Raw genomic sequence first — 100,764 nt, 5'->3', positions numbered from 1 at the left:
GGCGGCCGTCGAGGAGGGCATCGTCGCCGGCGGCGGCGTGGCGCTCATCCAGGCCGGTGCCGGCCTGTTCGAGGGCCTGGGCCTGGACGGTGACGAGGCCACCGGCGCCAACATCGTCAAGGTTGCGCTGGAGGCCCCGCTCAAGCAGATCGCGGTCAACGCCGGCCTCGAGGGTGGTGTCGTCGCGGAGAAGGTGCGCGGACTCAACCCGGGCGAGGGCCTGGACGCGGCCACCGGTGAGTACAAGGACCTGATCAAGGCCGGCATCATCGACCCGGCCAAGGTCACCCGTTCGGCGCTGCAGAACGCGGCCTCGATCGCGGCCCTGTTCCTCACCACCGAGGCCGTCATCGCCGACAAGCCGGAGAAGAACCCGGCCCCGGTCGGCGGCGACCCGTCGGGCGGCATGGGCGGTATGGACTTCTGAGTCCGTCCCACCCCGCAGTACCCGCACGTCACGCAGGGGCGGCACCCGATTCCGGGTGCCGCCCCTGCGGCGTTCCGCGCGAGCTCAGAGCAGCGTGACCGCGCCGAAGAAGAGCAACGGCACCACGTAGCCGAGCAGGCAGATGCCCAGCCGGGTAGCGACCTCGACCCGGGTGGTGGCCCGCTTGCCCCAGATTCCGAAGACGACGGGCACGAGCAGCGTCGCGAGAGAGGCCGCGACGAGGAACACACCGACCGCGGCGCACCGGTCCGCCGCGGCGCTCGTGCCCGAGTCGTAGCACAGGGCGAACAGCGAACCCGCCACGACGCCGAAGAAGGCGGTGAACAGGGAGAGCGGGATCATCAGAGCCAAGGCGATCCAGTACAGGACACCGCCCCGGGGAGCCGGTGCGGTGGTTTCCTCCATGATCCGACTGTAGGAGCCGCGCGCTTGCCTCGGCTTCGCGGCGATCACGGGCAGCTGCTCCCGCACGAACGATCCCGCCGGACGCGACCGAAACCCGCCCGGATCAACCCCGGGTGGCCGGATGTGTGGACGAGACCACCGCTGAGCCCCCCGGCAACCAGCGCCACCTCCGTAGCAAGCCCCCCAGGGGGCGCTGGTGCGGTGGCCTCGTCCACGTCCCCAAAGTTAGCGAGCACGCCCGCCTCCGGGCCCCCGGAGAACTACGGGGATCGGCCAGTAGATCTACGGAACCGCGCCCACCCGCGAACGAACGGCACACCCGCCCGAGAGGCCCGCGCAACCGGTCACCCGTCCACCCGGGGAACGGGCACGACCGACACCCGAGCAGTCCAGGTTCGGCGCGGTCCATCCGGGCAGCCGGCACGGCGCGGTCGCGCCCTCTGTGAACGGCACGGCGGTCCACTGGATCCGCTCGAACGGACCGCTCGTCCGGGCAGCAGCCCGGCGCGGCGGGCTCGCGTCCACCGGGCCGACACGGCGACGCCCGTCGCGACGAGCGGTCCCCTCGTCCACGAGATCCGCATGTACGGACCGGCCCCACCCCACCCTTGAACGCGGCACGGCCGTTCCGTAGATCCGCACCACCGGACCGCCCGTTCGCCTTCGCACCCAGCCGGGCCCGCCCCCTTTACCAGACCTCCGCATGGCGCTGGTCTTGACTCCGTCCGGCGGGCCGAGTCATGCTGGAAAGCGGTTACCAAGCCTGTCCGGAAAGCGCATCCCCGAATTCCCGCCGCTTTTCCGTCACGCCGTACATGGAGGTACATCGTGATCAGACGTGGTACGGGACGACGTCGGCTCGGTCTGGGCCTGGCGGCCGCAGTGGTGCTGGGATTGGTCGGGTGCGGCGCGCCAGGCGCGCAGCAGGCCGGCGGGGCCGACGAGGTGGTCACACCCGTGAAGCCGACCAGTCCGATCACCCTCACCCTGCTCGACGGCGCGGGCAACGTCACCGTCAACCGGGCGATCTACGACAACTTCGCGAAGGCACACCCCGAGCTGGTCTCGAGCATCAACTACCAGTCCGCGCCCGCGCCGGACGTAGCCGGCAAGGTCCGCGCGCAGCAGTTGGCGGGCACGGTGGACATCACGGTGGTCGTCGGCGGCACCGACGTGATGGGCGCTGCGCGCACCGAGAACCTCATGATGCCGCTGCTGCCCAACTACGCCGCCAGCCTCCCCGACCTCTCTCAGGTGTTCGACGCGAGCGGCACCGAACTGCAGGAGATGTCGGGCGGATTCGGCATCGTCAACCGGTACAACCCGGCAGGTCCGCTGCTCGCCTACCACCCCGACCAGGTGGCCCAGCCGCCCACCACGCCGGACGCGCTGCTGGCGTGGGCGCGGGAGAACCCGGGCCGGTTCACCTACGCCCAGCCGCCGAACTCGGGCCCCGGCCGGACGTTCATGATGTCGCTGCCCTACATGCTCGGCGACAGCGATCCGTCCGACCCGGAGAACGGCTGGAGCAAGACCTGGGCCTACCTGCGCGAGCTGGGCCGCTACGTGAGCTCCTACCCACCGAGCTCGACGATCATGAACCAGCAGTTCGGCTCCGGGCAGCTGCAGGTCATCCCGACGATCGTCTCGATGGACATCAACAGCCGCCGGGACGGCACGTGGGCTCCGACCGCGCAGGTGGGACTCTTCACCGACCAGCAGTGGATCACCGACGCCCACTACATGATGGTGCCGAAGGGCGTCACCCCCGAGGCGCTCTACGTGGCGCTCGAGTTGATGAAGTGGACGCTGCAGCCCGACCAGCAGGCGCTGACCTACGCCACCGGCTCGCTCACCACGGCGAACAAGAACGTCACGGCCGCCGACGCCACGCCCGAGGGCCGGGCGCTGCTCCAGCAGTGGGGCAGGCCGGACTTCTACCCGCAGGCACTGACCAGCGGGGAGACCCACGCGTCACTCGCACCCGAGAAGCAGGTGCAGGCGTTCGAGATTTGGCAGCGGGAGGTCGGCAGCCATGTCGGCAACTGACCGCCTCCCGGCGGCCGGTTTCGGTTCCCTGCAGATGCGTCAGGTGTCGCGCTGGTACGGGAAGACGGCGGCACTGACCGACCTGGACCTCGAGCTCGCCCGCGGCGAGTTCGTGGCGCTGCTCGGCCCGTCCGGCTGCGGCAAGTCCACGGCGCTCGCCTGCCTCGCGGGCCTGCAACCGCTCACCACCGGCTCCATCTGGCGCGACGACAAGCGCATCGACTCCCTGCCTGCCGACAAGCGCGGGTTCGGGATGGTGTTCCAGAGCTACGCGCTGTTCCCGCATCTCACCGTGGCGCGCAACGTCGAGTTCGGGCTCTCCATGCGGAAGGTTCCCCGCGCGGAACGGCGCAGGCGTGCCCAGGCCGCGCTCGATCTCGTGCAGCTCGCCGACCACGCAGCCAAGCTCCCGTCACAGCTGTCGGGCGGCCAGCAGCAACGGGTCGCGATCGCCCGCGCGCTCGCGATCGACCCGGAGATCGTGCTCATGGACGAGCCGCTGTCCAACCTGGACGCCGCGCTGCGTATCGAGATGCGCACCGAGATCAAGCGGCTCTACCAGGAGCGGGAGCTGTCGGTCCTCTACGTCACCCACGACCAGGAGGAAGCGCTGTCGCTCGCCACCCGGCTGGTGGTGCTGCGCGGCGGGAGGCTCGAGCAGAGCGGGACGCCCGAACAGGTCTACACGCAGCCGGCGAGCGCGTACGTCGCAGGCTTCATGGGCTACCGCAACATGATCACGGCGCGGGTCGAGCAGGTGGAGAGCGATCCGCGACAGGTCTGCGTCGTCGCCGGCGACCTGCGGCTGCGCGGCACGGCCGAACCGGCAGCCGGGCTGCGAGCAGGCTCCGAGGTGGTGGTCGCGGTCCGGCCCGAGGACATCGTGCTCGGCGGAGCCGGGGTGAACGACGTCGCCGCGCTCGCCGAGGTGGTCGAGTACCACGGGCGCGAGCTGGCCGTCCGCGCTCGCACGGAGCAGGGCGTGGTGCTGCACTTCCGCACCGAGAAGCCGGTGGCGGCAGGCGCGCGCATCACGCTCGGCGCCCCCGAGGAGCGGGTGCTCGTCTTCCCCGCCGAGCGGCCGGCGGAGGTGCTCGATGACGCTCACGGCTGAGCCGGACTCCCGGGCCACCACGCCGTCGGCCCGGCCGCCACAGCCGCTGCGGCACCGGCTGGCAGAACGCGGCGTCGACTGGACCCTGCTGCTGATCCTGCCTGCAGTGCTGATCATCGCGGCGCTGTTCCTCTACCCGTTCGGCTACGGCCTCTCGATCTCCTTCCAGCCGCTGCGGGGTAGCGACCCCTTCGCCAACTACACCGATTTCTTCGGCGACCCCTACCTGCGCGACTCCATCTGGAAGACGCTGCGGCTGGCCGTGCCGGTGGCCGTCCTGAGCGTTGCGGCCGCCGCACCGCTGGCGTTCCGGATGCGCCGCGACTTCCCGGGCCGCCGCTTCCTGACGCTCGTGGTTCTCCTGCCGCTGACGTTCGGTTCCGTGCTCATCGCGCAGGGGATGGCCCAGGTCTTCTCGCCGACCGGGTGGATCAACCTGCTTCTGGGTTCGCTCGGGATCCCCGAACAGCAGTTCATCTACAACTACACGGGCACGTTCATCGCCACGCTGCTCGTGAGCATCCCGTTCGCGTTCGTGATGCTCATGGGCTTCTTCGGCGGGATCGACCGCTCCATCGAGGACGCCGCGGCCACCCTCGGCGCGGGCCGGGCCGCGCGGTTCTGGCGGATCATCATGCCGCTGGCCACCCCTGGCCTCATCACGGCGTTCACGTTGTGCCTGGTGGAGGCGTTCGCCGTGTTCCCGTCGGCGATTCTGGTCGGCCAGCCCGACAACGCCACCCACGTGCTCACGCTGCCGATCTACCAGGCGGCCTCCCAGCGCTCGGACTACCCGGCGGCCGCGGCCATCGCGGTGGTCATGACCGTGCTGGAGCTGGTGATCCTCGGTGTCCTGATGCTCCTGCGCAACCGGCTCTACCGCGGCCCGGCGAGCGGGGGCAAGGGATGACCACCCTCGATCTGCCGGCGACCGCGCCGCCCGCCCGGCCCCGCCGCGAGTGGCCCACGCTCACCGCCGTCATCACATGGGTGGCCGCCGGGTGCTTCGTGGCCGTGATCCTCGGGGTGCTGGCATCGGTCGTCGTCCAGTCGTTCTCCACGACGTGGCGAGGCGGCTGGTGGCCCGACGGTCTCACCGCCACCTGGTACGGCAGGGCCTGGTCGAGCACCGGCATGTCGCAGGCGCTGGTCAACACGGCACAGGCCGGGATCGCGGTCGTCGTGATCGCGCTGCTGGCCGGTGTGCCGGCCGGCTACCTGCTCGCCCGGCGTGCGTTCCCGGGCCGCTCGGTGGTCATGCTGCTGATGCTGCTGCCGATCATCCTCCCGCCGATGACGTACGCGGTGCAGCTCGCGGCGCTCATGTACCGCGTCGGGCTCGGGGGCTCGATGACGGCGGTGGTGCTCGTGAACCTCGTGCCGACGCTCCCGCTCGTCGTGCTGATCATGGTGCCGTTCGTCGAGCAGATCTCGCCGGACGTGGAGAACGCCGCGCGGGTGTTCGGGGCCAACAACCGGCGGCTGTTCACGCGGGTGCTGATCCCGTTGCTCCTGCCCGGGATGCTGGCGGCCGGGATCCTCGTGCTCGTCCGCACGCTCGGCGCGTTCGAGCTCACGTTCTTCGTCTCCGGCGCCGACACCCAGACGCTGGTCGTCGCCCTGTTCGGCGCGATCTCCGACCCCGGCGGCGTCCCCATCTCACTCACGGCGGCAATGGCGGTGACGTACATGCTCGTGGCCGTCCTCGGCCTCGCCAACAGCCTCCGCTTCGTCACTCCATCCCAGGCCATCCGCCAGCGGCACCGCTGAATCACAGGGAATCAACCCGAGGAGTTCGTGCACATGCCAGACGGCAGGAAGCAGTACCGGGTCGCCATCGTGGGGACGGGCGCCATCGCCGGCGGCCGCCACATCCCCGCCATCCAGGCGCAGGACGGTCGCGCGAAGGTCGTGGCTGTCGTCGACGTGGACGGCGACCGTGCGGCGGCCTTCGCCGCCGAGTGGGGTGTGGAGCACAGCTACACCGACCTCGACACGATGCTCGCGGCCGACCAGCCCGACCTGGCGATCATCTGCACCCCGCCCTCCGTCCATCACGCCGGCGTGCAGGCCTGCCTGCGTGCGGACGCCTGGGTGTGGTGCGAGAAGCCACCGGTGCTCTCCCTGGCCGAGTACGACGGCCTCATGGCGGACGAGCGGGACGGCGGCCCGTACGTCGGGTACGTGTTCCAGCACCGCTTCGGCTCCGCGGCCCGCACGCTGCGCGAGCACATCGCGGCAGGTGCCCTGGGGCGCCCGCTCGTCGGGATCTGCCACACGCTCTGGTACCGCGACGACGCCTACTACGAGGTGCCGTGGCGCGGGAAGTGGGAGACCGAGGGCGGCGGCCCCACGATGGGGCACGGGATCCATCAGATGGATCTCATGCTGTCGTTGCTCGGCGACTGGCGCGAGGTCCGCGCGATGATGGGCACGCTCGACCGCCGGATCGCCACCGAGGACGTCTCGCTCGCCGCGGTGTCGTTCGAGTCCGGTGCCCTGGTGTCGGTCGTCAACAGCGTCCTGTCGCCGCGCGAGGTCAGCTACCTGCGCTTCGACTTCTCCGAGGCCACCGTCGAGGTCTCGCATCTCTACGGGTACGACAACTCGCACTGGACCTGGACGCCCCTGCGCGGCGTCGCCGAGGAGCGTGCTGCCGGGTGGCTCCCCACCACGGACGTACGCAGCTCCCACAACGTGCAGCTCGCCGAGTTCCTCGACTCGATGGACCGCGCGGAGCGACCGGCCGTCAGCGGCGCGGACGGGCGGCGCAGCCTGGAGCTCATCACGGGCCTGTACCAGTCAGCGATCACCGGCAGCCCGGTCAACCGGGCAGAGCTGGAGCCGGGCAACCCCTTCTACACACAGCTCGACGGCGGCGGGCGCTACTCGGCAGGCATCACCGCGGGGGTCACTCGATGAACGCGCTGACCGTCACGCACGAGCACGGCATGCGGATCGACGTCGCGGTCGGCGAGGTCGAGATCGCGAGCTACGTCTACGGGCCCGGGGTGGCCGCCTTCGAGGCGCCCAAGCCCTACATGCACCCGATGCGCACGCTGTCCGGCGCGCTCGTCTCGGCGTACCGCCCGCACGACCACCGCTGGCACAAGGGCGCCCAGATGACCTGGTCGCACGTGTCGGGCCAGAACTTCTGGGGCGGCAACACCTACGTGCACGGGCGCGGCTACGTGCCGCTCGACAACGTCGGCGCGATGCGGCACGACGGGTTCGACATCATCGACCTGACCGGCGACGAGCTCACGCTGCGCGAGACGCTCACCTGGGTGGCCTCGACGGGCGAGCGCTGGGTGGCCGAGACCCGCACGCTGCGCTGGCACGGCGTCGACGTGGCACGCGGCATCTGGGCGCTCGACTTCGCCACACAGCTGCGCAACATCCGCGGCGAGGAGCTGGAGCTGGGCAGCCCCACCACCCATGGGCGGACGAACGCCGGCTACACCGGGTTCTTCTGGCGCGGCCCCCGTGGCTTCACCGGCGGTGAGATCATCACGGCCGGCGGCGGTGGCGGGCCCGAGACCATGGGCACCAGCGACTCCCCGTGGCTCGCCTACACCGGGAAGAACGACGACGTCGACGGCGGCTCCACGCTGCTCGTCCTCGCCGGCTCGACCAGCCACGGGACGATCACCTGGTTCGTCCGCAACGACCCGTTCCCCGCGGTGAACCCCTCACCCGCCTTCGACAAGGAGATCACGCTCGCCGACGGCGAGACGCTCGCGCTCCAGCACCGTCTGGTGGTCGCCGACCGGATCTGGACGCGCGAGGAGATCGAAGGCCTCGCCGTGGAGCACGCCCTGTGAGTGGCGCCCTTCCCGAGTTTCCCGGTGCGGTGGGGATCAGCGCGCTGCGCGTCTACCCCTGGGAGGCGGCCGACGGGCTGTGCGGGGGCTCGCCGCACATGCATCTGTGCTGTTCCGAGTGCTACGTCGTGGTCGGGGGCAGGGGCAGGCTGCAGACGCTCACGGCGGCCGGGTTCACCGAGTCGCCGTTGCGGCCCGGGGACGTCGTCTGGTTCGCCCCCGGCACGATCCACCGGGCCGTGAACGACGGCGACCTGAACGTCATGGCGCTCATGCAGAACAGCGGGCTGCCGGAGGCGGGCGACGCAGTGCTGACGTTCCCCCCGGCCCACCTCACCGACCGCGCCACGTACGAGCGTGCGAGGTCGCTGGCAGGCGCGGGCGGGGAGGCGTCGCCGGAACGCGCGCGGGCCAGGCGTGACCTGGCGGTCGAGGGTTTCGCCGAACTCACCCGGCGGACGGCCGCGGGGGACGGCACCGCGCTGGAGGAGTTCTACGCGTCCGCCGCGGCGCTGGTCCGGCCCCAGATCGAGGAGTGGCGGGCGCGCTGGACGGAGGGAGCGGCCGCGGCGAGTGCACGAACCGGCGAACAGCTGGCCGCGCTGGCCGGTGGCGACCACTCCCACCTGAGGGACGCCACCGTGGCGCGGATCGAGCAGCCTGCGGCCACCACCCTCGGGATGTGCGGCTACCTCTCCCCCTACGATCCGGTGCGGATAGCAGCTGCTGAACCCGAGGCAGCACGCTGACCCGCACGCCACCTACTCCAGCAGGGGGAATGCGCTTTCCTATCATGGGGTGACCGGTACGCTCTGCAAACAGAGATCTCGGGCCGCCCGGCACTGGTCGCCGGCGCATTTCCCGCGCGAACCGCCCCATCCGTGGTCCGGCCCCGATGTCGCAGTGCAGGAGGCAGGCCATGAGCGACCGCGTCACCAACGCGTCGGTCACGCTTCTCGATGTCGCCCGCGCCGCCGGGGTTTCCCTGGCCACCGCGTCGCGCGCGCTCAACGGCAGCACCCGCAGGGTCCGTCCCGACCTGCGCGAGCGGGTGCTGGAAGCGGCCGAGGCCCTGCAGTACTCCGCCAACGCGCAGGCCCAGGCGATGGCGCGGGGCCACACCAACCTCGTCGGGCTGGTGATCGGCGACGTCGGCGATCCCTACTTCTCCTCGATCGCAGCCGGCGCCATCAGGGCGGCCGAGGGCCACCAGCTCGTCGTCACGATGGCCTGCACGTTCGGCCGGGAGGAACGCGAGATCGACTACGTCGCGGCACTGCGCAGCCAGCGGGCGCGCGCCGTGATCGTGGTGGGAAGCCGGGTGTACGACCGCGAGCTGACCGAGCGGCTCGGCGCCGAGGTGCGATCGTTCGAGCAGTCCGGCGGCCGGGTCGCGTTCATCAGCCAGCGCAAGATCGCCGCCGACACGGTCGTCCTGGAGAACCGCGCGGGGGCCCGGGCGCTCGCGGAGGCACTGTGCGCCCGCGGCTACCGCCGCTTCGCCATACTCGCCGGCCGTGCCGACCTGCTGACCGCGCGCGACCGCTGCGCCGGGTTCCGCGAGGGCGCCGCCCGCTGCGGGGTGCAGATCGGCCAGGACGTCACCGCACACGGCGGGTTCACGCGCGACGGCGGCTACGACGCGATGATCGACGTTCTCGACCGCAGCCTCGACGTGGACTGCGTCTTCGCGGTCAACGACGTGATGGCGCTCGGTGCGATGGCAGCGCTGCGCGATCGCGGGATCGCGGTGCCGTCGGCGATGGCCGTGGCCGGGTTCGACGACATCGTCACACTGCGCGACGCCACCCCGGCCCTGACCACCGTGCGGTTGCCGCTCGAGGACCTCGGTGCATGGGCCCTCGACCTGGTGCTCGGCCCTGCCGCCGACCAGCCTCGGATCCGCCGGGTGCGCGGAGAGGTGATCCTGCGGGAGACCACACCCGAACGCATCCCGGTCCCGTGAGCCCCTGAACCGCGACCCGCGGATCTCAGGGCGCGTCGGTCTCGGGCGCGATCAGCCACACCGCGGCGTAGACCACCACCGGCACTCCCGCACCGATCACGGTGAGCGCCACCATGCCGACACGCAACAGGGCCGCGTCCACGTTGAGGCTCTCGGCGAGCCCGCCGCACACACCGGCGAGCATCCGGTCGGTGCGGCTGCGGCGCAGGCGGAACGCCGGCCGCGCGGCCCGCGGCGGCTCCGCGAGAGGCGGCTGACCCGCGAAGGGCGGTTGCTCGGTGAAGGGAGGCTGGTCGGCGTCAGGGGTGGTTCGGGCGGTGGCCGGGTCGGTGATCTGCTCCATGGCTTCGAGCCTGCCGCCGCGACCGGCTCCCTGCCTCGGGGAACGCACCGGATTCCGACCCTGAACCCGGCCCTGAGCCTGCTCGGGGCAGGCGGCGCTCCACCTGGCCCGAAACCTTTCGAACGACATATCCGCTGCGCGTTCTTCGTCGATTTCCTGGAGGCCGCCCGCAGGCCCTGAAGATCGGCCTCGTGCTATCGGGCGTGCTAGCGTCGCCGCTGGAGCTCCGTCGCCGTAGCCAGCTCGAAGTCGCCGGGCCGATCGCCATCTCGTCGGCGCGACCACCGCTCCTACCATGGGTTCGTCCACGGTGATCGAGGAGGAACGGTGCAGGCCGCCGGCCCTGTCGGGTTGCTTTCGGAATTCGTTCCTGCCTCATTCCGAACGGCCTGCAGCAACGGAGCAACTTTGCGGCTGATGACCACGATTGTGCAGGCGCCGGCAAAAGCGAACCTGGGCCCTCTCGACACTGCCGGGTCGGCCCCGGCCGGCACCACATCCGATTCCGGCGACATGAGGAGAGAACGACCGTGACCACCCCGACGACGAAGACCGTGGCCCTGCTCGGCACCGGCATCATGGGTGCCGGCATGGCGAGGAACATCGCCCGGTCCGGGCTCGCCCTCACGGTGTGGAACCGTGACGCGAAGAAGGCACGCCCCCTCGCCGATGACGGCGCGACCGTGGCCGACGACCCGGCCTCCGCGGTGGCCGGAGCGGACGTCATCGTCACCATGCTCTTCGACGCCGCGTCCGTGGAATCGGTGATGGAGCAGGCATTGCCGTCCGCCGCGAAGGGGGCGATCTGGGTGCAGTCGAGCACCGTGGGGCTCGACGGTGCGCTGCGCCTGGCCGAGATCGCCGACCGGGCCGGCGTCGACTACATCGACGCCCCGGTTCTGGGCACCCGCCAGCCTGCCGAGGAGGGCAAGCTCCTCGTGCTGGCCGGAGGGCCGGAGCGCCTCGGCGACGCCGTGGCGCCGGTGTTCGACGCCATCGGCTCCCGCACCGTGTGGGTCGGCCCCCGCCCCGGCGACGGCCACCGGCTCAAGCTCGTGGCGAACTCATGGGTGCTGAGCATCATGGGCGGCACCGCGCAGGCCATCGGGCTCGCCGAAGGGCTCGGCGTCGACCCCCAGCAGTGGCTCGACACCATCGCGGGCGGAGGCCTGGACTGCGGATACGCCCAGATCAAGGGCCGCGCGATGATGTCAGGGGACTACTCCACGTCGTTCACCACCGCCGGTGCGGCCAAGGACGCCTCACTCATCGCCGACGCGCTGCGCGGAGTGGGCGCCGAGGACAACATGATGCGCGCGCTGCAGCACCAGTTCGCGGCGGCTGCCGACGCCGGCCACGCCGAGGACGACATGGCGGCGGTGGTGGAGGCAGTGCGCCACCCGCGATCGTCCTGACGCGACGGCTCTCCGGCTCAGCCGACGTCCGGTACGGCGGGCCCGAGGAGATCGTCGGCGTCGACGATGCGGTAGGCGTAGCCCTGCTCCGCGAGAAACCGCTGCCGGTGGGCGGCGTAGTCGGTGTCGAGGGTGTCGCGTGAGACCACCGAGTAGAAGTGCGCCTGCCGGCCGTCGCCCTTCGGCCGGAGCAACCGGCCGAGCCGCTGGGCCTCCTCCTGCCGGGAGCCGAACGTGCCCGACACCTGCACGGCCACGCTGGCCTCGGGGAGGTCGATCGAGAAGTTGGCCACCTTGCTCACCACGAGCACCGGCAGCTCGCCCCGGCGGAAGGAGTCGAACAGCGCCTCACGCTCCTTGTTGCGCGTGGAGCCCTGGATGACGGGGGCACCCAGCACGCCGCCGAGCTCGTCGAGCTGGTCGAGGTAGGCGCCGATCACGAGCGCGGGCTCGCCGGGGTGCCGGTCGAGGATCGCCTTGACGACGCTCACCTTGGTGTGGGCGGTGGAGGCCATCTTGTAGCGCTCCTCGGCGTCGGCCACGGCGTAGCCCATCCGCTCCGCCTCGGTGAGCGTGACCCGTACCTCCACACAGTCCGCGGGGGCGATCCAGCCCTGCTGCTCGATGTCGCGCCATGGCGCGTCGTAGCGCTTCGGGCCGATCAGCGAGAAGACGTCGCCCTCACGCCCGTCCTCACGTACGAGCGTGGCGGTGAGCCCCAGCCTGCGCCGGGACTGCAGGTCGGCGGTCATCCGGAACACCGGGGCGGGGAGCAGGTGCACCTCGTCGTAGATCACGAGGCCCCAGTCGCGCGAGTCGAACAGCTCGAGGTGCTTGTACTCGCCCTTCGTCTTGCGGGTGATCACCTGGTAGGTGGCGATCGTGACCGGGCGGATCTCCTTGCGCTCGCCGGAGTACTCGCCGATCTCGTCCTCGGTGAGCGAGGTGCGCGCGATGAGCTCCCGCTTCCACTGGCGTCCCGACACGGTGTTGGTGACGAGGATCAGCGTGGTGGCCTTCGCCTGCGCCATCGCCGCCGCACCCACCAGCGTCTTTCCCGCGCCGCACGGCAGCACCACCACCCCGGAGCCACCCGCCCAGAAGCCCTCGACGGCGTCGCGCTGGTAGTCGCGCAGCGTCCAGCCGTTCTCGGCCAGGTCGATGGGGTGCGCCTCGCCGTCGACGTAGCCCGCGAGGTCCTCCGCAGGCCAGCCGATCTTCAGCAGCGCCTGCTTGAGATGTCCGCGTTCGGACGGGTGCACGAGCACCGTGTCGTCGTCGATGCGGGCCCCGAGCAACGGGGAGATCTTCTTCTGCCGGAGCACCTCCTCCAGCACCGCCCGGTCCAGCGCGACCATGACCAGCCCGTGCACGGGGGAGTTCGTGAGCTGCAGGCGCCCGTACCGGCCCATCGTGTCGACGACGTCGACGAGCATCGGCTGCGGCACCGCGTAGCGGGAGAAGCGGACGAGCGCGTCGACCACCTGCTCGGCGTCGTGGCCCGCGGCGCGCGCGTTCCACAGCGCCAGCGGGGTGACCCGGTAGGTGTGGACGTGCTCGGGCGCGCGCTCCAGCTCCGCGAAGGGTGCGATCGCCGAGCGCGCCTCCGCGGCGGCCGGATGGTCGACCTCGAGCAGCAGCGTCTTGTCGGATTGGACGATGAGCGGCCCGTCGGTCATACGTGTGGTACTCCTCATGAAATCCGGCCCATGGCTGGGCCGGACCGGATCAACGGTGGGCGTGGGCGACTGATCTGATCGGGGGAACGCCACCCGCCCGGCCTCGGAGAAAGGGTCGGCGTCTACTTCGGTTATGCTGTGCCGGCTCTGTCCGAAAGTGCACGTGTGCCACCGCGATCGTACCGGGTCCCGGCGGTCATCGCCCTTCCCCAGAGGGCGCGTGTCGGAGCCGGCGGAGCGCGCATGATGCGGGCCGGAACACCCGACCAGCCCGCCCCCAACATGAAGGCGCGACGGATCGACCCGATGCTCATAGCAATGCTCCCCGGGCCTGTGACCCGATCCCGGCCACCCACCGCCCCTGGACTGCAGCTCAGCTGGTCCGGGCTCGCGGCCGATCATCAGCGCGTGCCAGAGTTCACCCGATCTGCGCAGGCAAGCGTCAGGGGGACGTTGACGTGACCAGCACCGAGACCGGACCAACGTGGTCCGAGCGGTTCAACCCGCGTAACTGGACGCTGGCCTGGAAGCTGGTGATCGTCTGTCTCATACCGGCCTTGCTGGCGTTGGCCCTGGGTGTCCTCCGGGTGTCCGACCAGGCCAGCCAGGCCGCTGAGCTGGGCCGCAGCAGCCGGCTCCTCGAGGTGGCGCAGCAGGTCTCCACCACTGCCGACGCCCTGCGCGCCGAGCGTCACGCGTCCACCCTGTTCGCCGCGGGCAACCGCACGGACAACCGGGCCGCGCTCGAGGACGGGTTCCGCCAGACCGACACCGAGATCGACCAGATGCTCGCGGGTGTCCACGGCACGAGCGAGCTCGAGGTCACCACCCGCAGCGCCCTCCAGAAGACCGAGCGCGAGCTGCAGACCCTCGCTCCCCTGCGCACCGACGCCGCGCAGAACGTCGCCATCGACTTCGACCAGATCAACACCCGCTACACCGCGGTGATCGACAGTGTCGACATCCTCGGCCGGGCCCTGCTGCGGCAGCTGAGCACGCCCGGCATCGGAGGGCTGCCCGACGCCCTCACCGCCGTCATGAACATCACGGAGCAGCTGGCCGCTCAGCACACGGAGCTGGGAGCGGCCATCAAGAGCGGCAGGCTCCGGCCGCAGGACTCCGAGGCAGCCACCGCCGCCGACAGCCAGCTCACGGCCGCCGCTCGCGAGTACTCCTCAGCACTCACCCTGGGTGTCGTCGGTAACCCGCTCGACGAGACGGCCAACACGCAGCGCGTGAACCTGAAGGAAGCGATCCTCAGGACGCCCGCCAACAGGACGATCCCGGTCTCCGCAACGGAGTGGGATGCCGCCTACGTCGACGCGGACGCCGCGGCCGACCGCGCCTCCACCCGTATCCGCAAGGCACTGTCCGCCTCCAGCGCGGCGGCCGAGGAGCGGGCGAGCAACGAGGCCGGTCTCAACTCGGTGATCCTGATGCTCGGTCTGCTGATCGGCGCCACGATCGCAGTGCTGGTCGCCCGGGCTCTGCTCCGGTCGCTGCAGATCCTGCGCACCACCGCACTCGACGTCGCCGAGCGGCGGCTGCCGCAAGCGGTCGAGGGCATGCGTGCAGGCGAGACGCCCGACGTGGAAGTCGACCCGGTGCCACTGGGCGGCCGAGACGAGGTGGCCCAGGTGGCCCGCGCGTTCGACGCGGTCCACGGGCAGGCGGTCCGCCTGGCGGCCGAGCAGGCGGCACTGCAGTCCAACGTCAGCGCGATGTTCGTCAACCTCTCCCGCCGCAGTCAGGCGCTCGTCGAGCGCCAGCTGCAGCTCATCGAGCAGCTGGAGAGCAACGAGCAGGACCCCGACCAGCTGTCCAACCTGTTCCAGCTCGACCACCTCGCCACCCGTATGCGGCGCAACAGCGAGAACCTGCTGGTTCTCGCAGGCACCGACCTCGCCAAGCGCAACATCGCGCCGATCCCGATGGTCGACGTGCTGCGTGCCGCGGTGTCCGAGGTCGAGCAGTACCAGCGCATCGTCGTGCAGGCCCCGCCGTCGGTCACGGTCGTCGGCCGGGCGGCGTCCGACCTCGTCCACCTCCTGGCCGAGCTGCTGGACAACGCCACGAGCTTCTCCCCGCCCGACTCGCAGGTGGTCATGAGCACCGCCCGCACGGGCGACGGCTCGATCGTCGTCGAGATCGCCGACCGCGGCGTCGGCATGGTCGACCACGAGCTCAACGACGCCAACCAGCGCCTCAGCGGTCCCGCAGGCGTCGACGTCTCGGCGTCCCGGCGCATGGGCCTGTTCGTGGTCGGTCGCCTGGGCGCCCGCCACGGCATCAGCGTGCGACTCAGCACCTCGTCCGCCGGCGGTCCCGGTGCGGGCCTCACGGCCTCGGTCACCGTCCCCGGCTACCTCATCCCTTCGTCCAACGAGCCGGCGGAGATCCAGCGCCCGGCCGCGGCGATTCCCACCCGCACCAACACGCTCACGGCGCAGCGTCCGGGCACCAACGGCACGGTTCGTCCGGGATCGCTCTCGGCGCTGGTCGCGGGCACAGACGGTCCGGCCAACCCGGCTGGTGTCTTCGACGCCCCGGCCGGCCACGACGGGCAGCTGTTCGCCCCGCAGCCGCCGCCGGTGAACGGCTCGCTCGGAAAGCTGCCCACCAGGCGGCCCGGGCAGTCGGTGCGACCCGACGGGCCGAACCCCCCGCCCCCATCCAACAACCGGCCGGATCCTGCAGAGCAAGCCGCAGCCGACCAGGCCAAGGCGGAGCAGCAGCAGATGCAGCTGCAGAGGGCCCGGGAGCTGGCAGCGAAGGCTGCAGCCGACGCCGCGAAGATCGCCGAGCAACAGCAGCAACGGCGGGAGCAGCAGCGCTCCCAGCAGCCGCCTGGCTCGCAGAACACCGGGTCCTACCGCAACGGGGTGCAGCCCGACTCCGCTCGTTCGTTGTGGGGCACCACCAGCGAGACGGCCGCGCTCAACGGGTACACGCCCAGCGAGCCCGCCACCTCCAACGGCAGCTCGCACGCCGCCACCTCGCCGTCCACACGCTCCGAAGATTCCGGATCGACCAGCCGTCAGCAGCCGGCCACGAGCGGTGAGCAGAAGGCCACGACGGGATCATCGAGCGGCGATCAGGACCCGAAGCCGGGCGAGGACAAGACGCCCGACGAGATCCCGTCCGCACCGCCGACCGGTGCCTTCCCTGCCGACACGATGTTCAGCAGTGAGGCCCAGCCGCAGCGGGGAACGCCCACCCAGGTGCCGCCCTCGCCGCTGACGATGCCGATGCCCATCCTCGGTCGCAGCAACCCGCTGCCGCCGCCACGGCACACCAACCCGCGGCCCGAGCAGCAGCAGTCCATTCCGCGACCGTTCCCGCAGGGCCCAGGGCAGCGTGGCCAGCAACCCACCCAGCCCGCTCAGCCCACGCAGTCGGGGGCGCAGGCAGCCCAGCAGGCTCAGCAGGCACAGGCCGCGCAGCAGGCACAGGCTGAGGCCGCTCAGGCCGCGGCCGCACCGTCGCCCGGCGAGGCGGACGAGCTGTTCGCGCCGAGTGTTCCGGTGATCGCAGAACCGGCACCCGCGGCGCCGAACTCCCGCAAGGAGGAGTTCGACCTCAGCGAGACCACGCCGATCTTCGAGGAGATCGCCTCGGCGTGGTTCCGCTCGAACCGGCCCATCCCGGTCAACTGGCAGACGGAGCAGGGCGGCGCAGGGCGGCCGTCGCAGCAGCGTGGCTTCCGTCCACCGGCGCCGCACCCGCTGTCGGCGCCTGCTCCGGCACCGCACCCGCTGGCGGCCCCTGCTCCGGCACCGGCGCCCACTCCGCCCCCGGCGGCAGCAACGCCGCCGCCGGCTCCGGCTCCGTTGCCCAAGCCCGTTGCGCCGCCGGCACCCACTCCGCCACCGCCCCCGCCGTCGGCTCCGACCCCGCCGCCTGCTCCTGCACCCACCCCGGCACCTGCTCCCGCGCCTGCTCCGACCCCGGCACCGTCGGTGTCGGCCCGGCCGGCGCGGCCGGTCACGGAGAAGCCGGCCACGCCGGAGCCCGCTGCTCCCGCACCTGCCTCCGCATCCGCGTCCGCGTCCGACCAGGAGTTCGCGAGCCTCGCGGACGAGGGCTGGCGTGCGGCGAGCAGCGTGGGGGCCGAGCAGGCCGACGAGATGACGGCTGCCGGACTGCCGAAGCGCCGCCCACGGGCGCGCCTCGTTCCGGGCAGCGCAGGATCTGCGGTGCTGGCACCGCCGGTCTCCTCAGCGCGTAGCGCGGAGACCGTCCGGGGCCGGCTCGCCAGTTACCAGCACGGCGTCCGTCAAGGCCGCGAAAGCCGATTGCGCGGCGGCGGCGGGGCAGACCCGGGTTCAGAGGCCAACGGTGGTACTAAGCCCACCAACGCTGGTGTCAATCACGACGAGGAGTCTTCATGACGGCGCCACAGACGCAGCCGAGCCGCTTCGGGTGGCTGGTCACCAACTTCGCTGAGCGCGTGCCGGGTGTCGCCCACGCGATCGTGGTGTCGGCCGACGGACTGCTGCTCACGGCGTCCGACCGGCTGCCCCGCGACCGTGCCGACCAGCTTGCTGCTGTGTCGTCCGGGCTGGTCAGCCTCACGCAGGGTGCGGCCCGCTGCTTCGACGCCGGTGGCGTCGTGCAGACGGTCGTCGAGATGGACCGCGGGATCGTCCTGCTCATGTCCATCAGCGACGGCTCGTGCCTCGCCGTGCTCGCCTCGCCCAGCTGCGACATCGGCCTCATCGGCTACGAGATGACGTTGCTCGTCGACCGCGTCGGCCAGCTGCTCACCCCCGAGCTGCGCGCCGAGCTTCAGGGCTCCTTCGGCGGCTTCTGAAGCACCAGCACGACCACCAGGTACGACCCCCGGTTCGCAAATGATCGGTAGGAAGGCAGGTGAGTCCGATGACCTCCGGTCCCGACGACGAGCGCCGGCAATCCTCGGAGCCAACTTTCGCCGACGTCATGAACGGCTTCAGTTTCGACTCTCGCCGTTCGCCGCGCCGCCGCAAGTGGGGGCGCCGGCGAGGCGCCGACGTCGAGCTGAACGACGACGTCCCTACCGAAACGGAGCAGCCGGGGGGCAATACGACCCCGCCGCCCCCACAGGTCCGACCAGGACCACCGACGGCTCCGATCGACTTCCGCAACCTCGAGGCGGAGGAGATCAGCTTGGGGATGGGTGCGGCGGCGGTTCGGCCCTACGCCTGGACCCGTGGTCGAACAAAGGCCAGCATCGATCTGGCCATCGAGACTCTCGTGTCCACCAGCCAGCGTGGCCGGGATCAGATAGGCCTGTTGCAGGTCGAGCACCGAACCGTGGCGGAACTGTGCGAACAGGTTCGCTCGGTCGCCGAGGTCGCCGCGCTCATGTCGCTTCCGCTCGGGGTTGCCCGGGTGCTACTCAGCGACATGGCAGGCCTCGGAATGGTGACCGTGCACCAGACCGCGAGCAGCGCCGGCAACATGCCGGACCTCGCTCTGATGGAAAGGGTGTTGAGTGGACTCCGTCGGCTCTAGTTACCCAACTGACGGGTCGCCCCCTCGCTCAGCGTCGGCGTTGACCAGTCAGTCGGGGGGATTCGGACAGCAGATGATCGCCACCGCGGCGACAATTTCGGCCAAGATCGTGGTAGCCGGTGGCTTCGGCGTCGGTAAGACCACCTTCGTCGGCTCGGTCTCGGAGATCGTTCCGCTGACCACAGAGGCCGTCATGACCGAGGCCAGCGCCGAGGTCGACGATCTCGCGGCCACTCCCAACAAGGTCACCACCACGGTGGCCATGGACTTCGGCCGCGTCTCGCTCGACTCGGAGCTGATCCTCTATCTGTTCGGCACCCCGGGCCAGCATCGGTTCTGGTTCATGTGGGACGACCTCGTGCGCGGTGCGATCGGCGCCGTCGTGCTGGTCGACACCCGCAGGCTGGCCGACTCGTTCGCGGCGATCGACTTCTTCGAGGACCGCGGGCTGCCCTATGTCGTGGGCCTGAACTGCTTCGACGGGCTGCTGCAGCACCGCATCGAAGACGTTCGGGAGGCCATGTCGATCGACCCGTCGATCCCGATCGTCAGCTGTGACGCCCGCATCCGGCAGTCCACCAAGCAGACGCTCATCGCGCTGGTGGAGCACGCCATGCAGCACCGGATGACCGCAGGCGCCCGCTGATCCATCGGCAGGCACTCCGGCGCCCCGGCGCTCTGCCCGGTTCCGCCCACTGAGAAGTGGGCCACACCGGGGAGACGCGCCGGGGCGTTCTGGCTGTACTGGATCTGCGGGTACCGCGCAGGTACCACGAGTCCGGGTACGGCTGGGGGCAGCGTGCACGAGGAACCGTTCAGGCTCGGCCGTGAGTTCTTCCAGGACCCACACGCGACGTACCGGGATCTCCTGACGGAGGGGCGCGTCCGGTACGCCTCGCTCTCCCCCGCGTTCGGCTTCTGGCTCGTCACCCGCTACGCCGACGCCAAGGCGCTCCTCTCGGACCCACGGCTGAGCAAGGACAGTGCCCGGGCGAAGGAGCTCTTCGCGGAGGGCGCAGGCCAGGTCTACGGGTTGGATCTCTTCGCCCACATGCTCCAGACCGACCCGCCCGGCCACACCCGCCTGCGCAGGCTCGTGAACAAGGCGTTCACGAACCGCGCTGTGGCCGGGCTGCGTCCGCGGATCGAGCAGATCACCGACGGGCTCCTCGACGACCTCGCGGCGGCCGGCCGGGCCGATCTGATCGAGTCGTTCGCCTCGCCGCTGCCGATCGCGGTGATCTGCGAGATTCTCGGGGTGCCGGCCGACGACCAGGCCAAGTTCCGGTCATGGGTCCTCCCCTTCGTCGCGGCGGCGTCCCCCGACGACGTGCGGACCGCCGACGAGGAGATGAGGGCCTACCTCACCGCTCTCATCGCGGAGAAGAGGTCCGAACCCACGATGGACCTGCTCTCCGACCTGGTGCACGTGTCGGACCAGGGCGACCAGCTGAGCGGGCCCGAGCTGTTGTCGATGGCGTTCCTGCTGCTCGTCGCCGGCTACGAGACGACCGTCAACCTGATCAGCAACGGGATGCTCGCCCTGCTGCGGCATCCCGACCGGCTGGCGGCTCTGCGGTCCGACCCGTCCCTGCTGCCGGAGGCGGTCGAGGAGTTTCTGCGCTACGACGGCTCCCTCAACCTCGCAACCCTGCGGTTCACCACCGAGCCCGTACGCGTGGATGAGGTCGAGATCCCCGCAGGCGAGTTCGTCCTCATCTCCTTCCTCGCCGCGAACCGCGATCCTCGGCAGTTCCCCGACCCGGACCGGTTCGACATCACCCGCGGCACCGGCGGCGGGCACCTGGCCTTCGGCCACGGCATCCACTACTGCGTGGGCGCGCCCCTGGCGCGGTTGGAGGCACAGGTCGCCATCGGGCGGCTGCTGGACAGGTTCGGCACGATCGAGCTCGACGGCGATCCGGCCGATCTCCGGTGGCGCAGGAGCCCCGTCATGCACGGACTCGAGAGGCTGCCGATCCGCGTCGGTTCCTGATCCCGTTCAGGAGCCGTCCGGAGAGTCCTCGATCAGTGCGATGCTGGTGATCCGGTGCAGCGGCACGCGGTGCAGGCCGCCGTCCACCGTGTCCCGGCCCTCCACCACCCCGCCGCCAACGCTCATCGGTTCGAGGACCTGTTCCCCGGCAACACCGTGCCCGTCCACGAACCCGATCCAGACGCTGCGGCGAGCGGCGACGGCCGAACGGAGCAGGTCGGGGATGCGCCCGTTGTTCGTCGCAGGCGATGTGACGTCCCGCCGGATTCCGGCCAGCGCGTCCCCGGCCCGCATCCGGGACACGAGGGCGGCGAGCTGCTCGGTGCCCGGCTCCGGTGGCGCGCCGTTGCGGCCCAGCGAACGGCGGCGGGGCGCCGTCCGCCTGCCCCGGTCGGAGAGGTCGAGAACGGCGCCGCCGGTGTCCTCGGCAGCGGGACTGAAACCGGCCGCCCGCAACCCGTCGAGCAACTCGCCGAGTGACAGCGGCGAGACCACGACCGTGGGCGCGATGCGGCGCAGCTCCAGGGTGACGCTGTCGGGATGCGCGAGCACCTCCGCGATCAGCACGGCGTCGTCGGACCGGAGGAACGACGACGCCACACCACCGCGCAGCCGTCCGTGGCGGCGGGCGACGTCGTCGATGAGGTACGTCAGGCCCTGAGGCACGGGGGTGGCCGAACGTTTGGCGAGCAGCTCGTGCAGCTCGGTGGCCGTGCGGCCGGCGTCGAGCGCACGGCGCACCGTGGCATCGGTGAAGCGGAAGACAGTGGCCCCGCCTGCCGACTCCACCTCGGCGACGAGGCCGAGCTCCGCAGCCAGCTGTGGCTCCAACGGTCCAGGCGCGACGGCGGTCAGATCCGCCTGCAGGAGTATGTGGTCGACGGGCTCGGGCAAGGCCGCACGAAGAGCGGCGACGAGCCCGCCGGGATCGTCGAGAAGCACCCGGCCCGGTGTGGACATCGCGTCCAGCGCGACGACACCGAGCACCGTGGCCTCGGCGAGCGCCCAGTCCACCACCTCGTCACGCAGCCGGCCCCCACGCCGGGGTGCGCGCCACGCGAGGACATCGCGCAGCGCGGCCGCGGAACCGGGCGCAACGCCGGGCGGCAGCTCGGCGAGCCCCGCGAGCACGCGGCGCCGGTCGCGGGGAGCGAGCGGGCGCCGGACCGCATCGGACAGGGCCGAGATCGGGCGCCCCGCGTCGTCCTTGCGTCCGACCAGCCCGGGCAGTCGCGGCAGATCCAGCCAGGTGCGCGCGATCAGCGACCAGCGCAGCTCGGGGCCGCCCGCCGCCCAGACGTCGGCGTTGGTGGTGGGCACCCAGTCCGGCGCCACCCCGTCGCTCTCCCCGAGCAGATCGGCGGCCACCGCCAGCTCGACCAGGAGCGCGGCCATGCTCTCGTCGGTGTCCATCTCCTTCGCCGCCCGCCGCAGCTCGCGCACGCCGAGGCCACCGGAGCGCAGCACGGGCGGCGGGGTGCGCCCCCAGAACGCGACGAGCAGCTCGAGCTGGCGGAGCACGCCCAGGGCCGCTCCACCCGCGGTGCGGTCCACGGCGTCCGCCCCGCGGTCCCTCGCCCCGATGTCGGGCGGCGTGACGGGGACCGCGCCCAACGGCCGGTCCCCGCGTAGGGCGAGGCCCACCTGCCGCGGTAGCTCGACCGTCTCGGCGTCCACCCGCACCAGCAGGCCACGGGCGAGGAGCCGCCCGACCGGGCTCTCCGGATCAGCCCCCGCCCGGCTGCGCCCGATGGGCGGCCCGGCCGCCAGCGCTTCGAGCACCCGGCGCTCGTCGGGCGCCACGGAGGCGAGCAGCTCAGGCAGCTCCGAGGACGCCGCCAGACCCGCGGACTCGCGACCGAGCCCACCGGGATGGCGCGGTACCACGTCCAACGCAGCAGGAACGAGCGACAGCTCCTCGTCCGGCCCCCAGACGAGTGCGCGGTCGCGCAGCGCCCTCAGCGGGCGGCTGACAGCAGCCTCCGACAGATCGGGGCCGAGCAGGCGGCACAGCTCGCTGAGCGACGTCGGCGCGCTCTCGGCGCCGGCGACGACGAGAGCCTCGAGGACGGTGAGCGTGAGCCTGTCGAGATCGTCACACGCACGGTGGACGGATGCCCGGATGCCGGCCCGGGTGGCCAGCACGGTGAGATCCGCGGGTGGCGGCACGGCCAGGTCCGGGCGCAGCCGGAGCAGAACCGCGAGCATCTCGTCGTCCTGGGCGCGCAGCCAGTCGACCAGCGGTGTGGGCATCCCCACTACGGTAGTCGGCGCGCCGACGAGGACGACGCTTGTATCAGGTGTCGCTCCCACCCACCGGTCCCCCACCACCGCGTCCCGTACGGGATAATCGACCGTGACGCGCGAACCACGAGGAGGACATGGTGGCCAAGGCAGCCCGTGAAGGCCGAATCGACCCGACGTGGCCCGAGCTGCCCGACGGCGAACATCCAGTGAGCGAGCTCGCCAGCACCCGGCAGGGCTCGCTGTCGCCCTTCGGTGACCTGGAGTTCCCGCTGGATGAGGTGCCGTACGTGCACCCCGTCACGGAGATCAACCGATAGACCACCCCGCCGGCCTGCTGCTCGCAGCGGGCGCGGGCCGTCGGATGGGCGGCCCGAAAGCACTCGTCGAACTCGACGGCGAGCCACTCGTGGGGCGTGCCCTGCGAGTGCTCGCCGACAGCGGTTGTTCGCCGCTCATGGTGGTGCTCGGCGCTTCGGCCGCGAGAGTGGCCGAGATCGTCCCTCCGGGCGTTCGGATCACCGTGGCTGACGACTGGGCGGAGGGGATGGGCGCCTCCCTCCGCGCCGGGCTCGCCGCGCTGGAGGCGCTCGACCCGGTGCCCGACGCCGCGCTCGTCCACCTCGTCGATCTGCCGGGCGTCACCGCCGAGGCCGTGAGACGGATCGCAGCCCGTACCGACCCCGACGTCCTGGTGCGCGCCGCGTACCACGGGCGACCGGCCCATCCGGTGCTGATCGGGCGGTGGCACTGGGCGGGCGTGCGCGCGGCCGCCGTGGGTGACGCCGGCGCCCGCGGCTATCTGTCCGGGAATCCGGACCTGGTTCTCGTCGAGTGCGGAGATCTGGCCGTCCCCGACGACGTCGACACCCCTGAGCAGCTGGCCCGCTTCAGGTCCCGCTGACCCGCGCCTCGCCCGGGTCGCGGGGTCGGCAGCGGGTCAGCGGGCTGGGCCGGAGGGTTCGAGGGTTGGTGACCTTCCGGAGCTTCAGAGGGTGTTTCAGAGGGTGATGTGCTGGCCGGGGGCGATCCGGTTCGGGTTCGCGGCCAGGCCGGGGTTCTTCTGCACCAGGCCCTTCCAACCGCCGGCAACACCGTGCCGGCTCGCGATCGTGGCGAGCGTGTCCCCGCTCTTCACCACGTAGGAGCCAGCGGTGGCAGGGGCGCTGAGTCGCACCTGCTGGGCGGGGGCGCTGCGTTGCGTCGCGGGCTCTCCGACCGCACCGGCCTTGCGGGAGCAGACGGGCCAGGCGCCCCAACCCTGCTTGGCCAGCACGCGCTCGGCGACAGTGATCTGCTGGACCCTGGTGGCTTGGTGTGCGCCGGGGGCGAACTCCGCGCCGCCGAAACCTCTCCACGTGCTCGGGGTGAACTGCAGCCCGCCCTCGAAGCCATTGCCGGTGTTGATGTCCCACCGGCCGCCGCTCTCGCATTGCGCGACGCGGTCCCAGGTGCTGTCGGTGGCCGCGTGGGCCGCCGGCACGGCGATCACGAGCGGTGCCCCGGCAACAGCACCGGCGATGGCGGTGCGGGCGATGGTCCGCCCGGTGGTGGTGGGGGCACGATGACGACCGCGGTAGCGCGCCATTTGAAGCATCTCCGTGCGCTGCGCATGGACAAACCGCCGGGGAGCTGGCGGGGCGGCACGAGCCGCCACAGTCCTTCCTGTCCCGCGCTTCGTCAGGCAACGGGGGCCGGAACCGCCGGACAGGGGAGCGCTGCGGTTCCGGGGCTCGGCCGGAACCTGGGGAGTTCCGGTGGGCCGCGAAGGACGGTACGTGCGGGTCGGCCATGAGCAAACCCACCGCATACCGAAGGCAAAGGGCCACCACGATAGGCTGAACGGCGCAACGCGGTGAAGTTCTGGCTGATCAGCCAGCCGCGTTAGCAACGCGTATGAGCGCCGATGGTTGCCTCGACGTGAGGCAGATCACCTGAACTCGGCTCGGCTCCGCTCCGTGAGCACCCGCATCTGCCACGCCGTAAGGTTTTGATGTGGAGCTGACGCACGTCGATACCGCCGGTGCCGCCCGCATGGTGGACGTCACCGGCAAGGAACCCACCGCGCGCACCGCGGTCGCCACCGGCGTCCTACGCACCACGACGGAAGTCGTGGACCTGCTGCGCCGCGACGGCCTGCCGAAGGGCGACGCGCTGGCCACAGCCCGGATCGCCGGGATCATGGGCGCCAAGCGCACACCCGACCTCGTGCCACTGTGCCACCCGATCGCACTGAGCGGCGTCGTGCTCGATCTCGAGGCCGACGGCGCCGAGGTGCGGATCCAGGCCACCGTCCGCACCACCGACCGCACCGGCGTCGAGATGGAGGCCCTCACGGCCGTCGCCGTGGCCGGGCTCGCCCTGCACGACATGGTCAAGGCCGTCGACCCCGCCGCCGTGCTCGACAGGGTGCAGGTGGAGCGCAAGGAGGGCGGCAAGACCGGCACCTGGACGCGCCCGGAGGACCGCTCGTGACCGCCGACGTGCTCTCTCCCGCGAAGGCGGAATCATGACCGCACCCGGCCGCCGCGCCCGCGTGGTGACGGCATCCAACCGGGCCGCGGCGGGGGTCTACGCCGACCGCGGGGGGCCGCTCATCGTCGACTGGCTGCGCGAGCGGGGGTTCGAGACCCCCGACCCGGCCGTGGTGCCCGACGGCGAACCGGTCGGGGACGCGCTGCGGGCAGCCGTTGCCGACGGCGTCGATGTCGTGATCACGACGGGTGGCACCGGGATCTCACCCACCGACGCGACCCCCGAGGTCACCCGGTCCGTCCTGGACTACGAGGTGCCCGGACTGGCCGACGCGATCCGAGCCGCCGGAGCACCCAAGGTGCCGACGGCGGTGCTCTCCCGCGGACTCACCGGCGTCGCAGGGCGCACACTCGTGGTGAACCTGCCCGGATCGACAGGTGGAGTTCGCGACGGTCTTTCGGTCCTCGCCGACGTGCTGGAGCACGCGGTGGACCAGCTTCGAGGAGGCGATCACCGATGACGGAGGCGACAACCGGAGCCGCAGTCCTGCGGGCCGCCGTCGGCGAGGCACCGCTCGACGTCGCGGAGCATGCCGCGCTCGTCGATCGGGCTGCCGCCGGCGCGGTGGTGACATTCGCCGGCGTGGTGCGCGACCACGACGGCGGCCGCGCCGTCCGGGGCCTGGAGTACAGCGCACATCCGAGCGCGGAGAAGGTCGTGGCCGAGGTGGCGGCGGAGATCGCCGCCCGCGCGTACGGCGTGCGGGCGATCGCGGTGAGCCACCGGGTCGGCCGGCTCGCGATCGGCGACGTGGCACTGGCCTGCGCCGTCGCGGCGGATCATCGGCGCGAGGCCTTCGAGACCTGCGCAGAGTTGGTCGAGGAGGTGAAGCGCCTGTTGCCGGTCTGGAAGCACCAGGTCTTCACCGACGGCACCGACGAATGGGTCGGCTCGACCTGAGGTCGAGCGGCCCATCCGCCGAGGCCGTGCGCGGGTACGGACGGCGGGGTGGGACCGTACCCGCGCACGAATGGCCTCAGGCCAGGTCGAGCTGCTGGCCGATCTGAATGACGTTCGGGTTGGTCAGAACGTCCTTGTTGCGCTCGAACAGGGCGGGCCAACCGCCCTGGAGCCGACGATCGGCCGCGATCGCGGACAGCGTGTCGCCCTTGACGACCGTGTAGTCCGCTCCGTTCTTGGTCAGCCGGGGGACCGACGTGTGCTCCGCGACCGGAGCAGCCTTCTCGGCCGGCGCCTGGGCCTTGGCCGGGGCCGAATTGACCTGAACCTGCTGCGAGGTGTGCACCGCCCGCGGCTGGGACGTGTATGACCGCGCGCCTGCCTTCTTCGAGCACACGGGCCATGCGTTCCAGCCCTGTGCCGCCAGCACGCGCTCTGCCACGGCAATCTGCTGCTCACGGCTGGCCTGGTGCGCTGAACCCTTCCCACCGAAGGCCCGCCAGGTGGACGGGGTGAACTGCAGTCCGCCGGAGAACCCGTTTCCGGTGTTGATCTGCCAGTTTCCGCCGCTCTCGCACTGGGCGACTCTGTCCCAGACGTTGTCGGGGGCCGCGTTGGCGGTGCCGGCAACGGCAATCGGGACACCAACGGCAACTGCACCGGCAACTGCCAGACGCAGCAGACTTCGGCCCTTGCGAGAATCAGGTCGAGAAGTCATTTGTTGCTCTCCAAACCACACCGTCAAGGAGAACCTGCACGTCAGAGAGCTGGGAGTGAGCCCTGACGAACAACTCCTGCCATCTGTCAAGGCCGCAGAGCGACTTTTGACGAAATAGCTTCCTTGGCCCTGTCCCGTCTCCTTCTCGACGGACCGGAACCGCGGGACAGGGCCCTGGCGCGGCGGATCCGGATGTATTCCGGTCGGCCCTCTCGGAACGACCGGCGGTAGACGCTACGAGCCACCTATGGCAAACCGTCAAACCCCAGTCGGGTGACCGGGGTCACCTTAGAACGCGTAACCACTCGGCAATGTCCGGATATCCGCAGGTCAGGCGCCACTTGCATTACGACGCCATCCCAGCGGATGAAATACAATCAAAGTGGAAGTATTGTCAGTACGGCAGTAGATCGACTGCTTACAGAGAGTAGCGACAGCCTTGGGAACGGACTCGCTCCCGAGCCCCACACGGGTTCGCGCGCCCTCACCCGCAGTGGCTGCGGCCGCGTCGTTCAGTCATGCTGGATCCGTGACCGATCGCCCGAACGCCGCGGGTTCGCCCGTCGCGCTGGCGGCTGCGCTGCGCTCCACCGGCTACCTCGCCGACGACGGCATCGCCACCGCCGCATTCCTCGCCCTGCAGATGAACCGACCCCTCTTCTGTGAGGGTGAGCCGGGCACCGGCAAGACGGCACTGGCCCACGCCCTCGCGGAGGTGTTCGGAGCCGAGCTCATCCGGCTGCAGTGCCACGAGGGGATCGACGCGGCCCAGGCGCTCTACGACTGGGACTTCCCCCGCCAGCTTCTGCACCTGCGCGCCCTCGAGGCCGCGGCAGGGGCCTCCGGTGAGCGGCTCGACGCCGACTCCGTCGAGGCATCCCTCTACGACCGGCGCTTCCTTCTGGCCCGCCCGATCCTGCGCGCTCTGCAGTCCACCCCGAGCGTGCTGCTCATCGACGAGATCGATCGCGCCGACGACGAGTTCGAGGCGTTCCTGCTCGAGGTGCTCACCGAGCACGCCGTCACCATCCCCGAGGTCGGCGAGATCAGGGCCACCACGCCCCCGCTGGTGGTACTCACGTCCAACCGCACGCGCGAGGTTCACGACGCGCTCAAGCGCCGCTGTCTCTACATCTGGCTCGACCACCCCGACCTGCAGCGCGAGATCGAGATCCTGCACTCACGCCTACCCGGCCTGCCCGAGCGGCTGGCCGCGCAGGTGGCCGGTGCGGTGCAGCAACTGCGCCGCGCCGATCTGCTCAAGCCGCCGGGCGTCGCGGAGACACTCGACTGGGCCCGCGCACTGCAGCTCGTCGGGGCCCGGCACCTGGACGTCGACAGCGCGGCCGCCACGCTCGGCGCGGTCCTCAAGTACCGCGAGGACGCCGACCGCGTCCGTACGCAGCTCGACGCCCTGCTCGCTTCCTGAGACCACTATGTCCACGCCATGACCACTTCGACGCCGGCACCGACCGACGATCCGGTTCCCGGTCTCGTCGGGTTCACGGTCGTGCTCCGCAACGCCGGGCTGGCGATCACCACGGACCGGACCGCCGCCTTCCTCTCCGCGCTCGACGCGCTCGACGTCACGAGCCGGATGCAGACGTACTGGGCAGGCCGCCTCACGCTCTGCTCGGACCCCGACGACCTGCCGCGCTACGACAGCGCCTTCGAGGACTGGTTCACCCCACCGCAGGGCGGCCGCACCCAGGTCACCGACCACCGGCAGCCGCCCCCGAAGCTGGCCTCGCTCACCCCGTCCGAGGAAGAAGGGGAGAGCGAGGAGGACGGGCGCCCTGAGCCGGTCATCCGGGCGCGGGCCAGCGGCACCGAGGTGCTGCGCAACCGCGACTTCGGAGACCTCACCCCGGCCGAACGCGAGCACCTGCGGCAGCTGATCGCGCTGCTGCAACCGGAGCTGCCGTCGCGCTCGTCACGCCGCCTGCGACCGTCCCGGCACGGCGATACCGACGCCCGGGCCACCCTGCGAGCCATCCTGCACAACCAGGGCGAACTGCGTGAGCTGCACCGCCACGACCACTCGCGCCGGCCGCGCAAGGTGGTGCTGCTCGTCGACGTCTCGGGCTCCATGGAGCCCTACGCCGACGCGCTGCTGCGTTTCGCCCATGTCGTGGTGCGCCGCTCGCCCGGTGCGGTCGAAGCCTTCACCCTCGGCACCCGCCTCACCCGGGTCACCCGCGAGCTGCGGATGCGCGACCCCGAACGCGCGCTCGCCGCGGCGGCCAAGGCGATCCCCGACTGGTCGGGCGGCACCCGGCTGGGCGAGGTGCTGCGCGCGTTCGTCGACCGCTGGGGGCAGCGCGGTGCGGCCAGACGCGCGGTCGTCGTCGTGTTCTCCGACGGCTGGGAACGCGGCGACACCGACCTGCTGGCCCAGCAGATGGCCAGGCTGCGGCGGCTCGCCCACCGGCTTGTGTGGGTGAACCCGCACGTCGGCAAGGAGGGCTACGCGCCCGTGCAAGGTGGAATAGTCGCAGCGCTTCCGTACTTGGACGATCTGTTGGCAGGGCACAGTCTCGCCACACTGGAACAACTGCTCGAGGTGGTACGGCATGCGTGACGTGGTGAGCCAGCTGGACGGCTGGTGGCAGAAGGGCGAAACCGCTGCGCTCGCGACAGTGGTCGGGACTTACAGCTCCGCGCCGCGCCAGCCCGGGGCATCGATGCTGGTCGGGCCGGGCGGTGAGGCAGTCGGCAGCGTCTCGGGCGGCTGCGTCGAGGGTGCGGTCTACGAGCTGGGGCAGCAGGTGCTGGCCGAGGGCAGGCCGGTGCTTCAGCGCTACGGCGTGTCCGACGACGACGCCTTCGCGGTGGGGCTGACCTGCGGCGGCATCATCGACATCTTCGTGGAGAAGGTCGATCCCGAGACCTACGCCCAGCTCGGCGCGGTGGCCGAGGCCATCCGCGACGAGTCGCCGGTGGCCGTGGCCACCGTGGTGTCGGGGCCTGCGGAGCGGCTCGGCAAGCGGCTGATCGTGTGGCCCGACCACACCGACGGCGGCACGGGCTCGGACCGGCTCGACGACGCCATCCGTGACGACGCCCGCGGCCTGCTCGATGTGGGGCGCAACACGATGCTTCATTACGGGGTGGACGGGCAGCGCCGTGGCGAGGGTCTCGACGTGTTCGTCGAGTCGTTCGCCCCGCCGCCGCGGATGATCGTGTTCGGGGCGATCGACTTCGCCGCGGCCGTCGCGAAGATCGGTACCTTCCTGGGCTTCCGGGTCACCGTGTGCGATGCGCGTCCCGTCTTCGCCACCGCGTCCCGCTTCCCGGGGGCCAACGAGGTGGTCGTCGAGTGGCCGCACCGCTATCTCGCCGCCGAGGCGGAGGCAGGGCGGATCGATAACCGCACCGCTCTGTGCGTGCTGACCCACGACCCGAAGTTCGACGTCCCGTTGCTCGAGGTGGCCCTGCGGCTGCCGGAGGTCGGGTACATCGGCGCGATGGGCTCGCGGCGCACGCACGAGGACCGGCTGGAGCGGCTGCGCGAGGTCGGGGTGACCGAGAACGAGATCGCGCGCATGTCGTCGCCCATCGGGCTCGACCTGGGCGCCCGCACCCCGGAGGAGACGGCGGTGTCGATCGCGGCCGAGATGATCGCCCTGCACTGGGGCGGCGCAGGCTCCCGCCTGGCCGAGCGCGAGGGCCCGATCCACGTCGGCTGACCGCCCAAGATCACCATGAGCCGTACACCAGGGCCCTCCATGGGGCGCTGGTGTACGGCTCACGTTGTTTAACCGGCCAGTTCCCGGCGAACGGCGGACGCGACCCGCCACGGCCTCCGCAGCACGTCGTAGGCGCGAAACCGCAGGACCCGCCAGCCGAGGCTTGTGAGCCGGGCCTGGCGTTCCAGGTCGCGCAACGCCCGCTCCGGAGCGCGGTGCTCACCGCCGTCGTACTCGACGGCGAGCCGGATCATCGGATACGCCAGGTCGAGGCGGTATGGCCCGACTGGGTGTTGTAGAACCGGCTGCGGAAGGCCTGCATCGTGGATCGCCATCCGGATCCGCGTCTCCATGGGTGACTCGGCCCGCGGATTCGCACGCCGCGCCACCTCGCGCAGCTGTTCACTTCCCCTGGCACCGCGTCGAAGGTTGCCGAAGGGGACCAGCTCCTGCGGCGAGAAACCTGCTGTTCGCGCCAGCGCATCAACGGCGACCACCGCTTCCACCAGCGGCGAGCGCCGACCGAGGTCGTAGGCGGTCCGTATCGGTGTCGTGACAGCAACCCCGCTCACATGCGTGATCTCGTCCGACGACAGGAGATCCTCCCGGACTCGCAGGCCCGGGCGGCTGCGGAACCGGCGAGGCACGACGATCTCGGCAGGTGCATCTGCAGGTCCGCAGGACGCGCCCAGCAACTCTGCAGCGGAGTAGCCGCCCAGCGCGCCCCATCCATCGACAAGCACGTGCGCAGCCAAGGACCGAACCGTCAGATCCGGCACGACTTCCACGCTCACGTAGACATCCGGGAAGAGGCGACGGAGGTGTGGGCCGCGCAGCATCTTCGGGGTGACGGCACCGGCCGCGACGGCGGCGGAACCGCGGAACGGACGCGTGAGATCCATGCGGTCTTGGACGGCACCGGCTCACCGGCGGTTCCGTAGGTTCTCGAGCGCGCGCTGGTTCAGCCTCGGGCCTGAACGATCGCGCGCTGGGGTGGCGTCATGGTCGTAAGCTGCGCCGCCATGCGGTTCTACGCCGAACGTCCGGTGCGGGTGATGCTGCAGCTCCTGGCGGACGCGCTGGCCGTCGGCTGGGTGGTGCTGTGCGTGGTGGTCGGACGTGCCGCCCGCGAGCTCATCCTCGCCCTCCAGGGACCCTCGCGGGCGCTCGCCGGCGCGGGCGACACGATCCGCGGCGCCTTCGACGATGCGGCACGGACCGCGCAGCAGGTGCCCTTCGTGGGGGACGATCTCGCGCGCGGGCTCGGCACCGGCACCGGGGCCGGCGACGCGCTGGCCGCTGCGGGGCGGGAGCAGATGGAGACGATCGCGGCCGTCGCGCTCGGCGCCGAGATCGGGATCATCGTGCTGGGGGCGCTGCCGGTGCTGCTGCTGTGGCTGCCGCTGCGCATCCGCTACGCGCGGGCTGCCCGTTCGGCCGTCGCGGTGCGGTCGGTGGACTCCGACCTGTTGGCCCTGCGGGCCATGACCCGCCTGCCGGTCCGGCGGTTGCGGAAAGTGTCGCCCGACCCGGCCGCCGCATGGCGACGCGACGACCGGGCCGTCGTGCACGGGCTTGCGGCGATCGAGCTGCGGAGCCTCGGCCTGCGTGCCCCGGCGCGCCCGCCCGACTGAGCGCCCGCTCTCTCATCCCTGAACGGTCACGGCCTTGTCGTCTGTGAGCACGGGCCGTCCCTCGCCGTCCGACGGGTCGTCCTCCAGCACCCGGATGACGTACTCCCCCGGTGCGAGCGGCACGGTGAAGGCGAACGGCGCGAACCGCTGACCCTCCGTCGTGCTCGTGAAGCCCGACTTCAGCACCGCACCGCCGCGCAGCACCTGCCATCCGACGGTCGCCTCGAACACTGCGGCCTCGCCCATCACCTCCACGTTGGGCCCCAACACGGCACCGTGGGCGGGCCCGTCGATCTGCACGAGGGAGCGGAGTGCGTACTCGTCGCCGCGCACCACCGGCTCGGCCGTGCCGACTCCCCACAGCTGGTCCACGGGCGCACCGTCCACGAGGATCCGCACGGGGTCGGTTGCCTGCAGCGCGGCCTGCACGGTGAACACCAGCTGCTGCACCGAGAGCTGCGCGAACTCGGCGCCCACCTGGGCATCCTGCGGAAGAGCGAGGTCGACGACGATCGTGCCGTTCTCCGTGAGCACCGGGCTGCGCAGCTGGGTGCCGGGCGGCCAGTGCGAGTGGTAGTCGGGATCGATCCCGCTGGGGGCGGCCAGCATCTCCCGCACGGCGTCGCTCGCCACGTCGGTGGACGGGACGCGGTGGAACTCCCGCTGCAGCCGGATGCCGGCCGGGGTCGATGCCAGGTAGTAGACGGGCAGTGCGACCGAATCGGACGCCGGCGGGCTCGAGGGCGGGCCCGACTCGGCGGTCCTGACGGGCCCCGATGCGTCTCCCGACGGCGGAGGCGCGCCGCTGCATCCACCGAGGAGCACCGCGAGGACTGCGAGGGCAAGTGGAGTACCGCGTCGCACGAGCATCCCGAGCACCTCCGCAGGGTTCGGTTCCACCGTGCCGGATGCCGCCCGGCTGCCCGCACGACGCGCCGGACGCGCCCGGGTGGCACCCTGCGGCCCATGCCGTTGTTCTCGTTCGAGGGTAAGTCCCCGACCGTGCATCCCGACGCCTTCATCGCTCCCACCGCCACGCTGGTCGGCGATGTACACGTCGAGGCCCACGCATCCATCTGGTACAACGCGGTGCTCCGCGCCGACTTCGGCCCGATCATCGTCCGCGAGGGCGCGAACGTGCAGGACAGCTGCGTGCTGCACGGCGGAACGGATCCCGTCACCGAGGTCGGCCCGGGCGCGACGATCGGCCACCTCTGTGTGGTGCACGGTGCCGTGATCGGCCGCGAGGCGCTGATAGGCAACGGCTCGACGATCCAGGACGGCGCCCGCATCGGGGCGCGCTGCCTGATCGGTGCGGGGGCCACCGTCGCGCCCAACACCGTGGTGCCCGACGAGCAGCTCGTGCTGGACACGGTGGCCAGGGTGAAGGGGCCACTGACGCAGTCGGCCCGCTGGTGGGTGGAGGGCAACCCCGGGATCTACCAGGAGCTGGCCCGGCGCCACCGCGCGAGCGTCACACCGGTCGTCCCGGTGCACGAGGGCTGAGGGGCACGTGCGCGCCCGACTCGACGAGATCGTCGTCGACTGCCACGACCCGGCCCGGCTCGTCCGGTTCTGGGCGGCCCTGCTGGGCGGGGAGCCGGTGGACCGTGCGGCGTCGTGGTCCTACGTCGATCCGCCGGGCACGCCGCGGCTCGCGTTCCAGGCGGTACCCGAGCACAAGGCCACCAAGAACCGGCTGCACCTCGACCTCGCCGTGCCGGCCATCGGACCGGCCGCGGACGAGGCCGTGGCGCTCGGGGCCACGCGCAGCGGCGACGTCGTCACCGATGCCCAGGGCTCCTTCCAGGTGATGCACGACCCGGAAGGCAACGAGTTCTGCTTCGTGGAGTGAGGGCCGTCGTCAGCTGGGATCGGGGTCCGGCGAGGAGGCCTGCGCCCAGTAGCGGCGCGGGATGCGTCCCGCCTCCCGTGCGGCCCGCCCCGCCTCCACCGCCAGCCGCATCGCGTGCGCCATCCGCTCCGGGTCGCCCGCCCGCGTCACCGCGGTGGCGAGCAGCACGGCGTCGCAGCCCAGCTCCATCGCCTCCGCGGCCTCCGACGCGGTGCCGATCCCGGCGTCCAGGACGACCGGGACTGAAGCCGCGGCCACGATCATCTCGATGTTGTGGGGGTTGCGGATGCCCAGCCCGGTGCCGATCGGCGAGCCCAGCGGCATCACGGCGGCGCAGCCCGCCTGTTCCAGCTTGCGGGCGAGCACGGGGTCGTCGTTGGTGTAGGGCAGCACCGTGAACCCGTCGTCGACGAGCTGCTCGGCGGCGTCCAGCAGCTCGATCGGGTCGGGCAGCAGGGTGCGCTCGTCGGCCACGACCTCGAGCTTCACGAGGTCGGTCTCGAGCGCCTCGCGCGCCAGCCGGGCGGTGAGCACGGCCTCCGCCGCGGTGCGGCACCCCGCCGTGTTGGGCAGCACCTCGATGTCGAGGCGGCGCAGCAGATCGAGCACCCCCGTGCCGGTGGCAGCGTCGATCCGCCGCATCGCCACGGTGGTCAACGCCGTGCCGGACGCGACGAGCGCTCGCTCCAGGATCTCCAGGTTCGAGGCGCCACCGGTGCCCATGATCAGCCGGGAGGAGATCTTCCGCCCGCCGATCACCAGGACCTCGCTCTCGACGGACGAGCTCGTCACTGAGTCTCCGATCATCGTCATCCTCCCTGCACCGCCGTCAGCACCTCGATCCGAGCGCCCTCGGCAAGCGCCGTGGCTGCCCAGTCGGCCCTCGGAACGACCTCGCCGTTCACCGCCACCGCCACGCCGGTGCTCGGCGCGCCCAGCGACGCGAGGGCGTCGAGCACGCTCGCGCCCGTGCCGAGCTCGCGCTGTTCACCGTTGATCCACACGTGCACGTGCAACCTCCTCGGGGTACCGATGGCCTCGGCCTGCGCTGGGCGCGGCGGCGGTGACGCGTGCTGGGTCGGCCGGGCGCATCGCATCAGGCACGGGACGGCCGTGCAGCAGTTGGAGCACGGCATCGGCTGTGACCGGCGCGAGCAGCATCCCGTTGCGGTGGTGGCCGGTGGCGACGAGCAGCCCCTCCGGGCCGAGCGCACCCACCAGTGGCAGGTTGTCGGGGCTGCCGGGGCGCAGCCCGGCGGCGCTCTCGACCAGCGCGTACTCGGCGATGCCGGGGAGCACGCGCTCGGCGTCGCGCAGCAGGTCGCGCACGCCACCGACGGTCACCTCGGTGTCGAAGCCGGTCTCGGCCTGCGTGGCGCCGACGACGAGGCCGCCTCCGTCACGCGGCACGACGTAGACCGGGCGCCCGTCCACGAGGGCCCGCACGGTGCGGCTCGGAGGCGGGAACGCCCCGGCGCGGTGCGCCAGCCGCAGGATCTCGCCCTTGACCGGGCGCACCAGGCCGGTGAGAACCGGGTGCAATGAGCCGGAGTGGGCGCCCGCGCAGACGATGACGACGTCGGACTCCAGGTCGGCGCCGTCGGTCCGCACGCCGGTGACGCGCGTTCCGTCGTCGAGGACGGCGCGCGCGGCGCTCTCCACGAAGGTCGCCCCGGCCCGCTCGGCGGCCGTCCGCAGTGCGGCGAGCAGCATGCGGTTGTCGACCGCGAGGTCGCCTGGCACGGACAAGCCACCACGGACGTCAGGCCCCAGCGCGGGCTCCAGACGGCGCAGCTCCCGGCCGGACAGGCGCTCGACCGCGCGGCCGAGCCGGGCGAGGTAATCCGCCAACGTGTCCAGCTCGGCGCGATCGCCCGACCCTGTGGCCACCACCACGGTGCCCTCGGTACGGAGCCCGGCCGACTGGCCCGCCGCCACACCGAGCTCCTCGGCGAAGCCCGGCCAGCGCCGCACGGACTCGACGCCGAGCTCCAGCAACGCCTCCTCGCCGGGCCAGGCCTCGGTGACCGGGGCGAGCATGCCGCCTGCCACCCAGGACGCCCCGGACGCGGGCGCAGGGTCGACCACCGTGACCCGCAGCCCCGCCGACGCTGCCCGCCATGCGCAGGACAGGCCGATCACACCTGCACCGATGAATGCCAACCGTGACTTCGTCATCTCCCCGCTCCCTGCGCCGGCATGACCCGGATCAGGTTCGACGGTCGGGATCTTCAGATCCCCTCTCAGCCCGTGAACCGGGCTCCCGTGCGTCACCTGCGGTTCACCCTACGCGCTGCGTACGCAGCCGCGTAGGGTCGGTCCCCGTGCCCGGATTCGACGGAGACGCGCTGCGCGCGCGACTGGCCGACGCCCGCCTCTACCTCTGCACCGACGCGCGGCGGCGCACGGGCGACCTCGCGGAGTTCGCCGACGCGGCGCTCGCCGGCGGCGTCGACATCGTGCAGCTACGTGACAAGGGCGCGGACGGCGCGCTGGAGGCTCGGGAGGAACTCACCGCGCTGGAGGTTCTCGCCGAGGCGTGTGCCCGGCACGGGGCGCTGCTCGCGGTGAACGACCGGGCCGATGTGGCGCTCGCGGCCGGGGCCGACGTGCTGCATCTCGGACAGGATGACCTCCCCGTCGAGTGGGCGCGCAAGATCGTGGGCGACGAGGTCGTCATCGGACGCTCGTCGCACAGCGCCGAGGAGACCGCGAGGGCCGCGGAGGAGCCGGGCGTGGACTACTTCTGCGTCGGCCCCTGCTGGCCCACACCGACGAAACCGGGCCGCCCGGCACCGGGCCTCGACCTCGTGCGCGCCGTCGCCGGCCGGTCGCCGTCGCGACCGTGGTTCGCCATCGGTGGCATCGACCACGACCGGCTCGACGAGGTGCTGGCCGCCGGCGCCGACCGGATCGTCGTGGTGCGGGCGATCACGCAGGCGGAGGACCCCCGGGCGGCTGCGGCCGCTCTCGCCGCCCGGGTCCGCGCCTGACAGTCCCGCGTCGGGCCGCCGGGGCTCACTGCACCTGAGCCCCCGGCACCGGGACGAGCGGCGTCGGCACGGCGCGCCCGGCGGCATTGCCTGCGCCACCGCTGCCGGAACCACTGCCGCTGGAGCCGCCGCTTCCGGAGTCGCCACTCCTGGAACCGTCGCTGCCGGAGCCGTTGCTGTCCGACCGGTCGTTGCTCGAGCCGCCGTTCCCGGAATCGCCGGTCGAGCCCGAGCCCTGGGTCGGAACATCGGCGCTGGAGGTGGGATTGCCGCTGGAGTCCTGGGCCGTCGACGGGTTCGCGCCGCTCTCCGGGGTGCCCGTCGACCTGGTGCTGTCGCTGGTGCTCGGCTCGGTGGTGGTGGGCTCGGAGGACCTCGACGGCTCCGGCGTCGTGGACGGCTCGACCGTCTCGTCGTGCTTGCTCGGGCTCTCGTGCCTGCCCTCGAACACCCGCCCGACGGACGTCCCGGACTCGCCCGAGGTAAGCGTGGAGCCCTTGGCCCACTCGACACCGGTGACGGCGAGCATGCTCAACGCGAAGATCAGCACGGTCGCCGCCGACCACAGCACGAAGCGGCGCCGTGAGGTCCGCGCCGGCACGGCGGGCTCGACACGCAGGTGCGTGGTCGCCCCTTCCGGCGAGATACGCGGCATCGGCATGGTGACCTCGGCGGCCAACTCCGCCGCCAGGGCCGGGCCGGGGACAGCCGAACCGGCGGCGGGGGCGTTCTCGGAACCGCGCCGCGGCACCCGGACCCGCGCCACCAGCCGATCGCGCGTGCGGTCGAGGGACTGCTGGTAGACCGCGGTGGCCACGGTGCTCGCGACCGATCCCAGCGCGGCGCCCGCCACCGTGCCCTCCGCACCGAAGAAGGACCCGAGAACGGCGCTCGTCGCGGCCGCTCCGGCCCCGGCGATCACCTTGTTGATCGTCAGGCCGACGGCGGCGGCATTCGGCTGCGTCTCCACCGCCGTCTGCTGGCCCGCCGCCGCAGCGGTGGTCGGAACGATCCGGGGAGGCTCGGGCTGCGGGGACCGAGGCGAGGGGATCCGGTTCTTGGGCGGCTGGTTCCCGGGGGCGCGAGGCGCCGGAATCCGGGGAGGATGGCCGTGGCTCCCGCCGTTGCGGGGTTGGTCTGGACGTGGGGCGCTGGGGAACTGCTGCATGGCTCCTGTGGACGATCACGTCTTCGAGCGGTCGGGGTACCGCTCTTCAACGCACGATCGTTCCGGATCGCTCCAGACGATCAACGTCGGGTGAGATCGTTCACGTCGCCGAACGGGAGCCGGCATCTCCTTCCGCCGGATGGCGCAGACCACGGTGGCCCTCCGGCAGGGCCGAACGGAGCACCGGCCAGGACAGCGCCACGCACAGCGCGACGAGCGGCCAGGTGAGCGCCGCCCGCGCGATGCCCAGTGGGACCACGGCGTCGGCCACGTACAACGGCAGGAACACGGCCAGACGCACCAGGTACTGGCCGACCCACAGCCAGCTGGCCCGCTGGTAGCCCCGTAGCAGGTCGGGGTCACGCCGCCAGCGGGTGCGCTGGCCGAGCAGGGTGCCCACGACCACACCGAGCAGCGGCCACCTGATCACGATCGAGACCGCCCAGGCGAGCGCACTCGCCGCGTTGGACACGATCTGGACGAGGAAGAAGTCGACGGCCCGGCCGGTGTAGAGCGCCACGAGCGCCGCCACCGCCACTCCGAGCAGGCCGAACAGCACGGCCCGCGGCTGCTTGCCACCGGCGAGCCGGACCACGGCGATGACGACGGCTGTGAGCAGCGCCGCACCCGCCGCCCATGCGATGGGGGACGTCCAGGACGCGGAGTCGGCAAGGGTGAAGACCAGGACGAAACCGACAACCGGCACCGTCGCGTCGATCGCACCGCCGTGACCACCGAGGATGTGCGCCAGCGACGCGTCGGGCTTGGGATTGCGACGAGCCACCAGGCAAGCGTGCCTTATCTCGCCCCGGATGCGCGCTTCACGTTCCTTCGGAAGCCCGCACATCACCCGCCCGACACTGGCGCACGCCGCTACTCCTGGGTGATATTGGAGCGATCTGCACCCAACACAGGGGTGAAGCGGACATGAACGGAAGGACGTGAAGTGGCCGGGAACAGTTTCGTGGCGCTCGGTGACAGCTTCACGGAAGGTCTGGACGACTGGCGGCCGGACGGCACGCCGCGGGGCTGGGCCGACCGAGTGGCGGAGCGGCTGGGCGCCACCAGGCCGGGGTATCGCTACGCCAACCTCGCCGTACGCGGCAAGTTGCTCGACCAGATCGTCGCCGACCAGCTCCCTGTGGCCGAGCGGCTGCAGCCGGACCTCATCGCGTTCTGCGCAGGCGGCAACGACATCATCCGCTTCACCTGCGACACCGACGACCTCGCGCGCCGATTCGACGCCGCGCTGGAACGGGTCACCGCCACCGGCGCGCAGGTGTTCGTCTTCACCGGCTTCGACCTGGGCCGGATGCACCCGCTCATCCGCCGCCTGCGGGGGCGGGTGGCCTGCTACAACGAGCTGATGCGGGCCAGCGCCGAGCGCCACGGCAGCACGGTCGTCGACCTCTGGGGAATGGCCCCGCTGGCGGATCCCCGCACCTGGGGCAAGGACCGCCTGCACCTCACCGCCGAGGGCCACCGCCGCGTTGCGCTGCGCGTGCTGGAGACGCTCGGCGAGCCCGTCGCCGAGGACTGGCGCGTCCCGCTGCCTGCGGCCGACCCTGCACCGTGGCGCCACCGCCAGGTCGAGGACCTCGTCTGGATGCGCAACTTCGTGATGCCGTACGTCCGCGGACGGCTGAGGGGGCGCAGGACGGGCGACGGGTTCACACCGAAGCGCCCTGACCTGCTCCCCCTCGACCTCGACGGCAGGCAGCCCGCCGTTTAGTGCCGAGGAAACGAGGTCGTCTTACCCGCCTCCGGCGCCCGGGCGGCGCCTCGCGGCGTTGTCGTCGGCCCCGATACAACAGCGGTATCGGCGCCTCCTCCGCCTTGCGATCCATCCACCTGGACACCGGATCCGGGCAAGGAACCCCGTTTCCGCGACACTAACCCGGGATCGGCGTGATCTCCCGCGCCGCGATGTAGGACGGCCGTGGTGACGGCGCCGAGAACGGCTCGGTCAGGCCGTTGTCCACGCTGTTGAACACCACGAAGATGTTCGACCGCGAGTACGGCGTGATGTTGCTCGCGGAGCCGTGCATGCAGTTGGAGTCGAACAGCGTGGCCGACCCGGCCGCACCGGTCAGCATCGCGATCCCGTGCCGGTCGGCGAGGGTCGTGAGGCTCTCCGGGTCGGGTGTGCCGATCTCCTGCTCGCGCAGGGACTCCTTGTAGTGGTCGGCAGGCGTCTCTCCCACGCACGCGACGAAGGTGCGGTGCGATCCGGGCATGATCATGAGACAGCCGTTGTGCGGGTAGTTCTCGGTGAGCGCGATCGAGATGCTCACCGCCCGCGGCGTGGGCATGCCGTCCTCGGCGTGCCAGGTCTCGAAGTCCGAGTGCCAGTAGAAGCCGCCGCCACCGAAGCCCGGCTTGTAGTTGATGCGGCTCTGGTGGACGTAGACGTCGGAACCGAGGATCTGGCGGGCCCGCCCGGCCACCCGCTCGTCGGCGACGAGCGCGGCGACGGCGTCGCTGATCCGGTGCACCTCGAAGATGGAGCGCACCTGCTGCGACGTCTTCTCGACGACCGTTCGCTCGTCCTCACGGATCGCGGGGTCCGAGGCCAGCCGGTCGAGCTCCGCGCTGTACGTGGCCACCTCGGCGGGTGTCAGCAGCTCCGGCACCGTGACGAAGCCGTCGCGCTCGTGCGCGGCGAGCTCGGCGGGCGACAGATGACCGGGCACATCCATACCGGCCCAGACGGTGGGCTCGACACGGTCGAGCAGTGCGGGCCGATCGGCGACGCGGGTGGGGTAACGGTCGGCAGTTGCGGTGTCGACCAGGGTCATCAGGAAGCCTCCTCCTCCGGATTTGGCAGGACGATCAGGGGGTAGACGCCGTTCTCGTCGTGGACCTCGCCTCCCGTCACCGGCGGGTTGAACACGCAGACCGTCCGCATCTCCGTACGCGGACGCAGCTGGTGGTGCTCGTGGCCGCTCAGGACGTAGACCGAGCCAGGCCGGAGCTGGTAGGTCACGTCGTTGTCCTTGTCGTGCAGCTCGCCCTCGCCCTCGATGACCCAGACGGCCTCGATGTGGTGGGCGTACCAGAAGTCGTTGATCGAGCCGGCCTCCAGCACGGTCTCGTGCAGTGAGAACCCGACCCCGTCGCCCGCCAGGACGATCCGCTTGCTGCGCCAGTGCTCGGTCTTGACGTCGCGCTCGGTGTCGGTGATCTCCTGGAGGGTGCGCACGATCACGCCGAAACCCCTTCCAAAGTCGCCAGTACGGAATCACGCACGATCGCGAGACCCTCCTCCAGCTCGGCGTCGGTGATCGTCAGCGGCGGCATGATCTTCATGACCTCGTCGGACGGGCCCGACGTCTCCATCAGCAGCCCTCGGCCGAATGCCGCAGCACACGATTTGGCGGCCAGTTCGGGCTGGGAGAAGGCCAGGCCTCGCGCCAGTCCGCGACCCTTCGGCGTCAACTCGACCACGCTCGACTCTGCGGCCAGCTCCGTCAGCGCTGCTTCCGTGCGCTCGCCCTTGGCGATTGTTGATCGCTCCATGACGTCATCCGACCAGAACTCGCGCAGCGCCGCAGTGGCGGTCACGAATGCGAGGTTGTTGCCTCGGAATGTCCCGTTGTGCTCGCCGGGACCCCACTGGTCGTATTCGGGTTTGATCAGGGTGAGCGCCATCGGCAGGCCGTAGCCGCTGATCGATTTGGACAGGCAGACGATATCCGGACGGATGCCGGCGATCTCGAAGGAGAAGAACGGTCCCGTGCGGCCCACACCCATCTGCACGTCGTCGACGATGAGCAGGATGTCGTGCCGGTGACAGAGATCGGCGAGACCCTGCAACCATTCGACCCTGGCAGGATTGATTCCGCCCTCGCCCTGAACCGTCTCCACGATGACGGCCGCCGGGTAGTTGAGGCCACTGCCGGCATCGCCCAACAGCCGGTCCAGCCAGAGGAAGTCGGGCACCGTGCCATCGAAATAGTTGTCGAATGGCATCGGTGTTGCGTGCACCAGCGGGATCCCGGCGCCACCCCGCTTCATCGAGTTGCCGGTGACCGACAGCGCGCCGAGCGTCATGCCGTGGAAGGCGTGGGTGAAGTTGATGATCGACTCCCGGCCGGTGATCTTCCGGGCCAGTTTCAGTGCCGATTCGACCGAGTTGGCGCCAGTGGGTCCGGGGAACTGCACCTTGTAGTCGAGGTCGCGCGGCCTGAGCACGATCTCCTCGAAGGTGTGCAGGAACTCACCTTTGGCCACCGTGTACATGTCGAGGCCGTGCGTGATGCCGTCCTTGGCCAGGTACTCCAGCATCGGCCCCTTCAGCTTCGGGGGGTTGTGCCCGTAGTTGAGGGCGCCGGCGCCCGCGAAGAAGTCGAGGTAGGAGCGGCCGTCGACGTCGTTCAGACGTGCACCCTGCGCGGTGTCGAACACCACGGGCCAGCTCCGGCAGTAACTTCGTACCTCAGATTCCAGATCTTCGAAAACGGTCATCATCATCCTTGCGTCTCAGGTCGCTCGATCGGACCGATTCTGAAGAGGATTTCGGGCTCGTGACCTGCACCGAGGAGGTCGGGCCCGAACAGCTCGTTCCGCCGTACCTTTGCGTCGTTCCGCTTGGCGAAAGCCCGGAAGAGAGCGATCGACCCCGCGTTGTCGGGCGTGATCGTGGTTTCGAGATGATCCGTGTCGGGGACGCCCTCGAAAAGAGAGTCGATCATCGCCGCAGCCAGGCCTTGGCCGCGAGCCCGCTCGTCCACGGCGACCTGCCAGACGACGAGGGTGCGCCGTTCGTCAGGACGCCGGTATCCCGACACGAAACCGACGATCTCGCCTTTCATCTTCGCGACGATCGAGGTCGCCGCGAAATCTCGAAACCACAACAGGTAGGCGTAACGCGAGTTGACGTCGAGTACTTGGGTAGCTACAGCAAGTCGCCAGCACGCAACTCCGTCATCCACATCTGGACGGCAGAGCTGTGCTCTTCCGACGGCTCGGACAGCTGCAGCGGAGTCCGTGGCAGAGGCGGCCATGTCAGGGGAAAGTAACAGTAAAGAAACCGGTCCGCCGGGTTCGCGCCTCTCTCGCTCTCGTCACCTCACGGTGCTTCACGTTCCCTGTCACCTCCAGGTCTGGCGCAGGCGTGGGCGGGTACCCCAGGAAGCTGCCTGCTCACCGCCGGTCTCGGCGGTGCGTCGCCCAGCCCGTGGCCACCGCCGGATCGATCTGCGGATCACGTGTGTGCAACGTTGGTCACAGTGATCCACGTGGCCTGGTTGGCTGCGCCATGTGAAAGGCGCGATGACGACGAGCGGTAACTCCTGCTCCTACGTCGTCACGGGCGGTGGCCGTGGCGTGGGACGCGCTGTGGTCGAGCGGCTCATCCATGACGGCGGCTTCGTCGTCGCCGTCGAACTCGACTCCACGTCCCTGGGCTGGCTCGTCGAACACCCTACAGCCGTGGCAGTTGTCGGCGATGCCTCCGACGAGAAGGTCGCAGCTCAAGCGGCCGATCGCGCCGAAGAGCTTGCGCCGCTTGGCGGATGGGTGAACAACGCTGCGCTGTTCCGCGACGCCTCTCTGCACACCTCGTCGGCGCGTGAGGTGATCGATCTCGTGACCGCGAACCTCGCCCCGGCGGTCGTCGGCTGCACGGTGGCGGTACGCCGCTTCCTCGCCGCGGGCACGGGCGGGGCAATCGTCAACGTGTCGTCCCACCAAGCGGGGCGCGCGGTTCCCGGCTGCACCCCCTACGTCACGGCCAAAGCCGCGATCGAGGGGCTGACCAGGGCCGTAGCCGTCGAGTACGGGGGCCACGGGATCCGGGTGAACGCCGTGGCGCTCGGCTCGATCGCGACCGAGCGGTACGCGGCGCTGCTGCACGAACTCGGGCCGGACGCCGCGGCGCGGGTGGAGGAGGAGATGCGCCTCCTGCATCCGGCCGGCCGGGTCGGGAGGCCCGACGAGGTGGCGGCCACGATCGCCCACCTCCTGTCGACCGAGGCGAGCTTCATCACGGGCGCCACCGTTCCCGTCGACGGGGGCCGATCCGTGCTCGCGCGCGACCCCGAGGCGCACGAGGTCTGAGCGGTTACGACGCCGGCAGGACGTTGTTGTTCACCTGGAACAGATTGTCCGGGTCGTAGGCCGCCTTGACCTGAGCGAGCCTGCGCAGGTTGCGTCCGAACGCGCTGTCCACCCCCGCCTGCGCCGGCTCGTCGGCAAGGCCGGTGAAGTTCAGGAAGACGTTCCCGTTGCCGAACTTGGCCATCTCCTGCCACGCGGACCGTCCCCAGTCGACCGCCTCGGAATCCTGCGCCGCGTCCGTCCACATCGTGTCGAACGACACCATGAACGGCGAGGACCGCTCCGCGAACGCCGTTTCCTCCGCCCCGACGGCGTGCACCGCACCACCGATGTGGAAGGTGTTGACCAGGGTCATCGGGCCGGGCCGGTCGAGCGCTCGCGCGGCGATCGCGTCAATGGCGTCGTCGGTGAGCGCGTCGAGGTACTGAGACTTCCAGTAGGCCCGCAGCACCCCGCGGGGAAACAGCGCGTCGAACGAGGACTGCACAACGCTGTAGGGCATCGGCTGTGACAGGTCGAACAGCGGGGTGCCCAGCTCGCGCAATGGCGCAAGCACCCGCATCCCGTCGTCGGGATCCCCGGCGTAGAGACCGCCGACGACCGCCACCGGCCGGTCGTGGATCACCTCGGGCATTCCGGGTGCGGCCGGAAAGGTCAACGAGACGACGAACGAGGTGACGGCGTCGGGTGCGCCGACGACATGGTCACGCCATCGGCGCTCGACGTCCGCGAGATCCTCCAGCGGGTAGAACGTCCCGGCGAAAGCCACGGTCGGGCCGAGTGGGCACAGCCGGAAGGTGAAGGACGCGACGATCCCGAAGTTGCCGCCGCCCCCGCGCAGCGCCCAGTACAGATCGGGGTTGACGCCGGCCGAGGCGGTGCGGATCTCCCCGTCGGCACACACCACCTGCGCCGCGACGATGTTGTCGCACGACAGCCCGTGCCGGTTCTGCAGGTGGCCGTAACCCCCGCCCAGGCTGAGGCCGGCCACTCCCGTCTCGGACACCCGGCCCAGCGGCGTCGCGAGGCCGAAGGCCTGCGTCTCCCGGTCGACGTCCCCGAGCAACGCCCCCGCCTGCACGCGGGCCAGCCGCCGGTCGGGGTCGACCTGGACGCCCCGCATCCCGGACAGGTCGACGACCATGCCGTCCTGCACCGTGGAGAACCCGGCGACCGAGTGCCCGCCACCGCGCACCGCCAGCAGCAGGCCCCACTCCCGGGCGAAGTTCACCGCGTCGACGACGTCGGCTGTGCCCGAGCAGCGTGCCGTCAGCGCGGGGCGTCCGACGTGCATGGCGTTCCACACCTCGCACGGCTCGGCGTCGGCGGCCGGGTCGTCGCCCCTCACGAGCGCACCCCGCATCCGCGACGCCAGCCCGTCCACCGCGTCGTCGGGGACGCGTACCTGCGAACCGTCGCGGGTGATGACGTCAACGGTCATGGGTCCAAACCCCTTAGCCTGGCGGCCTGCTGCGAAAGCGGTCCCGGTGCGCTGCAGGCGGGAAGGTCGGCCGCAGACGTTACGCGCGGCGCAAACACGGCACATCGCCTCTTCAGTGCAGTACTCGGCACTCGGCCGTCGACCTGACGACCGAACACGCTCCGCCTGCCGACCGTCGCCGCGGACGCCATCAGCAGGTATCGGCGCTGCTCCTGGCGCCTCTGCCGGTCCGCTCCGGCATCGCCGACCGCATCCATGACGCGGATCGTTTCGCTCCTTCGCATATTCCGTACCGGTGGCGGACGTGATTGCACATAGGCTTGCTCCACAGCTGCCGGCGGCAATTCACAACGGGGGACCGATGACCGGAGAGCGCGATCCGCACGAATTCGAGGCCACCCGGATCGGGCTGAGCGGGGCCACGTTGAACGTCATCGATGTGGGGACAGGGCCCGCTGTGCTGCTCCTGCACGGCTTTCCCGACCGGGCGACGATGTGGCGGTACCAGATCCGCGCGCTCGTCGACGCCGGCCACCGGGTCATCGCGCCCGACCTGCGCGGGTTCGGCGACAGCGACCGTCCTGCCGACCCGGGGGCCTACTCCCTCGCCGCCCTCACGACCGACGTCACCGACCTGCTCGATCACTGCGGCGTCGACCATGTCTCCATCGCTGCCCACGACTGGGGCGCGCCGATCGGCTGGGGCCTCGCCGCCACCGCACCCGACCGCGTCCGTCACCTTGCCGCGCTCTCGGTCGGGCATCCGGAGGCCTTCATGAGCGCCGGGCTCGAACAGAAACAGCTCTCCTGGTACATGCTGTGGTTCCAGTTCCAGGCCGCCGAGGAGCAACTGCCGCTCGACGACTGGGCGATGTTCCGTCGCTGGATCCACGGCGGGATCCCCCGCGGCCAGGACCCGGACGTCGACCGCCAGCTCGCCGACCTCGAACGTCCCGGCGCGCTCGTCGCGGGGTTGAACTGGTACCGCGCCAACATGCCGCCGGTGGTGTTCGCCCAGGACTCCTTCGGCGTCGACCTGCCGCCGGTCACCTGTCCCGTGCTCGCCATCCACGGCGAGCACGACCCGGCGCTCGGCGAGCGTCAGATCATCGAGTCGAAGAAGTACGTGACCGGGCCCTGGCGCTACGTCAAGCTCCCCGGCGTCGGCCACTTCCTCCCCGTCACCGCCAGGGAGCGCGTCAACGAACTGCTCACGGAGTTCTTCGCCTGACGAACCGTGGGCGATGAGAACCACCGCCCGGCACGGTCTCCATCTCGGGAAGCACCAGCAGCCCGAGCAGAGGAGCAAGGATGCGGCGCACCGAGCCGGACACCACCATCGACCACCGCTACGGCGATCCCGGAGCCACGGCTACCCCATGGGCCGATGCCCAGGAGCAGTTCGCCGCGGCGGAAGTGGCCTGGTTGTCCACGGTGCGGCCGGACGGACGCCCCCACGTCACCCCACTGCTGAGCGTCTGGCTCGACGGCGCCCCGCACATCTGCACGGGTGAGGACGAACGCAAGGCACACAACCTCGCCACCAACCCCCACGTCGTCCTCACCACCGGCACCAACGCCCTGCACGGCGGGCTGGACCTGGTGGTCGAAGGCCGAGCCGAGCGGGTGGCGGACCCGCACCGCCTGCAGGCCCTCGCCGACGCGTGGGAGAAGAAGTACGGCAGCGAGTGGCACTTCGACCTCCGCGACGGCGGCTTCGACGGCGGCCACGGCCTGGCGCTGGTGTACCGGATCGAGCCGACCACGGCGTTCGGCTTCGGCAAGGCCCCGTACAGCCAGACCAGGTGGAGCTTCCCCGAAGCGTGAGACGGGGCAGGCCCAGCGGTCAAGATCACCGAAGGACGCCGATCGTGATCTCGGATCGATCACGGGCCCAGCTGACCACCCCCCGGACCAGGCGACGAGGGCGATGATCGCCACGAGCCCCGCCGATCCGCGATGATCGCCGCGAGATCGGCCGATCGGCCCTCGGCGGGGCGGAAACTCGGATCTCGGAACGATCATGGGGGCGCTTGGCCGGCCCACCGGAACCCGCCCCTCCCGGCGCGTTGATCGCCAAGCCCGCGGAACCGGAGTCTCCCTGCGCGGTGATCGCTGCGAGATCGGCCGATCCGCCCTCCGCGGGGCGGAAACCCGGATCTCGGAACGATCACCACACCAAGATCGCCACGAGATCCTCCGGTCCGCCCTCGCTGGCGCGCAAACCCGGATCTCGGAACGATCATGAGTCGCCCGGCCGGCCGGCGGAATCGGCGGCCCAGCGCCAAGATCGCTGTGAGATCGGGCCGTTCGCCCTCCTCGGGGCGGGAACCCTGATCTCGGGACGATCATCGGCGGCTGGGCCGTCAGGCGAGCAGGTCGGACGCTTCCCGCCACATGCGGCTGACCACTGCCGCGGCCGGTTCCTCGGTGGCCAGGGCGGCGCTCTGGCCGGCCCAGAGGTTGGCCTGGTCCAGGCCGTCCGGGGTGCCTCGTCGCCACTGGCCGACCAGTCGCAGCTGGTCCGGGAACGGTGCCGGGCGGGGGGCTCCGGGTTCGGTCCACGCTCTCAGGTACGGGGTGGGTGCCGCGCGCGCCACTCGCCCCGTGTAGGCGCGGGTGGTCATGGTGGCCTCCGGTGGCAGGCCGTCCAGGGCCGCGGACCACTCCTTGCTGATCTTCGTCTCGGGGCAGCGCAGGAACGCGGTGCCCACCTGCACCGCGCTCGCGCCCAGCGCCAGGGCTGCTGCGAGGCCGCGCCCGTCGGCCACCCCACCGGTAGCGATGATCGGGACGTGCAGGTGGTCGGCGAACCAGGGAAGCAGGGCGAACAGCCCGACGTCGGTCCGCTCGGCGTCGTCCTGGTCGAAGGCGCCGCGGTGGCCGCCGGCCTCCATTCCCTGCGCGACCACGGCGTCCGCGCCGGCTTCCTGGGCCGCGAGCGCGTCCTCGAGGGTGGTGGCGCAGGCGAACCAGGCGATGCCCTGCTCGTGCAGCCTGCGGACGTAGTCCGGCTCGAACAGGCCCATGATCGAGGAGATCACCGTGGGGCGCGCGGCCAGCATGGCCTCGCACTGCTCCTCGAACACCGGCGGCACGGGCCCCGCGGCATCTCCTGGCGTGCCGAACCGGCCGAGGAACTCGCGGGCCTGCTCGACCCTGCGTTCACGCTCGGCGGGGTCACCGGTAGGCGGGTCCGGGATCCAGACGTTCAGCTGGAAGGCACCGGAGGACCCGGCACGGAACTGCTCCACCCAGTCGGCGATGCCCGCCGGGGAGTCCTGCAGGACGCCGCGAGCGCCCATGCCGCCGGCCTCGGCCACTCGGATGGCCAGCTCGGGTGGCGACGATCCCGCCATCGGCGCCTGCAGGATCGGCACCTGCAGCCCGAACCGTTCGCAGAACTTGTGCGCCCGCTCTCGCGCGTCGGCCACGTTCTCCTCCTCCACCGAAGGTCCCGCTCAGCTCGCCGAGAGCAGGCGGTGTGTCTCCCTCATCATGGTGGTGACGACCTGTGCAGCGGGTGGGATGTCGCGGATGAGGCCGACGCCCTCACCCGCCGGGTACGCCATCTCGTCCCAGTCACCGGTGGTGTCCGCTATCGGCGGGACGGCGCTGAACTTGGGCATGTCGTAGGGCAGCCGCGCGCTGTGCGGGAACAGGACGGTGTGGCCGATGACGGTGGTGGGCGGCGGGTCGGGAAGGCGATCCTCCCGGCCTGCCCACTCGGCGGCCGTGCGCGTGGGGAGCACGCGATAGCACTGCCCGGGCCATTCGGGCCCGAAGGCGGTGGTCATCACGGGCGGCCCGGCGGCGTCGACGAGGCGCCGCTTGTACTCCGGGTGGGCGTGGCTCTCGACCGACGCGACGAGCCTGGTTCCGACCCACACGCCGTCCGCGCCTGCCCGCAGCGCAGCGGCGACACCGGCCCCGTCGGCGATTCCGCCCGCCGCGAGCAGCAGCCGCTCGGGGAACCGCGTGCGGATCCCGGCGAGCAGCTCGTGCAGCGGCACCACCCCTCGGGCGTGGCCCCCGGCTTCCACGCCCGGCGCCACCAGGCCCTCGACGCCGAGCCCGGCCGCCGCGGTGGCGAGCTCCATCGAGGACACCTGCATCCAGACGCGCACGCCCGCGCCGGTGAGCCTGCGCACCCAGGCGGCCGGCGGAGGATCGTGGTGGAACACCACCAGCGGCACGCCCAGCTCAGCGCACGCGTCGATGTGCCCGTCGGTGCAGGCCGGACCCAGGCCGGTCTCGGCACAGATCAGGTCCACGCCCCACGGCAGGTCGGTCAGCCCGCGCAGCTCCGCGACCATCACCGGCAGGCTGGGCGGCGGGTCGGGGCTGGCGCCGAGGACACCGAGGCCTCCGGCGTTGCTCACTGCGGCAGTCAGCGGCGGATAGCCCACGAAGGCCATGCCGGCGCCCACGAACGGATGCCGGATCCCGTACTCCCGGGTCAGCGGCGTCGTGATGGTCGATTCATCGCAGCTCCAGCGCATGGTCGCGCTCCCCTCCCGCGCCGCGGCACCTGACAATTCCACGCCCACCCGATACAGGCAGATACGGAATAGCGGACCGTTGTCCAGATCAGGGCTCCGACCTGCACATTCTCCACCTGAACATGCGCGTGCCAACGCGTCAACAGCCGGTCGGTCTTACCGGCGACAGAACTCCGATAACCAGTGAGAAGAACCGTTCGTCCGAAATCATCATATCTGAATATGACGTCAATATCGGTTACGATTCTGACGACGGCCGGACGACGATGGAGGCGGACTGGTGGGACAGGTGGAGACGGTTCGGGGGCCGGTCGAGGCCGGCGAGCTCGGCGCCGTGCTGATGCACGAGCACGTGTTCGTGCTCAACGAGGAGATGCGACTCAACTACCCCGACTGGTGGGACGAGGAACAGGGCATCGCAGACGCCGTGACGCGGCTGACGACGCTGAAGGACCGCGGGGTGAGCACCATCGTCGACCCCACCGTGATCGGCCTCGGGCGTGACATCGCGCGGATCGCCCGCGTCAACGAGCAGGTGGACATCAACATCGTCGCTGCCACCGGGCTCTACACCCTCGGCGACATCCCACCGTTTCTTCTGTTCCAAGGCCCGGGCACCCTCCTGGGCGGCGAGGAGTTGCTGGTCGACCTGTTCGTCAGGGACATCACCACGGGCATCGCGGGCACGGGGATCAAGGCGGCGTTCCTCAAGTGCGCCATCGAGACCGAGCTCACCCCCGGCGTCGAGCGCGTGATGACGGCGGTCGCGGAGACGCACAAGCGCACCGGAGTCTCGATCACGGTGCACACCAGCCCGGCCCACCGCACCGGGCTGGTCGCGCAGGAGGTGCTGCGCCGCGAGGGCGTCGACCTCGAGCGGGTCGTGCTCGGCCACAGCGGCGACACGGCCGACCTCGGCTACCTGCACGAGCTCATCGACAACGGCTCCTACGTGGGGATGGACCGGTTCGGGCTCGACATCCTGCTGCCGGGCGACGAGCGGGTGGCGACCGTCGCCGCACTCGCCGCTGAAGGGCTCGCCGAGCGTGTGGTGCTGTCCCACGACGCGTCCTGCCACATCGACTGGTTCCCGGCCGGTTTCAAGGAGCAGGCCGCCCCGGACTGGAACTACACCCACATCGTCGACGACGTCCTGCCCGCGCTCCGCGAGGCGGGGGTGACCGAGGAGCAGCTGACCACGATGCTGGTGGACAACCCCCGCAGCATCCTGGAGCAAAGGGCTTCCTGACCACCCGCCCGGTACGTTCGGTCGGTGGATCCACGACCGAACGCCGCTGTCGCCGCAGAGGGGTGCGGCAACACCACGCGTGAAGACGTGCCGGCGTGACCGAGCGAACCGTTCGCCGGGGACGCACGAGGCAACAGGCGGCGCTCGACCGCGTGGCCGAAGAACTGTTCCGCACGCGTGGCTACACCGACACCCACATCGCGAACCTCGCACACGAGGCCGGGGTGTCGGTGTCCACCTTCTACGCCCACTTCGGGTCGAAGGAGCAGGCTTACCGGGAGGTCATGGGCGCGGAGCCGCCCGCGCAGGATGACGGGGAGGCGGGCAAGGCCCTGAGTGCGCGGGCCCGGCGCACCCGCGCCGCCCTCGTCGCGGCGGCCCGCACGTGCTTCGAGCGGAAGAGCTACCACCTCGTGCGTGTCAGCGACATCGCGGAGCAGGCGGGCACCGCGGTCGGCTCGTTCTACACCTACTTCTCCTCGAAGCAGGACGTGTTCACCGCGGTGATGCGGGAGATGATCGCGGACCTGCCGCAGGTGCCGGATCCCCCCGCCGACCGGCCGCGGGTCAGCCCGCAAGCCCGGCGGGAGCGCGCCGCAGGGCGGATCCGGCAGGCGATCGAGCACTACTTCGACGGGCACAAGCAGTTCGCGACGCTGACGATGCGCGCGGACGAGGCGATGTCGGTGCACCCCGAACTGATGCCGCTGCGCCTGGCCGCCCACCAGGCGTCTGCCGAACGCATCACGCGGAGCCTCCGACGATGGCAGGAAGCCGGGATCGTCGACCCCCGCCTTGATCCCGACCATGCCGGTGACGCCCTTGCGGCGATGGTCGGTCACGCGACGCGTGTGTGGCTCACCTACGGCCAGGAGCACGATCGCAGCACCGCGATCGACACCCTGACGCGCCTGTGGATCAACGGGATCGGCCTCACGGTGGATGGGCCAGCCGCCGAACGCAGCTGACCGCGGGCGTCGCGAGACTCAGGCCGTGGCGAGGTCGGAACGCAGGGCGCGCAGGCGGGCGATGCCGGTGTCCAGCGCGGCTTCGAGGTGCGTGCTCTGCCCCGTGGACAGCATGATCGTCACCCCGCCCTGGATCCCGGCCAGCAGGGCGGCCGCGGCCTGGTCGACGTCGAGCGAGGCCGGGATCTCACCCTGCTCCTGCATCGCGTGGATGCCGGCAGCGAGCGCGGCCTGCCACGTGACGAGGAGGCGCTGGGTCACGGCCCTCGCGCCGGGCGTGGCCCGCCCGACCTCCAGGAACAGCGCGCCGAGAGGGCACGTGTCCCCCTGCGCGCGGTACCGCTCGAGCACGAGATCACGCCAGCGGTACCACGCCGACCACGACGTCAGGCAGCCGAGATCGGGCTGCTGGTCGTCGAGCACCCGGTCCGCCTCGTACTCGGCGACGGCGAGGAGCAGCTGGTCGCGGCCGTCCGGGAAGTAGTGGAACAGCTGCCCCTTGCTGGTGCCGGTGCGCAGACGGATGTCGTCGAGGGTGGTGGTGGCCACCCCTTTCTCCCGCAGCACCTCGGCCGCGCCCTCGATGATGCGGGCTCGCGTCGCCGCTCCCTTGCGTGTCAGCGCTCCGTCCACCACGTCTCCCTCTGTCGTAGGGCCACCACCCATACTCGCGCTACCCGGCTCGTGCGGTCGTCCACCAATCCAGGATGGCCGCGCTCACTTCCTCGGCGCGTTCGATCTGTACCCAGTGGCCGGCTCCTGGCAGGACGACGGTCCGCGATGCGGGGTGCTGGAAGGTCGCCTCCTCGTACGCCGCGCTGGCAGCGTTCTTGTGGACGACCAGCACGGGGCCGGTGCGCCGGGCGAGGTAGCGGTCGGACTCCGGCCGGAACGCGACGGGGGCGTGGTCCCAGAGCGCTGCGAAACCTGCCCGGATCATCGCCGATGACACGGACTCCACTCGGCGGAGCACCAGGGTGCGCAGCCAGTCGGGCGTCTGGTCGGTGAAGCTGACCTGGCTGAAGAACGACTTCACCACCTCCTGAGGGTGCTCCCCGGCCAGTCGCTCCCGCATGCCCTCGACACCCGATCGACCGTCCTCCCCGACCGCATACGGCGCGTCGAGCGCGACGACCCCGAGCAGGCGCTCCGGGCGCTCCGCCGCCATCGAGGAGACGATCGCCCCACCGAGCGAATGCCCGACGACCAGAGCGGGCTCGCCCGCGACGTGCTCGATGACCGCCGTCAGATCATCGAGTTGACGACCCATGTCGTACGCATCGGCCGGAGCCGACTTACCGTAACCTCGGAGGTCATAGGCGATGACGCGGAAATGTGGCTCCAATAACGGAATGAGCCACGAGAAGTCGATCGAGTCAGCGGTCCAGCCGTGCACGAGCACGACCGGCGTTCCGCTGCCGGTGACCGTGTAGAAGAGCGTTGAGTCACCGGTCTCGAGGTAGGACATGCCGAGTTCCCCTTCTCCGGATATGTGCCCGAGGGGCCGCGCGCCGGCGGCCGCGACCAGATGATCACCCTAATGACCATCCAGGTTCATCCCCGGATTCGTGCTCAAGCTCTCTCGCCCCACGTCCGGTCCGACGTACGTCACAACCGGTCGAGGCCCGCGCCTGCAACACGCAGTTCCATGGCGCTCCCCGGGTCGAGCACGAGGTAGCAGTCGCCGAGCAGGGGCGCGATCTCTCGCACCTGAAGGCGTTCCCAATGCCGCCAGACCACGACGTCGGGGAGGTAGAGCTCCGAGGTGAACGCGTGCACGACACCGTGGCCCAGGCCGTCGTCGAGCACGATCAGGCCGTCCCGGCTCGGGGTGAACGGGGTGAAGACCGTTGCATCCCGCAGCGCTGCCCGAACCTCACGGGCGCCGCCGTGCCCGGTGACCGCTTTCTGCATGGCTTCCTCCAGCACATTGGCGGGAGCCGCGAATCCTAATGCCACCGGGGATGGGCGGTAGTGCGGGTTGGGGATGAACTCATCGGCGATCTCGCCGTTCTCGTCCACCCGGTACGCACCGATCACGGCCCACTCAGGCACATCGTCGACATCCTGATATGCGGGATCCACCGAATAGACCCACGATCCCGGATTCTGCCGGGCACGCTCTCGCAACTCGGGGGTGACAGGCGGAGGATTGTCCGCTGACGCTGCCATCGCCGCCTCCATTCATCTCTTCGACGCCGGCGATACGAGCGCCGCGACTGCGAGTACGCCGGACTCGCATCGGAAACGGATCGTGGTGCGGATGCGGTTCAGCGCGGAGCGGGCGGACGTCAGCGGAACGCGTGTGCGCCCCGTCGGCGTCGGGGATCCGCCGTGTCCTTGCCTGCACGAGAGCAGCAGGAGGTGAACTCGGCCACCTGGCCGCCGGGGACACACACGCTGCGGACAACCCGCGCATTTCGTCGCGACCGGCTTCTCGACCCCGAGCTCAGCGCCCCATTTATGGCAGCATCGCCCGGGTGTTCCTCGAACTGCCGATGCTCCAGCGCCGCCGAAGCTCGAAGTGGGTCGAGTACCCGTCCGACGTCCTGCCCGCCTTCGTCGCGGAGATGGACGTCTCGCTCGCACCTCCCATCCGCGATGCTCTGCTCGAGGCGATCGAGATCGGCGATCTCGGCTACGCCGAGCCGGGAGGCGTGTTCGAGTCCTTTGCCGGGTTCGCCAAGCGGCGCTTCGGCTGGTCGCCCGATGCCGGGCGTATGCGGGTGGTGCCCGATGTGATGACCGGTGTCGTCGAGGTGCTGCGTGTGCTCACCGCCCCGGGCGACGGCGTCGTGATCACCCCGCCCGTCTACCCGCCGTTCTTCGTGGACATCCGGGAGGCCGGCCGCCGGATCGTGGAGGTGCCGCTGGCCGACGGGGAGCTCGATCTCGACGGGCTCGAGCGCGCGTTCGTCGCCGGCGCCAAGGCCTTCCTGCTCTGCAACCCACACAATCCGACCGGCCGTGTGCTCGAGCCCGAGCGGCTCGAAGCGGTCGCCACGCTGGCCGAACGCCACGGCGTGCTCGTGCTCTCGGACGAGATCCACGGCCCGCTCACGCTGCCTGGCGCGCGGCACACGCCGTTCGCGTCGCTCGGCGACTCCCGCTCGGTGATGTTCACGTCGGCCTCGAAGGCGTTCAACACGGCGGGACTGAAATGCGCCCTCGCCATCGCCGGCTCCGACGAGGTCGACGCCGAGCTCGACCGGCTGCCCGAGGAGCTTCAGTACCGCGCGGGCCTGCTCGGCGTCATCGCGTCGGAGGTCGCGTTCGATCAGGGTGATGAATGGCTCGACCAGGTCATCGACGAGGTGAGCGGCAGGCATCGCCTCCTTGCGACCCTGCTGGCCGAGCACCTGCCCTCTGTCGGCTACCGGGAGCCCCAGGCCGGTTACCTGGCATGGCTGGATTGCCGGGCGCTCGATCTCGGCGACGACCCCGCGGCCGCATTTCTCGCCAAGGGTCGTGTCGCGCTCGAACCAGGCCCGGGCTTCGGCACGCCCGGGCGCGGCTTCGCACGGCTGAACGTCGGCACGTCGGAGACGCTGCTCACCGAGGCCGTCCGGCGGATGGCCGCAGCCGTCGCCTGACGCACCACACGAACTGCCCGAGACCAGGGGCGCTGGCGCCCCGGGCCCGGCAGCAGGGGTCAGCCGGCCGGCATGAGCACCTTGTCGATCACGAACACGGTGGCGTTCGAGGTCGGGATGTTGCCGCACAGCACGTTCGCGGTGTTTCCCTGGCCGTCGGTGACGGTGGGCGCGGCGGCGGTGCCACCGATCGTGACGTCGCCACCTGCGAGTTCGGTGACCTTTCCGGCCGCGACCAGGCCTTCGGCGTCGTAGCGCTTCGGGACGACGTGGTAGGACAGCAGGCCGCCGAGCTGCTGCTGGTCGGCCAGCAGCGCGCTGAACGCCTCGTCGCCCATGGCCGACTTCGCCTCGTCGAACGCCCCGTTGTACGGAGCGAACACGGTGATGCCCTTCTGCGAGTTCAGGGTGTCGGCCAGCCCGGGCACGGCCTTGACCGCGGTGACCAGGGTGGTCAGCAGCGGGTTGGTGCTCGCGGCGCTGGCCACCGGCTGCGGGCCCATGTTGTTCAGCGAGCCGGGCGCGTCACCTTGCGGGAGCTTTCCGCAGGCCGGGCCGAACACGTCGGCGTTGGTGGTGACGCCGTCGGCGGCCGCAGGAGCGGCGCTCATCGGCGCGGGAGGGGCGGCCATCGCGCCGCCGGCAGCCGGCTGCTCGGAGCCACCGCAGGCCGCCAGAGCCACGGTCAGAGCGGCCAGAATTCCGACGGCAGCGAATCGCTGGGGCTTTCGCACGGTTTTCCTCCTCGAACTCGACCCGGTGCATCCGGGCTCGTCGAGCATTCGATCCGTGGACGGTTCCGGTTCGCCGGCGCCGACAACTTCTTGCCGACGGGAATACGGGCGCCTAGGTCACGGTGAAAATGGTGGCCGGCCATCCGGATGCGCCGTCCGGGATCGGGTCGGCGCGCATCTCGGTCTGGGTGTTTCCGTTCCGATCGGTGGCTCGCGTCTGCACGGTGTGACTACCGGGAGCCAGTTCGAATTCGGCGCGCCACATTCGCCAGGTCCGGGGGTTCACCTCGTTCGCGAGATCGGCCTCCTTCCAGGGGCCCCCGTCCATGCGCACCTCCACCCGGCTGATGCCGGTGGGCTGGGACCAGGCGATTCCGGCGACGGTGACCCGTCCCGCCGGCACCGTCGCGAAGCCGCGCGGGACGTCGATGCGGCATTGGGTCTTGATCGGCGCCTTCTGGGCCCAGCCGCGCTCCAGCCAGTAGCCGGACTCGGCGCCGAATGTGGTGAGTTCGAGGTCGGTCAGCCATTTCGTGGCCGAGACGTAGCCGTAGAGGCCGGGCACAACCATGCGGACCGGGAATCCGTGCTCGGGTGGGAGCGCCTCGCCGTTCATCCCCACCGCGAGCAGCGCGCCACGCCCCTCTTCGAGAACGACGTCCGTGGGAGTGCCGGTGTACCAACCGTCGATGCTCGTCGCGAATACCTGGTCGGCGCCGGGCCGGACGCCTGCGTCGAGCAGCACGCGGCGCAGGTCGACCCCGATGAAGTTCGCCGTGGAGACGAGATCGCCGCCGACCGGGTTGGACACGCAGGTCATGGTGATCGTGCGTTCGACGAGCGGACGGGCGAGCAGGTCGTCGAAGGTGAGCGTGAGCTCGTTCTCGACCATGCCGTGGATCCGTAGCGCCCAGTCCTCGGCCCGCTGCGCCGGGATCCGCAGTGCGACGTCGATCCGGTAGAAGTCCCGGTTCGGCGTCAGGAAGGTCGGGGTGCCCAGCTCGGGGAACGCCGAGCCGGGCGGGATGGCAGGGGCCCGCTCGGCAAGGCGCAGCCGCGCGAGACGCTCGGTCACCCTCTGCCGGGAGTCCTCCACGCCGCGTCCGAGGAACTGTCCCGCCCCGGCGGAAGCAAGCGATGCGACGGCCACCGCCGCCGACGTCCCGACCAGCACGGCCCGCCGCGACACCTGGCCCGGACCGGTCTCTTGCGCCGTCCGGGAGCAGGTGCGCCGCGCGAGCGCGTGGAGCACACCGAACACCGCGACACCCACCACGAGCGCCACGCACGGAGCCACCAGATCCCGCGGGGCGAACGCCGGAGCGAGGATCACCGCCCCCAACCCGAGCAGTCCGAGCACGACCACCACGGACACGCCGGGTGCCGCCCGCCTGCGGGCGAGCAGGCCCGTGAGGACGGCGAGGATCGCCAGCACGACCGCCATCCCGCCGAGAAGCACCGGCTTGTCGGCCGTGCCGAACGTCGTCTTGGCGAACTCGGTGAGGGGCTGCGGGGAGAACCGGATGACCGTGTCACCCACCGCCAGGAACGGCGAGGACGACGGCGAGATCAGCGCCGCCACGAGATGCCCGGAGGCGAGCGCCGCACCGACGGCCAGCCCGCCGATCATTCCGGCCACGACGTGCAGAATGCCCGCGGGCGACGGACGAGCCGGGTGCGTGGGAACGCTCATGCCACGACGTTCGTACGGCGCGCCGGGCCGGTTCGCCCGATCCCGCCGCTGGTCAGGTCTGCACCGCTCCGCTGGCCACGACCGTGGTGGGTGTGGCGGGCAGGGAACGACCGGGCTCCAGTGAGATCGCGTAGCTGGAGAACGGCGGGCCTGCGGCCACTGCGCCGACGTCGTGAACGCCCGGTCCCGGGGCGAGCACGTCGAACGCGCCCAGCGGTCGCGGGTCACCAGCTCCCAGGCCCCAGACGACGTATGTGGTGTCGGTGCGGTTGTTCGGCGGCAGACCGGCGGTCACCACGGTCCGTTCCGAGGGGCTGACGAGCACGGCCGCGACCGGCTCCCCCGTGCTCGTGCTGAGCGTCGCGCGGCTGGTGCCGGGCCCTTGCAGCTGGCCGACGAGGCCGTCCAGCGTCTGGGGCTGCGCGATCTGAACATCCCGCTGCGGCCCCTGCATGTTGTACGCGACCAGGCCGCCGGCGGCGCCGAGCACCGCCACCACCGCAACGGCCGCGGCGACGAGACGCCGGCGCGAGCCCATCCACCAGCGCGCGCCGCCACGGGGAGCCGGCGGGACGACCGCGCCCCCGGCTGCGGCGCCTCCTGAGTCGGATTCCTCCGCGACGGAGGTCTCCACGGGGCGCGCCTGGGGGGTCTCAGCGGCCGCGGCGAGGATGTTCTCGCGTAGCCGGGCCGGAGGGTCGGCAGGCTCCACGGACGCGCCCAGCTCGCCCATGATGAGCTCGGTCTCCCGGACCATGTCCCGGCAGGAGCGGCAGCCCGGGAGGTGGGTCCGCATCGCCTGCTCCTCGTCGGGTTCGAGCGCGTGCAGCGCCCAGGCAACTGCCTGATCGTTCATCGGACAGGACCGCGGCTCGTCAGGGCCGGGGGCATTCATCTGGCACCACCAGGCAGATCGGCGGAGACGTCGCCCAGCACGGGGCCGAGGGCGCTGCGCAACCGCTGCACCCCGTTGAACATCCGCGACTTCACCGTGCCCAGCGGGACACCCGTGATCGCGGCGACCTCTCGCTGCGTGTATCCGCCGAAGTAGGCCAGGGCGAGTGCCTGGCGCTGGTCGGGTGGTAGCGCGCTCAGCGCGTCCCGGACATGGCCCGCCTCGACGGCCCGCAGCGCACCGTGGTCCGCACCCGGACCCGTGTCCGCAGGTCGCTCCTTGCCCTCCTCAGCAGCGGGCACGGTCCGCCGCCGGATCGCCACTTCGCGCCGGACCACGTCGACCGATTTGTGGTGCACGACAGCAAGGATCCACGTGCCGAAGCTGCCGCGCCGGGGGTCGTAGCGCCGCGGCTCCCGCCAGAAGGCGAGGAACACCTCCTGCACCACCTCCTCGGCCAGCCCGTCGTCCACGCACACCCGGCGGGCCAGGGAATAGGCGCGCCGACAGTAGCGGTCGTACAGCGCGGCCAGCCCGGACTCGGCACCGTCCACCACGGACCGCACGAGCTCCTCGTCGGACCTGCTGGCGGCATCACCGACGGAGGGCACGTCGTCGCCGGGACCGTTGCGGTCGGGCGCGCGCGGTGTGTCGGCGACATCTGCCACCCGCGGAATCCTCACACCATTCGTTCGCAGCGGCACGTCGATCGGTTCGGCCCGCCGGGAAAAATTTCACGACGCCCCGGCCGGGGGACTGTATGCGCTGCTCACAGCCCTCTCCCGGCACGCTCAGGAGGTGAGGCTTCCGGCGAGCTGTACGAGATGGCGCCGCATCAGCTCGCGGGCGTCGAGCCGGAACAGGTCCAGGCGCCGGGTGTGGGCGAGCAGGAGCAGCCCCGAGGCATGGGCGAACACGTCGGCGGTTGCGGCGGTCGCGCGGTCGGTGTCGGCGCTCAGCTCGCCCGCGGCCTGCCGAACGGGATCCAGGGTGGCGAGCAGCGCGGCGTTGAGTCCGCGGTTGAGGTCGTCGGAGAGCCCGCGGGGCGCGATGCCGCCGCCGAGAAGGTAGAAGCCCAGATCGAGGTCACGGGGGTGGGCGTCGTAGAAGTCGAAGAAGGCGAGGCCCGCGGCGGCGAAGCGGCCGCGGGCATCGTGGGCGGATGCGGCGGCGGCCTCGGTGGCCGCACGGAGCCTGGTCAGCGACTCGCCGAGTGCGGCGGCGTAGATGTGTTCCTTGCTGGGGAAATAGGCGTAGATCGCGCCGGGCACGTAACCGGCTTCCTTGGCGATCGCCCGCATGCTGGCGCCGCGCAGGCCTGCGGTCGTGAAGACGCGCAGCGCCGCCTCGAGGATGATCGCCCGCTTCGCCTCGACGACCGCGCCGCGGCGGTCGGCACGTGTGGTCTCCGCCATGGCTCCCCTTCCGTATCGGCTGCGGCGAAGCTAGCGTGCGAATAGCGTTCAGAACAATGAACATTGTTCACAATCCGGTGAGGAGATCATGTCGATGACGCGGAGCGGCAACGCCGTCATCACCCCGGGCCACCGGGTTGCGGACTACACCGCACGGTTCGGGCACTTCCTCGACGACGACGTCGCGCCGCTCGCGGAGGAGCTCGCCCGCCAGGACGTCGGTTCGGCCTGGCAACCCCGGCTCGACGAGGCCGGTCGAATGCATCCCCTGGTGTGGGAGGCGCGGCGCGAGGTGCAGCGCCGAGCGGGCAAGGCCGGCCTCTACGCGCCGCACACCAGCGCCGAGGTCGGTGGCGGCGGCTTCTCGCGCGTCGAGATGCACCACGTCGAGGAGTTCGTCTACCGCCGTGCAGGGCTCGGCCTCGGGCTGGCCGGGCTGGCCTGGACCGAGGGGCCGAACCCCGCCGTGGAGCACTGTTCGCCGCAGGCCCGGGAGCGCTACCTGGCGCCGCTGATCGCCGGCGAGATCACCGTGGCGTTCGCCAACACCGAACCGGACGTCGGATCCGACGTGCTCGCCATGTCGACCCACGCCCGGCCCGACGGCAGCGACTGGATCCTGAACGGACACAAGGCCTGGATCACCAACGCGCACTTCGCGGACGTCCTCCAGGTCGTCGCCGTGACGGATCCTGGCGCAGGCACCCGGTCGCTCTCGATGTTCCTGGTCGACGCCGACGCGCCGGGCGTCCGTCGCGGGGCCGACATCCCCACGATGCTGGGCGACGGACTGACCGGTGAGCTGGAGTTCACCGACGTCCGGATTCCGGCGGAGAACGTCGTCGGCGAGATCGGCGACGGCTTCGGGCTGGCGATGATGTGGATCAACTGGCGGAGGCTCTGCCGCGGCGGGATGTGCGCGGGCTGGGGCAACTGGCTGCTCGAACGGTCGCTGCGCTACGCCCGCGACCGACGCTCCGGGGGCCGGCCCATCGGCGAGCTGCAGGCCGTGCAGCACCTGCTCGCGAACATGGACGCCGACATCTACCAGGCGCGGTCCACCTCGCTCGTCGCCCAGGCGGAGCTCGATGAGATGGGCCCGTTCGCGATGCCGCTGCATCGGGACGCGCCCCGGCTGATCAGCCTGGTCAAGGTGATCAACGACGAGGCGTTCTTCCGGGTCGCCGACAACGCCGTCCAGGTCCGAGGGGCCACCGGGCTGCTGCAGGGCTCGCCCGAGGAGAAGCTCTTCCGCGTCGCACGCAACCTCCGCATCCCGGCCGGCACGGTCGAGATCCAGCGCAACGCCATCGCCAGAGGGCTGCTGCGGGCGCGGGCCGAGGAGCCGCGTTGACGGCCCTGGTGTGTGTCACCGGGCGGTTCCAGCCGGTGCACCGCCAGCATCTCGAGCTCTTCGAGATCGCGCTCCGCGACGCCGATCATCTGGTCGTGGCGGTCACCAACCCCGACCCCGGGGCGCGGCACGAGGAGGCCACGTCGCAGCACCGCCACCGCGCGTCGGCCAACCCGTTCACCTACTTCGAGCGGGCGTGGCTGCTCGCCGTCGCGCTCGCGGAACGTGACCTCACCGGCCGGTCGACCGTCGTTCCCTTCGACCTGACCAGGCCCCAGCACTGGCACGAGTACGTGCCGCAGGCGGCCCGCCAGGTCGTGCGCGCCTACAGCGACTGGGAACGGCACAAGGCACGCCTGCTCGCCGACGGCGGCTACGAGGTCCTGCTCCTCGACGGCGACCCGGCCGGGCACGTGTCGGCCTCGGAGATCCGGAGGCGGTTCGCCGCAGGCGAGGCGTGGGAGGAGCTCGTGACGACGGCTTCCGTCCCCCTGCTGCGCGAGCTGCTCACAGCGCACGGAGCCCGCGATGACCAGTGAGCCGAGCGTGCTCGACGACCGGCTGCCCATCGTGCTCGTCGTTCTCGACGGCCTGGGCGACCGCCCGATCCCGGAGCTCGCAGGCCGTACGCCTGCCGAAGCCGCCGCCACCCCGAACCTCGACGCGTTCGCCCGCCGCGGCGCCAGCGGATGGCACCTCCCGTTCGGCTGGGGACGCGCGCCCACCTCGGAGCTCGCGCACTGGGCGATGTTCGGCTACTCGTCGGTCCCCTTCGTGGGCCGGGCTGTGCTGGAAGCTCTCGGTGCCGGCCTCGACGTCGAACCGGACGTCGCGACCACCCATGCCGCACTGCGCACGTCCCGGGCCGACGGCGAGAAGCTGTGGATCACGGGACGCGCCGGACCGTCCGACGCGACGGACGCCGAGGCCCTGTTGCGCGATCTCGCTCCCGTGCTCGGCCGCGAGGGTGCGGCGCTGTGCCCCCTCGGCGGGCGGGGCGAGGCCCTGCTCACCCTCGCGGGCCACACGTGCGCGGACGTCACGGACTCCGACCCGTTCTTCGAGACGTTCCACCCGTGGCTGCGGCCCGTTGCCACGAGCCCCGGCGGTGAGGCCCCCGCCCGGGATCTCACCGGCATCCTCCGGATCGCCCGCGAGCGCCTGGTCCGCAACCCCGTCAACGCCGACCGGGCCGCGCGTGGACTGCCCGCGCTCGACGTCCTCACGACGAAGTGGTCCGGCGTGCGCGGAGCCGTCCCGACGTTCGTGGAGCAGAACGGCGTCGCGGGCGCGGCGGTCACGAGCACCCGGCTCTACCGCGGGCTGGCGACGGTGCTCGGCATGGCGCAGCGGCACCTCGCCCCGGTCGACGACCTCGCCGAGGATCTCGCGACCCGGCTCACGGCCGCCGCCGAGCTGATCACGGCAGGCGCGCGGTTCGTGCACGTCCACACCAAGGCCACCGACGAGGCGGGACACACGAAGCTCCCCCACGCCAAGCGGGACGTTCTCGAGGCCGTCGACCGCGGCCTCGCCGGCCTGGTCCCGCTCGCCGAGCGCGCCATCGTGGCCGTCACCGGCGACCACGCCACCCCCTCCACCCACTCGCTGCTGCACGCAGGCGAGCCGACACCGCTGGTCGTGGCCGGGCCGACGGTCCGCGCCGACGGCGTCACCGAGTTCGGGGAGAAGCCTGCCCGGCAGGGCTGGTTCGGGGTGGTCCGGGCCGACAAGCTGCTGGCCCTGCTACTGGGTCACGCGAACCGTCCCGTGCTGCTCGGCCACCGCATCACCCGCCGCCCCGTCGTCGCGCTCGCGGACGATCCGGAGCCGATGCGTCTCGGGGCCGCCGAGCGGTGACTACCGCGGTGATCACAGGGCCCACCTGCGATCGGCCGTGAACCCGACAGACATCGACGTCAGCTGGTCGAGCGCTTCGAAGCGCGCCTCCAGATCCGCGCGCACGTCGTCGAACTGGTGCACCGTCTGCGCGGTCGAGTCGTCGTCGACCACGAACTCGACCGCCACGTCCAGCCGTCCGCCGACCTTCGACGCCCGGACGAACGACTCCGCGAATCGGTAGGTGCGCTCCACCTCGCTCACGGTGGCCGCGATTCGTGCCTGCAGGTGCGGGGCAGGCGACATCATCAGCAGCTCCCGGAACCCGGAGACGACGAGCTTGGCCGGCACGGGGAGGAAGGCCGCGGAGACCAGCGCGACCATGGCGGGGTCGACGTAGCGCGCCAGGTCGGAGTGCCCGGTCTGCTCCAGCACCAGCGCCACGACGAACCCGGCGAGCACGGCCACGCTGAGCAGCGTGTCGCCCACCCACTCGGCAGCCTCCGCGCGGACGAGGTCGGATCCGCCTGCCCGGGCGCGCCGCCGCAGTATCAGCGACACGACGGCGCCCGCCACGGTGGCGACGACGCCGTAGGCCAGTGCCCATCCGACGTCGATGTCGCGGCCGCCGGCGAGGATCTCCCCGACCGCGCTGACGAGCGCGTAGATGCTCAGGCCCGCGAGCGCGGCCGCCTTGACCACGACCGTCAGCGGCTCCCAGGCCTCCCGTCCCCACGGGTACCGCTCGTCGGGGCCCTTGCGGGCGGTGCGCAGTGCGAGCACCGCCGCCAGCGACAACCCGACACTCGCGAACGAGTACAGACCGTCGAACACGATCAGCTGCGACCCTGTCGCCAATCCCCACACCAGTGCGACCACGGCGAACGCGGCCGATGTCCACGTCGAGATCAGCAGCGCGCGACCGTCGGGCGAGCGGGTAGTGGCCATCGACTCATCGTTCACAGCCGGGGGCGACTCGTCGACAGAACTGCCCGATCAGGGCAAAGAGCCGGGACTCTGCTCGTAGCGGACGAGCCGTGCCTGCAGGTCGGGGTACGGCGTCGCTTCCGGGATGGCACGGCCGTCGCGCACCCCTGCCGCCACCGCGACGGCTGCGTGGAGCGCCGCCCGATAGGGCAGCGACCCGGTGCTCACCCGGCGCACCCCCAGCGCCGCCAGCTCATCGAGCGAGAGCCCCGGCACGACGAGCACGTTCAACGGAACCGGGATGCCGGCAGCCAACTCGCGCAGCACCGCGGGTTCGGCCGCGCCGGGGACGAAGACACCGTCGGCGCCGGCCTCGGCGTAGGCGGCGGCGCGTTCGAGCGACGACGCGACGGTCGCGTCCTGGCCGAGCCAGAAGGTGTCGACGCGAGCGTTGACGAACAGCCCGGGGCAGCGAGCCTTGACGGCCGCCACCTTCGCGGCGAACGCGTGCGGCGCGACCAGCCTCTCTGCGGTGCTGTCCTCGATGTTGATCCCGGCCACGCCCAGTTCGGCGACGTATTCGGCGACGATCTCCGGCTCGTCGGCGTAGCCGTCCTCGATGTCCATCGTGATGTGGCAGGGCAGCCGGGACAGCTCACGGGCAAGGGCGAGGTTCGCCTCCCGGGTCGATCGCCTGCCGTCCGGGCGTCCGAGGCTCGAGGCCACACCGAAGCTGGTGGTGCCGATCGCCGCGAAGCCTGCGTGCAGGAAGGCCAGCGCGGACGGCACATCCCACGCGTTGGGCAGGACCAGGGGCCGTTCGCCGTGATGGAGCTCGTGGAACGTCACGCTCATGGGACGACGGTAGAGCCGTCGGCGGCCTCAGAGGCCGAGCACGCACTTGAGACGGGCCGCGTAGCGACGCGAGACGGCGATTCCCTCCTGCTCTCCGCAACTCATGGCCAGGGTGAGCGATCCCTTGAAGCCCGGCTCGACCTCCTTGATCCGGCTCACGTTGACGATGTAGCGCCGATGCACCCTGAGAAACGTCGACGAATCGAGCTGTCGCTCCACGTTGTCGATACCCCGCGTCGCGGCGAGCAGGCGGCCCTGATCCGTCACGAACCACACGGCATGGCTGTTCGCTTCGGCATACCGGATCTCGTGCGGGGCGAGCAGGACGATCCGCGTGCCCCGCATAGCGGGAATCCGAGGTGGATAGCCTCTGGTCCGCGACGACTCGACGCGCGTCAACGGTTCACCGGCCGGGCTGTCGGTCGCCACCACGAGCACGCCAACGGGGTCGCAGGAGATGCGCACGGGCCGGAGCTCCACGGTGAAGGGCTCCTTGCCTGAAGGCGCGTACAGGTTGGCGAAACCCCGCCAGCCGGAGTCCTTCCGAGCTCGCCGAACCGCTTTCTCGACGAGCTCGGCGAGATGAGGGATCCCTGGCGACACCCGTGCGTTGGGATCGACCGCCGGGTTCGAGCACACGACGCCGAACAACGCCGTTGCCGTCTCGTTCACCGCCACGAGCTTGCCGGCCACGTCCATCGCGAGGAGCGCTCCGGTGACACCGGACTCGGCTTCGGAGAAGGCGTCAGCGAGCCGTCGGCCGTTGCGCACGGCCTGGTCACTCAACTCCGACTCGAAGGCGGCTGCCGTGCGCAGCAGCCATTCGGTCGCGTAGCCAGGCAGCTCGTCACCCCGGCGCGCAACGTCCAGCGCGGCGACGGGTGCGTGGCTCACGGGGTCGCGTATCGCGATTGCGGCGCAGTTCCACTGATGGAAGTCGCGGCACCAGTGCTCCGCGCCCTGCACCGATGCGAGGCCGGGACGTTCGAGCGCCGTCCCCATCCCGTTCGTGCCGCTGCAGGCTTCCGACCAGGAGAAACCGGGATCGAGAACCGTCTCGTCGTGATGCGGTCCCCAGCTCGCGAGGATGCGTCCGGCGCCGTCCGTCACGCTCACGAGGGCGGGATGCAGCGCGGACCAGCTCGCACCGGCTTCCCCGCCGAGCCTCGCGAAGAGCATGTCCTGCGCGACGGAGTGCTCGGTGCCGGCCTCTGCGGCCGGCGCCGGCGCCGGCGCCTGGAGCGGGTCGACCTGGTGTACGTCGCGGCAGCGGTACCAGGACAGCAGGATGCCGGCCCGAACGCCGTCCACCGCGTCCTCTCCGGAGACGAACCTCTCCCACGCCGCCATCACCCTGCGCTGCTCTTCCGTCATCACGCCGCACGCGGCCGCGGTCCCTTTCGTGCCGCGAAGAGGACCGTTCGGATTCGGATGGACGCCGTCCATGCCAGGTCCCTTCTCGCGCTGCTCGCGTGCAGGCCAGAGTGACTCAGGGCACAGGCTAGCCGCGCGGGCGCCGACCGCGCAGTGCCGCGGAGCCGGTCCACCCGGCCCCGGAAGATCATCGCGGCCAGATGAGGAGATCCGGGAATGTCCATCGAGTTCAGCGAATCGGCCGGCATCAACTTCTCGCTCAGCGCCGATCAGAAGAAGGTCCAGCTCGCGGCACGGGACTTCGCCGAGAACGTGCTCGCGCCGGTCGTACGCGAAGCGGACCGGGAATCCGATCCGTTGAAGGCGTTCCAGATGACCAAACCGGCCTACGTGGAGGCCTACAAACGGGGTATCGCGTTCGGCATGCTGCCCAAGGAGTACGGCGGTGGCGGCCTGACGAATATCGAGCTGATCCTCGCGGCCGAGGAGATCTGCGCCGTCGACCCGGGCTTCGCGTGCACGGTGCTGGTGAACGGGCTCGCGCTCATGCCCGTCTGGTACTGGGGCACCGAGCAGCAGAAGAAGCGCGTGATGCAGGCCGCCACATCGGATCCCTCCGGGGAGTGGATCGCGGGTTACGCGGCCAGCGAGCCGCCGGGCACGCCAGGCGGCACGGCCAACTTCGACACCCCGCTTCCCCACCCCGTCGGCATCGGCGTCACCGCTCGTTTCGACGGCGACAGCTACGTACTCAACGGCCGCAAGTACTGGCCCTGCAACGTCGCAGGCTGGGACGGGCGGGGAGCGAACATCAACCTCGTGGTGGTGCGGACGGACCCGGCCAAGGGTGGGACCGAGGGACTCTCGGCCATCCTGGTCGAACGGGGCACCCCCGGCGTCACGTACAACCTGATCGACACCTTCGGACACCGCCTCACGCCGAACTCCGAGATCATCTTCGAGAACGCGCGGGTGCCGGCGTCGAACCTCGTGGAAGGCACTCTGGGCAACGGCGACCTGCTGATCAACCGCAACTTCGCCTGGTCCGGCCCGGTCGCCGGAATCGCCGCCGTCGGGGTGGCCCGAGCGGCGTACGAATCCGCCCTGGACTGGGCGAAGACCTACACCGCAGGCAGCCCGCACCCGATGATCTATTTCCAGAACGTCGGATACGTGCTCGGCGACGTCGCCGCGCGCATCGAGGCCTGCCGCTACTTCTGCTGGAAGGCCGCGCACTACATCGACCAGCACGACTACCACGGCGAGCTCATCGGCGCGTTGAACAAGACCTACTGCACGGAGACGCTCCTCGACAGCGTCTACAAGTGCATGCAGGTTGTCGGAGTCAACAGCGCCGACCGCAAGCACATGTTCGAGAAGTTCCTCAGGGAGGCAGCGATTCTCCCGATCTACGACGGCGGCAACTTCGGAATGCAGCGCCGCCGCGTCCACGGCGTGCTGGCCAGTCCCGACTTCAACCCTCGCGCACTCATGGACGACGAGTACGTCGAGTTCACCAAGGAGATGGAGACGATCGACACCGTCCAACGCCCGGAGGGTCCGGCAGGCAGGCCCCAGGAGCGGCTGACCCACGCATGACGACCGACCACGAGATCACTCTCGCTGTCGCCGCCGCACCCAGGTGAGCAGCGCTTCGCCCTGGACGCGTTGAAACTCACGCAAGCGCGGGATACCAGGGGGTGGGTCCCGGCGTGCCATGTCCAGGAAGAACCCCGCGAACCCGGCGAGCACGGCGGTCAGGTCCTCGGGGTCGGCGTCGCGGGTGGCCGGGGTCGTCCGCAGCAGCTCGTCGGTGTCGTGCCCGCCGTACCGGTCGACCTCCACGAGCACCATGAGCGTGTCCAGCCAGCTCGGCCCGCGGCATGCCCACGGCCAGTCGACGAGGACCGCTCCTTCGGCGGTGATCAGCACGTTGTCGGCCCGGAGATCGGTGTGCACGAGTGTGTCGCCGACCAGCGCCTTCAGCCCGCGCTCGGCAAGATCGCGCAAGCCGTCCAGGCCGGGGATGGCAACGTCATCGGCGGCGAGGCGGTCGAAGCCCGCGAGATCCTCGGCCACGGCATCCCGAGCGATCGGCAGCTCGGGTACAGGGCAGGGCGTGGCTGCGCGGTTGAGGACCTCGAGAGCGTGGAGCACGGCGGCCAGCTCGTCGTGACGCCACGGTAGTGCGGGAGTCCGGCCGTCGACGTCGGTCAGAACGAGGGCGATCCAGCCGTCCACATCCACGGTTCCGCGAAGTTGCGGAACGGGCAGCCCCGGCGGCAGCGCCCCGGTGATACGGGCCTCGCGCCGGTGCATACCGGGGCTGTCCGGATTCTGCGCGGCGCTGATGGCTTTGACGAAGGCACGCTCACCGGTGGCGGTGACGACGCGGTCGGCAGATCCCGGCGAGAAGCCCCCTGTCTGGGACCGTGCCTCGACGACCGGCGATCTCAGTACGTCCGCCACTCGGTCGCGCACGGTGGAGGGCAGATCGGTCCACGACAAGCGCGTGCCTCCTGAACCCAACATGCCGGCAAGGCTGACAGAGCCGGCCGCCGACCCGCGATCGAGATTCGCGTCGCGTCGCGCACGAAAGCCGGCCACAAACCGGTCGTCGGTCCACACCGTCAACTGGTGGGGTGGACCGATGGTCGGGAGAACTGCTCACCTCCGCACGACCTTCGACGCCGTCGCCGAACGGTACGACCGTGTACGGCCGGGCTATCCCCGCCAGACCGTGGAGGATCTCGGACATCTCGCCGCCCTGCAGGCAGGCAGCCGAGTGCTCGAGATCGGGTGCGGCACGGGACAACTGACGGTGCCCCTCGCCCGCCTCGGCACAACCGTCACCGCCGTCGAGCTGGGAGCCGCGCTGGCCGGCGTCGCCCGGCGAAACGCGGCGGCGTACCCGAGCGTCCAGGTCGTTGTCGGGGCTTTCGAGGAGGTCCCGCTGGCCGAGGATGCTTTCGACCTGGTGGTTGCCGCGACCTCGTTCCACTGGATCGACCCCGCGACACGGTTGACGAAGTCGGCCCGAGTGCTCCGCCCCGGCGGATCCCTCGCCGTCATCGACACGCACCACATCGCAGGCGGGACGGATCAGTTCTTCGTGGACGTGCAGCGTCACTACGAGAAATGGGACCCGATGACGCCGCCCGGGCTGCGTCTGCAAGGTGCCGACGCCATACCCGTCGCGCGGCCGGATCTCGAAGACCGTGATCTGTTCGAGCCCGCCGTGCTACGGCGCTACGAATGGGAAGCCGAGTACACGACGTCGGAGTACCTGGCGCTGCTACTGACCTACTCGAACCATCTCGCGCTGCCGGCACCGCAGCAGGACGGGTTGATCAGCGGTATCCGTTCCCTCATCGACACGCGGTTCGGCGGCACCGTGACAAAGAGATATCTGACCGAGCTGCGGGTCATCCGGCGTCGAACGCCCCACAGCGACCGTCCAAGATCTCGGTGAGGAAGGAGCGGATCTCCGTCCAGCTCCGGGCGTCGGCGGTCTCGCTGTACGCGACACCGGGAGTCTGGCCGGTGTCCCGGTCGTGGGTGAATCCGTGCAGCGCGCCGCCGTGGACCGTGAGCTGCCAATCCGCCTCCGCCGCCGTCATCTCCTCGACGAAGCCGTGCACATCGGCCCAGGGAACATGGGGATCCGAGCCGCCGTGGCAGACCAGGATCTTCGTGCGCACGGTGCCGCGCCGAGCCGGCCGGTCGGTGAGCAGGCTTCCGTGCACGCTGACCACCCCCGCGACCGAGCCTCCGGCACGGGCGAGTTCCAGCACGCTCATCCCGCCGAAGCAGTACCCCACGGCAGCGAGCGGCCCCTCGACGCCCGGTGTGGTCGCCAGCACGTCCAGTGCCGCCTGGGTACGCCGGGTGAGCTGGCCGGGATCGGCCCGGAACGCGGCGATCCGCTCCATGATCCGTTGCCGATCCCCACGCACGTCCCGCCCGTACATGTCCGCGGCCAGCACGACGTAACCGAGTTCTGCGAACCGCCGCGCCCGGCCGCGTGCATGGTCGTCGAGACCGGCGCCACCGTGCACGACGAGAACACCGGGCCGGGGCTCTGTGATGGAGGAATCGTGCATCACGACCCCGTCGAGTACGACGTCGTCATCGTGATAGACGACAGGCGTGACGGTGACCGTGAGCGATTCGGGGAAACACTTAATCACGACGAAAACGTACTACAGCAAACTGCAGCATAGCACATTTCGTCGAATTTATGAATCCACCGTTGGTGGGTTCAGCCGCTCCCGACCGGCACTAGGCCGCGGATGCCCGCCGAACCGGACCGGCCTCGCGGAGCACCCGTTCCTGGAGATCCGGAGCCATCAGCCGCGCCGGCTCGTCGAGCATGTTGGCCACCCTGAGCAGTTCGGTTCCCAGCACGGCATCCTTCGCCGCCGCCTCCCGGTACCGCTCGAGGTACTCATCCATGGCCGACATCTCCTCGGTTCGCTCGCCCGCGACGTCCGGGAACCGCAGGTCGTTACCGACGACCAGACCCCACGGCGTGTCGAGCATCGTCGCGGCAGCCAGGAAGAACCGACGATTCACCTCACCGCTGCCCTCACGCAGCAGACGGCTCAGCAGCAGAGCTTCGAGGGCGGCGACCGTCATGCCCTGGCCGTAGATGGGGTTGAAACTGCAGAGCGCATCGGCGACGACGAGATAGCCCTCCGGGAACCGATCCAGCTGTTCGTAGTGCCTGCGGATGCTCGCCGGGTAGCGCATCAACACCGGTTCGGTGAGCGGGGTGGCCGTACGGATGATCTCGGCGATCTCCGGGGCTCCGAACCTTTCGGCGTATTCGGCCATCGCCGCGTTCCGCGTCGGCAACTCCTCGCCTCCACCGACGCCGATCCCGACGAGGGTGAGGATGATGCGATTGTCCTCCTGCGCGAGGATGAACGAACCACGCGGTTGACCGGGATAATAGTTGTACGATGCGCCGATTCGCCCGTCGAGATGGCGGGGCTCACGACGGTAGACCTGCGTGACGTAACTGAGCTGGATACGGACCTCCTCCTCCGGCGCCCGCGGATAGCCGAGCTCCCCGAGCCACAACGGAGTGCGGGTGGCACGGCCCGCGGCATCGACCACGAGATCCGCGTCCAGCACCGACTCCGCCGTCCCTTCCCGCTGCCGGATACGCACGCCGGTGATCCGGCGATTGTCCGGAGAAGTCGTCAGGCCCGTGACGTCACAGCGGTCGATGATCGTCACCCCGGGCAGCGCCCCAACCCGGGAGCGGACGGTGAGCTCCAGGAGTTGGCGGCTCACCGCCAACCCGACCAGCCCGGACGGGTCGGGCCGCAGCAGGTGTCCGTCGAAGTGCCAGTGGATGTCCGACTGCGTGTCGGCGGCTATCGCGCCGGCCGCGATCAGCTCGTCGCGTATCCCCGGGAAGAGCTCCTCGTACGCCTCACCGCCCCGGGCGAGCAGACCATGCAGGTGACGACTCTGTGGCACACCACGACGCGGAGCCGGCTCGCCGGGCAGATCGTCCCGCTCGACCAGCGTCACGCGCTCGAAACCGTCGCTGAGCACCCTCGCCGCGGAGAGACCTCCCATCGAGGCACCGATGACGATGGCATGTCGACGAGACGAGACCGAACTCATCGAAACTCCTTGGGGATTGTGTGCGAAAACCACCGCAGCCACAGACCGAGCCGCGCGAAAACTGCTCGACCCCACCCGGTTTTCAGAAGTCCCGCGAAGCCGAGTTCCCATGAACGAAGCTACAGCCGCGCGCGAAACCCGGAAAGGTGTTCGACCTCACAGATCACACCGATTGCGCCCGAATTCCACGCGGACCGCCGCCACCACACGAAAAGATCGGATTGCCGACTCCATGCCGGTTATACGCGACTCACGGCTGTTGGTGAGCAGGTCCGGACCGACTGCGGCACGAATCCCCGGCAAGACCGTCAGCTGAGCCGCTGCTCGAGATGAAAGCTCACCTCGTCGCCGAGCCGGCTCTTTCCAATGACCTTACAGAGGGCAGCCCGCAGCGGGAGCCAGTGCGGTCCATTGCCCGACGGCATGAGGGTAGCGGTGAACGGGTGGCCGTCGATCGTTCCGCTCACCTTCACGGCCCGCCTCGTCCCCAGGAGCTCGGCGGATCCTGGCACGGTCACATAGGTGGCGAAGGCTCCGTCCTTCTCGATCGGCGCGGTGAATGCATGGTCGAGTGATTGACCGGTCTTCTGTGTGCTCATCCTGAGTCCTTTGTCCGGGGGGCGATGAAAGCTCGCTGCTCAGCTCTCGAGCAGCACGGCACGCAGGCGCGTGGCGAATGCGGTGGGGTCGTCGACGAAGGCGGTGTGCCCGCCGGGAAACATGGTCGGCTCGATGTCGAGCGCCGCGGTGAGCGCCCTCGAGCTGCGGTCGCAGAACTCGCCGGCCGATTCGGCTCCGATACCGACCACGATCCGGGTCGGGACGGCACGAAGCACGGCGAGATCGGGCTGCCAGCGAGTGGTGGGCCGCATCTCGTGGGCGAACCAGAAGTGCTCGTCGGCCACCGTCCGTGGGTCGCGTTCGCCGCCGAACATCTGCTCGACGGCGCCCTCGGGCATGGCGATGTCGGCCTGGGCGAAGAACTTCGCCCAGGCTCCTGTCACGTCACCGGCGAGGTAGGTGGCGATCAGGTCGTCGGTCTGTGCGTGGATCTCCTCGTGGTCGTCCAACAGCTTCTCCAGCGGCGGCTCGTGGGCGACGACGGTGTGGACCTGCTCGGGGTGGGCCTGCACGAGAGCCAACGCGCTGACGGCACCGCCGCTGGAGCCGAGGACGACGGCAGGGCCGGCGTCGAGGTGGAGGAGCAAGCGGGAGAGGTCGTCGCCGCGCATGTCCGGCGTCGAGTCCGCGTCGCGGTCGTCGACCGAGCTGCGGTTGATGCCTCGCGGGTCGGTGGTGAGCACGGTGTGGTCGGCGGCGAGGAGATCGGCCAGCGGCGCGAACGCCGAGGCGTCCATGGGGGCGCCCACGAGCACCACCAGCGGCCCCGTGCCCCGCACCTCGTAGTGCAGTCGGGCACCCGGGACCTCGAGGTGCCCGGCAGTGACAGCGGTCGTCTGGTTCACGGAGCCTCCTGCAACGACGTGGTGGTGCTCGGTCGGCGAACAAGACTCCTGCGGTGGGGCAGAATCATCGCGTGTGAGCGAAAACGTCACGAAGACCGCGAACCCGCTGTCGGAGGACGACGAGGAGCCCGGTCTGGCGCGGGCACGCGCCGGTGACGACGCGGCCTTCGCCCGCCTCGTGGAGCCCTTGCGCCGCGAGTTGCACGCCCACTGCTACCGCATGCTCGGCTCCACGCACGACGCCGAGGACGCCCTCCAGGACGCCCTCGTGCGGGCGTGGCGAGGACTCGCACGCTTCGAGGGCCGCAGCTCACTGCGCGCCTGGCTGTACACCGTCGCCACCAACACCTGCCTGGACCTCGTCGCCCGCCGTGGCAAACGAGCGCTGCCGGTGGACCTCGGCCCGTCGAGCGTGCGCGCTGTCGTCGGCGACGCCCCGCCTGCCGACGTCGCCTGGCTCGGCCCGTACCCCGACACGGGACTCGCGGCCGGGCCCGCCTCGCCGGACGCACGCTACGAGCAGCGCGAGGCCGTCGAGCTGGCGTTCGTCGCCGCTCTGCAGCACCTGCCTGGCAACCAGCGAGCGGCGCTCCTGCTGTTCGAGGTGCTCGGGTTCTCCGCCGCCGAGATCGCCGAGATGATGAAGACATCGACCGCTTCGGTGAACAGCGCCCTCCAGCGCGCCCGTCGGATCGTGGCCGAGCGCGTCCCACCTCGCAGCCAGCAGCAGACCTTGCGGGAGCTCGACGACGAGCGTCTGCGGGCCGTGGTCGCCGGCTACTCCGCCGCGCTCGAACGCGGGGATGCCGACGCGCTCGTGGCACTGCTCACCGAGGACGTCACGTGGTCGATGCCGCCGCTGCCGCACTGGTACCGCGGCATCGACGCCGTCACCGACTTCGCCGTGGCGATCCCGCTCACCAGCTGCGGCTCCTGGCGCCACCTCCCGACCAGCGCCAACGGCCAGCCCGCTGTGGGCTCCTACCTCTGGAACGACGACGCCCGAGCTCACCTCAGCTGGTCGATCGACGTGCTGACCATGCGCGACGAACGGATCTCCGAGATCACCTCGTTCATCGGCGCCGAGCACTTCGCACCCCTCGGACTGCCCGCCGCGTTCACCGTCAGTGGGTGAGGCTGCGGCTCAGCCGGTGGGTGCTCGCTCGCCGACCGTCTTGAGGGCCGCCGCGACGACGGCGTCGAGCCGCCTCCCGTGCGCGCCATGCCAGTACACGCGACCGCACGACACGCAGCGGGCGAACTGCTCGTAGCGGAGCCGGGTTCCGGGTTCCAGCCGATTGGCGACATCGTCCTTCGGGACGCCTACCAGCGCGCCGTTGCAGGCGGAGCAGCGCGTCCACGGCGCGAGGGGCGGCGCGAAGCGATCCAGCACGTCAGCCAGTTGCGCGTCGGCCCCCTGCCCGCGGACGTAGGCCCCCGCCCACAGCGCGCGCCGCATCAGCAGGCCGCGGTCCTGGGTGAGCAGGATCCGGCGGTCGTTGCGGGCCCGCTCGACGAGATCGGCGTCGTCCGCATCGTTGCCGTACGCCGTGTCGACGCCGAGCAGACGCAGCCGACGGGCGAGCGTGCCGAGCCCCACGTCGAGCAGGAAACCGGCACCGTGCGGCAGCTTCTGGGGGCGGGGCGGAGTTGCGAGTTCGATCACGGCGCCCGGGTGGGGCGACACCGACGGGCCGGTCGGGACGCCGTCGATCGTCGCGACGCCCACTTCGGTGAGCGGAATGCCGAGGGACTGCACGACGTGCCCGAGCGACGCCGCGCCGTCGTAGGGCACCTCGAACTGCGCGTGCCGTCGACGAGGCGCGAGGAACAACCTCAGGCCGAGGGCCGGCCGGATCACCAGTTCCATCGGTAGTCCTTCCCCACCGGGGCATACCCGGCTCCTGCCGAGTCTGCGCCGAGCCGCGCTCCGGCACAGCCCGGGAACCCGCGCAGCGCCCAACTCCTCTGCGATATCGCCTTTCGATCATTTCCGGACCTTTGGCGCATAAATGTGGAGGAAAATGATATTCCGCCGCGCCCCACTGAACGTCGTGACTACAGTCTCGTTCACATACTGAGAGATCCGAGCTAATGTACGGTCATTACGCCAAGTGAGGGGTGGGAGCATGAGCCTTACGGTGGACGTCGTCGAGACCAGCGAGTTAGGCGATCGGAGCTACATCGCCCATGACGGTCAGTCAGCGATCGTGGTCGATCCGCAGCGAGACCTGGACAGGGTGGAGCGCGTGCTCGCGGACCGCGGACTGAAATGCGAGGCCGTTCTGGAGACCCACATCCACAATGATTACGTGACCGGCGGCCTGGAGCTGAGCCGCCGCACCGGTGCTCGCTACGTGGTGGCGGCGGCGGACCACGTCGAATTCGACCGGCATCCCGCGCACGACGGTGAAGAATTCCAGGTCGGCGGGATGCGCATCCGCGTCATCGCCACCCCGGGGCACACGGATACCCACCTGTCGTACCGAGTCGACGACGGGACGGGGCCCGCCGCGCTGTTCACCGGGGGGTCGTTGCTCTACGGGAGCGTCGGACGCACCGACCTCGTCGACGCCGCGCGCACGGAGGAACTGACGCACGCGCAGTACCGCTCGGCCCACCGGCTGGCAGAGCTGAGTGCCGATGCGGACGCGGTCTACCCGACCCACGGGTTCGGCAGCTTCTGCTCCTCCGGCTCCGCCACCGGGGGCAGCGGCAGCACGATCGGACTGGAGCGCATCCGCAACGACGCCCTCACCGAGGACGACGAGGACAGGTTCGTCGAGCGCCTGATCGCGGGACTCACCGCGTTCCCGAGCTACTACGCGCACATGGGCGCGCGAAACCGGCAAGGCCCCGGACCTGCGGACCTCTCGCCCGTCCGGCCCGTCGACCCTGCCGAGCTGCGCAGCCGGATCGAGGCGGGCGAATGGGTGGTCGACCTGCGTCGCCGCACCGCCTACTCCGCCGCGCACATCGCGGGCAGCATCGGGATCGAGCTCGGCCAGCAGTTCGCCACCTATCTCGGCTGGCTCATCCCCTGGGGAACGCCCCTCACTCTCGTCGGCGAGAGCGCCGAGCAGATCACCGATGCGCAGCGGCAGCTCGTGCGCATCGGTATCGACCGGCCCGATGGATCAGCGATCGGCACCCCGGAGAGCCTGGCCCGGCCCGACCAGATTCGCGCCTATCCGCGTGAGACGTTCGACCAGCTCGACGCTGTCCGCAACGACACCAACGTCGCAGTGCTGGACGTGCGGCGTGACGACGAACGGGCGTCCGGATCGATACCCGGTTCGACACACATCCCGATGCACTCACTCCTGACCCGTCTCGACGAGCTCCCTGACGGGCAGCTGTGGGTGCACTGCGCTTCGGGGTTCCGGGCCAGCATCGCGGCGAGTCTGCTCGATCGCCTCGGCCGCGACGTCGTGCTGGTCGACGATGACTACTCACATGCGGTGGAGCTGGGTCTGACGACCGCAACAACGCACCTGCCCGCCGGCCGCCCCGCGCGGGCCGCGTCCTGACCCCGTTCGCCGGCGCGCATTGGAGGCGGGGTCGGCTCGGGCAACAGCCGACCCCCCCAGCCGGCAGTGAACGCCCATGCCGGGCATGAACGGCAGCCGCAGATACGCCGCCAACAGCCGCATGGCCGGCACCATCAGTAGTCCGCAACCACCCGACGCGGCGGCGGCCGACGGTGTCGCCGCCGCATGAAGCGGCTCGGCGCGGAGTTCTAGCCGCTGCTTGCCAGGCATCTCATCGCCGGCCAGCCCGCACACCACGACCGTGATCAAGCCGGTCGCGCCCGCGCGGTCGGCCGCTTCGTCCCCACCGCGCTCACCGCCACCCCTCCACCGGGCCGGCTGACCCGGCGCGGTCATCTGTGCCACCCCGACGTGAACATCGCCGGCAGGTGCGCCACGCCTACTCGTGTGCGTATACTCGCCGACGAGCATTCGTGGACGGGGGTGAGAAGTGGCCAAGCAGCGCCGGGTCGGCAACCCACTGGCACTCGCCGTGCTCTCGGCCGTCCTCCAGCGCCCGATGCACCCCTACGAGATGGGCCGGACCTTGCGTGAGTGGGGCAAGGACCAGGACATGGAGATCAAGTGGGGGTCGCTCTACACAGTCGTGCGCAACCTCGACAAGCACGGCCTCGTCGAAGCCGTCGAGAGCACACGTCAGGGTGCCCGCCCCGAGCGCACCGTCTACCGGATCACGGATGCCGGGCGGGAGGAGCTCGTCGACTGGGTGCGTGAGCTGATCTCCACTCCGCAGCGGGAACACCCGAAGTTCACAGCCGGCCTCTCGGTGGTGACCGTCCTGCCGCCGCAAGAGGCGATGAGCCTGCTGCGGGAGCGGCTCGCGTTGCTCCACGAGGAGATCGCCGGCCGGCGCGATTCGCTCGCCATCCACGCCGAGAACGTCCCACGGATCTTCCTCATCGAGACCGAGTACGAGCTCGCCATGCGCGAGGCGGAAGCAGCGTGGATCCGTTCCGTGCTCTGCGAGATGAGCTCCGACGCGTTTCCGGGTCTCGCCGCGTGGGCGGCCTGGCACGAGACGGGCGAGATACCGCCCGAGCTGCGCGAGCCGGCTGAGAGGAGCGGCACGACGGAATAGTCGTTCACGAAGAGGCCCGGCAGCGGTGCGGCAACACCACCACCGGGCCCTTGACCCTCGAACCGCAGCCGCGGAAGGCGACCCGGCCACGAGATGGCAGTCACGAGGATAACCGGGCGCACTCCCCGACGACGGTTCGGACGCACGCAATCCGAAACCCGGCCGGCTGCCCTGAACGGGCTGGTGCCGGCACATGCCCTGTGGGGGAGAAGCAATGACGGACGTGAGAACAGCGCTGGTCATCGGCGGCGGGATCGCCGGGCCGGTCGCGGCGATGGCACTACACAAGGCCGGCATCGAGGCGACGGTCCACGAGGCCTACCCGAGCACGGCGGACGGCATCGGCGGCACGATCGCGATCGCCCCGAACGGGCGGGCTGCGCTGGAGGCCATCGACGCGCAGGAGGCCCTGCTCGCGCACGCACACCCGATGTCGACGACGGTCATGACGTTCGGCGCCAAGCGACTCGCGCTCCCGAGCCTGGCCGGAGTACCGCCGCTGCAGGTGGTGCGCCGGGCCGAGCTGTACCGGTCGCTGCATGCGATGGCGCGCGCACGAGGCATCCGGATCGTGCACGGCTCCCGCCTGGTCGACGCCGAGCAGACGGCGTCCGGTGTTCTCGCGCGGTTCGCTGACGGCAGCACCGCCACCGCCGACGTGCTCATCGGCGCCGACGGCGTGCACTCCACGGTGCGGAAGCTGATCGACCCGAACGCGCCCGGCCCGAACTACACCGGAATGCTCGGCTTCGAGGGCTTCGCGGACGTCGAGGTGCCTGCCAGGCCCGGCACCATGACGTTCGCGTTCGGCAGACGCGCCTACTACCTCTACTGGCCTCAGCCCGGGGGCGGCACGGTGTGGGGCGCGAACCTGCCGCAGGAGCGTCCGATGTCGTTGGCGGAGGCCCGGAAGGTGCCGGCCGAGGAGTGGCTGCGCATCCTGCGCGAGACGTACGCCGACGACGACCCGGGCGGCGAGTTGGCCCGCCGCACCAGCGCGGACCGCCTGCAGGCCGTCGGGTCGCTGCACATCATGCCGAGCGTGCCGCACTGGTACCGCGGCCGGATGGTGCTGGTCGGCGACTCGGTGCACGCGCCGTCGAACAGCTCGGGGCAGGGCGCGTCACTGTCGATCGAGAGCGCCGTCGAGGTGGCGCGCTGCCTGCGCGACCTTCCCGATGTGCCGTCCGCCTTCGCCACCTACGAGGGTCTGCGCCGCCGCAGGGTGGAGAAGGTCGCCTCGCGGGCCGCGAAGATCAACCATGCCAAGACGCCCGGCCCGGTCGCGCGGGCCGTGATGCCGGTCCTGATGCCGATCCTGACCAAGGTCGCCATGAACCCGGAGAAGACCATGGGACCGGAGCAGCGCTTCCGGATCGACTGGGACGCGACGATCGTGCCGGCAACCGCGCCCGTGCGCGCCGCCGGCTGACGACCGGGCTGACGGCGTCAACGGCCCTGGCGCCGTCAGCCCGTCGTCATCGGACGCTCTCGCCCGTGGTCTCGTCGACGGCTCCGCGGATCGTCTTGAGGGGCGGCGAAGGGTTGAGCGGGCTGCGCACCCCGGCCGGGCCGGGCCCGCGCTCCAGCCACAGGGTCACGGGCGAGTGCAGTGCAACGCGCGCGCCCGCGCCCGGCTTCTGGTCGACGACCACGTAGCCCGACAGCTCCCAGCCGAGGAAAGGCGGGAGATCGGGGTCGGCGTTGACCGCGACGAGGTGCGCCTGCAGGAGCGTGTCCCGGGCGTTCTCCCACGAGAGACCGCCCACGTCCGGGACGACGGCGGTGAGGGCGGCGGCCGCGTGCCGCGCAGCCTCGTCGACTGCTCGTCGACCTGTGCCGCGGGCCTGGGACGGTTCGTCGCCTGCCCTCGCCGGGGCACGGGAGGCGCCGCTTGATTCATCGCCGTCGAGATCGCGCCAGCGCTCCCACGCCGACTGACGGGTCATGCCAAGTCTCGTGGCGATCTCGGCCCAGCTCTTCCGGTTGGCGCGAGCCGCTCTCACCGCGGCGAGCTCCGTCTGGTCGAGCAGCCGGCGCACCACCCCGAGGTCGGACAACGCGTCCAGGGCAGCGTCTCCGGCACTCGACCCCGCGGCCTCGCCGACCGGGCCGGCGTGATCCCAGCCGTCGAGCCGGCTCCACGCATCACGGCCCTCCGGCCATGGATCCCTACGCCCAGCCATGCCGTCAGGTTAACCTGACGGCATGCGGGCAACAAGACCGCAGCTCGCCCTGCCGTCAGTCGCCCACGTCGTCCCGCAGCTTCAGCACTGTCCGCAGCACGTACTCGACAGCCGACTCGAATGCACCGCCCCGCAACTCGTCCCGGGTGGCGAGGTTGCGCGACGCGAACTCGAGCATCCGGTCCGGGCCGACCCGGCGAACGACCAACGCGGCGATGTCCTCGAGGTCGAGCCCCGGGTTGTCGAGCCGGGTCAGCGCGAACTCGACGACCAACTCCTCGTCCGTCACGAGATCAGCTCCCCCTGACTCTCAGGTCGTGTACCCCCCATCATCCCCAACGCGGTCGTCATCCCCTTGAGCCGGCAGCCCATCGCCGGCTCACCAGTTCCCCGGATCATCGACGCGCTCGATATCGCTGATCAGGCAGGCGCCGCCGCCGATCTGAAACTGCCGTCGACTCCATCACCCGCCCCGGGCGAACCGCCGTAACAGGGGGGTGAACCACTGCCCCCTGACGAGTGGTCCGCGTTGCCCGGTTCGCCCACAGGGTGCGTTACTTGCTGCCGTCCGGGCGCGATTCTTGACCAGCTTTCCCACGTGGACCAATTCGGCATGGAAATCGCCCTCGAAAATGAGTAGGGGTACAGTGGAATTTCGGCACAGGCGGGCTGCCCGCCGCATCATTCTGACATTCCTCGCGCTTGCCGGGATGCTTGTGTTCGCACCACAGGCCTGGGCTCAACCCGTGCAGTCGACGACCACAGTGCAGGCGTCGCCGTCATCAGCGACCGTCGGACAGGAGGTCGTCCTGACCGCGACGGTCACCTGCCCGGGATTCCCACCACAGGGCGGGCTCGGCGTGACGTTCTTCGATGGCGCGAACCTGCTGGACACGGTGCCGGTCAATGGCAGCGGCCAGGCATCACTCACCACCACGTTCACCACCGTGGGCCCGCACGAGATCACGGCCGCCTATAACGGCAATGGCAACTGCGGGGCGTCGAATGCCACCACGACGGTGCAGGTCACGAGCGCGCCGGACCCGCCCAACCCGCCCACACCCTGCCCGTGTGGCGGCGGCAGCGGCCTGGTCAACATCCACAACAGCGGCAACAACGGCGGTTGGGTGTTCGGCTGATCGTTCGTTCCGAGAACGCGGGCAAGAACTGCATGAATCATTCGGCTGCGGACGGGGCTGGCCGGCGAACCTGCCGGCCCGCTTCCGCACCGCAGCCGGTGTGTACCGGCTCCCGTGATCACAGCCCTAGATCTGTACCGGTCGGTAAGATATGACCGGGACCGGATCAGGCATCCACGGAGGCAGCATGCGGACAGGACGTCCCCGCGAGTTCGACCTCGACCAGAAGCTCGACAGCGCAGTGCTGGTGTTCTGGCGGCAGGGCTATGAAGGCACCGCGATCTCCGACCTGACAGACGCGCTGGGCATCAACCGCCCGAGCCTCTACGCGGCTTTCGGGAACAAGGAGTCGCTGTTCCGCCGCGTTCTCGAGCGGTACTCCGAACAACGCGCGGTCTACCTGCTCGAGTCGCTGAAAGAGCCCACCGCCCGATCCGTCGTCGAGCACCTGTTGCGCGGCGCATCCGAGGCGACCACCGGCCGCGGCCTGCCTAATGGCTGCCTCCTCGTCCAGGGCGCGCTCGCCACCGGCCCGGACAGCGATCCGATCCGCCAGGAGCTCGACGCATCGCGGCGGTCGGGCGAGGCCGCGATCCAGGCTCGGCTGAGGCGTGCCCAGGACGAGGGCGACCTGCCGCCGGATGCCGACACCGCAGAGCTCGCACGCTACGTCTGCACACTTCTCCAGGGGATCGCGGTGCAGGCAGCCGGTGGCGCCACCCGCGCCCAGCTCTATCGCGTGTGCGAGATGACGATGGCCGGCTGGGACACGCTGGTCGCCGCGTCGACGAGCTGAACCCCTGGTGGCCGAGCCCAGGCCCACCGCTTGACGCCCCGCCTCGAACCGGCCTAGCTTCATACCGATCGGTACAGATATAGGACGGTGGGTACGCGTGAACGAGACGGTTGGTCCGCTCGACGGCAAGGTAGCCCTGGTCACCGGAGGCTCGAGGGGGATCGGCGCGGGCATCGCGAAACGGCTGGCCGCAGACGGCGCGACGGTGGCCCTGACGTACGCAAGCTCCAAGGACCAGGCCGAACAGGTGGCAGCGGACATCGCGGCGGCCGGTGGTACAGCCTTCGCGATCCATGCGGACAGCACCGTCGAGGCGGACGTGATCGGCTCGGTGACCGAGACCGTTTCACAGTTCGGGCGGCTGGACATCCTCGTGAACAACGCCGGCGGCGGCTCGTTCGCGAGGATCGACGAGATGCCGATGGCCGACATCGACCGAACCCTGGCGGTGAACGTTCGAGCGGTGATCGTGGCGATCCGCGAGTCGCTCAAACACATGGGTGAGGGCAGCCGGATCATCAATATCGGCAGCATCAACGCCGAGCGGGTGCCGTTCCCCGGAATCTCGATCTACGCGGCGAGCAAGGGCGCCATCGCGGGCCTCACCAAGGGGCTGGCGCGCGAGCTCGCGCCAAAGGGAATCACCATCAACAATGTCCAACCGGGCCCGGTGAACACCGACAGCAACTCCGCGGACGGCCCGGCCGCGCCGCTCATGCTCAGCGCGATGGCACTGGACCGGTTCGGTGACGCCAGCGAAATCGGCGCGTTCGTGTCGTTCCTGGCCGGCCCGGACGGCGGCTTCGTCACCGGCGCCAGCCTGAACATCGACGGCGGCTACACCTCCTAGCCGACCATGCGGCTGCGGGTGCGGAGGCGGCCGGCCTCATCGTGACCGACTTGCGAACCCAGGCCCTGCGCTGCGAGTTCCACGACATCGGCGCCGTCGTGTACTTCCTCCGCAAGGTCCTCTGGACCGTCCCCGGCTTCACCGCCGAGAGCTACCACGACGAGCTCGCCCGACTCCACGACCGCATCCAGTCCGACGGCCCGTTCGTCGCACACAGCCAGCGCCTTCTCATCGAGGCGCGCAAGCCGGACTGACCCACCACACGTGTCGGCCAGGCGACTCGATTCATGATCAGCACTTCGGGACCGCGAACCGCGCCACACCCTGCTCCGGGGTCCGAGCCGATGATCAAGCCACAAGACCTGGCCATCCTGACCGTGGCTCGCAAGCCCCGCCGGCCCATGATCACCACTTCGGGACCGGCAACCGTGCTACACCCTGCCGAAAGGCCCGAACCGACGATCATGCTCCGGGATCCGGCCACACCGACCCTGCCCCGCGCCCCGCCGACCCGCCCGCCCATGATCACCAGTCCGGGACGAGCAACCGCGCCGCGCCCTGCTGCGGGGCCCGAACCGACGATCAACCTCAGTCCCGTGACCGGCCGACAAGCAACCTGGCCGACTCGACTGTGACCGGAGCCCGGGTGCCGGCAAGGTGCATTGCACACAGGCCCAGGCCCCCAACCCAGGACCAACCTCCAGCATCTGGCCGCGCTGCTCAAAGTTCCCGCACGGGCCGCCGACCAGCTCGTTCATGATCACCAGTTCGGGACCAGCAACCGTGCCACAACCTGCCCCAGGTCCCGAGCCGATGATCAAGCTCCGAGATCCGGCCGCGCTGACCATGGCTCGCAAGTCCCACCGGCGCATGATCACCAGTTCGGGACCGGCAACCGTGCCACGCCCTGCCGAAAGGCCCGAACCGACGATCATGCTCCGGGATCCGGCCGCACCGATCGTTGCCCGCGCGCCCGCCGACCCGCCCGCCCGCCCATGATCACCAGTCCGGGACGAGCAACCGCGCCGCGCCCTGCTGCGGGGCCCGAACCGACGATCTGCCTGATGGCTCCCGCACAGCCGGCCCGTCCATGATCACCATTTCGGGGTCGCCAACCGCGATACAGCCCGTTCCAGGGCCCGAACCGACGATCAAGCTCCGGGGGTCCACCCACGGCGGCGGCTCTCGCGGCAGCCCGTGAACGCACAGCAGCGGTCCGCCCCCCGGGCAGACCGCTGCAAGCTTGGACTGTCTCGCTCAGCCGGTGAAGGAGCCAGCGTGGGTGCTGACGGGAACAGTCTTGGGGTCGGGCCCGTAGGCGTTGCTGCTGCGCTGGCCTTCGAGCGCGAAGAACACGATGAGCACGATCGCGCCGATCAGCGGGATCACGGCGATGAGCAGCCACCACCCGCTACGGCCGGTGTCGTGAAGCCGGCGGACGCCGACGGCCAGCGTCGGGACGATGACCGCCACCGAGTAGATGAGGCCGAGCCACCCGGTCGTGGACAGCCCCGGCCCCACGAACACGACCTCGTCGATCAAGCGGAGGACGAGCCCGACGATCACACTCACCAGCGTGAACATCCAGTATTCGGTTCGCCGAGCGCGACCGTTGAAGTCCGCGTACTGGCGCAGGACCTTCGCGTACCACTGCATGCCAACTACCCCCACAGGTGAGTTCACGTCGTCTTGAATCACTCGCGCTGATCACACGGAGGGGGTACTACCTTCGTTCTATGACCTCGGTCACCCGAGGGCCTCGGGCCGTGGGCCGGCCGGCACCACCGGATCACGTGCCGTGAGGCAGCACCTCCTGCTCGAAGGACTTCCGGCCGGATTCATCGAATCGGCGGCACAGTTCCTGTACCTCGTCCTTCAGCAGGACGATCTGCGAATACCCCGCGATGCGTCCGTCGACGATGATCGGCGACACGGTCACCAGGATCGTCGTCTTGCCGTAGGGGCGCGCGACGTATCGAACCGGCTCTGTCCGGCCCCCCTCGAAGAGCGCGAGCATCGCATCGAAGCGCGGATTCGTGATCTGCCGGCGATGCCTGTCACGGACGTCGCGTCCGAGGTACTCCGGTTCCCGATCGAGGTTCTGCTCCGCCCATCGGTTGTAGTAGAGAACGTTGCCTGCAGGGTCGAGGATCGTGACGCCGACGCCTGCCCACTCGAGGATCTCGTCGGAGAGCAGACTCAGATTCCACCCATGCAGTGTCCGATCGCTCGACGGCGTTTCGCGGTGCTTTCTGTCGTTCTTGACCACCCCTGGGACGCTAGATCGATGAGGCCGACGACCGGGGCGGAGTTCGGGATCGGTGAATCAAGCCTTGCGTGCGAGCCCGGCAACGGCTACGACGGCGGGTGTCGTCACGCACGGGGGCTGCAGAAACGACCGTCGACAGCGTTGACCGTGCTCGCCAGAGTGGTCGCGATCGAGCGGAACGCGGCGACGACGGGGCGCCGATCCGTTGCGCGGCTGGCCAGCACCGTCTGCTCGACGGGCGCATCGCGGATCGGGACGAAGGCGACTCCCGGCCAGCTGTAGAAGCGGCGGAAGCTCTGCACCGAGGAACCGACCCCCCGCGCGAGGGCTGCGCTGAGGAGGACGTCGTGCGGGGTGAACGTGACGTCGTCCGACCGCCGCACCGGGTCGCCGTTCCGCGCCCGTCCGAAGTACATGAAGTCGGCGAACTCGCGCGGGCTGCCCGCAGGGATGTCCACGTACCGGAGATCGAGGACCTCCTCGACCGACACCGACGCCGCGGCGGCGAGCTCGCTCCGCCGGGAAGTCACCAGGATTCGCGACTCCGTGGTCATCACGTCCGAGACGATCCGTTCGTCGACCGGTGCCGGTCGCACGAACGCGACGTCCACCCGGCGTTCGACGAGAGCAGTGACGTGTTCCTGGAAGGAGAGGGGAACGAGGCGAACGGTGACGTCCGGCTTGGCGCGGGCGAACGCCGCGATCGTGGCCGGTGTCAGCTCGGCAGAACCGTGCCCCATGACGCCGACCCGCAGAACCTCGTCGTCGGCCGGGGCATCGGCCACCTGCAGTGCCCTCCGTTCAGTTTCCAGCAGGGTTCGAGCGCAGGTCATCAGTCGTCGCCCGGAGTCGGTGAGCTCGAGCGGCGAGCGCTCCAACAGCCGCGCACCGACCTCGCGCTCGAGTGCCTTGACATGAGCGGTAACCGCGGGCGGAGAGAGGAACAACCGCTGCGCGCCCCTGGCGAAGCTGCCCTCCTCCACAACGGCGACGAAGGACTTCAGCTGCCGCAGATCCATATCGCGCCCGCCTTCGCCTGCGTGTCCGATGCCCTGTCCGCAGTGAAGCAAGACGGATGGCCGCCCTCAAGCGATGTGACGTGCAAACGTTCCGTTGAAAGGCGGGCGACGGCAGCGCGGTCCGACTGGGCGGGTTACCCCTCTTCTGCGAGGCTCGTTCGCATGGACGCGCCGCACCCCTGTGACGGCACGATCGTTCTCCGACCCTGGGCCCCATCGGACGCGGAGTGGTACGCGCGCTGCGCCAGGGACGTCGAGATCCAGCGGTTCACAACCGACGCCTCGAACCTCACCGCGGCGGATGTAGCGGCCGCGATCAGCGCGCTCTCGACGGACCCACGACATGAAGGGTTCCTGATCTCGGATGCCCGCACCGGAGCCCGCCTGGGCAACATCGCCCTCGACCACGCGGATCGGACAGGCGAGATCTCGTACTGGGTGGCAGCCGAGGTGCGGGGCAGAGGCGTCGCGCGTCGAGCCATCACGCTCCTGACGCGCTGGGCCTTCGCTCACCTGGATCTCCAGGTGATGCGCCTGTGGACCCACGCCGACAACGCCGCGTCCCGGGCAGCCGCTGAGCGCGCAGGGTTCATCCGCGATCCTTCGGGGGACCAGCTGCGCGAAGTCAAGGGCGAGATGTGGCCGACCGTCGCCTACGAATTGCATCGAGGCAGAGCCGGGAGCCCGGACTCAACGAGGTGATGCCGGTCGTGCTCCCCGTTCCGAGCACTCAACGCGTTCGATTGCGGGCCGATCAGCTCGGGAACCGATCACGCCGCTGCGCGCAGGCGCACCGTGGCGGCTTCGGCGGGCGGCTGCTGCTGCTGGCGGCCACGACCAGCCAGCTTCGCCAGTGTGCGCAGCGTGCGGCGCGGAAGCTCCAGCACGTCGACCACGGCCCGGTAACGCCGGCCCGGCACGGACAAGGTGCGGCCGCGGGCGAGATCGGCCAGGCACTCGTCGACCACGGCCTCCGGCTCCAGCCACATCGCCGACGCCCCCTCCGGCACCGGGTGCTTGCCGGTGCGCATCCGACCCGCGCACAGCGCGATCATGCCCACACCGGTGCCTGCGAGCGACGCCGAAACCGTGTCGGTGAACGTCAGCACCCACGCCTTCGTCGCTGCGTACGCGTTGCCCGGACCGGCGAGGTAGCCGGCGAAGCTCGCGACGTTGACGACACCACCGCGGCCACGCTCGATCATCCCCGGCAGGGCAGCCCTGGTCAGCCGCATCACCGCCGTGACGTTGATGTCGATCTCAGCCTGCAGGTCCCACATGTCGGCGACCGCGAACTGGCCCTCGCCCTCGACACCCGCGTTGTTCACCAGCAGATCCACCGGCCGGCTCGGATCCGCGAGCCGACGCTGCACCGGGGCCAAGCCCCGCTCATCGCTGAGATCGGCGACCACGACCTCGACCGCCACCCCGCACCGCCGCGCCGACGCCGAGACGCGCTCCAACCCCATCCGGTCGCGAGCCACGAGAACGAGGTCATAGCCGTCGCGGGCAAGGCGAGCGGCGAACACGGCACCAAGACCGCGGCTGGCTCCGGTGACGAGTGCAGTAGGCATGACCCGGAAGCTACGGACCATCCGCTGAAGGAACGCTGAGTTGCTGAAGGGACGCTGAGTTCCTGAATACACGCTGAGACGGAGCCTGAGCAGACCGTACGAGTCGCCCATATAAGACATCGAGGCGAGCGGGCACGACCTCCACGACTACGGTCCCGGGATCAGAATTTCTCCGACGACAGGGGCGACGACCCGCGGAACATCAGCACACGAAAGCATGCGTAATCGTCGCCCTATTGGTGGCCGCGCACTAGTCTCAGGGACTCGATGCGCGCGTGTTAGGAGAATTGATCAGATCGAAGGGATGACGCGATGCGCAAGGCGATCGTCGTGGCGGCCCTCGTCGTGATCCTCGCCGGGTGCACGTCGTCGAACAACGGCGCCGGCTCCGCCACCGGACCAGGCGTGTCGATCGACCCGGTCAAGGCCGATGCCGTGGTGAAGGTCGTGCGCGACACGATGGCGACCGAGCACCTGAGGGCGGTGCTCGTCCGCGTCACGGTCGATGGCCAGGACCTCATCACGCAGGCCTTCGGCGAATCGATGACCGGTGTTCCCGCCAGCACCGACATGCACTTTCGCAACGGTGCGGTGGCGATCTCCTACATGTCCACCCTGCTGTTGCAACTCGTCGACGAGAAGAAGGTCAGCCTGGACGACAAGGTGTCGACGTGGTTGCCCGACATCCCGCACACCGACCGGGTCACCCTCGGCCAACTCGCCCAGATGACATCGGGATACGTCGACTTCGTGCAAGAACCCGCGTTCAGCGCAGCGAGCTACGCCCAGCCCTTCAAACAATGGACGCCGGAGGAACAACTCGCGTACGCGGTCTCGAAGCCGCTGGTGTACGAGCCCGGAACGAACTGGAACTACTCGCACACCAACTACGTCATCCTCGGATTGGCGCTGGAGAAGATCACCGGTCAAGACCTGGCGACGGCGTTGCGGGAGAAGACCCTCGGCCCGCTCGGGCTCGACAACACCACAGACCCGGGCACGGCGGCCATCACGGAGCCCGTGCTGCACGCCTTCAGTTCCGAACGCCGCCAGGCCCTGCAGATCCCGGCCGGCGTCCCGTTCTACGAGGAGTCGACCTACTGGAACCCGTCGTGGACTCTCGCCCGGGGCGCCATCCAGACCACGAACCTCCACGACCTCAGCGTGACCGCGGCCGCCATCAACTCCGGTCAGCTGCTCTCGCCCGAGTCCTACGCCAAGATGGTGTCCACAGAACTGCGAGGAAGAACGACGGCGATTGCCGGTTGTGCCGCGTGCTTCGACCAGAACATCGCCTACACCTACGGCCTGGGCGTCGTCATCAGTGGCAACTGGCTCTTGCAGAACCCCCTGTTCTCGGGCGAGTCCGCGGTCGAGGCGTATCTGCCGTCGCAGAAGATCGCCATCGCTGTCGCGGTCACCTACCAGCCCGAGGCATTCGATCCCACCACCGGCGCGTACACGAACGCCGCCGACAAACTCTGGCGGCAGATCGCCGCCCAGGTCGCGCCGTCCGACCCTCCGCCGATGAAGTAGCCGGATCGTGGCCTGCTACTCCGACTCCTCCGACTCCGTCTGTTCAGGCGTCGACGATCCGGGCGTCGATGGCGGGGACGTCGGCCGCTCAGGTGTCGACTGCTCAGGTGCCGACCGTTCAGGAGGTGACGACTCGGATGTCGAGGGCGCAGGCTTCGACGGCTCGGTCGTCGTCGGCCGGTCGGGCTTCGACGGCGCGAGGCTCGGCCGTTCCGGCTTCGACTGCGCAGGCATCGGCGGCTCGGGCGGCCGCACAGGCTTCGCGTGCTCGGGCTTCGCCGGCCGGCTTTCGGGCCGGTCCGTTCGTTCGGGCGGCCGCTGCGTGCGGGCTGAACGGTCGGGCCCCTCGGCACGGGTGGGCCGGTCGGGGCGACAGTCGCGGCCCCGCACTCCGCTGAGATCGACGCCACTTCGCTGCTCGCCCGCCGCGCATTCAGGCCGCGCCGGTCGTTGCGGACGCCTCCACGTATCGACGGTTCGCAGCGTGCAGTCGAGCGCCCGGTAAGCCAATTTGTCGTTCTTCGCGGCAAATACTCGAAGCTCCATCAGCAATGACCGTGCGACACGCTCGCTGTTTCGGTGCAGCGCGTCGACCCACACCTGGAAGTTCGGCGCATTCGCGTACTCGGAATTCAAGTCCGTGAAGCACGAGGTCAATGCCGCCGTGAGGCGTGGATCGTCGAGATCACCTGGGTCGATGGCCGGAACGGGCCGCAGCGATGCGACGGCAGGTGCCGCAGGTGGTGGCAGCCAAGATTCCGACGTGGCCATGGACAAGCCCGTGACACTTCCCAGGACAATGGCGGTGACAACGGCGGCGCCGAGGATTTTCCGTGCTGCCGCACGGCGCCGTTCGTTCATCACACCCCCAGCGACCGCCCGACTGCCGCATCAGCAAATCAAGCGACCAGGGTCCACCCAAGTTTCCGGCATGACAACGCCACGCGACCCTCATCCGCATAATCATCGCAATATTGGCCTGACCAGCCGAAGAAATTGCGCTGTTCACTCGGCCCACGGGCTCCGTACGGACCACGTGACACGTCACGCGAGGCGGTATCGACCCGACGCCACAGCTCGCCGGACCTCTGCAGCCGCCTGCCTCTCGTCGAGGTCGCTGGTGTCGATCACGTGGCGCTCGAGCTGGTCCAGCACTGCGAACTGCTCGTAGAGGCCCGTGATCGCACCGACGTCCTTCAGTTCGTCGTCGGCGCGCTCCCTGGCGCGGGACAGGGTGACCTCCAGCGTCGGGCGCAGGACCACGTACGACATCTGCAGGTGGTCACGTTCCGCGGCCGACCGGAACGGGTCCAGGAACCACGGGCCTACGATGCCGTCCACCACCACGTCGTACCCACCTCGCGCGAAAGCGGTGACAGCGGCCTGAATCGCGTCGACGACGACCTCGTTCTGGCGCGCGGATCCAGGGAGGTACGGCAACACGAAGCCGGTGCGGATGGCGCGATAGAGGAAGTCCGTCACCAGGTGGACCGTCGGCCGCGCGGCGTCACCGGCAACCAGTGCGGCCACGCTCGTCTTCCCGGCGCCGGGCGGCCCGGTCAGGATGATCACTTCACCCTTCACGGCACGCGACGCTAACCACGAGATCGGTGCGAGAGAAGCCTTTTCCGGTTCACGCAGCCGTCAGTGCTCGATGCATCCGCCGCTCGCGGAGCTCGACGCCGCCCGGCCCCCGGTCCACCTTGAACTGCCCGTCCTCAGCCCATCCGGTCTGCTCGTAGAAGCGCAGTGCTCGGTCGTTGCCTTCGAGAACCCAGAGTGTGGCGGTGCTGAACCCGAGATCGCAGAGACCGGCGACCACGGCGGCGTGAAGACGGCTCCCGATGCCTTGCCGCCAGTGGCCCGGCTGGAGGTAGAACGCGCCGAGCTCGCCCACGTCGCCACCGGCGTCGCCGTCCCGGCTCGCGCCGATCGACGCGAATCCCAGAACGGCGCCGCGACGTGCCGCGACATAGACCGCACTACGCGGCGACGGTTCACCGAGGATCGCGCTCCACATCTGTTCTCGCCCGGCGACCGACAATCCGTCCAGCACGCCCTCGGGGAGCAGATCGCGGTAGGCCACCTGCCAGGAAGCGACGTGGACTGCCGCGATCGCGCCCGCATCGCCCACCTCTGCAGCGCGGATCTCGATCACGCCCGGAGGCTGCCACGGAGGCCTCTTCCACCGCTGCTGTTTTGTGCTCGCGAGCGGCGAGGTCGACCACCATTCGGCGGACGTCAGCTCAAAGGGCGTCTTCGTAGGTCTTCAGGGTGGTGACGAAGAGGGCTCGTTCGGCGTCGGTGAGAGGTGCGAGGGCCAGGCGCCAGGCGCGGGCGCTGCGGGCCAGCCAGGCGTCGATGGCGGCACGGTGATCGTCGGCGAGGGAGACGATGGCGCGGCGGCGATCGGTGGGGTCCTCGCGGCGGTCGAGGATGCCTTTGCGGGTGAGTTCGCCGACCATCAGGCTGACGGTCGCGGGGGTGACCTCCAGGCGTTCGGCCAGGTCGTTGACGCCGAGTGGGCCGTCGAAGAGCAGGTAGGCGAACAGGCTCAGGTGCCGCGGCGCGAGGTTCAGGCCGGCTAGTTCGTTGGGCACCTTCATCCGCTTCGTCCGCCCCACCATCCGCGGCATCAGCAGCAACAACGTCCGGATGCTGTCGTCGACGCTTGACATACCTTTGTCCTCAAAATTACTTTGCTTGCAAAGCTAAACTACTCTGGCAGGGCGAGGGTAACCGCATGGATCCCAACCGCGAGGTCATCGACGAGTTCCGGGCCAACTCCGGCCGCGTCCCGGCGGCGCTCGGCGGCATGTTCAAGGACGCGAACCTGCTGTTGCTGACCACGACGGGCGCCCGCTCAGGCCGTCCGAGCACCACCCCGGCCGCATTCGCCGAGGACGCCGGTCGCCTGATCATCTTCGCCACGAACGCGGGTCACCCGCAGTCGCCCGCCTGGCTCCACAACCTCCGGGCCAACCCGACCGTCATCGTCGAGATCGGCGACACCAGGTACGACGCGCTCGCCACCGAGGTCACCGGCGCCGAGCGCGACCGCCTGTACCACGAACAAGCAACCCGCGAGCCCGCCTTCGCCGCCTACCAGCAGAACACCTCCCGCGTGATCCAGGTCGTCGCCCTCACACCGGCGCGGGTCGGCGCCGCAACCGCGCAACTGAAGGAGATCCACGCCGGCCTCCGGAAACAACTCGACGACACGCTGACAGCAGTCGACACCTACCTGGCCGGCAACGGGCAACTCCCCGAGTCGGCCAACGAGCTCCAACGGCACTGCCTCTCCTTCTGCGGCGCGCTGCACGCCCACCACTCCCGCGAGGGCAGCGCCTTCCCGCGCTTGGCTGCCGACTTCCCCGAACTCGAGCCCGCGCTCGACCACCTGACTCGCGAGCACGAAGCCGTTGCCGCGCTCAACGTGCAGATCACCGAGACACTGGACCTGCTGACCGCAGCACCTTCGCGCGAGGTCGCCGTACGACTGCGCGATGACCTCCACCGGCTGGCCGAGGACCTGGACGAGCACTACGCCTACGAGGAAGCCCACCTCGGCCCGGCCCTCGACGCCGCCTGACGTGTGTTCCGGGTGGTCACCGATCGGTCTGGTTCAACGGGCAGTCGAAGCACCTCGGCCGACCGACCCCGGCCCCAGGCTGCTGTTCGTCGAGCCAGACGGCGTGGCGGGCGGCGGCGATCCTCGTCCACGCCCCGTTGCGCGCCAGTGCGTCGGCCCATCCGATGATCACGGCGATCCCGACCAGCACAGCCAGCCCGGCGACCACCACCACGGTCAACACGGCTCGCTACCGTCTCGTACCGGCGTGCTCCGGTCCTCGACGCCGGCCCGGAACGCGGCATCTCCGACGGTGAGATCGGTCCGCGCGGTCTCCTTCGCGATCAGTACGCACAGCACCGTGACCGCGAGGACGACCACCGCGTACAGGGACACCACCACAGAGCTGTCGTAGCTGCTCAGCAAGGCCGTCGCGACGATCGGAGCAAGGGCGCCTCCCACGACACCGGCGAGCTGGTAGCCCATGGAGGCGCCGCTGTAGCGCACCTGCGTCGGGAACATCTCGGCGATGAACGACGCCTGCGGGCCGTACATCGCAGCGTGCAGCACCAAGGCCACGACGGCGGCCACGACGATCAGCGGGAAGCTCCCCGTGTCCAACAGCGCGAAGAACGCGAACGACCAGATCGCGGCACCGATCGCCCCCGCGAGGTACACCGGCCGCCGACCGATCCGGTCCGACAGCGAACCGAAGTACGGAATGAACGCCACCTGGCACGCCGCAGCGATGAGCACAGCGTTGAGGGCGTAGCTCGGGGGCAGCTCCAGGTAGGTCACGACGTAGGTGGTGATGAACAGAACGAACAGATAGAACGCGACATCCACGCCGAGCCGTGCCCCCACGGCCAGCAGCACCTGCCGCGGGTACCGCCGCAGCACGTCGACGATCGGCGCCTTCGCCTTGACCTGCTTCGTCTCGACCTCCTGGAACAGCGGGCTCTCCGCCACGGACAACCTGATCCAGAGACCGACGAGCACCAGGAGGCCACTGAGCAGGAACGGGACGCACCAACCCCAGGACAGGAACGCGCCGTCCCCGGTGACCCCGCCCATCAACGACAGCACGCCGTTGGCGAGCAAGAGACCGATCGGCACCCCGACCTGCGGCCAGCTCGCGTTGAGCCCGCGCTTGCGGGGGTCGCCGGACTCGAGAGTCATCAGGACGGCCCCGCCCCACTCCCCGCCGAGCCCCAGCCCTTGCAGGAAACGCAGGGCCACGAGCAGCACCGGGGCCCAGACGCCGATCGCCGCGTAGGTCGGCATCAGGCCGATCGCGAACGTCGCCACGCCCATCAGCAGCAGCGTGGCAACGAGGACGTTCTTTCGTCCCACCTTGTCGCCGTAGTGCCCGAACACGATGCCGCCCAGCGGGCGGGCGATGAATCCGACGGCATAGGTGGTGAAGGCCAGCAGGGTGCCGACGAGCGGCTCGAAGCTGGGGAAGAACAACTGGTTGAACACGAGCGCCGCAGCCGTGCCGTAGATGAAGAAGTCGTACCACTCGAGCGACGTGCCCACGAGGCTCGCGATGACGACCCGTCGGACTGAGGACGGTTGCGGGGCAGCTCGTTCCACGGACGCAGCTGACATCGGTTCTCCTCGACCTTCGACATGGGGTGAGATGCCAGTCACAGTAAGGATTGTTCAACAATCTAACAAGAGGGAAGTTCACTCATCCCACAAGACTCGGGGTAGGGTGACGGCCAACCGAAGGAAGGTGGCCCCCGTGACCACGGCCGATCCGGTCGATGCCGTGATGGCGCTCCCAGCTCTGCCGAAGCGCGCGAGCACCGCAGAGCAGGCCGCCGAGACGCTCCGGCGGCAGATCGCCGACGGGAAGCTGCCGCCGGGCACCAAGCTGCGGGAGGAAGCCGTGGCCGCGGCCCTCACGATCTCCCGCAACACGGTTCGCGAGGCGTTCCGGCTGCTCGCCCACCAGCGGCTGGTCGAGCACGCTCTCCACCGCGGCGTGTACGTGCGCACCGTCACCGCCGCCGATGTGCGCGACATCTACGAGACCCGCCGTCTCATCCAGCCGCTCGGGATCGACGCCGCGCTGCGCGACAGCGACGTTCGCGACGCACTCACCGCACGCGTCGCGACCGCCACCGAAGCTGCGGAGCGCGAGGACTGGGACGCGGTCGGCACGGCCGACATCGACTTCCATCGCGTCCTGGTGGAGGCGTGCGGCAGCACCCACATCACCGCGATGTTCGAGCACGTGCTGGCCGAGCTGAGGCTCGCGTTCCTCCTCATGCCCGACCACCAGGACCTGCACCAGCCCTACATCGAGGGCAACCGCCGCATCGCCACCCTGCTCGACGCGGGGGACCGGGCAGGCGCGCTCGCGGAACTTCGGGCCTACCTCGACGCCGCCGAGGCACAGCTGCTCGGGGTGATCATCGAGGCTCCGGGAGAGGCCGACTGAAGGACTGGCCACACAGATCGTCGCCGCAGGTACTCGCGCGCAGGCCCGCCTCGTAACGGCTGACGGTCGACGTGCCGGCCGTACACCTGCTCGTCACCGCCCCGAGAAGACCGACGGCGCACGCGCACCCGGCTACTGATCCCTCATGACTCCTCGGCAACGTTTGCGCCGTCAACGTCGGGGCTCTCCGCTCTCCGGCGAGACGCATAGTGGTCGGCGTCACTGCGATGATTTCTACGCAGGTCAGGGCCGGTGCAATCCGGCGGTTTCGGATGATGCGCGAACGCCCGGTGAGCGTCCAGGAACACACAGGCATAGCGGGGACGAACCCCGCCACGTCTGATTCACCCGATCAGCGGCCAACCTGGCCGGGTCGTACTGTTCGGAGCAACCTCGACGCCCAGTTTTATCCGGTTTCAACGGATTCAGATTATCCACGATCTGTCCGATTTCATCCGGATTCGCCAGGTTCGGCTGCGCTATCCAGGCGAGATCACGAGTTCATGAGAAACAGGTTGCGGTTGGGCTCCGATGTACCTGATGCGATCCCACTCCCCGGGGTCACGAATCGGACCTCGCTCCCCGAGGTACGAAACGCTAGGAAAGGAACGACATGGCTAACTTCGGCTGGAGCCCCTCCAAGGGATGCAAGGACGCCCCGAGGGGGCACGACCACGGCCATGACCACGGCCACGGTCACGACGACCACGACCACCGCCCGGTGAGCTGGCACCACAAGCACAACCACCACAGCCGTCACGACGGTGGCAAGAACCACTCTGGCGGCCACTGCCGCTGAGCTTCTTGACTACACGCGGCCCCACCCGACATGCGCGGGTGGGGCCGCGTGACGGAGGGGGTCTTTCATGTCAGCCGTATCGTCCGATGCCATTTCCGCTGGCACGGCGCCCGAGACCGGACCGGCGGACGACGACGGTGCCGGAGGCGGAACGTCGCTGGTCGAGCAGGCCCCCCGGCTGAAGGTCCGGTCGATCTTCCGCAGGTTCTGGCCCGAGACCCGCCCGTTCCGCGGGCGCATGCTACTAAGCCTGCTGCTGTCCGCGATCGGTCCGGCGCTGGCGACCGTCAGTGTCTGGCTGTTCAAGATCCTCGTCGACGACGTCCTGACCCCGCACGATTACCGGCTGTTCCCGGCGGTGGCCGCTGCGTATCTGGGAATCACCCTGCTCGAAGGACTGCTGAACTTCACCGACCAGTACATGTCGGTGTGGGTGGGTGAGCGTTTCGTTCTCGGCCTCCGGGTTCGACTCTTCGCACATATTCAACGACTATCTCTGGGGTACTTCGAGCGAAACCAGCTCGGCGACATCCTGTCCCGGCTGACCGGCGACGTCGGCGCGATCGAGTCGCTGGTCCTGACCGGCGTGAACGTGGCACTGAGCTACACGTTCCAGATCGCATTCTTCACCGCTGCCATGTTCTATCTGAACTGGCAACTGGCGTTGGCCGCATTCGTCGCCGCGCCGGGCTTCCTGTTGTTGGCACGAGGGTTCTCGCGGCGCATCAAGGACGCCTCACGGGAGCGCAGGCGCCGCTCGGGTTCGATCACGGCGGTGGCCGAGGAGTCCCTGGGCAACGTCGCGCTGGTTCAGGCCTACGACCGTGAAGAACACGAGGTGGACCGGTTCCAGGAGGAGAACCTGGGCAGCTTCCGGGCCCAGATGACCGCCACCAGGCTCGAAGCGCTGTTCTCCCCGTTCAGCAGCCTGCTCGAGACGATCGGCGTGCTGCTGGTCGTCGGCATCGCGGTGTGGGAACTGGCCAACAACAGGATCACGCTGGGTGGCCTGCTGGTCTTCGTCGCCTACCTCACGCAGCTCTACGGACCCATCAGCGGCTTCGGCAATCTGTGGAACTCGCTCTACTCCGCGAGCGCCAGCGCCGAGCGCATCATCGAGGTCCTCGACGAGGAGCCCGGCGTCGTCGAACCCGATGACCCCCGCCCGTTGACCCGCGCATCTGGCGAGGTCCGTTTCGAGGACGTCGAGTTCAGCTACCCGGGCACCGACAAGGCGGTGCTGCGCGGGATCAGCTATCAGGTCCCGCCCGGGGCCAAGGTCGCGATCGTCGGGGCGAGCGGCGCGGGCAAGACCACGCTGACCAAGCTGATGCTGCGTTTCTACGACCCCTCCAACGGCCGGATCACGCTGGACGGGCGGGATCTGAGGGACCTGTCGCTGAGTGATCTGCGGCGCAACGTCACAGCGGTTCTGCAAGAGACCCTCGTGTTCGACGGCACCGTGGCCGACAACATCCGCTACGGCAAACCCGACGCCACCGACCGGGAGATCACCGCCGCTGCGGTCGCCGCGGACGCGCACGGGTTCATCTCTGCGTTGCCCGACGGCTACGACACCAGGATCGGGCAGCGCGGCCGGATGCTCTCGGGTGGGCAGCGCCAGCGCCTCGCGATCGCCCGGGCGATGATCCGCAACTCACCGGTGCTGCTGCTCGACGAACCGACCACCGGTCTGGACGCCGAGTCGACGCAGCGGGTGCTCGAGCCGATGCGCAGGCTGATGAGTGGCCGAACGACGATCGTCATCTCGCACAACCTCCTCACCGTCACCGACGCCGACCAGATCCTGTTCCTCGACGGTGGCGTGATCACCGGTATGGGCACCCATCAGCAACTCCTGGGCCGTCACCCCGGCTACACCCGGCTCTACCAGCTGCACCACCCCGACCAGCCCAGCCGGCCGATCGCCCCGATCGCTGCGGGCCGGCCGCCGGTCGGTCCTCCGGCGAACGCGCCCACCACGAGCTTTCCCGTGGCGCGGCCGCGACCGGCTGCCGCGGACAGCACGTCGGCGACCACACGGTTCGCCCGCATCCTCCCGGCGCGCCCGGTCAAGACGCTCGGCCGCGACTACCCGCCCTCTGCTGCGCCGTCCCGCACGGCCGGCGCCCCAGCAGGCCGCGACACGACGGCGACCACCAGCAGGCTTCCGGTCGTGCCGTCCGCGGGCTGGAGCAACGGGGCCCGTCCCACGACAGGACGGCATCGCGCCGCGGCCGAGAACCCGCCGCAGCCCGCCCCGGCGCCCAGGATCCGAGCCGACCAGCGCCCACGATCGACGTTGGACCCGCTTCCCACACCGCATCCGCGCACGCTCCCTCCGCAACCCGCTGTGCTCCGCCCACGAACCGAGTACCGGCAGCCTCCTGCGCAGCGCGATCGCTCGGACGCCTCCTTCCCGGGGCGCCCGGCCACACCGCCGTCGCCGCGCCACCGCCACGAACCCGGCCCTACGAACGGACACACCGGTGAGACGCCGGTGCCACGACACGGCGAGGTCGCACACACGGGACTGCGGATATGACCGCGCGCTCACTCGCGCGGGAATAGACCCCCGCATTTCGGGGCTGTCGTCCGACGTGACGACAATTGGACTGATCGGCGCCGGGTTGATCGGCGGGACCGTGGCACGGCTGGCTGTCGCCGGCGGATACGACGTGGTGCTGAGTAACTCGCGCGGGCCGGAGACGCTCAAGGAACTGGTCGACGAGCTGGGGTCGAGTGCCCGGGCCGCCACACCGGCCGAGGCGGCTGAGGCAGGCGACGTGGTCGTCGTGACCATCCCCCTGAAGGCCTATCAGAGCGTGCCTGTCGAACCGCTCGCCGGAAAGCCTGTGATCGACACCAACAACTACTACCCGCAGCGCGACGGGCAGATCCCGGAGCTGGACAACGGTTCCACCACCAGCAGTGAGCTGCTCCAGAAACACCTGCCGACGTCCAAGGTCGTCAAGGGCTTCAACAACATCTTCTTCAGGCACCTCCAGGCCCTGCCGCGTCCGGCCGGCTCCCCCGAGCGCAGCGCGCTCGCGATCACGGGCGACGACGCGCAGGCAAAGGCAGCAGTGACGGCGTTCCTCGACGGGATCGGTTACGACACGGTCGATGCCGGCCCGCTCGCCGAGGGCTGGCGCTTCCAGCCCGGCACCCCGGCGTACGGCCCGATCTATGCCGGCGGGAACCCGAACTTCATGGAGTCGCCGGGCGAGCCCGGGAACGCCGACGTCGTCCGACGTGCCCTGGCGGCCGCAGAGCGTTAGGCGGACCAGGTTGTTCGCAACAGTGCAGTGACCGACCGGCCGAGGTGCCGGTCAGGAGCTCGGACCGGCCGAGGCTGCCGCCGGTGCCCACGGCACGGCACCCTCCCACCGGTTGAGGTAGGTGGTCTCCCAGGTCGATCGACGCTTCGTCGGGCCGAAGCTGCCGGCCGGGTAACCGAGCGGGATCGCG

Annotated in this window: 101 protein-coding genes, 1 pseudogene and 1 riboswitch (1 of these 103 running past the window's edge); of the genes and pseudogenes, 52 read left to right on the top strand and 50 right to left on the bottom strand. The window is 70.3% G+C overall.

The window, feature by feature from the left end:
- On the top strand, positions 1 to 427 hold a 427-nt coding region (locus MMF94_RS15080; RefSeq protein ID WP_277398734.1), incomplete at its 5' end, for a TCP-1/cpn60 chaperonin family protein.
- A gap of 84 nt (positions 428 to 511) precedes the next feature.
- Here the strand turns inward: MMF94_RS15080 and MMF94_RS15075 are convergent.
- Positions 512 to 853: a hypothetical protein gene (locus MMF94_RS15075; protein WP_241037098.1), complete on the bottom strand. Its 342-nt coding sequence runs from the start codon at positions 851 to 853 to the stop codon at positions 512 to 514.
- An 828-nt stretch (positions 854 to 1,681) separates the two neighbouring features.
- Here MMF94_RS15075 and MMF94_RS15070 point away from each other — a divergent pair.
- The 8 genes from MMF94_RS15070 to MMF94_RS15035 all read left to right on the top strand — a co-directional run bounded on the left by MMF94_RS15070 (position 1,682) and on the right by MMF94_RS15035 (position 9,806).
- The gene (locus MMF94_RS15070) at positions 1,682 to 2,902 is read left to right on the top strand and encodes an extracellular solute-binding protein (RefSeq protein WP_241037096.1); all 1,221 of its coding nucleotides are present in this window, start codon (positions 1,682 to 1,684) and stop codon (positions 2,900 to 2,902) included.
- Complete coding sequence (locus tag MMF94_RS15065; protein ID WP_241037095.1) at positions 2,889 to 4,016, top strand: ABC transporter ATP-binding protein; 1,128 nt, start codon at positions 2,889 to 2,891, stop codon at positions 4,014 to 4,016. Before MMF94_RS15070 ends, MMF94_RS15065 begins: the two co-directional genes overlap by 14 nt.
- Entirely contained in the window at positions 4,000 to 4,926 is a 927-nt protein-coding gene (locus MMF94_RS15060; protein WP_241037093.1) for an ABC transporter permease, read from the top strand. Before MMF94_RS15065 ends, MMF94_RS15060 begins: the two co-directional genes overlap by 17 nt.
- Entirely contained in the window at positions 4,923 to 5,786 is an 864-nt protein-coding gene (locus MMF94_RS15055; RefSeq protein ID WP_241037092.1) for an ABC transporter permease, read from the top strand. The genes MMF94_RS15060 and MMF94_RS15055 overlap by 4 nt, the downstream gene beginning before the upstream one ends.
- 33 nt (positions 5,787 to 5,819) lie before the next feature.
- Positions 5,820 to 6,938: a Gfo/Idh/MocA family protein gene (locus MMF94_RS15050; RefSeq protein ID WP_241037090.1), complete on the top strand. Its 1,119-nt coding sequence runs from the start codon at positions 5,820 to 5,822 to the stop codon at positions 6,936 to 6,938.
- Positions 6,935 to 7,840 (top strand): DUF6807 domain-containing protein, encoded by a 906-nt coding sequence (locus tag MMF94_RS15045; RefSeq protein ID WP_241037088.1) that lies wholly within the window; start codon positions 6,935 to 6,937, stop codon positions 7,838 to 7,840. The genes MMF94_RS15050 and MMF94_RS15045 overlap by 4 nt, the downstream gene beginning before the upstream one ends.
- Positions 7,837 to 8,589 carry a cupin domain-containing protein gene (locus tag MMF94_RS15040; RefSeq protein WP_241037086.1) on the top strand — a complete coding sequence of 251 codons (753 nt, stop codon included), beginning with the start codon at positions 7,837 to 7,839 and terminating at the stop codon, positions 8,587 to 8,589. Before MMF94_RS15045 ends, MMF94_RS15040 begins: the two co-directional genes overlap by 4 nt.
- A 170-nt stretch (positions 8,590 to 8,759) precedes the next feature.
- Positions 8,760 to 9,806 carry a LacI family DNA-binding transcriptional regulator gene (locus MMF94_RS15035; protein ID WP_241037084.1) on the top strand — a complete coding sequence of 349 codons (1,047 nt, stop codon included), beginning with the start codon at positions 8,760 to 8,762 and terminating at the stop codon, positions 9,804 to 9,806.
- A 25-nt stretch (positions 9,807 to 9,831) separates the two neighbouring features.
- Here MMF94_RS15035 and MMF94_RS15030 read toward each other — a convergent pair whose 3' ends face one another.
- On the bottom strand, positions 9,832 to 10,149 hold the full coding sequence (locus tag MMF94_RS15030) for a PspC domain-containing protein (RefSeq protein ID WP_241037082.1): 318 nt from the start codon (positions 10,147 to 10,149) through the stop codon (positions 9,832 to 9,834).
- Positions 10,150 to 10,679: 530 nt separating this feature from the next.
- Here MMF94_RS15030 and MMF94_RS15025 point away from each other — a divergent pair.
- Complete coding sequence (locus MMF94_RS15025; protein ID WP_277398733.1) at positions 10,680 to 11,564, top strand: NAD(P)-dependent oxidoreductase; 885 nt, start codon at positions 10,680 to 10,682, stop codon at positions 11,562 to 11,564.
- Positions 11,565 to 11,581: 17 nt separating this feature from the next.
- On the opposite strand, the gene MMF94_RS15020 is transcribed toward MMF94_RS15025, so the two are convergent.
- Positions 11,582 to 13,243 carry a DNA repair helicase XPB gene (locus tag MMF94_RS15020; RefSeq protein ID WP_241037080.1) on the bottom strand — a complete coding sequence of 554 codons (1,662 nt, stop codon included), beginning with the start codon at positions 13,241 to 13,243 and terminating at the stop codon, positions 11,582 to 11,584.
- Positions 13,244 to 13,701: 458 nt separating this feature from the next.
- Here MMF94_RS15020 and MMF94_RS43360 point away from each other — a divergent pair, with 458 nt between their 5' ends.
- The 5 genes from MMF94_RS43360 (at position 13,702) to MMF94_RS14995 (ending at position 20,735) form a co-directional block, all read left to right on the top strand.
- Positions 13,702 to 17,634, top strand: coding sequence for a nitrate- and nitrite sensing domain-containing protein (locus MMF94_RS43360; RefSeq protein ID WP_277398732.1), 3,933 nt, complete (start codon positions 13,702 to 13,704; stop codon positions 17,632 to 17,634).
- A complete protein-coding gene (locus MMF94_RS15010; protein ID WP_169397043.1) occupies positions 17,631 to 18,056 on the top strand; it encodes a roadblock/LC7 domain-containing protein in 426 nt (141 codons plus the stop codon). Before MMF94_RS43360 ends, MMF94_RS15010 begins: the two co-directional genes overlap by 4 nt.
- Before the next feature lie 341 nt (positions 18,057 to 18,397).
- Complete coding sequence (locus tag MMF94_RS15005) at positions 18,398 to 18,739, top strand: DUF742 domain-containing protein (RefSeq protein WP_241037078.1); 342 nt, start codon at positions 18,398 to 18,400, stop codon at positions 18,737 to 18,739.
- 73 nt (positions 18,740 to 18,812) lie between these two features.
- Complete coding sequence (locus MMF94_RS15000) at positions 18,813 to 19,385, top strand: GTP-binding protein (protein ID WP_241037077.1); 573 nt, start codon at positions 18,813 to 18,815, stop codon at positions 19,383 to 19,385.
- A 153-nt stretch (positions 19,386 to 19,538) separates the two neighbouring features.
- Entirely contained in the window at positions 19,539 to 20,735 is a 1,197-nt protein-coding gene (locus MMF94_RS14995; RefSeq protein WP_241037076.1) for a cytochrome P450 family protein, read from the top strand.
- Between the two features lie 6 nt (positions 20,736 to 20,741).
- On the opposite strand, the gene MMF94_RS14990 is transcribed toward MMF94_RS14995, so the two are convergent.
- The gene (locus MMF94_RS14990; RefSeq protein WP_241037074.1) at positions 20,742 to 22,988 is read right to left on the bottom strand and encodes a helicase-associated domain-containing protein; all 2,247 of its coding nucleotides are present in this window, start codon (positions 22,986 to 22,988) and stop codon (positions 20,742 to 20,744) included.
- A 128-nt stretch (positions 22,989 to 23,116) separates the two neighbouring features.
- On the opposite strand from MMF94_RS14990, the gene MMF94_RS14985 reads away from it, so the two are divergent.
- Together MMF94_RS14985 and MMF94_RS14980 are read left to right on the top strand one after the other, a co-directional pair.
- Complete coding sequence (locus MMF94_RS14985) at positions 23,117 to 23,299, top strand: hypothetical protein (RefSeq protein WP_241037072.1); 183 nt, start codon at positions 23,117 to 23,119, stop codon at positions 23,297 to 23,299.
- Positions 23,296 to 23,883 carry a nucleotidyltransferase family protein gene (locus MMF94_RS14980; protein ID WP_277398736.1) on the top strand — a complete coding sequence of 196 codons (588 nt, stop codon included), beginning with the start codon at positions 23,296 to 23,298 and terminating at the stop codon, positions 23,881 to 23,883. The genes MMF94_RS14985 and MMF94_RS14980 overlap by 4 nt, the downstream gene beginning before the upstream one ends.
- 96 nt (positions 23,884 to 23,979) lie before the next feature.
- On the opposite strand, the gene MMF94_RS14975 is transcribed toward MMF94_RS14980, so the two are convergent.
- Entirely contained in the window at positions 23,980 to 24,567 is a 588-nt protein-coding gene (locus MMF94_RS14975) for a LysM peptidoglycan-binding domain-containing protein (RefSeq protein WP_241037069.1), read from the bottom strand.
- 407 nt (positions 24,568 to 24,974) lie between these two features.
- Between MMF94_RS14975 and moaC the strand changes: the two genes are divergently transcribed.
- Both moaC and MMF94_RS43355 read left to right on the top strand, forming a co-directional pair.
- The gene (gene moaC / locus MMF94_RS14970) at positions 24,975 to 25,454 is read left to right on the top strand and encodes a cyclic pyranopterin monophosphate synthase MoaC (protein ID WP_277398731.1); all 480 of its coding nucleotides are present in this window, start codon (positions 24,975 to 24,977) and stop codon (positions 25,452 to 25,454) included.
- Positions 25,455 to 25,488: 34 nt separating this feature from the next.
- Positions 25,489 to 26,414: pseudogene (locus tag MMF94_RS43355) on the top strand (molybdenum cofactor biosynthesis protein MoaE).
- A gap of 76 nt (positions 26,415 to 26,490) precedes the next feature.
- Here MMF94_RS43355 and MMF94_RS14955 read toward each other — a convergent pair.
- Positions 26,491 to 27,153 carry a transglycosylase family protein gene (locus MMF94_RS14955; RefSeq protein ID WP_379660436.1) on the bottom strand — a complete coding sequence of 221 codons (663 nt, stop codon included), beginning with the start codon at positions 27,151 to 27,153 and terminating at the stop codon, positions 26,491 to 26,493.
- Positions 27,154 to 27,661: 508 nt separating this feature from the next.
- Between MMF94_RS14955 and MMF94_RS14950 the strand changes: the two genes are divergently transcribed.
- Genes MMF94_RS14950 through MMF94_RS14940 form a run of 3 tightly spaced genes read left to right on the top strand, consistent with a single transcriptional unit; the run spans position 27,662 to position 30,821 of the window.
- Positions 27,662 to 28,561: an AAA family ATPase gene (locus MMF94_RS14950; protein WP_241037064.1), complete on the top strand. Its 900-nt coding sequence runs from the start codon at positions 27,662 to 27,664 to the stop codon at positions 28,559 to 28,561.
- A gap of 18 nt (positions 28,562 to 28,579) precedes the next feature.
- The gene (locus tag MMF94_RS14945; protein WP_241037062.1) at positions 28,580 to 29,713 is read left to right on the top strand and encodes a vWA domain-containing protein; all 1,134 of its coding nucleotides are present in this window, start codon (positions 28,580 to 28,582) and stop codon (positions 29,711 to 29,713) included.
- The gene (locus MMF94_RS14940) at positions 29,706 to 30,821 is read left to right on the top strand and encodes an XdhC family protein (RefSeq protein ID WP_241037060.1); all 1,116 of its coding nucleotides are present in this window, start codon (positions 29,706 to 29,708) and stop codon (positions 30,819 to 30,821) included. Before MMF94_RS14945 ends, MMF94_RS14940 begins: the two co-directional genes overlap by 8 nt.
- A gap of 68 nt (positions 30,822 to 30,889) precedes the next feature.
- On the opposite strand, the gene MMF94_RS14935 is transcribed toward MMF94_RS14940, so the two are convergent.
- A complete protein-coding gene (locus MMF94_RS14935; RefSeq protein ID WP_241037058.1) occupies positions 30,890 to 31,723 on the bottom strand; it encodes an endonuclease domain-containing protein in 834 nt (277 codons plus the stop codon).
- 99 nt (positions 31,724 to 31,822) lie between these two features.
- On the opposite strand from MMF94_RS14935, the gene MMF94_RS14930 reads away from it, so the two are divergent.
- Positions 31,823 to 32,455 (top strand): hypothetical protein, encoded by a 633-nt coding sequence (locus tag MMF94_RS14930; protein WP_241037057.1) that lies wholly within the window; start codon positions 31,823 to 31,825, stop codon positions 32,453 to 32,455.
- Positions 32,456 to 32,467: 12 nt separating this feature from the next.
- Here MMF94_RS14930 and MMF94_RS14925 read toward each other — a convergent pair whose 3' ends face one another.
- Positions 32,468 to 33,325 (bottom strand): GerMN domain-containing protein, encoded by an 858-nt coding sequence (locus MMF94_RS14925; RefSeq protein WP_241037055.1) that lies wholly within the window; start codon positions 33,323 to 33,325, stop codon positions 32,468 to 32,470.
- 96 nt (positions 33,326 to 33,421) lie between these two features.
- On the opposite strand from MMF94_RS14925, the gene MMF94_RS14920 reads away from it, so the two are divergent.
- The gene (locus MMF94_RS14920; protein ID WP_241037053.1) at positions 33,422 to 33,961 is read left to right on the top strand and encodes a gamma carbonic anhydrase family protein; all 540 of its coding nucleotides are present in this window, start codon (positions 33,422 to 33,424) and stop codon (positions 33,959 to 33,961) included.
- Between the two features lie 7 nt (positions 33,962 to 33,968).
- Positions 33,969 to 34,310 (top strand): VOC family protein, encoded by a 342-nt coding sequence (locus tag MMF94_RS14915; RefSeq protein ID WP_241037051.1) that lies wholly within the window; start codon positions 33,969 to 33,971, stop codon positions 34,308 to 34,310.
- Positions 34,311 to 34,319: 9 nt separating this feature from the next.
- Here the strand turns inward: MMF94_RS14915 and thiG are convergent, their stop codons facing one another.
- From thiG to thiO, 3 genes are all read right to left on the bottom strand, one after another.
- Positions 34,320 to 35,117 (bottom strand): thiazole synthase, encoded by a 798-nt coding sequence (gene thiG, locus MMF94_RS14910; protein WP_277398730.1) that lies wholly within the window; start codon positions 35,115 to 35,117, stop codon positions 34,320 to 34,322.
- A 2-nt stretch (positions 35,118 to 35,119) separates the two neighbouring features.
- The gene (gene thiS / locus MMF94_RS14905) at positions 35,120 to 35,320 is read right to left on the bottom strand and encodes a sulfur carrier protein ThiS (RefSeq protein ID WP_241037050.1); all 201 of its coding nucleotides are present in this window, start codon (positions 35,318 to 35,320) and stop codon (positions 35,120 to 35,122) included.
- Positions 35,298 to 36,488: a glycine oxidase ThiO gene (gene thiO / locus MMF94_RS14900; protein ID WP_241037048.1), complete on the bottom strand. Its 1,191-nt coding sequence runs from the start codon at positions 36,486 to 36,488 to the stop codon at positions 35,298 to 35,300. The genes thiS and thiO overlap by 23 nt, the downstream gene beginning before the upstream one ends.
- Positions 36,480 to 36,587: riboswitch (TPP riboswitch) on the bottom strand. It overlaps the preceding gene by 9 nt.
- A 47-nt stretch (positions 36,588 to 36,634) precedes the next feature.
- On the opposite strand from thiO, the gene thiE reads away from it, so the two are divergent.
- Positions 36,635 to 37,303 (top strand): thiamine phosphate synthase, encoded by a 669-nt coding sequence (gene thiE, locus MMF94_RS14895; protein WP_241037046.1) that lies wholly within the window; start codon positions 36,635 to 36,637, stop codon positions 37,301 to 37,303.
- A gap of 25 nt (positions 37,304 to 37,328) precedes the next feature.
- Here the strand turns inward: thiE and MMF94_RS14890 are convergent, their stop codons facing one another.
- Both MMF94_RS14890 and MMF94_RS14885 read right to left on the bottom strand, forming a co-directional pair.
- Positions 37,329 to 38,273, bottom strand: coding sequence for a hypothetical protein (locus tag MMF94_RS14890; RefSeq protein ID WP_241037044.1), 945 nt, complete (start codon positions 38,271 to 38,273; stop codon positions 37,329 to 37,331).
- Between the two features lie 298 nt (positions 38,274 to 38,571).
- Positions 38,572 to 39,255, bottom strand: a complete 684-nt coding sequence (locus MMF94_RS14885; RefSeq protein WP_241037042.1) for a DUF3159 domain-containing protein — start codon at positions 39,253 to 39,255, stop codon at positions 38,572 to 38,574.
- A gap of 162 nt (positions 39,256 to 39,417) precedes the next feature.
- On the opposite strand from MMF94_RS14885, the gene MMF94_RS14880 reads away from it, so the two are divergent.
- Positions 39,418 to 40,203: an SGNH/GDSL hydrolase family protein gene (locus tag MMF94_RS14880; RefSeq protein ID WP_241037040.1), complete on the top strand. Its 786-nt coding sequence runs from the start codon at positions 39,418 to 39,420 to the stop codon at positions 40,201 to 40,203.
- Between the two features lie 160 nt (positions 40,204 to 40,363).
- On the opposite strand, the gene thpD is transcribed toward MMF94_RS14880, so the two are convergent.
- The 4 genes from thpD to ectA are packed head-to-tail and all read right to left on the bottom strand — an operon-like array spanning position 40,364 to position 43,477.
- Positions 40,364 to 41,269, bottom strand: a complete 906-nt coding sequence (thpD, locus tag MMF94_RS14875) for an ectoine hydroxylase (RefSeq protein ID WP_241037039.1) — start codon at positions 41,267 to 41,269, stop codon at positions 40,364 to 40,366.
- Positions 41,269 to 41,679, bottom strand: a complete 411-nt coding sequence (locus MMF94_RS14870) for an ectoine synthase (protein WP_241037037.1) — start codon at positions 41,677 to 41,679, stop codon at positions 41,269 to 41,271. The genes thpD and MMF94_RS14870 overlap by 1 nt, the downstream gene beginning before the upstream one ends.
- Positions 41,676 to 42,938, bottom strand: a complete 1,263-nt coding sequence (gene ectB / locus MMF94_RS14865; protein ID WP_241037035.1) for a diaminobutyrate--2-oxoglutarate transaminase — start codon at positions 42,936 to 42,938, stop codon at positions 41,676 to 41,678. Before ectB ends, MMF94_RS14870 begins: the two co-directional genes overlap by 4 nt.
- A 2-nt stretch (positions 42,939 to 42,940) precedes the next feature.
- Positions 42,941 to 43,477, bottom strand: coding sequence for a diaminobutyrate acetyltransferase (ectA, locus tag MMF94_RS14860; RefSeq protein WP_241037033.1), 537 nt, complete (start codon positions 43,475 to 43,477; stop codon positions 42,941 to 42,943).
- A gap of 268 nt (positions 43,478 to 43,745) precedes the next feature.
- Between ectA and MMF94_RS14855 the strand changes: the two genes are divergently transcribed.
- Positions 43,746 to 44,531, top strand: coding sequence for an SDR family NAD(P)-dependent oxidoreductase (locus tag MMF94_RS14855; protein WP_241037031.1), 786 nt, complete (start codon positions 43,746 to 43,748; stop codon positions 44,529 to 44,531).
- A gap of 4 nt (positions 44,532 to 44,535) precedes the next feature.
- Here the strand turns inward: MMF94_RS14855 and MMF94_RS14850 are convergent, their stop codons facing one another.
- The gene (locus MMF94_RS14850) at positions 44,536 to 45,972 is read right to left on the bottom strand and encodes an FAD-binding oxidoreductase (protein WP_241037029.1); all 1,437 of its coding nucleotides are present in this window, start codon (positions 45,970 to 45,972) and stop codon (positions 44,536 to 44,538) included.
- Between the two features lie 361 nt (positions 45,973 to 46,333).
- Between MMF94_RS14850 and MMF94_RS14845 the strand changes: the two genes are divergently transcribed.
- Both MMF94_RS14845 and MMF94_RS14840 read left to right on the top strand, forming a co-directional pair.
- Positions 46,334 to 47,203, top strand: coding sequence for an alpha/beta fold hydrolase (locus MMF94_RS14845; protein ID WP_241037027.1), 870 nt, complete (start codon positions 46,334 to 46,336; stop codon positions 47,201 to 47,203).
- An 80-nt stretch (positions 47,204 to 47,283) separates the two neighbouring features.
- Positions 47,284 to 47,799, top strand: coding sequence for a pyridoxamine 5'-phosphate oxidase family protein (locus MMF94_RS14840; RefSeq protein ID WP_241037025.1), 516 nt, complete (start codon positions 47,284 to 47,286; stop codon positions 47,797 to 47,799).
- 539 nt (positions 47,800 to 48,338) lie between these two features.
- On the opposite strand, the gene MMF94_RS14835 is transcribed toward MMF94_RS14840, so the two are convergent.
- Entirely contained in the window at positions 48,339 to 49,406 is a 1,068-nt protein-coding gene (locus MMF94_RS14835; RefSeq protein WP_241037024.1) for an NAD(P)H-dependent flavin oxidoreductase, read from the bottom strand.
- A 27-nt stretch (positions 49,407 to 49,433) separates the two neighbouring features.
- Entirely contained in the window at positions 49,434 to 50,516 is a 1,083-nt protein-coding gene (locus MMF94_RS14830) for an NAD(P)H-dependent flavin oxidoreductase (RefSeq protein WP_241037022.1), read from the bottom strand.
- Positions 50,517 to 50,754: 238 nt separating this feature from the next.
- On the opposite strand from MMF94_RS14830, the gene MMF94_RS14825 reads away from it, so the two are divergent.
- Entirely contained in the window at positions 50,755 to 51,723 is a 969-nt protein-coding gene (locus MMF94_RS14825) for a phosphotriesterase family protein (protein WP_241037020.1), read from the top strand.
- Between the two features lie 95 nt (positions 51,724 to 51,818).
- The gene (locus MMF94_RS14820; RefSeq protein WP_241037018.1) at positions 51,819 to 52,691 is read left to right on the top strand and encodes a TetR/AcrR family transcriptional regulator; all 873 of its coding nucleotides are present in this window, start codon (positions 51,819 to 51,821) and stop codon (positions 52,689 to 52,691) included.
- An 18-nt stretch (positions 52,692 to 52,709) separates the two neighbouring features.
- Here MMF94_RS14820 and MMF94_RS14815 read toward each other — a convergent pair whose 3' ends face one another.
- The 3 genes from MMF94_RS14815 to MMF94_RS14805 all read right to left on the bottom strand — a co-directional run bounded on the left by MMF94_RS14815 (position 52,710) and on the right by MMF94_RS14805 (position 54,863).
- A complete protein-coding gene (locus MMF94_RS14815; protein ID WP_241037016.1) occupies positions 52,710 to 53,324 on the bottom strand; it encodes a TetR/AcrR family transcriptional regulator in 615 nt (204 codons plus the stop codon).
- Positions 53,325 to 53,364: 40 nt separating this feature from the next.
- Positions 53,365 to 54,159 (bottom strand): alpha/beta fold hydrolase, encoded by a 795-nt coding sequence (locus tag MMF94_RS14810; RefSeq protein WP_241037014.1) that lies wholly within the window; start codon positions 54,157 to 54,159, stop codon positions 53,365 to 53,367.
- Between the two features lie 140 nt (positions 54,160 to 54,299).
- On the bottom strand, positions 54,300 to 54,863 hold the full coding sequence (locus tag MMF94_RS14805) for a type VII secretion system-associated protein (RefSeq protein WP_277398729.1): 564 nt from the start codon (positions 54,861 to 54,863) through the stop codon (positions 54,300 to 54,302).
- Positions 54,864 to 55,171: 308 nt separating this feature from the next.
- On the opposite strand from MMF94_RS14805, the gene MMF94_RS14800 reads away from it, so the two are divergent.
- On the top strand, positions 55,172 to 56,284 hold the full coding sequence (locus MMF94_RS14800; protein ID WP_241037010.1) for a MalY/PatB family protein: 1,113 nt from the start codon (positions 55,172 to 55,174) through the stop codon (positions 56,282 to 56,284).
- Between the two features lie 59 nt (positions 56,285 to 56,343).
- On the opposite strand, the gene MMF94_RS14795 is transcribed toward MMF94_RS14800, so the two are convergent.
- The 5 genes from MMF94_RS14795 to MMF94_RS14775 all read right to left on the bottom strand — a co-directional run bounded on the left by MMF94_RS14795 (position 56,344) and on the right by MMF94_RS14775 (position 61,021).
- Complete coding sequence (locus MMF94_RS14795) at positions 56,344 to 57,018, bottom strand: fasciclin domain-containing protein (protein WP_241037008.1); 675 nt, start codon at positions 57,016 to 57,018, stop codon at positions 56,344 to 56,346.
- Between the two features lie 112 nt (positions 57,019 to 57,130).
- Positions 57,131 to 58,711, bottom strand: a complete 1,581-nt coding sequence (locus tag MMF94_RS14790; RefSeq protein WP_241037006.1) for a molybdopterin-dependent oxidoreductase — start codon at positions 58,709 to 58,711, stop codon at positions 57,131 to 57,133.
- A gap of 52 nt (positions 58,712 to 58,763) precedes the next feature.
- On the bottom strand, positions 58,764 to 59,567 hold the full coding sequence (locus tag MMF94_RS14785; protein WP_241037004.1) for an anti-sigma factor: 804 nt from the start codon (positions 59,565 to 59,567) through the stop codon (positions 58,764 to 58,766).
- Between the two features lie 35 nt (positions 59,568 to 59,602).
- Positions 59,603 to 60,274 (bottom strand): RNA polymerase sigma factor, encoded by a 672-nt coding sequence (locus tag MMF94_RS14780; protein ID WP_241037002.1) that lies wholly within the window; start codon positions 60,272 to 60,274, stop codon positions 59,603 to 59,605.
- 123 nt (positions 60,275 to 60,397) lie between these two features.
- The gene (locus tag MMF94_RS14775; protein ID WP_241037000.1) at positions 60,398 to 61,021 is read right to left on the bottom strand and encodes a TetR/AcrR family transcriptional regulator; all 624 of its coding nucleotides are present in this window, start codon (positions 61,019 to 61,021) and stop codon (positions 60,398 to 60,400) included.
- An 88-nt stretch (positions 61,022 to 61,109) separates the two neighbouring features.
- On the opposite strand from MMF94_RS14775, the gene MMF94_RS14770 reads away from it, so the two are divergent.
- The 3 genes from MMF94_RS14770 to MMF94_RS14760 are packed head-to-tail and all read left to right on the top strand — an operon-like array spanning position 61,110 to position 64,235.
- On the top strand, positions 61,110 to 62,375 hold the full coding sequence (locus tag MMF94_RS14770; RefSeq protein ID WP_241036999.1) for an acyl-CoA dehydrogenase family protein: 1,266 nt from the start codon (positions 61,110 to 61,112) through the stop codon (positions 62,373 to 62,375).
- A complete protein-coding gene (locus MMF94_RS14765; RefSeq protein ID WP_241036997.1) occupies positions 62,372 to 62,914 on the top strand; it encodes an adenylyltransferase/cytidyltransferase family protein in 543 nt (180 codons plus the stop codon). Before MMF94_RS14770 ends, MMF94_RS14765 begins: the two co-directional genes overlap by 4 nt.
- Entirely contained in the window at positions 62,904 to 64,235 is a 1,332-nt protein-coding gene (locus tag MMF94_RS14760) for a BPG-independent phosphoglycerate mutase family protein (RefSeq protein WP_241036995.1), read from the top strand. Before MMF94_RS14765 ends, MMF94_RS14760 begins: the two co-directional genes overlap by 11 nt.
- Before the next feature lie 12 nt (positions 64,236 to 64,247).
- Here MMF94_RS14760 and MMF94_RS14755 read toward each other — a convergent pair whose 3' ends face one another.
- Genes MMF94_RS14755 through MMF94_RS14745 form a run of 3 tightly spaced genes read right to left on the bottom strand, consistent with a single transcriptional unit; the run spans position 64,248 to position 67,370 of the window.
- Positions 64,248 to 65,162: a cation diffusion facilitator family transporter gene (locus MMF94_RS14755; protein WP_241036993.1), complete on the bottom strand. Its 915-nt coding sequence runs from the start codon at positions 65,160 to 65,162 to the stop codon at positions 64,248 to 64,250.
- A gap of 48 nt (positions 65,163 to 65,210) precedes the next feature.
- Positions 65,211 to 65,996 (bottom strand): isocitrate lyase/PEP mutase family protein, encoded by a 786-nt coding sequence (locus MMF94_RS14750; protein ID WP_241036992.1) that lies wholly within the window; start codon positions 65,994 to 65,996, stop codon positions 65,211 to 65,213.
- 27 nt (positions 65,997 to 66,023) lie between these two features.
- The gene (locus tag MMF94_RS14745; RefSeq protein WP_241036990.1) at positions 66,024 to 67,370 is read right to left on the bottom strand and encodes a DNA-binding protein; all 1,347 of its coding nucleotides are present in this window, start codon (positions 67,368 to 67,370) and stop codon (positions 66,024 to 66,026) included.
- Positions 67,371 to 67,586: 216 nt separating this feature from the next.
- Here MMF94_RS14745 and MMF94_RS14740 point away from each other — a divergent pair, with 216 nt between their 5' ends.
- A complete protein-coding gene (locus MMF94_RS14740; protein WP_241036988.1) occupies positions 67,587 to 68,969 on the top strand; it encodes an acyl-CoA dehydrogenase family protein in 1,383 nt (460 codons plus the stop codon).
- 15 nt (positions 68,970 to 68,984) lie between these two features.
- Here MMF94_RS14740 and MMF94_RS14735 read toward each other — a convergent pair whose 3' ends face one another.
- Positions 68,985 to 69,878: a phosphotransferase family protein gene (locus MMF94_RS14735; protein ID WP_241036987.1), complete on the bottom strand. Its 894-nt coding sequence runs from the start codon at positions 69,876 to 69,878 to the stop codon at positions 68,985 to 68,987.
- Between the two features lie 142 nt (positions 69,879 to 70,020).
- On the opposite strand from MMF94_RS14735, the gene MMF94_RS14730 reads away from it, so the two are divergent.
- Positions 70,021 to 70,842 carry a class I SAM-dependent methyltransferase gene (locus tag MMF94_RS14730; protein WP_241036986.1) on the top strand — a complete coding sequence of 274 codons (822 nt, stop codon included), beginning with the start codon at positions 70,021 to 70,023 and terminating at the stop codon, positions 70,840 to 70,842.
- Here the strand turns inward: MMF94_RS14730 and MMF94_RS14725 are convergent.
- The 4 genes from MMF94_RS14725 to MMF94_RS14710 form a co-directional block, all read right to left on the bottom strand.
- The gene (locus tag MMF94_RS14725) at positions 70,796 to 71,560 is read right to left on the bottom strand and encodes a dienelactone hydrolase family protein (RefSeq protein WP_241036984.1); all 765 of its coding nucleotides are present in this window, start codon (positions 71,558 to 71,560) and stop codon (positions 70,796 to 70,798) included. The genes MMF94_RS14730 and MMF94_RS14725 overlap by 47 nt on opposite strands.
- 91 nt (positions 71,561 to 71,651) lie before the next feature.
- Complete coding sequence (locus MMF94_RS14720; protein WP_241036982.1) at positions 71,652 to 73,010, bottom strand: FAD-dependent oxidoreductase; 1,359 nt, start codon at positions 73,008 to 73,010, stop codon at positions 71,652 to 71,654.
- 308 nt (positions 73,011 to 73,318) lie between these two features.
- Complete coding sequence (locus tag MMF94_RS14715; protein WP_241036980.1) at positions 73,319 to 73,609, bottom strand: DUF1905 domain-containing protein; 291 nt, start codon at positions 73,607 to 73,609, stop codon at positions 73,319 to 73,321.
- A 39-nt stretch (positions 73,610 to 73,648) separates the two neighbouring features.
- Positions 73,649 to 74,476, bottom strand: coding sequence for an alpha/beta fold hydrolase (locus tag MMF94_RS14710; RefSeq protein ID WP_241036979.1), 828 nt, complete (start codon positions 74,474 to 74,476; stop codon positions 73,649 to 73,651).
- A 106-nt stretch (positions 74,477 to 74,582) separates the two neighbouring features.
- Here MMF94_RS14710 and MMF94_RS14705 point away from each other — a divergent pair, with 106 nt between their 5' ends.
- Entirely contained in the window at positions 74,583 to 75,611 is a 1,029-nt protein-coding gene (locus MMF94_RS14705) for a sigma-70 family RNA polymerase sigma factor (protein ID WP_241037123.1), read from the top strand.
- A gap of 9 nt (positions 75,612 to 75,620) precedes the next feature.
- On the opposite strand, the gene MMF94_RS14700 is transcribed toward MMF94_RS14705, so the two are convergent.
- Positions 75,621 to 76,346 carry a Mut7-C RNAse domain-containing protein gene (locus MMF94_RS14700; RefSeq protein WP_241036976.1) on the bottom strand — a complete coding sequence of 242 codons (726 nt, stop codon included), beginning with the start codon at positions 76,344 to 76,346 and terminating at the stop codon, positions 75,621 to 75,623.
- A 259-nt stretch (positions 76,347 to 76,605) separates the two neighbouring features.
- Here MMF94_RS14700 and MMF94_RS14695 point away from each other — a divergent pair, with 259 nt between their 5' ends.
- The 3 genes from MMF94_RS14695 (at position 76,606) to MMF94_RS14685 (ending at position 80,537) form a co-directional block, all read left to right on the top strand.
- The gene (locus MMF94_RS14695) at positions 76,606 to 78,006 is read left to right on the top strand and encodes an MBL fold metallo-hydrolase (RefSeq protein ID WP_241036974.1); all 1,401 of its coding nucleotides are present in this window, start codon (positions 76,606 to 76,608) and stop codon (positions 78,004 to 78,006) included.
- A 451-nt stretch (positions 78,007 to 78,457) separates the two neighbouring features.
- Positions 78,458 to 79,105, top strand: a complete 648-nt coding sequence (locus MMF94_RS14690) for a PadR family transcriptional regulator (protein ID WP_241036973.1) — start codon at positions 78,458 to 78,460, stop codon at positions 79,103 to 79,105.
- 214 nt (positions 79,106 to 79,319) lie between these two features.
- Entirely contained in the window at positions 79,320 to 80,537 is a 1,218-nt protein-coding gene (locus MMF94_RS14685) for an FAD-dependent oxidoreductase (RefSeq protein WP_241036971.1), read from the top strand.
- A gap of 46 nt (positions 80,538 to 80,583) precedes the next feature.
- Here the strand turns inward: MMF94_RS14685 and MMF94_RS14680 are convergent, their stop codons facing one another.
- Both MMF94_RS14680 and MMF94_RS14675 read right to left on the bottom strand, forming a co-directional pair.
- Complete coding sequence (locus MMF94_RS14680; protein ID WP_241036969.1) at positions 80,584 to 81,291, bottom strand: PASTA domain-containing protein; 708 nt, start codon at positions 81,289 to 81,291, stop codon at positions 80,584 to 80,586.
- A 55-nt stretch (positions 81,292 to 81,346) separates the two neighbouring features.
- Positions 81,347 to 81,580, bottom strand: a complete 234-nt coding sequence (locus MMF94_RS14675; RefSeq protein ID WP_241036967.1) for a hypothetical protein — start codon at positions 81,578 to 81,580, stop codon at positions 81,347 to 81,349.
- Positions 81,581 to 82,037: 457 nt separating this feature from the next.
- Between MMF94_RS14675 and MMF94_RS14670 the strand changes: the two genes are divergently transcribed.
- The 4 genes from MMF94_RS14670 to MMF94_RS14655 all read left to right on the top strand — a co-directional run bounded on the left by MMF94_RS14670 (position 82,038) and on the right by MMF94_RS14655 (position 84,330).
- Entirely contained in the window at positions 82,038 to 82,430 is a 393-nt protein-coding gene (locus MMF94_RS14670) for an Ig-like domain-containing protein (RefSeq protein WP_241036965.1), read from the top strand.
- Between the two features lie 187 nt (positions 82,431 to 82,617).
- A complete protein-coding gene (locus MMF94_RS14665) occupies positions 82,618 to 83,226 on the top strand; it encodes a TetR/AcrR family transcriptional regulator (protein ID WP_241036963.1) in 609 nt (202 codons plus the stop codon).
- 97 nt (positions 83,227 to 83,323) lie between these two features.
- Positions 83,324 to 84,076 (top strand): 3-oxoacyl-ACP reductase family protein, encoded by a 753-nt coding sequence (locus MMF94_RS14660; protein ID WP_241036961.1) that lies wholly within the window; start codon positions 83,324 to 83,326, stop codon positions 84,074 to 84,076.
- Positions 84,077 to 84,117: 41 nt separating this feature from the next.
- Positions 84,118 to 84,330: a hypothetical protein gene (locus tag MMF94_RS14655; protein ID WP_379660430.1), complete on the top strand. Its 213-nt coding sequence runs from the start codon at positions 84,118 to 84,120 to the stop codon at positions 84,328 to 84,330.
- A gap of 1,003 nt (positions 84,331 to 85,333) precedes the next feature.
- On the opposite strand, the gene MMF94_RS14650 is transcribed toward MMF94_RS14655, so the two are convergent.
- From MMF94_RS14650 to MMF94_RS14640, 3 genes are all read right to left on the bottom strand, one after another.
- Positions 85,334 to 85,732 (bottom strand): DUF805 domain-containing protein, encoded by a 399-nt coding sequence (locus MMF94_RS14650; protein WP_241036959.1) that lies wholly within the window; start codon positions 85,730 to 85,732, stop codon positions 85,334 to 85,336.
- A gap of 133 nt (positions 85,733 to 85,865) precedes the next feature.
- Complete coding sequence (locus MMF94_RS14645; protein ID WP_241036957.1) at positions 85,866 to 86,345, bottom strand: PAS domain-containing protein; 480 nt, start codon at positions 86,343 to 86,345, stop codon at positions 85,866 to 85,868.
- A 104-nt stretch (positions 86,346 to 86,449) separates the two neighbouring features.
- On the bottom strand, positions 86,450 to 87,364 hold the full coding sequence (locus tag MMF94_RS14640; RefSeq protein WP_241036955.1) for a LysR family transcriptional regulator: 915 nt from the start codon (positions 87,362 to 87,364) through the stop codon (positions 86,450 to 86,452).
- Positions 87,365 to 87,526: 162 nt separating this feature from the next.
- On the opposite strand from MMF94_RS14640, the gene MMF94_RS14635 reads away from it, so the two are divergent.
- On the top strand, positions 87,527 to 88,066 hold the full coding sequence (locus tag MMF94_RS14635; protein ID WP_241036953.1) for a GNAT family N-acetyltransferase: 540 nt from the start codon (positions 87,527 to 87,529) through the stop codon (positions 88,064 to 88,066).
- A gap of 68 nt (positions 88,067 to 88,134) precedes the next feature.
- Here MMF94_RS14635 and MMF94_RS14630 read toward each other — a convergent pair whose 3' ends face one another.
- A complete protein-coding gene (locus MMF94_RS14630) occupies positions 88,135 to 88,938 on the bottom strand; it encodes an SDR family NAD(P)-dependent oxidoreductase (RefSeq protein ID WP_241036952.1) in 804 nt (267 codons plus the stop codon).
- A 312-nt stretch (positions 88,939 to 89,250) separates the two neighbouring features.
- On the opposite strand from MMF94_RS14630, the gene MMF94_RS14625 reads away from it, so the two are divergent.
- Complete coding sequence (locus tag MMF94_RS14625; protein WP_241036950.1) at positions 89,251 to 90,474, top strand: serine hydrolase domain-containing protein; 1,224 nt, start codon at positions 89,251 to 89,253, stop codon at positions 90,472 to 90,474.
- 15 nt (positions 90,475 to 90,489) lie between these two features.
- On the opposite strand, the gene MMF94_RS14620 is transcribed toward MMF94_RS14625, so the two are convergent.
- The 4 genes from MMF94_RS14620 to MMF94_RS14605 form a co-directional block, all read right to left on the bottom strand.
- Complete coding sequence (locus MMF94_RS14620; RefSeq protein WP_241036948.1) at positions 90,490 to 91,335, bottom strand: hypothetical protein; 846 nt, start codon at positions 91,333 to 91,335, stop codon at positions 90,490 to 90,492.
- 183 nt (positions 91,336 to 91,518) lie between these two features.
- On the bottom strand, positions 91,519 to 92,058 hold the full coding sequence (locus MMF94_RS14615; protein WP_241036946.1) for an AAA family ATPase: 540 nt from the start codon (positions 92,056 to 92,058) through the stop codon (positions 91,519 to 91,521).
- 49 nt (positions 92,059 to 92,107) lie between these two features.
- Entirely contained in the window at positions 92,108 to 92,632 is a 525-nt protein-coding gene (locus MMF94_RS14610) for a GNAT family N-acetyltransferase (RefSeq protein ID WP_241036945.1), read from the bottom strand.
- An 88-nt stretch (positions 92,633 to 92,720) separates the two neighbouring features.
- Positions 92,721 to 93,152: a MarR family winged helix-turn-helix transcriptional regulator gene (locus MMF94_RS14605; protein WP_241036944.1), complete on the bottom strand. Its 432-nt coding sequence runs from the start codon at positions 93,150 to 93,152 to the stop codon at positions 92,721 to 92,723.
- A gap of 65 nt (positions 93,153 to 93,217) precedes the next feature.
- Here MMF94_RS14605 and MMF94_RS14600 point away from each other — a divergent pair, with 65 nt between their 5' ends.
- Positions 93,218 to 94,066 (top strand): nitroreductase/quinone reductase family protein, encoded by an 849-nt coding sequence (locus tag MMF94_RS14600; protein ID WP_241036943.1) that lies wholly within the window; start codon positions 93,218 to 93,220, stop codon positions 94,064 to 94,066.
- A 16-nt stretch (positions 94,067 to 94,082) separates the two neighbouring features.
- Here the strand turns inward: MMF94_RS14600 and MMF94_RS14595 are convergent, their stop codons facing one another.
- Together MMF94_RS14595 and MMF94_RS14590 are read right to left on the bottom strand one after the other, a co-directional pair.
- On the bottom strand, positions 94,083 to 94,289 hold the full coding sequence (locus MMF94_RS14595) for a hypothetical protein (RefSeq protein ID WP_241036942.1): 207 nt from the start codon (positions 94,287 to 94,289) through the stop codon (positions 94,083 to 94,085).
- Positions 94,283 to 95,656 (bottom strand): MFS transporter, encoded by a 1,374-nt coding sequence (locus MMF94_RS14590; RefSeq protein ID WP_241036941.1) that lies wholly within the window; start codon positions 95,654 to 95,656, stop codon positions 94,283 to 94,285. Before MMF94_RS14590 ends, MMF94_RS14595 begins: the two co-directional genes overlap by 7 nt.
- 136 nt (positions 95,657 to 95,792) lie before the next feature.
- Between MMF94_RS14590 and MMF94_RS14585 the strand changes: the two genes are divergently transcribed.
- From MMF94_RS14585 to MMF94_RS14575, 3 genes are all read left to right on the top strand, one after another.
- A complete protein-coding gene (locus MMF94_RS14585; protein ID WP_241036940.1) occupies positions 95,793 to 96,494 on the top strand; it encodes a GntR family transcriptional regulator in 702 nt (233 codons plus the stop codon).
- Between the two features lie 866 nt (positions 96,495 to 97,360).
- Positions 97,361 to 99,838, top strand: a complete 2,478-nt coding sequence (locus MMF94_RS14580) for an ABC transporter ATP-binding protein (protein WP_241036939.1) — start codon at positions 97,361 to 97,363, stop codon at positions 99,836 to 99,838.
- 22 nt (positions 99,839 to 99,860) lie between these two features.
- Positions 99,861 to 100,574, top strand: a complete 714-nt coding sequence (locus MMF94_RS14575) for an NADPH-dependent F420 reductase (protein WP_379660435.1) — start codon at positions 99,861 to 99,863, stop codon at positions 100,572 to 100,574.
- 51 nt (positions 100,575 to 100,625) lie between these two features.
- On the opposite strand, the gene MMF94_RS14570 is transcribed toward MMF94_RS14575, so the two are convergent.
- Positions 100,626 to 100,764, bottom strand: partial view of a nitroreductase family protein gene (locus MMF94_RS14570; RefSeq protein WP_241036937.1) — the final stretch only. Its footprint extends 518 nt past the window's final position; the window shows 139 of its 657 coding nt (coding positions 519–657); its start codon lies beyond the right edge, outside the window; it ends in the stop codon at positions 100,626 to 100,628.

It is taken from the genome of Pseudonocardia alaniniphila (genome assembly GCF_022524485.1).
GTDB lineage: Bacteria > Actinomycetota > Actinomycetes > Mycobacteriales > Pseudonocardiaceae > Pseudonocardia > Pseudonocardia alaniniphila.
This window is presented reverse-complemented; position numbering and strand designations above follow the sequence as displayed.

Coding starts and splice junctions, on each gene's coding strand:
- MMF94_RS14975 (WP_241037069.1), bottom strand. CDS start 24,567: ATGGCGCGCTACCGCGGTCGTCATCGTGCCCCCACCACCACCGGGCGG.
- MMF94_RS15075 (WP_241037098.1), bottom strand. CDS start 853: ATGGAGGAAACCACCGCACCGGCTCCCCGGGGCGGTGTCCTGTACTGG.
- MMF94_RS14695 (WP_241036974.1), top strand. CDS start 76,606: ATGAGCCTTACGGTGGACGTCGTCGAGACCAGCGAGTTAGGCGATCGG.
- MMF94_RS15050 (WP_241037090.1), top strand. CDS start 5,820: ATGCCAGACGGCAGGAAGCAGTACCGGGTCGCCATCGTGGGGACGGGC.
- MMF94_RS14775 (WP_241037000.1), bottom strand. CDS start 61,021: ATGGCGGAGACCACACGTGCCGACCGCCGCGGCGCGGTCGTCGAGGCG.
- MMF94_RS15065 (WP_241037095.1), top strand. CDS start 2,889: ATGTCGGCAACTGACCGCCTCCCGGCGGCCGGTTTCGGTTCCCTGCAG.
- MMF94_RS14755 (WP_241036993.1), bottom strand. CDS start 65,162: ATGGCCACTACCCGCTCGCCCGACGGTCGCGCGCTGCTGATCTCGACG.
- MMF94_RS14750 (WP_241036992.1), bottom strand. CDS start 65,996: ATGAGCGTGACGTTCCACGAGCTCCATCACGGCGAACGGCCCCTGGTC.
- MMF94_RS14685 (WP_241036971.1), top strand. CDS start 79,320: ATGACGGACGTGAGAACAGCGCTGGTCATCGGCGGCGGGATCGCCGGG.
- MMF94_RS14810 (WP_241037014.1), bottom strand. CDS start 54,159: ATGTCCTACCTCGAGACCGGTGACTCAACGCTCTTCTACACGGTCACC.
- MMF94_RS14715 (WP_241036980.1), bottom strand. CDS start 73,609: ATGAGCACACAGAAGACCGGTCAATCACTCGACCATGCATTCACCGCG.
- MMF94_RS14945 (WP_241037062.1), top strand. CDS start 28,580: ATGACCACTTCGACGCCGGCACCGACCGACGATCCGGTTCCCGGTCTC.
- MMF94_RS14580 (WP_241036939.1), top strand. CDS start 97,361: ATGTCAGCCGTATCGTCCGATGCCATTTCCGCTGGCACGGCGCCCGAG.
- ectA (WP_241037033.1), bottom strand. CDS start 43,477: ATGGCCGCCTCTGCCACGGACTCCGCTGCAGCTGTCCGAGCCGTCGGA.
- MMF94_RS15020 (WP_241037080.1), bottom strand. CDS start 13,243: ATGACCGACGGGCCGCTCATCGTCCAATCCGACAAGACGCTGCTGCTC.
- MMF94_RS14985 (WP_241037072.1), top strand. CDS start 23,117: ATGGTGGCCAAGGCAGCCCGTGAAGGCCGAATCGACCCGACGTGGCCC.
- MMF94_RS15030 (WP_241037082.1), bottom strand. CDS start 10,149: ATGGAGCAGATCACCGACCCGGCCACCGCCCGAACCACCCCTGACGCC.
- MMF94_RS14930 (WP_241037057.1), top strand. CDS start 31,823: ATGGTCGTAAGCTGCGCCGCCATGCGGTTCTACGCCGAACGTCCGGTG.
- MMF94_RS14935 (WP_241037058.1), bottom strand. CDS start 31,723: ATGGATCTCACGCGTCCGTTCCGCGGTTCCGCCGCCGTCGCGGCCGGT.
- thiG (WP_277398730.1), bottom strand. CDS start 35,117: ATGATCGGAGACTCAGTGACGAGCTCGTCCGTCGAGAGCGAGGTCCTG.
- thiO (WP_241037048.1), bottom strand. CDS start 36,488: ATGACGAAGTCACGGTTGGCATTCATCGGTGCAGGTGTGATCGGCCTG.
- ectB (WP_241037035.1), bottom strand. CDS start 42,938: ATGACCGTTTTCGAAGATCTGGAATCTGAGGTACGAAGTTACTGCCGG.
- thpD (WP_241037039.1), bottom strand. CDS start 41,269: ATGACCCTGGTCGACACCGCAACTGCCGACCGTTACCCCACCCGCGTC.
- MMF94_RS14925 (WP_241037055.1), bottom strand. CDS start 33,325: ATGCTCGTGCGACGCGGTACTCCACTTGCCCTCGCAGTCCTCGCGGTG.
- MMF94_RS14855 (WP_241037031.1), top strand. CDS start 43,746: ATGACGACGAGCGGTAACTCCTGCTCCTACGTCGTCACGGGCGGTGGC.
- MMF94_RS14700 (WP_241036976.1), bottom strand. CDS start 76,346: ATGGAACTGGTGATCCGGCCGGCCCTCGGCCTGAGGTTGTTCCTCGCG.
- MMF94_RS14770 (WP_241036999.1), top strand. CDS start 61,110: ATGTCGATGACGCGGAGCGGCAACGCCGTCATCACCCCGGGCCACCGG.
- MMF94_RS14745 (WP_241036990.1), bottom strand. CDS start 67,370: ATGACGGAAGAGCAGCGCAGGGTGATGGCGGCGTGGGAGAGGTTCGTC.
- MMF94_RS14990 (WP_241037074.1), bottom strand. CDS start 22,988: ATGCCCACACCGCTGGTCGACTGGCTGCGCGCCCAGGACGACGAGATG.
- MMF94_RS14730 (WP_241036986.1), top strand. CDS start 70,021: ATGGTCGGGAGAACTGCTCACCTCCGCACGACCTTCGACGCCGTCGCC.
- MMF94_RS14940 (WP_241037060.1), top strand. CDS start 29,706: ATGCGTGACGTGGTGAGCCAGCTGGACGGCTGGTGGCAGAAGGGCGAA.
- MMF94_RS14850 (WP_241037029.1), bottom strand. CDS start 45,972: ATGACCGTTGACGTCATCACCCGCGACGGTTCGCAGGTACGCGTCCCC.
- MMF94_RS14680 (WP_241036969.1), bottom strand. CDS start 81,291: ATGGCTGGGCGTAGGGATCCATGGCCGGAGGGCCGTGATGCGTGGAGC.
- MMF94_RS14665 (WP_241036963.1), top strand. CDS start 82,618: ATGCGGACAGGACGTCCCCGCGAGTTCGACCTCGACCAGAAGCTCGAC.
- MMF94_RS14620 (WP_241036948.1), bottom strand. CDS start 91,335: ATGAACGAACGGCGCCGTGCGGCAGCACGGAAAATCCTCGGCGCCGCC.
- MMF94_RS14785 (WP_241037004.1), bottom strand. CDS start 59,567: ATGAACGATCAGGCAGTTGCCTGGGCGCTGCACGCGCTCGAACCCGAC.
- MMF94_RS14840 (WP_241037025.1), top strand. CDS start 47,284: ATGCGGCGCACCGAGCCGGACACCACCATCGACCACCGCTACGGCGAT.
- MMF94_RS14805 (WP_277398729.1), bottom strand. CDS start 54,863: ATGGCAGCGTCAGCGGACAATCCTCCGCCTGTCACCCCCGAGTTGCGA.
- MMF94_RS14720 (WP_241036982.1), bottom strand. CDS start 73,010: ATGAGTTCGGTCTCGTCTCGTCGACATGCCATCGTCATCGGTGCCTCG.
- MMF94_RS14790 (WP_241037006.1), bottom strand. CDS start 58,711: ATGAGCGTTCCCACGCACCCGGCTCGTCCGTCGCCCGCGGGCATTCTG.
- MMF94_RS15045 (WP_241037088.1), top strand. CDS start 6,935: ATGAACGCGCTGACCGTCACGCACGAGCACGGCATGCGGATCGACGTC.
- MMF94_RS15035 (WP_241037084.1), top strand. CDS start 8,760: ATGAGCGACCGCGTCACCAACGCGTCGGTCACGCTTCTCGATGTCGCC.
- MMF94_RS15010 (WP_169397043.1), top strand. CDS start 17,631: ATGACGGCGCCACAGACGCAGCCGAGCCGCTTCGGGTGGCTGGTCACC.
- MMF94_RS14630 (WP_241036952.1), bottom strand. CDS start 88,938: ATGCCTACTGCACTCGTCACCGGAGCCAGCCGCGGTCTTGGTGCCGTG.
- MMF94_RS14640 (WP_241036955.1), bottom strand. CDS start 87,364: ATGGATCTGCGGCAGCTGAAGTCCTTCGTCGCCGTTGTGGAGGAGGGC.
- MMF94_RS14635 (WP_241036953.1), top strand. CDS start 87,527: ATGGACGCGCCGCACCCCTGTGACGGCACGATCGTTCTCCGACCCTGG.
- MMF94_RS14650 (WP_241036959.1), bottom strand. CDS start 85,732: ATGCAGTGGTACGCGAAGGTCCTGCGCCAGTACGCGGACTTCAACGGT.
- MMF94_RS14605 (WP_241036944.1), bottom strand. CDS start 93,152: ATGTCAAGCGTCGACGACAGCATCCGGACGTTGTTGCTGCTGATGCCG.
- MMF94_RS15000 (WP_241037077.1), top strand. CDS start 18,813: ATGATCGCCACCGCGGCGACAATTTCGGCCAAGATCGTGGTAGCCGGT.
- MMF94_RS15055 (WP_241037092.1), top strand. CDS start 4,923: ATGACCACCCTCGATCTGCCGGCGACCGCGCCGCCCGCCCGGCCCCGC.
- MMF94_RS14920 (WP_241037053.1), top strand. CDS start 33,422: ATGCCGTTGTTCTCGTTCGAGGGTAAGTCCCCGACCGTGCATCCCGAC.
- MMF94_RS14590 (WP_241036941.1), bottom strand. CDS start 95,656: ATGTCAGCTGCGTCCGTGGAACGAGCTGCCCCGCAACCGTCCTCAGTC.
- MMF94_RS15060 (WP_241037093.1), top strand. CDS start 4,000: ATGACGCTCACGGCTGAGCCGGACTCCCGGGCCACCACGCCGTCGGCC.
- MMF94_RS14760 (WP_241036995.1), top strand. CDS start 62,904: ATGACCAGTGAGCCGAGCGTGCTCGACGACCGGCTGCCCATCGTGCTC.
- MMF94_RS14600 (WP_241036943.1), top strand. CDS start 93,218: ATGGATCCCAACCGCGAGGTCATCGACGAGTTCCGGGCCAACTCCGGC.
- MMF94_RS15005 (WP_241037078.1), top strand. CDS start 18,398: ATGGGTGCGGCGGCGGTTCGGCCCTACGCCTGGACCCGTGGTCGAACA.
- MMF94_RS14625 (WP_241036950.1), top strand. CDS start 89,251: ATGCGCAAGGCGATCGTCGTGGCGGCCCTCGTCGTGATCCTCGCCGGG.
- MMF94_RS14740 (WP_241036988.1), top strand. CDS start 67,587: ATGTCCATCGAGTTCAGCGAATCGGCCGGCATCAACTTCTCGCTCAGC.
- MMF94_RS14845 (WP_241037027.1), top strand. CDS start 46,334: ATGACCGGAGAGCGCGATCCGCACGAATTCGAGGCCACCCGGATCGGG.